The following is a 115343-nucleotide window of genomic DNA, read 5'->3' on the forward strand; positions in this document are numbered from 1 at the left end:
ATCAAACCCGGCATTTACGAGGAAAAAATTACAGTGAAACAGGGAACGCCTCCGGTTCTGCTATTGGGGGAAGACACGAATTCCACCATCATTACCTGGTCAGACAACGCCCATACTTTAGGTCCGGACGGAGAGCCGCTTGGCACGTTCAAATCCGGCACCTTGAATGTATTCGCTGAGCATTTTACGGCTGAAAATCTGACCATTCGAAATGCATCAGGTCCCGGCACTGGCCAGGCGGTGGCTGCTTTTGTTGATGCTGGTCATGCTGTATTCCGGCGTGTACGCCTGCTGGGTGATCAGGATACTTTGTATACAGGGCAAGGGAAGCAATATTATAACGAATGCTACATTGAGGGCGATGTGGATTATATTTTTGGCGCGGCTACGGCTTTGTTTGAACGTTGCCGGCTGCATAACAAGCGTTCCAGAGGATATATTACAGCCGCATCAACGCCTGAAGACGCATCGTTTGGTTATGTATTCCTCGATTGTGAAATTACTGGCGGTCAAGGTGTAAGTGAAGTGTATCTTGGCCGACCTTGGCGCCCTTATGCACATGTGGCTTTTATCCGCACGGTCATGGACAGTTCGATTATCGGGGAAGGCTGGCATAATTGGGGGCAGCCGGACAGGGAGGAAACTAGCCGCTATGAAGAATATGGCAGCAGTGGACCGGGAGCCAATCCCGAAGCCAGAGCTGCATGGTCGCGGCAGCTGATTCCACAGGAAGCTGCGGAGTATAGGGTGTTGTCCGTGCTTGATGGCTGGCATCCTGAAGGATATTAAGGGAAGGAGCACCTCGGATGGAGCCTCTGGAACAATACATGAAAAAACTAGCTGGTTCAGCTCAACGCAACTCGGCTTTCAGCAAAGACATGCCCTTTCAGCAATGGCGCGATGAGCTTACCGCAGCATTTACGGAGCGATTAGGTGGCTTTCCAGAAATAGCTGAGGAGCTGCAACCGGTTCTGTTGGAACGTACAGTCTGCTCCGGGTATACCCGTGAACGTATAGAGATAACTACCTATGAAGGGTTGCGCATGCCGCTGTATCTTTTGATCCCGGATCAGCCGTTCTCTACCCCTGCCCCTGCCGTTCTTGCCATTCATGGACATGGCTATGGAAGCCGGGAGATCGTAGGCTTGAATCCGGACGGATCGGATCGGCAGGGAGATCCCGGGCTGCACAAGGACTTCGCTGTTTCACTGGTAAAACAGGGTTTTGTAGTGGCAGCTCCGGAGCTGTTCGGCTTTGGCGACAGACGACTGGAAGAAGACCTAACAAGCGGGGAGCCTGGACGTAATTCCTGCTTCCGCCTGTCATCAGCATTGTTGATGGTTGGGAAGACGATGGCCGGCTACCGTATCTACGAAACCATGCGGGCACTGGATTATTTGCAGACAAGAAAAGAGGTTGAGAGCGAACGGATTGGAATTATGGGTATTTCCGGTGGAGGACTGGTAGCTGGCTTCACAGCTGCACTTGACGAACGAATCGCTTGTGCGGTCGTAAGCGGGTATGCCAATACTTTCGTGGACAGTATTCTGACACGCAATCATTGCCTTGACAATTATATTCCAGGGATTTTGCTGGAAGCGGAGATGCCTGATCTACTGGGCCTCATTGCCCCACGTGGCCTGTTCCTCGAATCGGGAGATGCCGATCATCTGTTTGGCCCGCGCGGAACAAAATTTGCTTTAACCCAGTTGCAGACGATTTACAGGTCGGCGAATCATATCGGACAGGTAGAGGCGGACTTCTTCACCGGAGGTCATGAGATTCATGGTGAACCAGCCTTTGCCTGGCTGCGCAAGCAGCTCACCTGAGCATAAGATTAGACTTCATATGGATGACAAACGAAGGAGGAATAAGGATGTCTATAACTGAAGCAACAACCGTTCGCTTGTCCAGTAAAATTGCGAATACGATTCTTAGAGGGTGCAACAAGCAGGGAGAGCATGAATATGTGCTGGAAAGATGGGCGTATGTTCCGGGCATGTTGCTGATGGCAATGGCCCGGGCGGGTGTTCAGCTCCACCAGCCGGAGTATGTCTCCTTTATGGAGCGGCATATGGACACATTTATTGGAGAAGATGGTTCCATCCGTACCTACAGGCTGGAAGAATATAATCTGGACCAGATTAACGAGGGGAAAAACCTGTTCCTGCTATACCAGAAAACCGGAGAAAAACGGTATGCTGAAGCAGCCCATTTGCTGGCCGCACAGCTTATTGGACATCCCCGCACCTCCGAAGGGGGATTCTGGCATAAGAAGGTATACCCTTTCCAGATGTGGCTGGACGGGCTGTACATGGCATCGCCATTCTTAGCGGAATATGGCAAGGTCTTTCAACGACCTGAACTGATTGACGAAGCGGCGCATCAGCTGCTGCTGGTTGAGCGACGGACCCGTGATCCACGGACCGGCCTGCTCTATCATGGCTGGGATGAATCCAAAGAGCAGGAATGGGCTGACTCGTCTACCGGATTGTCCTCTCATTTCTGGAGTCGGGCGATGGGATGGTATGCGATGGCTGTGGTTGATTGCCTGGAGCATTTTCCGCTCACTCATCCGCAGCGGGGGACGATCATTGGCATTTTCCAGCGGATGTGCGGCGCGCTTCTGGAGGTTCAAGACAAGGAGACTGGCCTCTGGTACCAGGTGTTAGATCAAGCAGGGAGAAAAGGCAATTATCATGAAGCTTCCGGCTCGTGCATGTTTGTTTATGCGATGGCTAAGGGACTAAGATTAGGTTATCTGGAACCCTCTTTTATAGAGGTGATGTTGCAAGGGTATGAAGGCATTTTGACGCATTTGACTGAAGAAGATGAACAAGGTGTGCACTTGCACCAGATCTGTCATGGAGCGGGTCTGAGCAAAGACCGTAATGGCTCATACGATTACTATATCTCTGAGGACGTATTGTCGGATGTGCCTATGGGCGTCGCTCCATTGTTATTAGCATCACTTGAAGTGGAACGGTACCAAGCTGAAAAATAACAGAAGCCCAATCATTCCCTCTGAATTGGAATGATTGGGCCTTTTTTTTGCTGCCAGATATATATTTATTAGCGTTTCAGCAGATCCTCGCGGATAGGTGTAAAGACATCGAGCAGCGCGGAGTCTGCTTCCAATGCGGTTACACCGTGCTTTGCATCTGGCGGTATGGCAATACTTTGCCCCGCGGTTACCTTATGCTTCTCGCCGTCAATACGAAATTCAAAGCTTCCACGCAGACAGTAGCTCATCTGCTCGTGAGGATGGCTATGCTCATAGCCCTCGGCTCCCTTTTCGAAATGAACCTCCATCATCATCAGACTGGCTGCAGCATTCAAGATACAGCGTTTAACTCCCGGTTCTGCTGGTTCCCATACTCCAAGATTGCTCATGTTCTAATCTTCCTCCTTCTATATAGTTATCGGGGCATGGCGATGTGAATTTTGCCTGCCTCAATTCTTAATTGGGTTGGTTCAGGTTGCCCGGACGTTGACTCAGGTTCTCCGAGAAGCCTAAGCGGTCCGAGACCCGGAACAGTAACAAGGCGTTCCTCCTTGGTGCCGTTGATGGCGGCGATAAACCATTTTCCATCCGTACGGGATATCCTGTACAAGCGTACTCCTTCGACAGCCTCTTCATAATCAAGCTGTTCAAGCTGTAGTGAAGGAGCATCTTCTGTCCGGGGATGAAGCAGAATGACGTAGTCGCTTGTACCACCATAAACACGGAAATGTTGCTGCTCTACCAGCGGATAATTCCCGGCTACAGCGCCTTCTCCCATTGTAATCATTGGAAGTTCTGGCTCGGCGATATAAGCGCTTAGGTGCTTGCCGTTCAGGCAAGCTGCATCAATGGATTGCTCCATGATACTTGCATCAGTACTGAGTGTATGCAGATTCCAGACGCTGTTCGATGCTCCCTCGATTCGATCCCATATCAAGTAGACGTTAAAGCCTGCTTTAATGAATAAGAAATTCCGCTCATATTCCCTGGCGTTAGCATCTGGAATAAGACTGCTGGCATGATCTAACTCTTCTGAGAAGCGTACTTCCTTGCAAGTGCTTTGCAGTGGCCCATTGGCAAAATTTCCGAATGAATCGGTAAATTGGACAACATTATGAGCTGCGCTGGATACATACCAATGCCGATCCCCGTTATAATAACCTCCCGTTCCAGAATCAAGGGTTACTGGAACACCATCTGCCCAGATGGAGAAGTGCCCTTCATCGTGATGAGCGTGATAAGTCAGCGGTGAAGCCTCGTAGATTGCATAATGCTGAAGGTTCTGTTCTCCGTTGCGGAAGATGACATAACCGATATCGGGATAATGTACGGAGTCGAGTGCAGGCCTTTGTTCTGCTAAATCGGGCTGTGGATATAACAGCGCGACCAGAGGCAGAGGAAATGCGCCACTATCCTCAATCGGTTCTCCGCCGTGCTTCCACGTCCAGAGCATTTCCCCGGCAAGCTGGGGGTCTTCGTCCATATAGAATGGGGCAGCGTATCCAAGCAGGCGAAACCATTGTTCCTGCACATTGGCATCGCCGACCGCTGGTGTAAGCAGGATGGGGGAGCCAGAAGAGCCTCCTTGAATAATATCGGGTACAGTCACTGTGCCGATTAGGAAACGGTACATGCCCTTAACCTTTTCATGCTTGAAATAATCAATGCCCTTCAAACGCTTTAATAGGACGAAGAAGAGAAAATAGCGATGCAATACTGCGCCATGGTAGCGAATATTTTCTGGCCATGCGCCGTCTGAATCCACCACTTCTGCCAGCTGCCAGTTGATGACAGAGAGGGCATGATCAAGATATGCCTCACTTTGTTTTTCATTGGGAAAGAGGAGGGCATATACACCCAGTCCGGTTGCCCGGTCGGCATTCCAATTACTGCGTTTTCCTCCCTTTTCATCTGGGAAGGTCTCCAGATCAAACCGGTAGTAGTGGGTATCCATCATCATGTCTGCGATATACCGGAAATGAGCGAGAAGTTCGGTTTCTTCTCCAGTGAGGAATACACTGCTGCCAGCAATCTGATCGTAGATTACCGAAGCAGCAGCGAGCCCCCTCCCGATATGCACCGCGCCGTAAGTATCATCGTCATGCCAGCCGTCTCTACGGAAAATATCCATGCCTACCCGCATATCGGCAAGCATGTACTGGAGCTTTTGCTTGGCTCGAACCGCAAATTCACTTTCACCCGTGATCATATACATATTGGCGTCCGTTCCCGTAGCCTCCAGCAGGTAGGCCCAATTGGTAAGCGTCGGCCGATTAAAAAGCGGGGAGAGCTGCTCGGTTCCCAACGGCTGCCCCGCAGCATTTAGAAAATGGACCCCGATGCAGATTCCTTCGCCTAGAGGAGCTTCCAGACTGAGTGCTGTCTGCACGCTGTAATGATCACCTTCGTATACAGGTATGGTCTCTCCATAATGAAGGATTGTCAATCCCTTCACTTCCTCATTACTGATGCAGATACATTGCAAATCGTCTGCCAGAGTGGCGCCAGATGGAGTCACACCAGATGGCTGAAGACCCTGCTGCCAGCTGGCCAATTTCTCTAGATATACTTTGCTTCCGTTTTCTCGGTCCTGACTCCACCCCAGCATCCCAGATTCTAGACCGCCATTCGCTAGTTCAACCGGCAAGCCAAGCTGCGAATGAGTCAGACGCAAGCCCCCGATGCGCGCCGTGCCCTTTCCCCGAATCTGTACAGAAAGCTTCAGGAAGGCCGTACTGGGAGGGGTTTTAAAAACAAAGGGTTCTACCCGGAACACGCCGAGTTTATGGAGTGGCGCAGCAGCTTCTCGGCTGGCAAATTGTTCAGATAGCTGCCGTTGTCTTTCGTACTCTTGCCGGACCTTGGGAAGCTGTTCGATTCTAAGGCGTATGCCCTCCAGCTCTCCTTCCGTATAACACCCGAAGGGGCGTGTACCGCCACCATATGCTGAAATCATCGGTAGTTCTAACCTCCTTGTAAAGTTGTCATATTTCGTGGGTGAGCTTTCTCTTAATTAGTATAAACGTGGCTTTACGAAGGGCGGGATAGATAAACAAATGAAGGAAAGGGGACAAAGCAACTGAAAAAGTGAAATTCTCCCCCAAGCGCAGTCGCTTTCTCCCTAACCGTTACGAACGGATAGAATTATCATTAAGGACATAAGCTTAGTCCAATGGACAGGAGGAACAATAAATGAATTTATCAAAACGTCAAATTAACGCCTGGACCTTCGTTGCTCCCAGTTTGATTCTGACGCTGGTTTTTGGAGTATATCCGATCTTTTGGGCTCTGAAGTACATGTTCTATGATTACCAGGGCTTCGGCGAACCCCTGTTTATCGGACTGGAGAATTTCGAGCGCTTATTAAGGGATCAGGAATTCTGGAAGTCAGTGGTCAACACCTTTATCTACGCTGGAGGCAAGCTGCTCATCACCTTGCCATTATCATTTTTACTGGCGGTTGTCCTTAACCGTGCTTTGAAAGGGCGGCAGCTGCTAAGAGCGATTTACTTTATGCCGACCGTAATCAGTGCTTCGGTTATGGCCATCGTATTCTACGTTATCTTTAATTCATACAATGGGATGGTTAACCAGCTATTGGTCGGCTCTGGAATTATTTCCGCTCCGATAGATTGGCTAGGGCCGAAATATGCCTTACTAACAGCTATTATGATTGCGATATGGGGGGCTATCGGTAACTATATGCTGCTCTTTATCGCTGGTTTACAGAACATTCCTGAGGATCTCTATGAGGCGGCATCTATAGATGGAGCTGGACCCTTCAGAAAAATGTGGAACATCACCGTTCCCATGCTCGGACCTGTATTGCAAATGATCATTATGCTCGCTATTACCGCCTCCCTAAAAGGCTATGAGAGTATTATGGTGCTTACCGAAGGCGGTCCTTATGGCAAGACGGAAGTTATGTACCTGTACCTGTATAAGCTGTTCTTCCCTGTATCCAGTGGAGGTACAAGCATTCAGCAATTTGGCTACGGTAGTGCGGTTGGTTTTGCCACAGCAGTTATTGTAGGTCTGATTACCTTAGTCTACTTTTATGTATCTAAAAAGCTAAATGATATCTATTAAAAGAGAGGAGAATGAACAGTGAGTACATTACATGCGGAGACGAAGAATACTTCGGTCCAGCCTGTCCGATCCTTCAAGACCCGAGCGGTGCTGTCCCGGACCTTGCTGTGGATTTTTCTACTTATAGTGGCGGCTTTTGCGTTGTTTCCGATTATTCTGGCTTTTTTCGGATCCCTTAAGACCAATCTGGAGTTGACGACAGGAACCACCTTGCTGCCTAAATCTTGGCAGATTGGAAACTACGCGCAGGCTTGGAATTCGGCTAACTTTGCCCGCTTTACATGGAACAGTGTGTTTATCAGTATCTTTACCACCTTAGGCACTCTATTAATTGGAACGATGGCCGCATATGCGGTAGCGAGAGTCGATTTTTATGGGAAACGCATATATGTTGTAATTCAGTCCTGTACGCTGTTCATCTCGATCGGTGCTGTGGTGCTGCGGCCGCAATTTGACCTTATGGTAGCGCTTAATCTACAGAAATCGTTATGGGGTGTCATTATTATTCTGATTAGTGCACATGCTACGGCATTTTTTATGTTGATTGGTTTTGTACGAGCGATTCCGAAGGATCTGGATGAGGCTGCTTTTATTGACGGCTGTAATTTCTATAGCGTATACTTTCGAGTTATCTTACCGCTTCTGACGCCCGCCCTTGGAGTCACGGCGCTCTGGACCTTCCGCGGAGCATGGAACGAATATATTCTGCCGCTGGTTTTTACCATGACTCAGCCCAAATTACAGACACTCACCGTAGGATTGGCGGGGCTAAAATATGGTATCGGCGATGCGGCGCAACCTCAATTGATGCTCGCGGGTGCATGTCTGTCCATGTTGCCAATGATTGTTGTCTATATCTTCGCTAATAAATCGTTCATGCAGATGACAGCTGGCTCTGTAAAGGGCTAGATTCGGGGCGGGCTTCGGACAGCTATTCAAGAAGGATGTGAATACATGCTGAAGGCCTGGGTTTATCGTACCTCTTTGAAGAAAAGAATATGGCTGTCTTTTACCGCACTGACGGTATTCTGTATTTCTGTCACTGGTTTATTGGCTTACTCCATTGCTTCTCGGGCGATGGAGCGTAACTCTGTCGAGTTAAATCAAAATGTGCTGAATCAGTCAATCAATGTCCTAGACCAGAAGTTAAAGCAAATCATTGTGGCTTCCTCCACGATGATGTTGAGCGAAGCTTATCAGCAGACCATCCGGGATATTAAAGCTCATAATATGGAACGTTTTTTTGCCAATTTTTCTATGCTGCAAGCGCCCTTCACGCAGGTAGAGTTGACGGAAAACTCTATTGAATCTATCTTGATCAGTACGCCGGACGGGGATTTCTACTCTACCAGCAATCAGCGCAGAACCTTGACCCCATTTCTAGAATCTTCGCTGTACCAACGGGTTAAGGAGAAACCTGAATCCAATTGGGTGGAGAGCCATCGGGACGAGCTATTTGCCGGGAAACATCATGTTATTTCCCTAGTCTTGCAGCCGCTTACAGACAATTATGTCCCTGATCTATTTTTGATCGTTAATGTAAAAGAGGACATTCTTGAAGATACTGTAAGTGGAGGCGGGAGCCTTGGCTCCGCGCGTTTTTTACTGATCAATAAAGAGGGAACAAGCGTCTTCGGAGACGGGGAACGCCCGGAATGGTCTCGGGACTCTGTGTTTTTAGACAAACTGAGGGAGGCGGACCGGGGTAATTTTGAATATTCCGCTGGTGACGGGACAATGCTGCTCAGCTATGCCAGTTCAGGGTATGCAAAAGACTGGGTGTTGGTCAGCTACCTGTCCAAAAAGGAACTGCTGCAACCTGTTCGGAGTATTCAATGGCTGGTGTTGATGATCATGGCGGCATGTATCGTCATCGCGCTTTTTCTTGCAAGGTATCTGTCCGCTTTGCTACTGGGACCGCTGCTGAAACTGCAACGGACGATGTCTCGTGTAGAGCAGGAGGATCTCAGTGCTCGCTTCCAGAGTCCTTTCCAGGATGAGATTGGGGAGGCAGGACGCAAATTTAACCAGATGTTAGACCGGATCGGCGAGTTGATTGTTGAAGTCAAGGATACAGAAAAAGAAAAGAGAAAAGCGGAGATCAAGGCGCTTCAGGCGCAGATCGAGCCTCATTTTTTATATAACACATTAAACACGATTTTCTGGAAATGTGAGATGGATGAATATGAGGACGTGAAACAGATGGTCATTTCGCTGTCTGCGCTGTTTCAGCTGGGACTGAACAACGGGCAGGAAATTACGACCTTAGGCAAGGAACTGGAACATGTCCGCCAGTATCTAAACCTTCAGCAGCAATGTTATGAAGGGTTGTTTGACTATACAATTGATGCCGGAGTGGAACTGCTGGAGCTTCCTGTGTTGAAAATTATTATTCAGCCCTTGGTAGAGAACTCTATCTTGCACGGTCTTAAGGAATTAAGGGGAGGGGGAGTGATCCGGATCTCTGTAGAAGTAGCCAAAAACACACTGCTCATCCGGGTTACCGATAACGGAACCGGCATGAATGCGGAGAAACTCAATGCCTGGCTGAAGGAGCCGAACGGCAGTGGAGGGTACGCTCTGTCTAATATATGTAGCCGACTGCAGCTGTACTACGGCAAAGAAGCCGGATTGGTCTTTCGAAGCAGTCCGCGTGTTGAAACCGAAGCTGTTCTATCCATTCCTGTGGAAGGGGGAATAAATCCTGAGCGCCCATTCAATTAAAATATGTATTGTTGATGATATTCCTGCAGTGGTCCGCGGATTGTCGCAGCGGATTCCTTGGGAGGAACATGGGATTGTGATCGCGGCCACCGCGGCAGACGGGGAAGAAGGTCTGGAGCAGATCCGCAAGCATCGTCCTGACATCGTATTGACGGATATCCGAATGCCTTTTAAGGATGGTTTAGAGATGATGCGGAGCCTTCAAGCGGAGCAGCCAGGCATCAAACTGATTTTTTTGACGGGTTATTCTGATTTCACTTATGCCCAGGAAGCTGTTAAGCTGGGTGCCTTTGATCTGATTGTAAAACCGTACACCAAGGTTCAAGTGCTTGAATCCGTGTTGAAGGCCAAGGAAGTGTTGGAACGGGAACGCAGTCAAGCTGAGCAGATGATGGGCATGGAACAAAAGCTGCGCGAGAGCTTACCCTATTTGCGTCAGGAATATATGCGTCTGCTCATCCGTTACGGAACTAGACAGCAGCATTTGAGCCAGCAGTGGGATTTTTACAATATCGAGATGAATAACCATAACTTTTGCGTGATGGTAGCGGAAGTGGATTTTTTTGTGGAACGTACATCAGAACTTACGGTTTCCGAGGTGGAGTTAATCCGCTTTGCCGTACAGAATATTTTGGAAAATACAATATCTGAATACACTCGGGGCATTGTGTTCCGGGAAAATGTGAATCAATTCGTTATTGTGATGAACCCTCTGGCGGAGCCGAATATGGAGCAACTTGCAGAGAAATGCCGGGAAAATGTACATCGGTATACGTACCAGACGGTGTCCATTGGACTGGGTGGAGAGGTAGAAGAGGTAGGGCAGCTTTCTGCTTCTTATGCGCAGGCACTGTCTGCACTTGCGAACACCTTTCTAAATGGTGGGAACAGCGTGTACACCTATGTTGAAGATGCAGTCGTGAATGCCGCGCTACCCAGATACTCATATGACAAGGAGAAAGAATTGCTTTATTGTCTGCGTTCGGCAAATTTGTCCAAAGCAGAGGAGCAGCTGGATAACATTTGGCATGATTGGATTACTGCACCGGCAACGCCTAACCCGTCCATCGTTAAGACACTCTGTCTTGAACTGGCTCATTCTATCCATCGGATTTTTTCGGAAAAAGCAACAGATTCGGAAGTTAAAACTCTGGAAAACAAACTTGCAGACATGAGCAGTGCAGTCTCTTTTGAAGATCTTAGCCGCCAGATTCGGGAATTTTGCCGTTTGGGCTGTACGTATTTGCAACAACGCCAATGCAGTGACGCGCGTATGCTTGTGGATCGGGCCATCACTCATATCAATGGCAATCTGCATCGAAATCTATCCGTCGCCGACTGTGCACGGGAGGTGCATCTTAGTCCTAGCTACTTCTCCAATCTTTTTAAAAAGGAGACGGGGATGACACTCGCCCAATATATTATCGGGAGACGAATGGACAAAGCCAAGGAGCTAGTGCTGGAAGGCATACAGGTTCAGGATATTGCCATCTCTTTGGGCTATGAGGATCGTCCCTATTTTACAGAGCAGTTCAAAAAATACACCGGAATGACGCCGACGGACTTTCGTGCAAAATATACCTTGCCCAAAGTAGAGGGAAACAGTGATTTCGTCTCCCATTGACAGTTGTTTTCTCCTTCACTGATAAAAGGGCAGCGGAATTATAATTTTCTTAAGAAATGAATGCGATTTCAAAAGAAAAGGGAGGCATTTTAGATGAAAAGAAACAAATGGATATTAGCTGGAGTTTCGCTGATGCTGGCTGGCTCGTTGGCCGCCTGTTCATCATCCGAATCTAATACGGAGGTAAGCAGCAGCAATACAAACTCCGAAAAAACAAAATTGGTCTACTGGACCATTGATCGTCACGATTCTGATTTTATTGAACAAAAAATCAGCGAGTATGAAGGTCTTAATCCCAATATTGAGATTGAAATGAAGGTTATGGCAGAGAACTATACCCAGTCGGTGGATATTGCCTTCTCCAGCATGCAGGCGCCTGATATTCTCCGGGTGGATACTTATAACGTGCCAACGTGGGTCAAAAGAGGGTATCTGGAATCTTTTGATAGCTACATTTCACCAGAGATGAAGAGCCGGTTCGAGAACGTACTTATCAACGAGAAAAATACCGTTGACGGCAAAATATATAGCCTTCCCAATATCGGTCAGTTCTGGCGCCTCATCTATAACGTAGATTTGTTCGAGAAGGCTGGCATTACAGAGCCGCCTACCACACTCGCAGAGATGGTCGAGGATGCCAAGAAAATTACGGAAGCGGGAAAAGATATAGGCGCTTACGGCTTCGCGGGTAATTTCAAAAGTACCAGCGGATTTGAGCGTATCGCTTATCCAATAACAACACTTAGCAAGACTAAGGGCACAGAGGGCTTCGACTTCCAGACCGGGCAATTTGATTTTAGCGTATATAAAGAGGTTGCTGAGGCGCTGCGGCAGATTAAAGTGGATGGAAGCATGATGCCAGGATCGGAATCGCTTGATATCGACCCGCTGCGTGCGCAATTTGCTCAAGGCAAGATCGGTATGTATTTCAACCATTCCGTTGAGCCGACGGTCTACAAAACCCAATTCCCAACTGAAATTCGCTGGGCAGCTGCGATTCCTCCAACCATTGACGGGGAGCAGAAGGGTGTCAGCCAAGTTATTGCAGGAAGTTATTTGGCTATGAGCAAGGATTCGAAGCATAAGGAAGAAGCTTGGAAGTTTATTGAATGGATGTACAGTGATGATGTACAGATTGCTTACCAGGAAGCAGGGTATGGGGTTTCGGTTATTCCATCGGTCGCTACTGTTGCTAAGGCACCAGACATTGCAGGGATTGAAGATTTTCTGCCTACAAAGTTAGACGGGATTTATCCAGCGACTCCGATGGTCATTAGTGAAGGACGTCTGGAAGGACTAAAGAAGGTTGATGTCTTCAATAGATATATTTTTGGTGGTGGAGATTTAGATAAAGAGCTTCAGGACTTGAATACTCGCTATAATGCGGCACTTGAAAAAGCCAAAGCCGCAGGTGACACCGATATCGAAGCACAGCCGGACTTCGATGCAGGTTCCCTGCAGGGATCACTGGCCAAATAAATCAAAAAGACGCCCCTTCGGCTTCGTATTAATACGAGCTAGGGGCGTCTTTTTTTGATGACTATTAAGATAACTTTTATTCCTCAGTCGTTTTAGCTGTGCTGGGGGTTCCTTTGTTATTGTAGAGCCACAGCGCGTATTCCAGAGGGCGAATAAGGGCTTTGCGGTATGTGGTTCCGTCACCTGATCTTGCGAACACTTCACGGGCGGGCTTTGGATTAACCTCCAGCACGTAAATTTTCCCTTCGCGATCAATGGCGAGGTCCAATGCAAGCTCACATAAGGCTCCGTAACTTTCTTCCAGGAAGGCTGCGGCATCAAGACCTAACCTCTCGGCAGTCTTCATGACCTTATCGGTTTTATCCTGACTACCCAGCCATTCCTTCAGCAGCGTTTCTGCTCGAACGGCATGACCACCGCCATGAAGATTGGAGGTTACACTCCGCGCTGCACCAACCCGTGCTGCCATACCTGTGAGTTCCCAGACACCTTGCCCATTCTTTTGAACGAGCATCCGGTAATCATGGAAACGTCCGCCCGGCAGACGTAATGGAATCCCCTGTTGGATAAGGAAACGTCCGCCGATGCACCATTGCCGTACGATGGAATCCAGCCGAGTAGAAGAGACTTTACGTGTGGGAATGATTCGGCGATCCTGGCGACGGCCTTGAATATCATATACCCCACGCCCATTCTTCATTCTCTCAATTCTGAGGATGCCACGTCCACCTGTGCCGTTTGCCGGCTTGATATAGACTACTGAATTGGTTTTCAGCATCCGGCGCAGGTCGGCAGAGGACTGATAGAGTAAAGTTTCTGGCATATGTTGCCGGAAACGGCTTTTTTGTGAGAAGGTTTGGTGAATGGTCCATTTGTTGCGCAGTGGACGATTCAGAAATAACAGATGATTGTAGCGTTCTCGGAAACGAAGCAGTTGCTGAAAGCGTGAGCTGCGCTGAATACGGCAACGGTCATAAATCATGTTCGGAAAAGAACGCCATTTGCGTGACCATTTTCCGCTCTTGGGATCAAAGACAAGGGCATGGATCTGCTCTTTACTGGGATGAACATCCATGGGAGTGAATACAAAGACATCCAAGCCAATTCGTTTGCCCTCGACGATCATTCTCCGGTACACGGCCTTTTCTTCAAGCTGCTTGGCTTCGTTAATATATAAAGTAAGAATGCCTAAGACGGGCTCTGGCACAGGAGTTCACCTTCTTGTGGAGAATTAGTAGTGCTGCCGGTATGATGGGGTGACCGGAGCAGTAATGTTGGCTTGCCGGTAGGACCAGTGGTAAGTGTGTCGGCAGCAAGGCCGATATTGAAGCACATCTTTAGGCTAGCTGTATTGTCACAGGCAACACTGCATTGAAGATGCCCGAGGCGTTTCAGCTGGGCAGCCATTAAGGCAGTGCCGGTATGTCTATTCCGGTAGAAGGGGTGCACAGCGACAAGACAGGCTTCTGCACCGAAACCGGATACGAAGCTGACTCCTGCGAGCTGGCGCCCATTCTGACCGCGTACGGTGGCGACAAGCAGCGAGATACCCGGCTCTGACAACTGATCCGGTGTTAAACGGGCCAGTACTTTGCAAGCTTGGTTTGTGATTCGCTTCTCCCCATGCGCTCTTATAAACTCAAGCAGTCCAGCCAGCCGTGATTTCCACTGTTTGGCATTTGTGTCATAGATGGAGGATATCTGCATGCTGTGTCACATCCTTTTAATGATTTCTATTTAAACTGGCGCGCTAAGTGCTGGCCGTAGTGAAAGATTCGCTCTAGGGACAGCTTGCGGATCGCGGGTTCATCAAATTTCATCGGCCGGGAGTTGGCCTCAAAGAACCAGAGTCCCCCGTTCTCATCTACACCCAGATCCATCGACATCTCTCCGAGCATAGAGTCAGAAGCTCTTTCGATTTGTCTAGCGATAAGAAGGGCGGTTGTAGGCACGCTCTTCAGGATCATGGCTGCTCTTTCGGTTCCAAATGTACTTTCCAGCATGCTGGCAGGCTCTTCAATACTACCGCCGCGTGGTACATGTGTCGTTATACTTCGGGCACCGGCGAGGCGTGCGCCTATGCCGGTCACTCCCCAGCCGCCTCTGCTGTTTTTTTGCAGCAGCACCCGCAGATCAAACGGTCTTCCCCGATGAGTCGCCAGTTCAATAGCCTGCTGCACAATATAACGAGAGATTCCTTTTTCTTTTCCGATTCTTGCCCAGAGCCGGTCCATGGAAGCTGCTTTGTACGTCACATTTTTTTTGCCGCTTTGAATTTGAAGCCGGTAAGGCAAAGCGGTATCTGCACGATATTTCAGGCGCATAATTCCTTTTCCTGCTTTGCCGTTCTCTGGTTTAAGGTAGAGGCTGGTATGCTGGTTCAGCATGGCAGTAAGGGTGTTTGCACTGCGTAATCGTCTCGTTTTTGGAACATGCTTTGAGGTGGAGTGCGAACCCCTTAACCATTCGAATAGACTCCATTTATTGAAAAAATATGGATTATATAGCTTAATGCCTGGATGTTCCAGGCATTGAGCTATTTTACGTACCACAGCAGGTTTTTCCTCATCCTCACGGGTGGGAATTCGGTTATAAATGATTTGTGGAAGAGGTACAGGAATGCTGTACCAGATTTTACCGCTGGACGATGGGACATATCCGTTCACCATCCGTTCCTCAAGCTTGAGGTCACGGACAGTGACGACGTAGACAAGAAATCCCATTTCTTTGCCTGTGCGAATAATGTCCCGGAAGTTGCTGCGGTTGCCATTAAATTGCCGTACTTTATCGCTGGTTGTCAGTATGGCAATAACAGGTTTTGTATCTTCCGGATTATGGGTGCTCACATCTCATCCCTCCTGCGGAATTTGCTGAGGTATAGACAATGCTCCAGAATGTGCTCGATGGAAGCTTTGCCCTCAGCGCGCAGGGAAGGGTGACGGAAGATGGAACGACCTGGTTTGGCGTTGGCCTCGAACATCCAGATGTCTTCATCCTGATCAATTCCGAGATCAAAGCCAATTTCACCGAGCAAATGACGATGCTGGACTTCTAGTGATTCTGCCAGCTTGATGGCTGTAGTCTTTGCACGCTGCAGTACTTCGTCAGCTCTTGCGCCGAATACACGTCCGAGTGCTTGCTGAGGTGTAAGCAATGCTCCTCCATTTTTAAGGTGAGTGGTGACACTGCCACGGCCGGCTTTTTTAGCGCCTATGCCGACTACAATCCACTGATTACTGCCGTTTTTATGCATATGGAACCGGAAATCAATCGGGCAGCCATCTATTTCAATGAGACGTATTCCCTGCTGAACTATATAATTTTGCAGATTTTGACCGTGACGCGAACGAAGCATACGCATAAGGGCTTCAAAGGTGGTAAAGCGTAAAAGAACGTTTTTTCCACCGCGGCGGTAGCGGGCAAAATACCCCTTTTTCGGGAGATAGGTAAGCCGATAAATGCCGTGCCCCAGACTTCCCGCAGAAGGTTTATAGTATACAAAATGATGGTGATCCAGCATTTCTCTCATTTTTTCCGTGGACGGATTGCTGTGGGTTTCAGGAACATAACGATTTGCCGCTCCATCATTTTCTAAAAGCTTATAGATATCGGATTTATTGAAAAAGCTCCAGTTAAAGTATGGAATTCTTTTCCGCATAAATCGTTCGCGAAGTTGGTTGATATAGGGTGAGGTCTCAGCTCTCCGACTGGGCAAGCGATTATAGACAACATCAGGCAGAGGGACCATTTTTCGTTCAAACTTACCGCTTGAAGTCAAAAAATATCCATAGACCTGTTCCTGTTGCCAGTTGATGTCACGCGGCATAAAGGCAAATATATAACATTTGTTGCTGCCTTCCCGCAGTAATTGCTTGATGAACCCTGTGCGAGAACCGAAAGGCTGAGACGAGGAAGCAGGACCATCGGACAATATGCCAACTAAAGGTCCTAGCTGCACCTCGTCATTCTGTAGATTGCGTAAATAGACACCGCCTGATTTCGGAACCTTGATAGCGCTTTTTACGCCTGAGGCGAGATATAGGTGATTTCCGGCGCGCTTGATGGGCTTGATCATGGTCGGGGTGGCATCTTTACCGAGCCTTAAGCGTATATTTTTTTTCCCGGTTAACTTCAAGCTTTTCATCAGTGCACCTGATACATATACAACTCTTTGGGGCTGCTTAGTGAAATGCACATTGCAAAAAGTGAGACTCATTTATGAATCCTCCTTAGGAACCATTGTTATCATTCTCCCGTTTGTAACGGAGCTGTCCGTAGATAGGGATGGTATCCGTCGTTGTGTGAGCAGTAGATGGCGCGCATAAGACAGTGGATTCTCGGCGGCGAGCTTAGCAGCCCGGCGGTCGCCCGTCAGCCGGAATACCGTGCGCCCTGGCTTGGAATTTGCTTCTAGTAAATGAATCCGACCGCTCGAATCAATACCGAAATCAAGGCCGAGTTCTCCAAGCCTGCCGCATGCAGCCTCCAGTAGGGGAGGCAAGTATGCAGCTTCTGCAGCAAGCTCACGCATGATGTCTTTTCCACCCTGACCATATTCTGCAAGCAAAAAAGGCAGGGGAGAAACAGCTGTTCCGCCGCCATGCAGGTTCGAAGTCAGCGAACCTTGGTTACCCAGCCGTACGGCCATGCCGGTAAGAGTCCAGCGGCCAAGGCCATTCTTTTGCATCAATACACGCACATCGAACGGTTGCCCCTTACTATTAGTTAGGTGCAGGAAAGGCTGTATAATATAGCGGCGTGAGCCGATAAATTCATGAATCCAGTTCAGTCCTTCAGCCTGTGAGTCGAAAACATATTGAAATGGTGTATTTGTTCCGTCACGCCCTCGTACTCTCATGCCTCTGTTCTGCAGTATGGCATGTAATGTACGTTTGCCATGGGTGCCGGCCTTGGGCTTTAGAAAAACTCCATATTCTCTTTCAGCAAGCATTGTACTTAACCTGCGGGTACCGGTATAGAGTACAGTTTCCGGCAGTATTGCCGCTGCTCTCCGGTCGCGCTTCAATATCTCATGTACACCCCATTTATCTGGCAAACCTCGAGACCAAGGTAGAGAACGATGAAGAGAAGAAAGTGCAGCGGAAGCTTCTTTTCTTTCTTTCGGACCTTCGTGAAAACAGCGATTATAGACAATATCTGGCGGTGAAGAAGTGGTATTCTGCCAGCTTCCATCTTTCCAGGTATAGCCGGTAATGGAGGAACCGTCTGCCGCTACTCCGTCTGGATGAAATACGAGGACTTTTAGGCTGTATAGAGGAGCTGCCCGGCATAAATGACTGCAAAACTCTGGCTCGGCGATCGGTGGATTCCCGTTGCGGCGGCCTGTCATAATGCCGAGGAACCCCACTTCTTTTTCAGTCATCGTGTCCTCCTTATAAACCGGCCAAGTAGCGGCAATATAAAATCATTTGCTTGACGGACGGTCTTATTTTTTGATCGTTTAACGGTGTATTATCGTTCTTGGAGGGCTTGGAGTTAACCTCTAAGAGCCATATTCGTCCTGATTGATCCAGTGCCAGATCGATTCCGAGCTCTCCGAAATGAGCGGGGATAAAGGTTTCGACCCCTCTTGCAATGGCAAGTGCTGCTCTGGGCAGCTGAAGCTGAACGTTTTCTTTTGCGCCCGGAGGAAGACTGCTCTTGCTAACCGCTTCTTTCACTGTGCTGAGACTGCCACCTCTAGCTAAATTAGACACGAAGTGATTGCTTCCGGCGGTGCGGGCGACAATGGAGGTAACTCCCCATTTTCCGCTGCCATTCTTCTGAACAAGTGCCCGGAAATCTACAGGTCGCCTTCCTAGCTCCATCAAAGGCAATCCCTGCTGAATCTGGTATCGAGTGGTCTTCATTTTGGGAGCGATGGACTGGTACAATTTAGCGAGAGTGGTGTAGCTTTGCTTGCGTGTACCTATGGAGGTAGTAGACAATAGACGGTAACCTCCGCCTTCTTCTTTAGAGATACGAAGTATGCCTTTGCCGAGACTGCCTCGTACAGGTTTCAAAAATACACTTGGGTAATGGCTGCACATCTTCTTCATTACGGCAAAGCCGTTCAACGCATGCGATTCAGGTAAATACCGCTGCAGGGAAGGGTCTTGCGCTAAAGCTTCAAATACCTCTGTCTTGTCAAGAAATTTTTCGTTGAAGAAATGCGTTCCATATCGCGATTTTACATCCGCCAAAAAATGCTGTACGCTAGGTTTATTCTCCACCTTTCGCGTCGTTAACCGATTGTTGATTACATCGGCAATGGGCAGACTCATTTTTCTCCAACCCTCGTTGTATACCCAGCCCTGAATGGAAGAACTGCGTGTTTCCAGCGCTTCCGGGGTAAAGAAATATACATAGGCGCCTTGTGTGTGGCAGGCATTTGTCAATTCCCGGCAGAACATGGTAATGGGTCCAAACAACCTGTCGAGATTATCTGGATGGTCACGACTGACGAGCACGCCGATCAACGGTCCAAGCCGCAAGGTACGGCTTACAGAGCTGTAAGAAACGTTGAGGGTTTGTCGGTGTTTCCATCCGGTCCGCCGCGCCAGTCCTTCGCTTACACGCAGGATGTCGGATTTGGGAGCCGAGATAATGGTAACCTCCTGCCGGAAAGAGCCGAATGCCAGCTGGAGTGTTCCGTGAGACGGGATTTTGAGTCTTTTCATGGATTTTTCGCCAAGCATTATAGCGTTTTCCTGCAGGATGCCCGAGTTGACCGTATGGACCGGGATCTTGAATTGGGACATCGTGGATCTCCTTCCGGTAGGCAGCATGATGCCGGCAATTTGGTAGCTAAGGGTTACATATCATTCATCATATGGAGACAGATGACCCTTGGTGATTGACCTAATCGCTAAAAACCTTGCCCAGTCATTTCATAAGCTCGGCCCAAGAAGCGAAACAAGTATGGAATGAGCGAATATTGGAAACTAAAGCAGCGTGGATTCAGGAAGCAGCTGCTAACAAAACTTAAGCGTAAGTTTCCGAAGTGAGTTTTTAGAGCAGAGTAGATTCAGGAAGCAGCTGTTACAAAACCTAAGCGTAAGCTTCCGAAGTGAGTTTTGCACGAAGACGATAGGAAGTGTACGCTAACAAAACTTTTAGGAGGAATCATAATGAGCATTCACGACAAAGCACATGAACTGGCGAAAGCCATTAAAGAGAGCAGCGAGGTATCGGACATCAGAAATGCCATGAAGGTCGTAGAAACGGATCCTGAAGCGAAAGCGATGCTGGACAATTTCCGCCAAGGTCAGATGGAGCTGCAACAACGGATGATGAGCGGAGAAATGCCTCCACAGGAAGAAATGGAAAAGATGGAGAAGCTGTTCGAGGTGCTTAATTTGAATCTTGGCATTCGTCGTCTGTTCGATGCGGAACGCCGTCTGAGCGTTGTAATCGAGGATGTAAATAAAATTATCACCGAGAGTTTGTCCCAATTGTACGGTGAATAAATTTCAGCAATGAAAATCAAAAGAGGGTGTTCCCGAAGCCGATGGCTCTGGAAGCACCCTCTTTCTTGTGGCTGTGACTATATGGCTAGCCTAAGCTCGACCTCAACCTCAACCTCAACTAATCTTGTTTACCTTCGACTGCGCAGAGAAGAATACCAGCTGCCAAACCTAAGCGGCGATCAAGCTTGCCTTTTCGATCCTCCGAGAAGTCAGCCATAATTTTGGTGACAAATGGATTGAAATTTTGCTTGAAGGCAGGGATCGTAGTATCATCCATCTCGATATTATATTTCTGCGGAATAATAGCGATGAAGCGGTGCAGTAAAGCCATCGCGGTGCTGTCTTCCTTGATTTTTCCGATTTCCTGATCATGACGGTCAAGAATAATCCATTCATCCTTCAAAATAGATTTGAGACCCTTACGGCGAAAAGCACCAATATGCTCACCGGACTCTGTATCGTGTACATCATAAGTAGCGCTAAAATCGACGACGCTACGGGCTTTTATGCGCAGAAGCTCCTTCTGCATAGATTCATCCGTATAAAGTGCAATGTCTTCTTTAAGCTTGAACGCTTTCATTTGTGAATAGAGCACAAGCTGCTCAGAGCTGTCAAAAATATGAAGTTTCGCACCCATGATCGAAAATACCTTTTTGCGAATTATGTATTCGGTATGATTATAAGCTGCATTCAATTCAAAAACGCCTCCCCTAAATGAAATCATCATCTCATATATAAGCGTCTCTTGCTATATAAATGCTAACCTTTTATACATAATTTTGAAAAGGTTATATTTTTAATGGACTTGTCTCATATTACGGGCCTCATGTTCATAGAGTAGAGATATAGATTCAATCGAATATCCTGTCTACGAAGGAGCTGTTATTAATGAGAAAAAGAAACAAGTTCAAACACGGTGTCTATCTCTTGCTGGCGTTGGCCATGCTTTTGTATGCACTGCCGAAGCTTTCGCTTGCGAATGGACCGAGTTGGGTGTTTGGTTTTGGAGTCGTCTGGTCACTTTTTGCGTTTATGGTCATTGCGGCACATCTGCATTTTATTATCGGGGTTGATGAGGAAAAGACCAAACGTTTGGAAGCTGTGCGGAAAGCAAAGCTGGAGCAATGGCAGACAAAGTGGAATGAAGAAACTAGAGTTTCGCAAAGATAATAGAGTTGGGGTCGATTACTAAAAAAGCAAGATTAGCTTCAGGTCTCTCGAAAAGCACGGCAGTCGTGCAAAGAGAGGCAAAAATGCCTTAGAATGCCGCGCAAATCGTAAAAGTAGCCAAAAGAGAAGTATAAATACCGTAGAATGCCGCGGAAAGCGTAGAAGTAGCTAAAAGAGAAGTATAAATGCCTTAGAATGCCGCGCAAAACACCAAAGTAGCCAAAAGAAAGGTATAAATACCGTAGAATGCCGGGCAAAACGCAAAAGTCGTGAAAAGAGAAGTATAAATACCGTAGAATGCCGGGCAAAACACCAAAGTAGCCAAAAGAAAGGTATAAATACCGTAGAATGCCGGGCAAAACGCAAAAGACGTGAAAAGAGAAGTATAAATACCGTAGAATGCCGCGCAAATCGTAAAAGTAGCCAAAAGAGAAGTATAAATACCTCAGAATGCCGAGCCAAGCGCAAAAGTCACACAAAGAGGCATACAAAAAAGACACACTCATACGAAAAAGCCCACTAGCCTAAGCAGTGGGCTTTAATATGCCTCCTGCATTGCTTGCAGGGGGTTAAATGTTATTTTTCACCCGTAAAAGGATTGATCTCATTGGTGAGATCTCTTCCAGCCTTCTTTTCTTCGGCAGATATCCGTTTACCAAGAGCCGCGTAATACCACACTGCAGGAACGAGGACCGCGAGTATAACAAGAAATTGCATAAGCTCAGCTCCTTTCACGTCGATAGTATAAACTTTTTTCCTGATCGTAGAGAGGATGGACATAATCCTACCATCCTACCATCCTACCATCCTACCATCCTACCATCATCCGACCATCCCATCCACGTGTTAAGCAAAAACAATCCGATTACTTTTTACTGACCGAGCATTGAACTTCAATTACATAACTGGCGCTTCCCTGAGGCCATCTTGCATGGATGATATATAGGTGTCTGCCGCTACCTGCTGCGAGTTGAAAACTGTTTTTGTCCACGGAAAGGGCTTCGTCCGGTCGTTCCTCACCAGGAAATGAAGCCATAACCTCCATCTCCTTGGGTGCATATGAGAATTCGAGTTCTACCTGATCACCGCTGATGGCTTTGGAATGTACCTTCTGTATGGAAACCAGCTCAACGTTAGAAGCTATATCCACACATACGCCTTTGCCATTGTCGTTCCAGCAATAAGAGCCTTGAATAGCCTCGAACTGTTCACCGCCAACAGTAACTTGAACGCTTGGGGGCTGTGGGTTAACAGTGTCTTCTGATGAATTCTTATCTTCATTAAAAGTTGATTGAAACAAGTCCAATAGATCCTTTTTGCTGGTATCTGACAGGCGATAGTGGCCCATTTGTCCTGATTTAATGAGTAACCCATTGTTACTTCCGACGATCCAAAAAGAGAATTCATAACTTATGCCATCCTTCATGTTCACAGTGGTTCTGTAATCGCTGGGAGCAATATCTAGTTGTCCTCTATCATATTCAGCAGTAGTTATGGCTTGAACGAAACGTTCAAAGGAGGATGTATCAGAAATAGTCGTCGTTGGCTGTTTTCTTTCAATTAAGTTGATAGAAACTATATTATTTGCATCCAGCTCTATCTGGTCTGCTTGTTTTATTTCGTTTCCCGTATTTCCACAGCTGACCAGTCCTATGAAAAGCAAAGTAAGGGTAAGTAGTAATAAAGCGGTCTTGTTCATATCTTCAATGCTCCTTTACACATTCATTAATTCTCAGACTATAAAAAAGAGGAAAAGGTTGCTAAATAAAGGCAGCGAATTTTTAAGGTCAGCTTAAAACGCATCAGAGATATTCAGTTTCAAAAAATTCGATTTTAAGGTGGTTTTCAAACTTGCTATGTGGCAATACCTACCTTAATCGTAGATTGTGTAAGGAGAGTGAAATTCGAATCCGAAGCTTATGAATCGGTTGTACTGAGCCATTCTATCGTTGTATAATAGGTACAGTATAGTACAGATCGGAGCATGGGGGTGTAACAGTTGGAAGGTCAAGGCGATGCGATTACTAAACACGAGCAACTGCTGCAGCATATTGAAAGTCTTAAGGTAGGTACCAAAATATCTGTTCGCAAGCTCGCCAAAGAAATGTTAGTCAGCGAAGGGACTGCTTACCGTGCAGTGAAGGAAGCTGAGAATCTCGGGATAGTCATCACGAAGGAACGGATTGGTACAGTTCGTGTAGAAAAGAAACCTCGGAACATTTCAGAGCAGCTGACGTTTGGCGATGTAGTTGATATTGTTGAAGGGCATGTGCTTGGCGGGGCAAGTGGACTAAATAAACATCTGCATAAATACGTGATCGGGGCGATGAAGGTCGATGCGATGATCCGTTATATAGACGCTGACAGTCTGTTGATTGTGGGTAACCGTGATGATGTTCACTCTCTGGCGCTGGAGCAGGGTGCAGGGGTTCTGGTGACAGGGGGCTTCGGGACGAGCCGTGAAGTGAAGGCATTGGCAGACGAGCTGGATCTTCCCATTATTTCTTCGAGACATGACACGTTTACCGTCGCTTCAATGATTAACCGTGCTATTTTTGATAGATTGATAAAGAAAAAAATTATGCTGGTAGAGGATATTATCGACAGCAAACCGCGCCTGAATACGTTAAAAATCTCTAGCACCGTCGGCGAGCTACGACAGGTTTCTGAGGAAACTGGAGAGCAGCGCTTTCCCGTTACGGATGAATGGAACCGAGTCATTGGCATTATCGGTCGCCGTGATGTAGAGGAATTGACGGAAGGGCAGATCATTGAAAAAGCGATGATTCGCAGTCCGGTTACGGCTGCACTGCAAACCTCACTAGCCTCCGCGGCCCAGATCATGATGTGGGAAGGCGTGGATTTTCTGCCCATAGTGGACCGTAACCGCAAACTGGTAGGCTCCCTAACCCGTAAAGAAGTGCTGCAAAGCTTACGCGATGTTCGGAACCAACCTCAGCTGGGAGAGACTTTTGATCATCTCATTTGGAATGGTTTTGCGGATGAGCGGGACGAAGAGGGACGATTGTTCTTCCATGGCTTTATTACGCCGCAGATGGCCACGGATCTTGGGACGATTTCTGAAGGAATATTGTCTACGCTTATGACGCTTTCGGCATTTAAAGCAGCTAAGGATATCACAGGAAATGATTATGTACTAGATAATATGTCCACTTATTTTATCCGACCGGTACAGATCGAACACGCGATCATTGTAATGCCGAGACTGCTCGAAATCAGCCGCCGTACCTGTAAGCTTGAGATTGAGATCAGCCACTCGGATACTCTGGTAGCCAAAGCTGTTCTGATGCTGCAATCCATTGATCATGGCTAAAGAATGGTTTGCTAGCTGGATAGCATCCGGTAAATAGGATCGTATACATGCTAAATAGACTGCCCTCATCATTGATTGAGAGGGGAGTCTATTTTATTCTTTTCCTATTCCGTCAGAGCAGCAGCTAGGCTTTTGACTGGTGTTGTTCCTGGCTGCGGCTACGGCTGTAAAAACTATAGCTGCGTAGACCCGAGAAGATGTTGAACGCACCAATCAGCAGAAAGGCAGCTTCAACAATAATATTAACGGTAGAGCCGCGAAACAAAAACATGGATATCAAGGATAGCGTTACGAGCATAGCACCGAGCATCACATTCATGACGGAGCGTTTCAGCCCTTTATCTTGGGGATTTAAGGCACGGCGGGAGGATATGCTGAACACAGCGGCACCGATTACAAAGATCACCAGCAGGATAAACAATAAATACTTGATAAATAAAACCATGGACAGCCAGCTCCTTTATCGTGTCTTGCAGTAGCCAAGAAGTAATTTCCACGTCTGTCCATTATTGTATCACACGATGGCTGTCAGCTGCGCTTAAAAGGACTGATTTCTACCCAGATTTGCAGGACGCCTTCCATGACGAGCATGGTTCGGATTTTGACAGAGTATTCCTTGTCACGCACAATGTATAGCTTGCCATCCAACAGCAGTCTAACCAGTTTACTGTCTGTATCAATATCGAACATGCTGCGGCCGCGCATCGGTTCCAGATCTGAGCCCATTTGGCTTATGATTAATTTTACAGTTACGGGGTCAAGTGGGGTATCTTCTTTGGATTTGCTTTCCTCCGATCGAATTTTGATTTCTCTGATTACGGTTGAGGTATTATTGTATTTTTTGAGTGTCTGAATATCTTTTTGATATTGCTCGATCTGTACACGCAGATCTTGATTATGCAGCCATAATACGTTATATCCTACATGGTAAATAGCATTGTATATGACAGCTCCTACGACGATCCCTAGCATGAATATAGCGGAGATCTGGGTGAATCTGCGAAAACGACTGAATGGTGGAACTCTCACTGGCGTTACCCCCTGCCGCACACCCATTTTACTAGCTCACTGCCCATATGGGCTCCTAGAAAAGCGAAGGCAAGATACATGATTTGTTTGATGGCGGGGGAGAGGTTGCCTCCAATCATGTTGCTTTCAATGACCCGTAAGGGGTCCATAGTACCTCCTACAGCGGCTGCTAGTGCCCATATTTTAATCCGATCTGCCACATCCAGCATCGTTTGCGTCGGCGGTTGCAGGGATACAACGGCGCCGATTCCGCCGAGCATAGCTCCGCCAAGCACGATGCCGAAGGCGATAAAGAAGTCGAGGATAGCTTTGCTCATAAAAATGCTCATACAGGCCCCTTCCCGGACGAGGCATTTACAAGCTTTGCCTGTCCTTATGCTCTTAATCCATTGTATGGGCGGGTCCCCCTTTAATATGATAAAATAGTTTCATCTTATGTTTGATTTTTGCAGTAGAGAGGAAGTGGGGTTATGAGCCCTTTCGTGCATTTGCATGTGCACAGCGAATACAGTTTACTGGACGGGGCGGCGCGCATTACCGATCTCGTGCGCCGGGCCGGCGAATACGGCATGAAGTCGCTGGCGCTTACGGATCATGGAGTGATGTACGGGGCCATCCCCTTTTATAAAGCGTGTAAAGAGAATGGAATCAAGCCGATTATTGGCTGTGAAGCTTATTTAACCGCGGGTTCACGCCGTGAGCGGGGCAGTCGAAAAGATCAACCGATCTACCACTTGATTCTGCTCGTCAAGAATGAAACCGGCTACAAGAACCTGATGAAGCTGATCTCTATCGGCCATCTGGAAGGCCATCATTATAAACCCCGGATCGATATGGAAGTGTTGGCAGCTCATTCAGAGGGGATTATCTGCCTTAGTGCTTGTCTGGGCGGAGAAGTGCCGCAGCATCTGCTGCATGGTCGTGATGAGGAGGCGCGAAAGGCTGCGCTGCGATATAAGGCGATTTTTGGCGAAGATTTCTATCTGGAGCTCCAAGACCACGGGATCTCCGAGCAAAAGAGAGTGAATCCCAAGCTGATCGCCCTTGCCGGGGAATGTGAAATTCCACTTGTGGTGACGAATGATGTCCATTATTTGGCGAAGGAAGATGCTGAGGTTCAGGATGTGCTGATCTGCATCGGAACAGGCAAAACGGTGGATGATGAGGAACGTCTCAAGATCGGAACAGATCAGCTGTTTCTAAAAAGCAGCGAGCAAATGGCGGCATTGTTTCCGCATGTGCCGCAGGCTATCGCCAATACCTTATTGATCGCAGAAAAATGTAATTTGGAGCTTACCTTCGGCAATCATATTCTGCCTGCCTATTCTCCGCTCCCTGAAGGCATGGATTCCGCTGCTTATTTGCGTGAGCTGTGCTGGAAGGGGATGGAGGAACGATATATAGATACACCGCAATGGGCTACACCTGAGCAAAGAGAGACGGCTGAGAAGCGTCTCACCTATGAGCTGGGCGTTATCGAGAGTATGGGCTTCAGCGATTATTTTCTAATTGTGTGGGATTTTATTGCTTATTGTCATCGTCAGGGAATTGCTACGGGACCCGGACGGGGATCTTCCGCGGGTAGTCTCACCGCATACGCTTTGCGAATAACTGACGTGGACCCATTGAAATATAACTTGCTCTTTGAACGTTTTCTAAATCCAGAACGGATCACCATGCCGGATATTGATATCGATTTTAGCGATGAACGGCGTGATGAGGTTATTGGTTATGTAGTGGAGAAATACGGCAAAGAACATGTGGCGCAAATTATTACTTTCGGAACTATGGCTGCACGGGCTGCCGTTCGTGATGTAGGCAGGGTGCTGAACTTGCCTTATAACGAGGTAGACAAAGCTGCCAAGCTTATACCTGGTCAACTAGGGATCAGCCTTGCCAGGGCGCTGGAGAGTACACCAGATCTTAAAGCACTGTATGATAGCAATCCAAAGATTAAAGGGTTGCTGGATATGGCAATGAAGGTGGAGGGCATGCCCCGCCATGCTTCGACACATGCTGCTGGGGTTGTTATCTCGAAGGGTCCGTTGACCGATGCAGTCCCACTTCAGGAAGGTAATGAAAGTACGGCGTTAACCCAATACTCTATGGAGCATTTGGAGAGCGTCGGGCTGTTGAAAATGGATTTTCTGGGTTTGCGCACGTTGTCGATTATCGAACGCTGTATGAATTCGATTAAAGAAATGAGCGGAAGTGTTCCGGATTTCCGTGTCATCCCAGATCATGATCCAGCTACGTATGAAATGCTTGGGGCTGGTGAGACAACAGGGGTCTTCCAGCTGGAGTCGGCGGGCGTTAGACGAGTACTTAAAGATCTGAAGCCTAACGGCTTTGAAGATATTGTATCGGTTCTAGCGCTGTATCGTCCGGGTCCGATGGAATTTATCCCGAAATATATAGCAGGCAAACACGGTGAGATTGAAGTAGAGTATCCACATTCTGATTTGAAGGCTATTTTAGCGGACACCTATGGGATCATTGTGTATCAGGAACAGATCATGCAGATTGCTTCTCTGATGGCGGGCTTCTCGTTAGGAGAAGCGGATCTGCTCCGTCGAGCGGTCTCTAAGAAAAAACGTGAGACTCTGGATAAGGAACGGAGCCATTTTGTTCAAGGCAGCTTGCAGCAGGGGTATAATGAAACGGATGCGAATGCTGTTTATGATATGATCGTGCGCTTTGCCGATTACGGCTTCCCGCGTGCTCATGCCGCGGCTTACGGAGTGTTGGCTTTCCAGACAGCTTATCTCAAGGCACATTATCCGGTGCAGTTTATGGCGTCTATGTTGACCGCTGTAATGGGCACTCACCGCAAGGTAGCGGAGTATGTGCTGGACTGCCGCCGCACGGGCATCGGCGTGTTGCCGCCGGATGTGAACGAGAGCGGCGTATTGTTTACTCCGGTTCCAGGCGAAGGAACCGGAACGGGGCATATCCGCTTTGGACTCGCAGCCATTAAGAACGTCGGCACGCTGGCAGTGGAGAACATTATGGCAGTCCGCAAGGAGCGGCCGTTCGACAGTCTGCTAGATTTCTGTCGACGTGTGGACCTGCGGGTCTGCAATAAGCGGGTAGTGGAATCTTTGCTGCAGGCGGGAGCTTTTGACTGTCTGCCGGGTCACCGCGCCCAGCTGCTGGCTATGCTGGACGAGACGGTTGACGCTGCGCTGAAATGGCGCAAGGAGCGGGATGAACTGCAAATCCAACTGTTCGACGATTTGGTGGAGACACCGAACTGGGAAATCCGCTATCCGGATATCCCTAAGTTCACCATTGGCCAGCAGCTGGAGATGGAACGTGAGCTGCTGGGGTTATATCTTTCGGGCCATCCGCTTGATGATAGCGCGGAACTGCTTGAGGAGCCCGGCATGCAGCGGCTGATGGATCTTGGTGAAGCCGCGGATGAGAGCCAGACGGTTACGGCCGGAATGGTAGTATCCGTTAAGGAAATTACGACGAAGCAAGGAAAATCGATGGCCTTCGTCGAATGGGAAGATCAGATCGAGCGCTGCGAGGTCGTGCTCTTCCCTGAGGTGTGGAAGCGAAGCCGCAGCTTGATTGCCAAGGGCGCGCTGTTGGCCTTGCGCGCTAAGGTGCAGCAGGAAGACGAAGGCTTCAAGCTGCTGGCCGAGGAAGTGGCGCTGCTGTCTGCGGAGGCTCTCCGCGGGCTGTTGCAGCGCCGTAGTGCCGCCACGTCCCGCTCGTACAGCGCGGGACGCTCGGCCTCGGCAGGAGCGCCGCCACGCGGCGCAGCTCCTGCTTCCCGGACCAGCGGTGCCGCCACTGGTCCGGCTGCCAGGCCAGCAGGCGGCACAACGCCGCCTGCAACACCTGCACAGGCCGCGCCAACAACAGCGGCGACCTCAGGCCAGCGTGTCTTTATCAAGATCACGCCGGCCTCAGAGAATGCAGCATTGCTGTCGCGCCTGAAAGAGCTGCTGCAGAATCATCCCGGTCCAGCTGCGACGCTTCTGTTCTATGAACAGGATCAGAAGCTCCTAGCTCTTAGCGATAATTATCGAATTAAGCCGTCCGAGGAACTTTTCGCGGCGATCGAGGTTATGCTGGGTGCAGGTACGGTAAGAATAAAATAAGAACAATTCTCCCCTTTTCCGCATACATTAGGAAACCACAGGGCACATCCCTGTACGGAAAGGGGAGTCGCAGCATGTCCTATCAAATGGCAGTAGATCTGTTGGAACGCAGAGGTGTATCACTTTCCTCCATTGCTGAAATCGTATATATTTTACAATCGGTTTATTATCCTGGTTTAACCAAGGATGAATGTCTGTCCAGCGTCAAGTCTGTTTTGGGCAAAAGAGAAGTGCAGTATACTTTAATGACAGGTGTTGCTCTTGATGAATTAGCCGAGAAAAAACTGCTTCCGCAGCCGCTGCAGGCGGTAATGGAGGCTGATGAATCCCTCTACGGAGCGGACGAGACTCTGGCGCTTGGTATTACAGGGGTATATGGGATGATCGGACTGACAGGTTTTGGGTATTTGGACAAAATAAAGCTTGGAATCATTGGTGAACTGAACGATGATAAAGGTAGGATTCATGTATTCTTGGATGACCTTGTTGCCGGCATTGCTGCCGCCGCTTCCGCCAGAATTGCTCATCGGCATGAAGGGGCAAAAGTATATCCTTTAGGCACGGACAAGGAATAATTGAGCCCCTTTATTTCGTTTGAACAAGTTCCTCAGTCTTGCTTCCTATGCCCTACTCCTGTTGCGGGAAAAAAGAAAACTGTGTTATCATAATTCCATTATACGGGATACGGCTGGGAATTAAGATTGGGGAGGCCTTGCAGGGCATGTGGACGGTAATATATATCGCGCCGACCGCCAGAGTGGCGGATATGATTAAGAGTAAGCTGACAGAAGAAGGTTTTTTGGTAGAATGCCGTCCAATCAATATGTCCAAGCAGCAGTTTGAGATATTGGTTCCTTCAGGTGAGCTGGAGGAAGTACAGGAAGTCCTTAATCTTATTCTGCATCCCTGAGTTTCTTACAAGACAAAAGTCATGACAGCGGCAAGCTGCATAACGCAAATAAACGGCTGAAGAGGTGCGGGTGTGTTCAAAGATTTATTTCAGAAGAAACGGAAGTACGCGACTATTCCTTCAGAACGTCTGGAGCGGAGCGGCGGGCCTGCGGAAGGCGAACGCCCCAAACGTGAAATCCCTGAAGGATTAATGAGCAAATGTAATAAATGCGGAACGATCCAGTATAGTAAGGAATTAGAGAAGAACCTAAAGGTATGTCCTAATTGTGGTCACCACTTGCGCCTAAATGCTGTGGAGCGCATTGCAATGACATTAGACCCTGAGGGCTTTATTGAGTTTGACAGTGAAATGTATTCTATCGACCCGCTGAAATTTCCGGGTTACGCTTCCAAAGTGGAGCAACAGCAGCTGAAATCTGGACAAACTGAAGCCGTAATTACGGGTCAGGGTTCCATTGGTGGCCATCCAGTCATCGTAGCTGTGATGAATTTTGAATTTTTCTCAGGCAGTATGGGCTCTGTAGTAGGTGAGAAGATCACCCGTGCGATAGAAGAGGCCACAGAGCAACAGCTTCCACTCCTTATTTTCTCTACTTCAGGTGGAGCGAGAATGCAGGAGAGTATTCTTAGTCTAATGCAAATGGCGAAGACCAGCGCTGCGCTGGCTCGTTTTAACGAGGTTGGAGGTCTTTACATCTCGATAATTACGGATCCTACTACCGGTGGAGTATCTGCGAGTTTTGCCAGCCTTGGTGATATAATTATTGCAGAGCCTGGAGCGGTATTTGGTTTCGCAGGACGTATAGTCATTGAGCAGACCATTCGCCAGAAGCTTCCGGATGATTTCCAGACCGCTGAATTTAATCTTCAGCATGGGTTGCTTGACATGGTCGTGCACCGCAAAGAAATGCGCGCTACATTGACTAAAATTTTGGAGCTGCATGACGTGAAAGGGGGATTTTAGGTTGGCAGGAGAGTTGCCTTTTGAAATGCCTCTGGTAGAAATGCGCAAGAAGATTGCTGAACTGAAGCAGTTTGGCGAAGAGAAGGGTATTGATTTTACGGACGAGGTAGCTAGGCTGGAAGAACGATACCGTGTGCTGGAGGAAGAGATATATTCTAATATTTCTCCTTCGCAAAAAATGCATTTGGCTAGACATCAAGGACGTCCGACTTCCCTTGATCTTATGGGGCAGATCTTCACAGATTTTATTGAGCTCCACGGTGATCGGATGTTTGGGGATGATCTTGCTATTGTAGGCGGCATCGGTAAACTAAATGGGTTGCCGGTTACAGTTATTGGCCAGCAGCGCGGTAAAGACACCAAAGAGAATATTTTACGATTCTTCGGCAGTGCACACCCTGAGGGCTTCCGTAAAGCGCTGCGTCTGATGCAGCAAGCGGACAAGTTCAAACGTCCCATTATTACCTTCGTGGATACGAAAGGTGCATACCCAGGCAACACAGCCGAGGAAAGAGGTCAATCCGAAGCGATTGCCCGTAATTTACGCGAGATGTCTCAGTTTGGTGTCCCTGTAATCTGTGTGGTCATCGGTGAAGGCGGAAGCGGTGGCGCCCTGGCATTGGCTGTTGGGAATAGAGTGCTCATGCTGGAACATGCCATTTATTCGGCGATATCTCCTAACGGAGCAGCCTCTATTCTGTGGAAGGATGCTTCGAAGGCTGATCAAGCGGCAGAAGCCATGAAGATAACGGCTGCTGATCTGCTTGAGATGGAAGTTATAGAAGAGATCGTACCAGAGCCTAAAGGCGGCGCTCATCGGGATTACGAAGCAACGGCAGCGGCGATTAAGGATGCATTATGGCGGCATCTGCAGGAGCTAACCCAGATGAACTCAGTGGAATTGAAGGTTGATAGATACCGTAAATTCCGTAAAATTGGTGAGTTTGCAGAGGCTCAGCAGGAACAAATTTTTATTGAAGAAGAAGTGAAGTCAGAAGTGTAAAAGTGCAAAATCATTTGCACTTTAAGACATATAGCTATACTTAGTGGGTCTTTTGGATATAGTGTAAAATATACAATTTATTGGAATTAAAATAATCTCGATCCACTAACGGGATTATTTTAATTTTTTTTATGTTTACAGAAAATTCGACTTAAAGTTACACCCAAAAGTGCCTACAACATTGATTTTGTGTCTGGTTTGCAGTAATATTCATAAGGGCGTACTTAAAGGCACATGTGACAAAGTTCCTATTTTATTAGTTAGCCTTGTAGTAGATTTTGTAGTTGGAAAAAGTGAGACAGAGAGAACGAAAAAACGGAGGAAAACCTAATGCGGAAAAGTAAAATTGTATGTACGATCGGACCTGCGAGTGAATCGTTGGAGAATATCAAAAAATTGATTTTGGCTGGTATGAATGTGGCCCGTCTGAATTTCTCCCACGGCGATTTCGAAGAGCACGGTGCTCGGATCAATACGATCCGTCAAGCATCTAAGGAACTGAACAAAACAGTTGCTATCCTGCTCGATACTAAAGGACCGGAGATTCGCACAGGCAAGCTGGAAGTAGAACCGATTGAACTTGTTCAGGACGAGTACCTGACACTGACTACGGAAGAGATCCTTGGTACTCAAGATCGTATTTCCATCACGTACAGCGAACTTCCTAACGATGTTCAAGTAGGATCCACAATCCTTATTGATGACGGTCTGATTGGTTTGACAGTTGTCGACATTCAAGGTACAGAAATCAAGACCCGTATTGTAAACGGTGGTACGATTAAGAGCAAGAAGGGCGTTAACGTACCAGGAGTAAACATCTCCTTGCCGGGTATTACGGAAAAAGACACCAACGATATTCTTTTTGGTATCGAACAGGACATCGATTTTATCGCCGCTTCCTTCGTTCGCAAAGCTAGCGACGTTCAGGAAATTCGTGAGCTGCTTGAGAAAAACAACGCTTCTCACATCCAAATCATTTCCAAAATCGAAAACCAACAAGGTGTTGACAACCTTGATGAAATTTTAGAAGCTTCTGACGGCCTGATGGTTGCTCGTGGTGACCTTGGTGTTGAAATCCCAGCTGAAGATGTACCTTTGGCTCAAAAATTGATGATTCAAAAATGTAACGTTGCTGGTAAACCAGTTATCACAGCTACACAAATGTTGGATTCCATGCAACGCAACCCACGTCCTACTCGCGCTGAAGCAAGTGACGTAGCAAACGCTATTTTAGATGGTACAGATGCAATCATGCTTTCCGGAGAAACTGCTGCTGGTAAATATCCAGTAGAATCCGTACTTACAATGTCCCGCATTGCTGAGAAAGCGGAATCCGCTCTGAACCACCATGAAATCTTCATGAAACAACAAACTGCACAAGAAACTACAGTTACAGAAGCAATCAGCCAATCCGTTGCAATTTCTGCTTTGGATCTGAACGCTAAGGCTATCATTTCTTCGACTGTAACAGGTCATACTGCACGCGTTGTTTCCAAATACCGTCCTAAAGCACCAATCATTGCCGTTACAACACAAGAAAGAACTATGCGTCAATTGTCCCTCGTTTGGGGCGTAACGCCAGTGTTCGGACAAGTTGCATCTTCCACAGATGAACTGCTGGAAACAGCAATCAAAGGTGGTAAGGATTCCGGTCTGGTTCAAACTGGTGACCTAGTTGTGATTACTGCAGGAATTCCACTTGGACGTTCTGGTTCCACTAACTTGGTAAAAGTAAGCACAATCGAGTAGTTCTCGATTGGCTTCACCTGTTTAGCAGGTTTCATAAAGCTTAATTAAAGGGTTGTCTCAACTGTAGTGAAAATCTACAAGCGAGGCAGCCCTTTTTTCGTGTTTATCAACATATTCGATTGAAGATTATGTTAAATCCATTTATGCTGTTAATAACAAATCTTGAATGATAGGTTCGAGTATTTTTATTTGGGGTATGTTCGTTTGACAGTAAAAGAATCCCCACGATGGTTTGGACAAGAAGGAACGGCGATAGTAGCGTTATTTTGCACCATGATTCCTCCCATATTGAGAGTGAGCCTCGGACTTTTGCCATTAATTCGACAGCAATAGAAGCAAGTAGGGGAGACACGCGCCAGCTTTGCAATTGAGCCGTCTACCTCGGGAGCCTCCATAATCCATTCACCAGAGGTTTGTGGTCCGGTATATCGCTGTAATGTTCGAAAAATCCAATTTCGGCTCAAATTGCGGAGCGTAATCGTCCATTTGTTGCGGCCTACCTTCGTGATGTTCGCTTTTATATGGTCTCCAGGGCTCACTGGAAGGGGAATTACCGTTTCGACATCAGGTAGGATTTCCCACCAAGCGTAATACCGGGCACGGCCATTTACGAATTCATGGCCTGTACCCGTTTGGATTAGGCTGCTGTTCTTGAAACCGTCAATACCAATCCAAGCAGAGGAATAGGAAGGCTTAGAGGTTGGTTTTACATATGGAACGATCCATTCACCGGCAATGCGGTTAAAAGCCCCCTTTTTTCCAGTGATCGTATATCCGCTCCAGTTTGTTGAAGACCAGCCGAAGCCGGAGCTTTGAAATTTGTTCGCATTAGATTTGTCTTTTAGACATGGATGATTGACCCGATTAGAATTTTGTTTATCATTCAACTTGTCCACCGCCTTTATAGTACTGCTATATTAAATGCGGTGATTACATAGGATGTACGGGTGTTCTGCTAAAATATAAGAGAGTGCAATGCTTGATTTAAGAAGCTGGAGAGGATTTGTAGCTTAAAATGGAAAAATTATCGAAGCTGCGTGGCTTTTATCTGTTTTTAGGATTGGCCGGTGGTTCATTTGGCTCATATCTAACGCTGCTGCTTGTCCACAATGGACTTGATAGCGGGCAGATAGGTATACTAATGGCAACAGGCACGCTAATTGCGATTACGATTCAGCCAATATGGGGAATTGTTTCGGATCGGTATAATCAGACGCGTTTGGTACTAATCCTAAGTGTGGCGATACCGGCTTTATTAGCGGTCTTTTACCGTTCGGAATATTTTATTGTGTTACTGCTGGTATATACCCTCTCAACAATCTTTTCCTCAACACAGGCGCCTATAGCTGATTCTTACGCGATTTCAGCAGCGAAGAGGGCTGGGGCTACTTATGGCAGTATAAGGCTTATGATGAGCATTGGAGCGGCTGTGGGAGCCTATTTAGGCGGATTGTATGTATCGTCCTTCTCTGTATCCACGATATGGCTGCCCTTTCTTATGTTTAATCTGATTGCGGTTCTTATTGCATTGACGCTGCCGAAGCAGGCAGAAGAGAATCATATGATGCGGCAATCGTTTTCTCAGGGGGTTAAAAAGCTGCTGGGGAATCGGGTGTTTCTAGCGTTTTTGGGTGGCAGTTTTCTTGTGAACCAAACGATGACTGCTTTTGGAACCTACTTCGTCATCGCGTTTCAGTCGGTTGGAGGTTCAACTCGTTATGCAGGAATTGCGCTTTTTCTCGCATCTGTAACGAACGTGCCCTCCATGCTGTTTGCTTCCAAGGTAATCAAAAAGCTGGGGCGCGAGCGGACGCTGCTCCTTGGCGCACTTATTTATGTCTTGCGGTGGGGCATTCAGGTGGCATTCCCTTATCCATCCGTAATGATTGGAGTGCAGGTACTGCATGGTCTGTCATTCGGGTTCTTTTATATTGCTGCCGTTGAATATGTATCTCAGATCACCTCTAACGAGATGCAGGCGACTGGGCAAAGTGTTTTTAATATGGTGTTCTCGGGTTTTGCCGGTGTTGTTGGCAATTTATTAAATGGATTCTTGCTCAATCAAGGCGGCGTAGAAGTGATGAACCTGTCTTGTATGTTGAGTTCAATTGCAGGAGCGATGCTGCTATTTTATGTCGCCAGAAGCTCCCGAAGCAAACTATCGACGACAAAGCTATCTTCAGACGGGGCCCGGGCCTAAAGCTCTCCCTGCTGCCTATGCGAAAGGAGTATTTATAAATGGAATTACAGCAAGACGGCTTGCGAAGCCGGTGGTATGAGTCTACCCTGCGTGTTCGATACCAGGAAAGTGATCAGATGGGCGTTGTGTATCATGCGAATTATTTGAACTGGTTTGAATCTGGCCGCACGGAGTTGTTACGTCAGCTTGGCTTTACTTATCGTGAGCTTGAGAATCAGGGAGTGCTCCTTCCTGTTACCTCAGCCGATTTGCAATTTAAAAGTCCGGCGCGATATGATGATCTTATCTCCGTGTATGCGCGAATGACTACCTTTTCGGCGTTAAGAGTCGCATTTGAGTATCAGGTGCGGAGGCTCTCGGAAGCAGAAGGTAGGAATTTAGAGGGTTCAGCGGCTACTTTGGGACAATTGCGGTCGATGGACCTCCCCGGGGAACTGCTGGTTACCGGCTCGACAAATCATGTTTGGGTGAATCGAGAATGGAAGCCTGCCAGGCTGGATAGAGCCCTTCCGGAGCTGTTTCACGCGATTAAAGGAGCGCTGCGGGAAGAAAGGGGTTCTGTATGATTAGAAGCAAATGGTTGTGGGCTGCATTATTTATCATTCCTGCCGTGGAATTATTCGGCTTTATCTTCGTAGCAGATCAACTTGGAGCATTCAAAACGCTGCTGCTTATGTTGACGACCTCGGTTATCGGTTTATTGATGATGCGTTTCGAAGGGAATAAAGTGCTGCAAGACAGCAGAACACATATGCAGGAGGGACGCGTTCCTGGCCGGACGATGCTGGATGGCCTATGCATTTTTTTCGGTGGCTTACTGCTGATCTTACCTGGTTTCGTAACGGATATTGTAGGTTTCTCCTTGGTGTTTCCGTTGACTCGGCCTTTGTATCGTATATTTTTGCTGAAGTGGATTGAGAAAAAGATGAAAAACGGCACCTTCACCTTTTACCGCCGCTAGTCATAATCAAAACAAAAACAGAGTAGGCCCCTCTCATTGATAGGAGTCTGCTCTGTTTTGCTATTCCAAGAATTGTAGGGTATTGTTTATTATCTTAGTCTTCCGCTGACAATATAGCTGTGTAACGCGTGAAATACACCTGCTCGGTTAAAGGCTACAAGGATAACTAGAATAACGGGACCGATGATCAGCCCAAGCATGCCGAACAGCTGCAAACCTGCAAACATACCGACCAGCATAGCAAGGGGATCAAGCCCAATGCTGCTCGCGAGTACTTTCGGCTCAAGCACTTGGCGGGTTATAAGGATAACGGCATATAGGATAGTAAGTCCGATCCCCAGTGCCAGATTGTCTGTCATGTAAGAGTATAACGCCCAAGGAATCATTACGATTCCAACCCCTAAATAAGGCAGCAGATCTACAAAACCAATCATTAAGCCAATAGCGAAAGCCGATTTTACACCCAAGAGCAGCAACCCGATCACGACAATGACCGCTGTAATGGAGATGAGGATTAGCTGAGCCCGGAGGTAGCCGAAGAGAGCTTTTCGCAGATCCCGCCAGATATCCGATACAGGCTTTAAGAATGGGGCTGGCAGCCAGCTTGTGAGTTTGGCATTATGTCTTTCCCAGCTAGTACTAATAAAAAAGGCAGCGAGAACGACCACGATAAGAATTGTACCCATACTGGGTAGAGCAGAGATCAGCTTTAAGATCACGTTAAAAAATCCGGTCACCACTTGCGTAACTGCGTAACCAACGGTTTCCGTTGTTCTGCTGATATTGCTGTCAATGGTGGCGTGATAGTCAGGATTGTCGCGGTAGAACTGATTTATCTGGTTAATGATATTCTGTATGCTTGCATTCTGGCTCAAGGACAGCAGCAGCTCTCTCCATTGGTCCGTATGAAGATTAAAGGTCTGCAGCAGCACGATCAATTCTTTCACTAGCCTTGTAATCATCGCGGTCAGTACTAGTGCGGTTCCGCCTATGTAAAATAGCAGCGAGAGCGACACTGCGAGCCACGCTGGGAGCTTAAGACCTTTAAGAATCAACACTAGTGGATGCATGATATATGCGAGCAACCAAGCGAGCAGGAGGGGGTATAACAGCGGAAGCAATAAATAGATTGCCAGCAGGAGGATAGAGGTAGCCAGAACGACCCACAGGCCGCGCAGCAGTCTTTTTAATGCTAATCGGTCCATACGAAGATCTACACCTCCTTCATTCCTGCGGATGCAGGGGAATAAAAGCTCGTCTTCATATATATTCATAGAACGTATTTAAAGACTAGGAAACGGGATAAATATTGGGCTGAACCGGATGCTATAAACTAAAATCTCAACTGTGAATCAAGGGTTTAGAAGTTTTTTTCTATCTCTGTGATAAAATCATTTGATGCGCTGCAAAGCTTCCACATTGTTCACATAACCGACAAAATCCAGTATGATGAATAAAGATTCGATTACGAAAGTCAGACAACATCCTCGCCGGATATGTCCTTGAACTGCACTCATTAGATTTTTCAATGCTTTAAATTGGAAATGTTTTCATGAAACCGAGAATGCTTTTTATACCTTGTTGGCAAAGGAGAGATATGCTATGACAGCTACCAAAGGCTTGGAAGGTATCGTTGCAACAACTTCATCCATTAGCTCTATTGTGGATGGGGTACTCACTTACCGTGGTTATGATATTGATGATCTCGCAGAAAATGCTACCTTCGAAGAAACCGCTTATTTATTGTGGTTTGGCAGTCTACCAACAACACCAGAGCTGGAAGCGCTCAAACGGGATTTCAGTGCTTTCGCACGGATTCCTGAGCCAGTCATCGAGCAAATGAAGCTCTATCCAAAAGACACCAACACCATGGCAGCATTGCGGACTGCTGTATCAAGCCTTGCTCTCTATGATGAAGCGGCTGACGATATGAGTAGAGAAGCTAACGAGATTAAAGCAGTAAAACTACAGGCACAGCTCCCGACGGTTGTGGCAGCCCTATCGCGTATTCGCAAAGGTCTGGAACCTGTGGCTCCTAAAGAAGGCGTCTCGATTGCCGAGAACTTCCTGTATATGCTATGGGGAAAAGAGCCTGACAGTGTATCTGTTAAAGCGCTTGATACCGCACTTGTGCTTCATGCGGACCATGAGCTGAATGCTTCAACCTTTGCAGGCCGGGTTACGGTTGCAACCTTGTCCGATATTTATTCCGGCGTAACCTCTGCTATCGGTGCACTCAAGGGTCCACTTCACGGTGGGGCGAATGAAGCCGTTATGAAGATGCTTGAAGAGATCGGAAGTTTGGAAGCGGTTGAACCTTATATTCGTAAGAAGCTGGATAACCGTGAGAAGATCATGGGCTTCGGCCATAGAGTATACAAGAATGGTGATCCACGTGCTAAACATCTGATGAAAATGTCACTTGAACTTGGCACAATGAAGAATGATACTACGCTGTATGATATGTCCGTAAATATCGAGGAATTGATTACCGGACAAAAGGGACTTAAACCAAATGTTGATTTCTATTCGGCATCAGTTTATACACAGCTGGGTATTGAACGTGAGCTGTTCACTCCTATCTTTGCAATTAGCCGGACTTCAGGCTGGACTGCGCATATTCTGGAGCAATATACAGATAACCGTATTATCCGGCCACGTGCAGAATACACAGGTATGATTGAACAGAAATACGTTCCAGTAGACGAAAGATAGAAGGGCAGCCTTGCAGGCTGCTCCTAAAGTTTAGTAGAATGAACCCTAGAATATATGCAATAATGCATATTCATACGTAGAGAGTTTTGTTCGAGGCTTGTCCATGAGAAATTAAATCCCACAAAACTTTAGGAGGAATACACTCAAATGTTGAAACTAGAAAAATTCGATCTGCCAACAGAAGGCGAACAAATCACAATTAAAGATGGTAAACTGCAGGTTCCTAATCATCCAATCATTCCTTTTATCGAGGGTGACGGCACAGGCCGTGATATTTGGAAGGCTTCCAAACGCGTACTTGATGCAGCAGTAACTAAAGCTTATGGCGGCACAAAGCAAATCGCTTGGTACGAAGTTTTTGCTGGCGAAAAAGCCTTCAATACATATGGCGAATGGCTGCCAAATGATACATTGGAGGCAATCCGTGAATATTTTGTAGCTATTAAAGGTCCGCTTACGACTCCAATCGGAGGCGGTATTCGTTCATTGAACGTAGCTTTGCGTCAAGAGTTGGATTTGTACGTATGTCTGCGTCCAGTTCGTTATTTCGAAGGGGTTCCTTCTCCTGTTAAACGTCCTGAGCTGGTGGATATGGTTATTTTCCGTGAGAATACGGAGGATATTTATGCAGGGATTGAATATCAAGAAGGTTCTGCTGAAGTGAAGAAAGTCATCGAATTCCTGCAAAAAGAGATGGGAGTTAACAAAATCCGTTTCCCTGAAACTTCTGGTATTGGTATCAAACCAGTATCCTCCGAAGGTTCGAAACGTTTGGTGCGCGCTGCGATTGAATATGCGATCAAACACGGACGCAAGAGCGTAACGCTTGTGCACAAAGGAAACATCATGAAGTTCACTGAAGGTGCCTTCAAAAACTGGGGTTATGAAGTTGCTGAGCAAGAGTTCGGAGATAAGGTCTTCACTTGGAATCAATATGATGTGATTAAAGAACGTGAAGGTGAAGCTGCTGCCAATGCTGCTCAGAAGGATGCTGAAGCTGCAGGCAAAATCATCATCAAGGATGCCATTGCGGATATCGCATTGCAACAAGTTCTGACTCGTCCGACTGATTTTGATGTTATTGCTACCTTGAACCTGAACGGGGACTACCTGTCTGACGCGCTTGCTGCGCAAATCGGCGGTATCGGTATCGCTCCTGGAGCGAACATTAACTATATTTCTGGACATGCGATTTTTGAAGCCACTCATGGCACCGCACCTAAATATGCGGACAAAGATGTTGTGAACCCTGGTTCCGTGATTCTGTCCGGTGTAATGTTGCTGGAGCATCTGGGCTGGCAGGAAGCAGCAGATCTGATTTATAAAGGTATGGAAACAGCTATTAATAACAAGACCGTGACTTATGACTTTGCCCGCCTGATGGAAGGCGCAACTGAACTGAAATGCTCTGCATTTGCCGACGAGATTATTAATCACCTCTAAGAGACTGGCTCAACCAACTGAATATATTGAAGTTTAGCTAATACAAGCTATACCGACACCGTTCTAGGAGGAGAATCCTTGGCAATCAAACGTTATAAAATTACAGTTGTAGGTGCCGGTTTTACTGGTGCTACTACAGCTCTTATGCTTGCTCAAAAGGAGCTTGGTGACGTTGTGCTGCTTGATATCCCACAAATGGAGAACACTACCAAGGGGAAGGCACTAGATATGCTGGAAGCAGGTCCTGTACAGAAATTTGACAGTCAAATTACAGGAACCTCAAGCTATGAAGATGCTGCGGATTCAGATATTGTAATCATCACTGCAGGGATTGCCCGTAAACCTGGAATGAGTCGCGATGATCTCGTGAACACCAATGCAGGTATTGTGAAGTCGGTATGCGAGAACATAAAACGTGTAGCACCAGATTCCATTGTAATCATTCTGAGCAATCCAGTTGACGCTATGACCTATGCAGCATTTAATGCGCTGGGTTTTCCGAAGAGTCGCGTAATTGGACAATCCGGAGTGCTGGATACAGCCCGCTATAACACGTTTATTGCACAAGAGCTGAAGGTATCCGTTGAAGATGTACGTGGTTTCGTATTAGGCGGACATGGCGACGATATGGTACCCCTTGTAAGGTATTCCAGTGTCGGTGGCATTCCAATTGATACATTGATATCTGCGGAGCGTATTGATGAGATTGTGCAACGTACACGTGTGGGTGGCGGAGAGATTGTTAACCTCTTAGGAAATGGTAGTGCTTATTATGCACCAGCGGCTTCTTTAGTTCAGATGGCGGAAGCTATCTTGAAGGACAAAAAACGGATCATTCCGGTTATCGCCTTGCTCGAAGGAGAATATGGCTATGATAACCTGTTCATGGGTGTTCCGGCGTTACTTGGTGCCAATGGTATCGAGAAGATTTTTGAACTGGAGCTTACAGCTGAGGAAAAAGCGGCTTTAGATAAGTCTGCTGAATCCGTGCGTAGCGTAACAGCTGTGCTAACTGTATAGATTGTGACAGAGGTATGAAGAACCCCCCATTTTGTTCACTTAAAATGGGGGTTTCCTTTTCTTCTCAAGCAATAATGGGTATAATTAAATGTAACTATTATCACAGTTAAAATGGAGGAGATATGTTATGGATTGGAACGTTTTGTTTTTCTTACATATGATCGGAACCTTGGCACTTGGCTTCTACCTTGTGCTACCCTTCATCCTAGGACGTGCAGAGAAACTGTCGTCTGGGGCTAAAGAAGGAACGTTAAGTGCAGTAACCGGATTTAATCGTTTTGCGCAGTATGGATTGGTGATCCAACTCCTTACAGGCGGTTACATGATGACCAAAGGTGATTATTCAGTAGCGTGGATGATTATTGTTGTTGTGTTACTGCTAGCGATGTTTGCGCTTGGCGGTATTATGAGCAAGCCTTTGCGTCTTGCAGCAGCTGGAATTCGTGAGAACCGCGACGTTAGCGCAGAGACTGGCAAATTGCGCACACTTAGTGCACTGCTTACGGTGTCATTGCTATTGATGGTATTCTTCATGGTGTTTAACGACATAGTTTAATTTACAGCGAATTATACCCGCCTCCTTAATGGAGAGCGGGTTTTTCGTATGTACCGGTAATTTATCTTCATAAACGTTAATCCCTGATAGGATTAGTATAAGATTTCGGCCGGTAGTTTAAGGGAGAAACACCCGTCCATCGCTTGAATTGTCGGCTGAAGTGGCTCTGGGAAGCAAACCCGAGTTGTTCAGAAATCATCTGTATTTTTAAATCGGTATGAAGCAGTAAATGTTTTGACTTCTTTAATCTTAGGTTAGTTATGTACTGCCTAGGAGATATCTTATACACCTTTGTAAACAACTTATGGCACTGCACCCGACTTAAGCAAAGCTGCTCAGCAATCAAATTAACCGTGAGCTCCGGTAAATGAATATTGGCTGCAATATATTTTTCGATCTGATGAGCAGTTTCCACCTCGTACAAAGAGTTTGCTTGTCTCGCTGTGTTGGAATTCTCTGAATTCGAGAGCTGTACATCAATGAGTTCAGTCAAAATCATCAGAATGATCGCTTGCAAACGAAGCCTTTCTTTTACAAGGATCATTTCTTCAATTTCCTCGGGAAATCCAGTGGATGCCGTCGTGGCGAGAATATTGTTCTTAATAAATTCATCCAAATGTTCCAACTGGTGATTTAATCCCGAACGCTGCATTTGTTGGTTATTCCATTTCTGTACAGCCTGAGATTGAAACCATTCACGAAACTTTAAATCGTCAATATCGAAATGAAAGGAGAGGTAAATATAGTTGCTCAGGCCTGAATTAACTACATAATGACGTAAGCCAGGCGGAATGATTAACCAATCTCCTTTACCAAAGGCGATGGAGCTACCTTCTACATATTGATGGGAGTTGCCATCGTAGCAATACAATAGTTCGAAGATTTTGTGATGATGATCAGGGTATGCCCACCCAGGTTCTGCTACACGATAATGAACACCGATCAGCTGCAGTGTACTTATAATGTTCGGAAAGCTGACTTTGTAAGCGATAGGAGTTCTCCTCCTTAGGATCAATAGGGATGTTCTTAATTATATCAAGGATACCTATACATATGACCGTTTTGCAGTGTGAGCCGTTGATCAATTCCAAGTTTTACGTTACAAAAGGTCAAAAAAAAGAATGAAATCATCATTTGAATCACTTTAGAGAAAAGGGATAATGGAGGAACCTAGGGAAGTACTTCGAGAAACGGAAGGAAGTGTAATGAAGTGAGAAAGCTGTGTAGGGATATACTAATCTTATCTTCTTTACTTATGGCTTCATTGACTCTTACTCACGGTATAACAGAGGCAGCCCTTATTAAAGATGGGGTAGAGGGGCAACCTCCAATCCGAATTGCAAACGCATACAAGCTCAATTTTACAAACCAAGTTAAAACAGGGTATCAATCCGTTAGGTATGATCCTAATCGCGGTGCGCAATTGTATGACTCATCATTAGGTTATGGTTTTGTCCAAGAGACCAACGCTTTACCCGCTAGAGAAGTGCATACCGATTCAATTACATCCGATGGAACAGGTTTTTTCATCACAGAATCTTATTTTTTTGCTGAACCTAAATCTGAAAAGGATAATTATAATAACTACGGCATGGCGTTTCGAATGGATGCTTCTCCTGGAACCTACAACGTATATGTAAAAACGACTTCTGACGCAGAGGATGGGATCGTGTCAGTATCAGGGATGCAGACCAGCCGCTTGTTGAAAAGTGGACATTGGGACGCGGCAAAGCTTGTACCCGTCAAGCATACGGCTGTAGCCAAAGGGAAAGAGTGGACTTATACGTATGTAAACGGCCGTGACCATATAGATATTGAGATTGAACCGAACAAAGTGAACACAGCTGTAGGGATTGAGGAGATCATACTGGAACCGATTTTGCCACAGCATAGAGCAGCTGGAGCTCTTCCGAATTTATTTATACTTGGAGATTCCACGGTCAAGTCCTACACCTTCGACGAAGCGCCAATGAGTGGTTGGGGCCAGATTATTGGCAGTATGTTTAATCAACATAAAGTGAGTGTAACTAACTATTCCATGGGAGGACGCTCGTTTAAAAATGCCTATACAGAAGGTCGACTTAACGACATTTTACTGAGTGGCAGCATTGGGGATTATGTGTTTATTCAATTCGGACACAATGATGAGAGTGCAGATGAGTTCAGACGTTACGGCAGAGGTTCGACTGAGGCAATGTATGAAAACTACCTTAAAGAAGTTTATCTCCCTGCGATCCAAGCCCGGGGCATGATACCAGTACTGGTAACGCCAATGTCCAGAATTAAAGGGAATGCAAGTCCGGGATATATCTATGAGAATTCTTTTAAATCAAGAAAGTTTGTAGATATTCTTAAACGGGTTGCAGATGAATCTGGAGTTACACTTATTGACCTTAACTCGGAAAGTCTGAAATATTATAACGAGATCGGAGGAGAAGCGATAACAGCCCTCTTCATGTCAATTGAAGCCGGAGAAACGCCAGGCAAAACAAATGACGGAAGTTACGCTAACGGGCATCCTTCAAAGAAAATCGATGGGACTCATTTTAAAGAAGCGCTCGCCAAACAATTTTCGCGGATGATTGTTACGGAGCTTGTAGAGAAAGGTGCTACTGGCGATTCTACTGCTGCTTCCATTACTGCTTATCTTAAAGGGAACGTTAAGCATGCGGCACTAACAGGCAACTGGGATAAGGTTTTTCCGGAAATAACTAATGATACGACGACCGGGGAAGCTGCTTATTACCGCAATCAAATTGAAAAATTAATCCAGCTGGGAGTAATGGGCAAAGACCGTCAAGGGAATTTTAAGCCAGATACGGAGATGACAGTTGCTGAATTCACACGCAGTATTTCTAAGTTAATGAAAGTGGAAAGATCAGATCTTGCCTATTATCCGAAAGGTAAGCTGTCACGTGAAACGATGGGTGCTATTCTCTATGATGTTTACCAAGTAAAGTTTGCTAATAAACCTAAGTACATGACTGATTATAACGGCACAGCAGTAGTGCCAGGAGATCCTGGTTATGATTTCAATCTGGATCCAGGAGCTAGAGGAGCGATGTACTATCCACTTGTATCCTGGCAGCAGCTGGTTGATACGGCGGACATTTCTCCTTTTTTAATTTCAAAAGTGAAAAGTGCTTATGAATTAGGGCTTATTAGATCTGAAGTGGGGATTGCTAGAGGCCAAATGGTCAATGGGACAGAACTAGAACCTAAAGCCATAGTGACCCGGGAGAAAGCAGCTAAAGCTCTTTATTTTATGTGGGTACTGGAACATGGAGTGAATGCAGAAAATCATGTTTCTTCTTTGAAATAGTTAGGGTGAACAATTCAAGGCACAGCAGCGATGCTGTGCCTTTTTGTATGCAGTGAAGTCCTCTCCACTTACAGCAGTTTACATCCACGGTTGTTTATTTCTACTTGCATTGTGGTAAGTAAGATTCGTAAAGCGATTTAAGAAAATGACAAACCCAGCGTATAAACGTGCATTGTTGTGCCATCCTAAGATGATCAGTTAACTATCAATTTACTTAACGAGAGGAGATAGGGAAGATGTCAGGCAATAATAAACAAGCTACAAAAACCTTACCCCCACAGGAGCAGCATCATCAGCCAGGGATTGAGAGTGAAATGACGCCGCTGCCCAAATACGAGCCGGCAAATTATAAAGCAGCAGGTAAACTGCAAGACAAGGCGGCGTTGATTACCGGTGGAGACAGCGGAATTGGGCGTGCAGTTGCTGTGCTTTTTGCTAAAGAAGGTGCTGATGTGGTCATTTCATATCTTAATGAACACTCAGATGCAGAGGAAACTAAACGTCAGGTCGAGCAGGAAGGCCGCAAATGTATCCTAATTCCAGGTGATATCGGTGACGAGAAATTCTGTAAGGATCTTATTAAACAGACGGTAGAGGGCTTAGGAAAGCTTGATATTCTCATCAATAACGCGGCGGAGCAACATCCGCAAGCTAAGATCGAGGATATTACTTCCGAGCAGCTAGAGCGTACTTTCCGTACGAATATATTTGCGATGTTCTATTTAACAAAAGCAGCTATGCCTCATTTAAAAGCAGGATCTACAATTATAAATACAACTTCAATTACCGCTTATCGCGGAAGCCCGCAGCTGCTGGACTATTCATCAACTAAAGGAGCTATCCTGAGTTTCACACGATCTTTGTCCACGAATCTGGCGGAGAAGGGCATACGGGTAAACGGTGTAGCACCAGGTCCAATCTGGACACCGCTAATTCCCTCTACCTTTGATGCGAAGCAGGTTAGCGAGTTTGGAGGCACGCAGCCTATGAAACGGCCTGGACAACCAGAGGAGCTGGCGCCAGCCTATGTATATCTTGCCTCTGACGATTCCAGTTATGTGACTGGACAGGTTATTCATGTAAATGGTGGCGAGGTAGTAAACGGTTAGATTAGTACAGCTAATGTGAATAAATGGGTGTATTTCAATAAAAAAATATGTTACTATAAACCACGTTAGCATTTTAAAATTGTATATTTATGTCACTAGGGGTGCCGATTGGCTGAGACGGAATGGATTTCCGGACCCTTTGAACCTGATCTGGTTAAGACCAGCGTAGGGAAGTGGAGAACGAATTTCTGTTGTCGGGCTATTTGTAGTACCGTCTATATACAGATTCTGACTGCCTTCCTTACGGGGGCAGTTTTTTTGTTTTTTACTGGCCTACAGGGAAGTGAGAGAGAGGAGATCGCGAGTGGTACAAGCTGAGATCCATCTAATATCAGACGGCAAGCAGCTGTTGAGACAATTTGTTGAACTGGCTGTCACGGTGCAGACATGGGTCGATTATATTCACTTAAGAGAGAAGCAATGTCCAGCACGCGAACTGCTCTCTGCGGCACAGGAGCTGTTGGCTGCCGGTATACCCGCTACCAAACTGATAATCAATGACCGGATCGATGTAGCATTGGCAGCTGGTGCCGCGGGTGTTCAGTTGGCTGGGCACAGTCTGAGCCCGCTTACAGCCCGGCGAATTGCACCTCAGCTTTGGCTGGGGAGATCGGTTCATTCTCCGGAAGAAGCGGCGAATGCTTCAGAGCAGGGAGCTGATTATTGCTTGTTTGGCCATGTATTTCCCTCGGCGAGCAAGCTAGGGCTGCCCGCACGTGGGTTAGAGCTGCTTGCAGAAACGGTGAAGACTAGCTCTATTCCTGTAATTGCGATTGGCGGAATTGGTCCCGCTAATGCGGCGCAGATCATTAGGCAAGGCGCGGCAGGAATTGCTGTGATGTCCGGAATTTGCGGAGCGGATGATCCTTATGAGGCCGCCAAAGCTATTCATAAGGCGGTTCATTCATAGCCGGGAGGTAAAAGCATAGGCGAAGGGGGTGATTCAGAATGAGACTGTTGATTAACGGGAAATCCGCAGAGTGTTCTGGTGGTATTCAAACTATAGCTGATTTGATCAGTCTTCCTGAGTGGTCGGGTCGTCTGATGATCATTGAGCTGAATGGAGAAATTGTCAGTAAGGAGAATTATGAAAGTACTGCTCTGAGCGAGGATGATCGTTTGGAACTGGTGCACTTTGTTGGTGGGGGTTGAGATGGAGCGGTATAGAATTTTGAGAAATTTATAAGAACCAAAGGGAGGTAATTTCATGCATGACCCGTTACATATTGGAGGCATCGAATTAACTAGTAGATTATTTATCGGAACCGGAAAATATAGCCGGAATGCTCTGATCCCCGAAGTGATCGCAAGCTCTGGTTCTCAGGTGATTACTGTAGCGCTTCGCCGAGTGGACCCGGAAGGTGGAGCAGAAAATATCATGAACCACATTCCCGGCCACATGACTCTTCTGCCTAATACCTCAGGAGCGCGTACAGCGGAGGAGGCAGTCCGTATTGCGAGATTAGCAAGAGCTGCGGGACTGGGGAACTGGGTGAAGATCGAAGTGATCAATGATCAGAAATACCTGCTTCCAGATAATCTGGAGACCATACGAGCTACAGAGATTCTAGCGGCGGAGGGTTTTGTAGTACTGCCATATATGAGTCCGGACCTTTCGGCTGCTTTACGTCTGAGAGATGCCGGTGCTGCTGCTGTGATGCCGCTTGGTGCGCCGATCGGGACGAATCGCGGCCTGCGCACCAAGGAGCTTGTGCGTATTCTTATTGAAGAAGTGAATTTGCCGATTATTGTAGATGCCGGAATTGGCAAGCCCTCGGAAGCGGCGGAAGCAATGGAGATGGGGGCCGCTGCTGTTCTGCTTAATACGGCTGTCGCAACGGCACGTAATCCGCTCGTCATGGCGGAAGCGTTCCGCGAGGCGATATCCGCTGGCCGCAAAGCTTATTTGGCAGGACTCGGTCCTGTAGAAGAAGTTGCTTTTGCTTCGTCACCGTTGACTGGATTTCTGAACTGAATTTGATAGGTTCACCAAAGGAGGGAGGATTAGCATGAGCTTTTTTGACACACTGGCCCGCTTGGAGCAGTATCCATATGAGCAGCTGTGGAAGGAGTTCCGGGAGGATGACGTTAAGCGGGCGCTTGGAAAAGACAAGCTGAACGAAAATGATTTGCTGGCATTGCTCTCTCCGGCAGCAACGCCGCTGCTAGAGGAGATGGCGCAAGCTGCTCAGCGACTGACCCGTGCACATTTTGGTTATTCGATGCAGCTGTTCACACCGATGTATCTTGCCGATTTTTGTGTGAATCATTGTACCTACTGCAGCTTCAGCTCCATTTATGATTTTCCGCGTAAAAAGCTGTCCTTGGAGGAGGTTCGCAGGGAGGCTGAGAAGATTGCAGCTACAGGTCTGCGGCATATCCTCATTTTGACTGGTGAATCGCGCCGGGAGAATCCTGTCTCATATATTAAGGATTGTGTAGTTGTACTTAGAGAATTTTTTTCCTCCGTCAGTATTGAGATAAATCCTCTATCGACTGCCGAATATAAAGAGCTTCTTCAAGCAGGCGTGGATGGATTAACACTATACCAAGAGGTTTACCACCAGGAGACTTACAAAAAGCTGCATGTTAAAGGGCCTAAAAGAAACTACCGGAATCGCCTGGATGCACCTGAACGCGGCTGTCAGGCAGGTTTTCGTTCTGTGAATATTGGTACGTTGCTCGGGATGTACGATTGGCGGCAAGAGGCATTCCAAAGTGCCATGCATGCCCGCTATCTACAGGATCGGTATCCAGATTGCGAGATCAGCCTGTCACCCCCACGGTTTCGGCCTTATTTAGGGGAATTTAACCCAGAGTGCGATGTTACCGATCGATCACTAGTGCAGATTATTTTGGCATACCGGTTATTTTTACCCCGTTCGGGCATTACTTTATCTACAAGAGAGCCTGCCTCTCTACGCGATCATTTAATTCATCTAGGAATAACTAAGATGTCAGCCGGGGTCACAACTGAGGTGGGCGGTCACACTAATGCAGGGGGAACTCCGCAATTCGAAATATCCGATAGCCGCAGTGTGCAGGAGATTACGGAAATGCTATATACGAAGGGTTTGCAGCCGATTTTTAAAGACTGGGATATCCTGACTGAATCAGTAACGTAACGCTTGTATTTTTATTATTAATCACTAAAGGGACCCCTGCGAGATTCATGCGGAGGTCCTTTTTTCTATTGTGTAGATGGTGTTTAGTTTCCGGCAGAGAGCTCATCGAGAGACATTTCGAAGCTCGGTGCCATATGAGTCAGAAAATAATCCACTTCCTGCAGGCCAAGCCCACGAAGTTTTGCTGCTGTCTGCTCCTTCGCGGCGGCAAATTCTCGGTTGCCTGCAGCAACCTCCCATACGCATTTCAAATAAGCATCCAGCCGATCAGCGGCTTTCACATAGCTGTGCAGCAGAATGTCCTCCGAATCGGGAGGGCTGTCTTCCGGTCGTATGAGCTGAGTGTAGATGCTTTTTAGCTCTGATGGAATCATTCCAGTTAAGCGATCAGCCGCAACCTTTTCCATTTCGCGGAAGCTAGTGAGCAAGCGAGGATTGTTGTATTTTACCGGCGTGGCAATGTCGCCTGTGAATACTTCGGAATAATATCTATATAATGAACGGTGCACAAAATTATCTTCGAGTTAATATATGTAATTATATACAGGACGAAATAAGTATTTTTTAACTGCACATAATGCTATATTGCACATAAATAAAATAGTTTAGAAAGAGGCATTGCACAAAATAAATGACTCTGTTAATAATAAATGTTGAAGAATTATTCTTAAAGTTATGTATATTAAATTTGACTATGTTAAATTCTAATGTGGATATTTGACCATAAAAAATCCGCCTTGGTGAAAAGGCGGTTCATTGAGCTATCGTGTCCCGTTAGCTCAAGTTATTTTAGTTCTCTCGTCTACATTGTATACGGCTTTCTTTTCCAGAAATACCTTTTTCGATTGTAACTTTATTTATATCTACACCATTTTCTGGAGTATCAGTTAACGTAATATGTATTCTATCATAAGGAACGTCACCATGATGTGCACCATAATTTAACGCACTTGCATGAACGATATGTCTTCTTGTATCGCCATTTTTTCTTTCAATTTTATCTATTTTTGGACACAGGATAAAGTCTGAGTAAGTTTTGTCGAGATAGGTAATATATCTGGTATATAAAGTTTCTTCAAGCAATTCTTCTTTGGGAGCTCCAGTACTTTCATATTTCCACCCAACTAAGAGCCAATCATATAGCTCCAGTGATTTTAATCGAACTCTTATATTATTTTGGGTATATATAACCTCACCATCTGCTATTGTGCATGTCTTTTTTTGGTTTTCAAAAATACAATTATAGGCAGGTTCAATAACTGCAATATCCCCGTTTTTCATTCTTATTTTCAAATTGGAGACGGGAGTTTTATTTAACTCAAACTCAGTTGGTACTTCGGAAGGATTTGATGTGTTTATCCATTTAACAACCTTACTGATGATTACTTCTTCATATCCGTCACTTTCCTTAAATAAACGAGACCCCCCATATATACGGTTTGCTTGAATAGATGAAACATCTTCTGTTTTTAATTTTGGTTGAACTCTTGCCTTTGCTAATTGTATCGAGGAAAATAGTCCAGCAAACACCATGTATATTATGACTAACTTTTTCACGATTTTTACGCCACCTTTGGAAGTAGTATTGTAGGGTATTGTAGGTATTATCCCCTTTGAATAAAACTAAATTCCAAAATGACATTCATAAATCAGTCAGTATAAAAAAGTTCGCCAATAACAGCCACTGTTGTTCAACTAACCTGCCCGTTAGCTTAACAAGAATAAGCAGAAAGCCGAAGTGTGGTATTCGTGTCTGTCACAGTAAACAGACAGAATTTGGCCGAAATATCTCAACAACAAAGATTAAAAGCCCTAAATAATCATTGTGTTTAAAGTTCATCATACCATTTTTTAAAGTCACTGTTGTTATTCTTCATGTTTTCCAAATCATAAAGTAAATCAGACTTATCAAATGAAAGGGATTGATTCTCCTTATCGATATGCACTGATATTCCACTAATTTTTGAATAAGTTTTTCTAATGATACTATTGCTTCCTGAAGATCCATCATTATCTTTAAGAACTTTTAAACCAGGTAGCTTGTCCCAGAGGATTTTATCACTTTCTGGGTCTAATCGTGATCTAACCGAATTTAAAAGACAAGTATCAATAAAATACTCAATCATTAATCTTAAATATAAATAACATTCAAGAATGTCAATAGTTGAAGATTGAGTTGATGCGAGTCTGTTTTCAATTCTATCTTTTAGATGTTTTGGTGTGTGAAATGGATGTACATCAGCTAAAACCCCTGATAAACCGTTATAGGAATAGACCTCATACCATTTACTGCAATATATATTTTTTGATGTTTCGCACTTTGTAGTTTCAGAGCAAAGCTTACATTTTGCAACGTCTCTTTGTAATTTGAATGAAAGTTTATTTCTCAATGATGTTACAAAAGGTTTACTGTGAGTAAATATAATCACTTGTCTTTTTTTACTTTCTTTTATTATTCTTTCTGAAAGTAAATCTATTTTATCGAGATCGAAACTTGTAATTGGATCATCAAGAATAATAGGATTACCATTATTTTCATAGTAATTTATATCGGCAAAAAAATCAGCTAAACCAATGATATTCTTTTCGCCTTCACTAAGAATTTCTGAAAGATTTTCACCGAAATATTTTCTATCCAACCGTCCTTTCCTTACTTTTGAATTAATATTAAATTTGTAATTGAAAAAATTTAGTTCGTTTCTAAATAGATCATCGAATTTCTCGATTTGGAGTTTTGTAGTAGCTTGGGTTTGTTTTTTTGTAATGTTGCTCTTTTGGGTAGACAAACCATTGTTTATTTTATGATATTTTGAACTTATAGTTAATGTGTCTTTTAACTTCATAAAAGACTCTTTGTTAAGATACATATTCTCTTTCAACTCGAATTTCTTCAATTCTTCTTCTATTGTCTGAAGTTGACTTGCTTTTGTATTCTCGACCATAATATATTGATCTATTTCTGTCTGTTTTTCTATAATTTTCTCATCTATTATTTGAACATAAGTTTGGATTTGTTCGCTATTTATTACACTTACTGAGGATGCAGTTTCCAGAGAAGCTATTGTTAGTCCAACTGTTTTTTCATAACTTGTGATTTCAGATAATATTCGAGACTCCACAAACTTCATTTGATTGATTTTTTTATCAACTTGATCTAATTCATTCTCTAAAACCTCTAAATTATTATTTTTTTCTACAAAAACATTTTTGTATTTTCTAATTAATTCTGAAGAGTTTTTATCAAGATTCTGATTACAAAAAATACATTTATCATCATCTTTGGGATATTCAAAGCTTTTTATGAACTCAATTGCATGAACAATGAAATCTTGCCATCCAACTTTGTTTATATGCGCTAAATCCATTTTTTCTAATGCTGAGATTTGTAGTAATTCTTCCTCCTGTTTGGTTTTATTATATTCAAGTGTCATTCTGTTTTTCTTTTCTTGAAGTGGAACTTTTTCTTTCAATAAGTTCAAGTCATTTCTAATTCTTAATAGACTTTCTTTTTCGTTTTTTAATAAACTAATTTTATCAGTATTATGCTGGTTTATTTGAGTCTTTTGTAATTTTAAATGCTCATATATACTCATTTCTTCTGAAGTGAGAGGCATAAATAATGCGGAATCTAAAATACCTTGTGGATCATTTGAGAAATCTGTGAGCATAGAAGAACTACACCAGTTCACTAAATTTAGTTCGAGTAATCCTTTTATTTTATTATTTTCACTAATTTTTTTATTGAAAGATTCCTGAATATACTCTATTTCTTTTATTAGTAGATCAAAATAATGAAGTTTAAAAGGTTCTAACTTCCAATTCAAGTCTTTCCCTTTCTCTATGACGATTTCAGTATTTTCATTATCATAGATCTCAATATTATCTTTAATATCACTTATGAACGAAGTATCAGTGCTTAACCATTCTTGAACTTGCGTATTTAATATTTGTGTAGGATCATAATGAGACTTTAAATGTTCGTCTCTATGAGAATATGAAACACTAATCCTTTTTTCCTGACTATCATTATTTGCATGTTCGTTTATAAAACCTTTTATGTGTTGTACTCGCTTTGAAAATACTGATAATGCCTTAAAGTAACTTGATTTACCAGCACCGTTTCTTCCGTAAACAACGGTAAGATTAGGACTAAAGGTAATCTCAGAATTAGTCTTTAATGCACCTACGTTGGTGATATTATGTATTTTCACTAAAGAAAAATTATTATTTGTTTCTTCATATTCAATTGAATTTTCAATTTCTGTGTCCTCAATATCTTCAATCGTTCCATCCCCTAAAATAATTCCAATTATAGTTTCTCTATCCTTATCAGATAAGTTTCCCTTTTTATATATTAGTAAATCCACAAGTTTTTTGAACCATTCTTCTTTCTCATAAGCTCTTAGTTCTTTTATATATTCTAATCCAGTTTTCTTTTCCAATACGTCCCCCCCTGATGTAAACATTATTACATAATTTTACTATACATGTTAGGCTAATATTAGTTATCCTTGTTAAGGATTATGATTTAAACTATCGTTTATCAATTCAAGAACACATTATGAATTAGTTGGAATTATTCATTTGAAAATTGAATGGAGCAATTATCATGTTGAATTTCAAAGAACTTGCTAAAGATGGAACAGATTTAGAACGCTTGACACGAGAGATATTTAGTAGAGAAGGTTTCGAGGTACATTGGACTGGAAAGGGGCCTGACGGTGGCCGAGATCTGATTGTTATTGAAAAAGTGCAAGGTCCCTTAAGTAAATTCAGACGAAAATGGTTAGTTCAATGTAAACATAATGCTCATTCTGGAAAGAGTATCGGAAAAGATGAAGCTAATTCATTGATTACAGATTGTGAAAGAATTAAAGCGCAGGGCTACTTAATGGTATGTACAACTTCGTTATCATCTGGATTAATACAAGCATATGAAGAACTAAAAGAACAAAGAAATATGTTTATAGACTATTGGGACGAGGTTAGGTTAGAGGACAGGTTGTTAAAACCTACGAATTTTCAACTTATCAATCAATTTTTTCCAATTAGTTCAAAGAGTGTTGGTTGGAAAATTTATAACACAAACTCTCCTTCATTCTGGGCTTCACATTATAAGGATTCATTCATTTATTTGTCAGCAAGATTAAATATGCATTTTCCTGCCTTATCAATTGTGAACAAAATACATAAGTATTCTGAAGATATAGGAGAACGATTTGGAATCATTACAATGTTACGTGCTGTATATTTCGATGATAAAAATACAAATTATTTAGCTTATCTGGATTTCTTAGTTGATGAGAGAAAAAACAAAAAAACAAATCCATTTGAACAAGATGAAATTGATGATTTATATCCTCAGTTAGAACGCCATTTACCTTTTATGGTAGAAGTAGAGCATGGGGGTCTCTCATTGGAATGGGATATAAGAGGGTACTTTGTAAACAAAAATCATGATGCTTATGATCCTAATGGTAAGGAGTTTTATACTCGCTTCATAAATGATTTCGAGAAAGGACACCGTAGAAAATAATATTCGAGTTTTTACCTTTGAAATCTAAAATGATCCAAACGTAAATTCGGATCATTTTAGATTACTCCAGAGTAAATGTGGAAAATTCACTCACCAGTTTGGTTAATTAGAGTCTGGAATCAATATCGAACGTAAGTCTACCGTAAGTGATTTTGAGCCGCTGGTTCCTTTAATATATCTTAATGGACCGTTTGATGACCAATCAACAACAGATAGCCGCTGAATTCGTTTTATGATGGTTTTAAGGTCAACTTGCTTACGAGTCTCGTAAGCATATTTGACTAATAGACTATTGCCTGCCATCGATAAAGCGTCCAAGCAAACGATGTGTGTTAATCTGTATTCTTTGTAATTATTCCACTCCTCGAAGAGGCTTTCCCGTATACCATTGTAATAAGTAATCGCTATATTGAATTTATCTTCTTTAGAGAATGAAGTGATTTTAGGATCTGAAAACAGAAGATGAAGAGTACGGTATAAGTTTTGAAGTGTTATATGTCTTCCCTTCGTTCGTTTACCAATTATACTACCAATTTGGTGAAATGGACTTTCTTTACGAAGCATTAACTCTGTGGCAATCCAACTGAGATCATCAGAATTTCTGTGTAGGTACTTGTTCAAAGAAGATCCTATTCCTTTAGCCTTTGTATTAATAATATCAAATAATTTTATCTCCTCATTTTCATCCAGATAGTGAAATGCTAAAAATGGTACTGTGATGTCAGTATTAGTTTCATTATGGTATTTTTTTAGTCCTTCAATTCGGTGTTGCCCATCCATTAAAGATGCTTTTCCCTTGCACAATAACCGCCCATAATTTGGTCGTTGTTGATCATAAGGGGTGAATTCCCAATTTGATGCCGCATTTAATAAAATAGGGGTAAAGAGTGCTTCATCTCCGAGTGATAAATATTGGGCAAAATCGTTACAGCGTTTTATATTTACTGGTCTTTGGTAGCCTTTTCCACTTGGTAAATCATAAGGTTTTACATACATAAGTTGTTTTCCGGTATGAACAGAAACAGAACTTTGATATATTACTTTCCCACGTAATTTCCCAACAAGAACATTTTCAATGACTATTTGATTTACTAATTTATCCATGAACTCTTTCCTCCTGTTGCTGTTGTAAGTCAATAATAGATGTTATAGCGTCTATTTTCAAACGGGAATATATGTTATAAGTATGTTTAAGTTTTTTGGAAACTTGCCTACTCTTTAAGAGAGGTGAGAATTATGTCAAAGTTGTTGACTATAGTCGGTAAACGCATTCGTATTTTTCGTAAAAATAGAGGTTTGACACAGGTACAGCTTGGAGAATTGGTGGGAATTCCTCAATCTTATATAGGCAATATCGAAAGAGGGGAACGGAACGTTTCAATTGAAACGTTAGAACGAATTGTAATTGCGTTAGAAATTAGTCCTGAAGAACTCTTCATTCCAATAAAAAGTAATCAAAACTTATTAAAGGACAAGCTGATCGACAATGTTCAACTTAAACTTCAGGATAGAGACAGTGATGAAGTTGAGATCATTCATAATTTAATTTTAGATGTAATAAAAGCATTTGATCGTAGGAAATAAGCTAATATATGTGCAACTCGTAGTGAAGTGAGTGGATACTTTGTGGGCTATAATTTTCTATGTGAGAACAAGAGAACGAATAGAAGAATTAAGACTTTTTGTTTTTGCATTATAAGAACGTATAAGCTGCCGCGGCAACTTATACGTTCTTTTCATTCATTCTCAAAAATTCAACGGATAAAATTAGAATAGGTTATATCGTGAAGAATATAAGCGAGGAAAAAAATAACACATGGATTTTCATATTGGTGTTGAATGCTTGTGAGTTGCTGGTAATATCGCTCACTGTAATGTGGATTATTTCGCATCTCTAAGTTGCTTTTAATTAAAGCATCAATTTTGTCGGCAATATCAACTAAATGCCCTTCGTAAGTATCATCTTTTGCATTAACCATAAAATCAATAATCTCGTCATGAAAGATAGGAGGGAGTTTCATGAGCATTGATCTTGCGACTTCTTTCTCATATTCCTCAAAAGCGTTTCGAACCACATTTGAGGATTTTTTGATTGGAGAAGCCACATCCCCAGTTATACCCTCAACAATATCATGCATTAATGATTTTCCTAATAATCGATATATATCTATTTCTTTTTTCTCAAAACGTTCTGACTCAAGAATACCATTAAACAATGACAGTGCCGCAACACGAAAAGAGTGAGTTGCATCATTATCTGGGATCAGATTAAAATTGCCACTCCAGCGCTCTATAATATCCAAATTCAGGATATGAGAAAACAGTTCAAATACTCCTTCTTTTTTGTCGAATTCACGTATTAGCCAAGTTATTGACTGACAATCAGAATTCAATAATTGTTCATGAAAATATTCATACTGATTATTGAAATATAGATTAGAATCAGAGGTGAACTCACGCAAACAAAACAGCATTGCATCAAAGCTATCAATAGCCATGATTGTTTGACCTATATAAGTTTCATCCTCAGCATTGACGATGTAATCAAAGAAGACAGATTGCAATGATTTTGATAAGTACGAAACAATATTTTCACTTACTTCTCGTTCCAAACGACGAATATGATCTGCAACAAGTGCATCCTTTTTGGTAACGTGTTTTATAGAGCCAGTTACAGTTTCATTCAAATCATGTAATAATGCTCTGGCAACTAATTTTTGCTTATCTATAGGATTATTGAACAGTTTTTCTTCAATAATCCCAATAAAAATAGCAATCGTGGCACATCTAAAACTATGACTTGCCGCATTATCCTTAAATCTTGGTGCATATTCATTCCACCGTGAGACATATTGCATTTGTAAAATTACACTTGTGAATTTTCCGTTTTTCATTTTACACCTACCTATCTTTTTTTTCGAAGAGGCCAGGGGCTAAATTTCTAAGGATATCCATATTTTCGGTAGTTCTATCCGTAACATTCATTTCATTGTTTTCTGAATTTGAAGTGTTTGGGAAATGTCTTTCAAGATTCCTTAATGATAGATCTTCTCTATTCTTTTTGAAATCAAGTAAATTATCCTTTAGTCCAAGTTCTTTCCGCAAATGAGGAAATGTACTTGCTACTATTAATTGTTCATAGAGAGTCTTGTAGTGTTCTGCTTGTTTTATATATAAATCTGTCTTTTTACTAAGTAGTTCGAAATCCTCTTTGTATTTTTTTAGAGATTGTATTTCTTTTGTTAACCGTGCTAATTCAGTGTCTTTTTTTTGGAATTGCAGTTCGAATTCAGTTAATTCATTGTATATAAGATTAATATCTCCATCGTATACATCGAAAAAAGCAGAGAAATTAGGGTAATAAACATCATCTGTTGCCTTGATTTCTCGTTGGATAGGAATAGGATTGTTTAGGTGTTCAATGAAATCAGGGACTTTACGACTCCAAGTGTTTCGTCCAATCCCTGTAAGTTTCTCAAGTTTTAATTTGGTAAGTTTAGCTCCATTGAGCTCTTTTTTTACTTTCAATGCAATCTTCTTTAATTCTTCAACGGAATATACTTCGGATCTACCACGTTTTGCAGGTGAAGGAACGTCCCCAGTATTCTTTGTACGTTTGATTTTTTGCTCTTTTTTTTTGTTCTCATTCATACGAGTCAGCCTCTATTCTTATCGAATCAACTAATACCTTTGCTTCCATTAGTTGAGAAAGTGATCGGGATTTATTTTTCAGCGATTCATCAACACGTATCGTATTGATTTTGTTAATTTTACTGCCAATTTTAAAAATATTTTCGATTTCTTTTGTAATCCAATCTCCCAATTCTTTGGAATACTGAGTAAGTTTTTTTAAACCTTCTTCTTGCTCATTAATTGCGGGCTTAAAAATATATTGCATACAGCTTAAACAATTTTCCGTACAGTTATCTGGGAATTCTGGTGTTAAGTCTTTGCAGTATCCGAATTCTACTTCTCTAAAATATTTTAGCTCATCATATGAATACTGTAACCCTCTGTCATATGCATCTCGGACTTTTCCAAATGGATTACTTGTTATCCGTTGGTTAGTTCGACTTTCAAATTTTTGTTGTGCTAAGTGATAAATATGTGATTCCGCAAAATGTATAGCGTGATTATAGTAATTTTCTTGTGTTATGATGTTATCATGTCCAGCCATACGGGCAATTGATAGAGGGTTATACCCTTGTAAGAACATATTAATAATAGCAAAGTGGCGAGTGTCACCAGGTCTTACTCGACTACATTCTTCTTGTCCATAAAGATCTACGATGACTTCATCGTGAAATCTCTTTAATTGATTCTTAAATGAATGGAGGTCCATTCTTATGTGTGTTGAGGATGATTTCCGTTTTAATGATTTTTGATATAAAGCATATGGCAGTAAATACTCTGAACTATTTGTTTCATCAAGAAGTGTTAATTTGTTTTGAAATTGTTTGATAAATTGATACGTACCTTTATCGATTTGAATTTTTTCATACTCCATGAGTCCCATTTCATCTGAATCAGGATGGTCCTTTAGTGATTCTTTAATTCGTGTTATATAAATCCAGTACTCACCAAAAGAGGCATTGAACTCAATGCAATCGTAAGGCAAGAGAAATAACTCGCTTGGTCTCATAGGGAGAACGGTTGTCAGTCGCCACCAAAGCCACACGGGTAAATACTTCAGAGATTCTTCTTCAGCAAGTTGTGAAAAATAATGATCTATACATTTATCGTAGGACATGACATGATTAAAATCGGGAAGTTCTCTACTTTTATGTATTCCGTATGAATATCTTTCACACTCAGTAGCTATTTCATGTTTGTTAGATAGATTAGTGAAATCGATAAACATTTTTAGTGTTCTTGTAATACGACTTGATTCTGGAGTTGATAAAGTTATACAAAGTAGATGATATTCATTCAGATTACGAAGTCCTTTAGTTATAATTATGATACGTTTTAAGTAATGAATTTCCAGATTTATTGTTGAAGGCGCAACTCGATTGTTTATCCTGACAACTGTAAATGCTCTCAATAAATCATTGAACTTGGAATATATTTTTAAATCAAATATTAATGAAAAAGGAACATTATAAACTTCACTTTTATATTTCCACGCAATATCTTCGAAAGAATTGGCTTCAATCCTGCCTGTGTCTCGAAGTTGATTAAAGGTAGTCAAGATTTCAACTCTTCTTTGTTCATTAAGAATGATATCTTCGACTAAATCAATTTTTGATACACCTGCTCTTAAGATTCGTTTTCTAACACGCATGGAGTTCTCAACCCATTTCTTTTATTGTAGCGGATTGCAATTTTAATAAAGGCATTACTTCTTCGATGATGGTTTGAAACTCGTGTTTAGGTAAAAAGGAATTAACATACTCTTCATCAAAAGACTGAAATGCTTCATGGAAAAGTAAAATAATATACAGTAAGAATCTTGAATCCCTTTGCAGTAACGCATCATATTTTGATTCTTTAAGAGATTTACAAAGACGTTTTAATTCGATTGTGGATTCAATTAATACGCTGGAATGGGGTAAGAAATACTTGCAATCGAAGCAATGTTTTTTTAAGGGATATTCGCAATCAGGGTATATTAAGCATTGACCTCCTGCTGTTCGAGAAGGCATTTTTCCAGACATGAACCTTTTTAAAAGTAAAATAAAATCTTCAGTATTTCGTCGAGTCAAACCCAAGATGACAGATTGCTCTTGGTTAACTTTTTCATTAATAAATGATCCCCACGCTTCGACCTCATATGGTTTAATATCAGCTCTCAATAGCTCAATCATTTCGGTTTTATTGGGGCTTGTAATATTCGGAGCAAGTGGATTAATAGCCATTTTTATAATGTAGTTGTAAAGCCAACCAAAATGTCCTCGTCTAAACACATTCAGAGAGACTTTGTTTATGGATCCATCTTTATTTGTGTTATTAAGATAAATTTCTGTTGATGATACAGACTTATGAGATCGGGATATCTTTGCAAGTTCCAATGCAACATCTGCATCTGGCCCATTTTCTTCAATAATGGAATAAAAAAGGTATGTAAGTGTGCTTCGATTCATTTTCCGTGTCTGAAAACCCATTAATTGTTCGTTATCTTTGAACATTAATTGCTTTGTACTAACCGATATGCGGTGGCTAATTAAAGTTCCCAACAATAATTCTTGTTTTTGGTTTCTTCTGTGCAACTCACTAATAACGGCTGCAGTCGCAAATGGAACTACCATATCAGGAATTACGAAGAAGTTTAACAGTGCCTTTGTTTTACTTGATATTGCATTTTCAACATTCTTACTTACTTGTTGAACAACTGTTGAAGCTTGTTTTATGGAAATTTGATTTTCATTAAACCAATTTAGTGAGTCTATACCAATCTCTTCAATGTTAATAGTCGGTATATTGTTCACAATATCTGGTGCTCTCCATACATCTGTTAAATGCATGATAATAAATAACCAAGCATTTGAGGCTTTTTGCGAAGAAATAGAGAGTTGAACAAGAGGGTTTAGGTTCTTTACATAGTTTACGTACTGGAAATACAGTTCGGGTGAATAGATCGAATTATCATCAGAATTTGATCTCTTTTTTTCATCTCTGACTAATACAATCTTTTTTGAGCGTTTTATGTTGAGCAAGCTGTCACAGTATCTAATGAATTCTAAGATTGTTTCTTTTTTATAACTGGGAATATCCTTCCGAAGCATTAACATTTCAATCTCTGAATGAGACAACGTAGAAGGGTCATAAATAAATTTGGAAACATATCGTTTGTAAGTATTTATATATGCAGTAACATTTTCACTTTTTTTTCTCATTGAAGCCGTACTGCTCTTTAGTTTTAATAAACAAAAATCAACATAGAATTTTTTTATTTGTATGGAACAATCATGATTATATTTTAAAATTTGTTCTTGCATTTTAAGAATCAATTTCTCGATTGTGATAGGGAGGTTATCAATTTCTTTTTTTGATTCGAATACCTCGATATCTTTGAGATGAACAAACTGAGTCCCCAAAAAAACGATTGGTTGAGGTAATTTGTTGTTTTCAAAGTATTTGTATACTGACTTGTAACTGCTCAAATTCCATCGAACCGAAAGTTCTCGTATGCTCAATGTCCCTTTAGGTCTAAATCCCATTTGATTTGATGGTTCATTACTCATTGATAATAGCCTGTAAGTTTCATATTGTTCTGTGAATTGTTCAAATTCAGAATTAGGTATTATATAAGATTTACCTTGCCTGATTTGATTAACGAAAAGCTTATCTCTTATCATTCGTTTAAATGTTTCATTAGGATCTGAAAACTCATTTTCTGTTAGCCAGTCTTTTATTTCAGAACTGTGCATGTATTCACCATTTAATTTGGGTTTCTTTTTTGATAAGCTATGTGTTTCATAGGATTCGATCTCTTCCAAGTTAATATATAAAATACCTTTGTGCATAATATTCCTATCAAATTTCCTTACAATTGAATAGACTATATTACTACTCAAATTCCAACGATTTTGCAGTTCTGCTGTCTTAATCATTCCTTGAAGTGAAGCATGAGAGTTTGACCCTGTCACTTTATCACCTTCTATGTTTATCTTCTTAAAAAACTTATTGATGATCTCTTTGTTGAATAAGCATAGGAAGAAAATTATTGTTCATATTTTGTAGTTTATCTTCAATTTTTTTCTTCATTCTTTCAGTTCCGCTCATATAAGAAAGGGAAGAAGTTAATTGCTTATCACCACGAGGCTGAGCTATGTCATAAGGATTCTCTGCTTCCTCAGCCAGTAAGTTAGTAAACGTGCCTCTTCCAATATGAGTAGACCATTTAGCTGTATACAAGTGATTCCCAAGTATGACTTCATCTCTATTAGAACTTTCTCTTAATCGGTTAATAAAATCTGTTTTAGCCTTTTCAAAGTATTGTCTGTAGCTACCTAACGACATTGCCTTACCATCTCGATTTACAAATAAAGCATTAGTGCCATCTTTTGGTTTATACAAACTGTAATGATTTTCTTTAAACAGGATTAACCAATTGTGAATAGAGATTATTCGTTGTTGTCGGGGGCGTTTAACACCAGCGTCACCAGTTCGAATATCAGTTCGTAGATTCCTTTTATTTAAAGAGATGAGTATTTCTCCCGTCGATTTTACCTTAACATCTGATCTTTTGATGTTAACGACCTCTCCAACACGTAGTCCACCAAATAGTTGGAAATATACCCCAAGTAAAATCGGATTCGCAACGGCGATGACCGATTCCAAAAACATTCCTATGTATTGATAGGGTAGTATGTGTTCAATCTTTTTTGCTTTTATTGAAGGATATATTGGTGAGAAAGGGGATTTGTAATATGTATGATAAGGTCCTGATTGCTTTTCGAATACATTCCCTTTTACTTGCTTTAGAATATCAAGCTTATAAAGATAAAGGTATAACTGAGTAAGTGTTTGTTCTGCATCTTTAACAGTTCCATATGCTCTTGATTTGGCTGTCAAATGATTCAAGAACTCGTTTCCATGTGAAAGTGTAAGGTCTTCTAAAGAAGACAATTTCAATTCATGTTGACGTTCTAATATGAAGTTTAAGAATGCAACGGTGGTCATCGAGTGCTTTCTCATTGTGTTAAATTGTCTGTTATACCATCGAAGAATAAATTCAGAGAGGGGGTGAACTACCTTACAATCCGTTCTTAAATCTTTAAGACAGAGCACCATTAACTGTTTTTTTTCTGGATGTTCTTTATTTCTAAGTTTTATCCAATCAATCCAAACTGGCTCAGCAACAAAACGAATATAACTACTCTGATCTATCGCAACAATATTATCCACTTAGACCCCACCTACCTTAAACATGTATTTTTCATGTGCAATCTCCAAGTCGATTTATTTTGAAGATACTGGACAAAAATAATAATACCAGTTTTTTTCTATTATGTGCAATTATCTTTCAGAGATAATAGCCCATAAAGTGCTGGTATTACAGGGTTTTGACTATAGTCTAAATTCTATTTATGTACACTATATTTAATGTGCAATTTTATGTAGATAAGCTGGCATCATGGAAAAGAGCTATGGTTGCTGCTCGTTCCGCGTTTAATGAACGCCCGAAATGTACATTACCAATGGAACAGAGCATATGTGTGAGCAATGCAACATGAAAAGAATGCTCAGCGACGTTCTCCGGTGCGGTGCTGCGCATCAAGCTCCAGCGCTGAATATACTGAAGACGATATAGATAGGCAGAAAAATGGTAGCTCAATTTTAAAGTAACCCCTTTCATGCGGTGCTAGGTATGATATTATTATACTAATTGTATCAAACTTTAGATAACCTGGAACTGCCGAGAGGAGCTTGAATGAAGATGCAGCATTTTGAAGACAGTATTTATAACCTTATCGTAGAAACTTCCACGAATTTGCCGGGAGATGTACGCCGGGCAGTTGCAAAAGGTCGTGCGCTGGAAGACAGGGCTACCCGGTCCGGTCTTGCTTTAACCACGATTGCGCAAAATATCGGAATGGCTGAGCAGCAAGTGTCTCCGATCTGTCAGGATACGGGAATGCCTACATTTATCATTCACACCCCTGTGGGAATCAATCAGATTGAGATGAAAAAAGATATTCATAATGCCATTGTACGAGCGACCAAGAATGGTAAACTTCGTCCCAATTCTGTAGATTCATTAACAGGTGAGAATAGCGGAGATAACTTGGGTGCAGGCACACCAGTCATTCATTTCGAACAATGGGAAGAGGATAAAATAGACGTTAGACTTATTCTGAAGGGTGGAGGCTGCGAGAATAAAAATATTCAATACAGTCTCCCGGCAGAATTAGAAGGACTCGGCAAAGCGGGTCGGGATCTGGACGGAATCCGTAAATGTATTTTACACGCGGTATATCAGGCGCAGGGACAAGGCTGTAGTGCCGGTTTTATTGGCGTGGGTATCGGCGGTGACCGTACGACTGGCTACGAGCTGGCTAAGAAGCAGTTGTTCCGCAAAGTGGAGGATGTTAATCCGATAGAAGACCTTAGCAAGCTGGAAGACTATATTATGGAGAATGCTAACAAGCTTGGAATTGGCACGATGGGTTTTGGTGGTGAGGTATCGCTGCTGGGCTGTAAGGTTGGCGTTATGAATCGTCTGCCAGCTAGCTTTTTCGTATCCGTTGCTTATAACTGTTGGGCCTTCCGCCGCCAAGGGGTGCTGGTTGATCCATCAACTGGCAATATAGAGGATTGGTTATATGAGAGCGGCACAGGGATATCTGTAGATGATGAAGGAGCACATGAATCTGAAGCGGTAATTGCTGAGGGAGCTAACAGCCCAGCCTCTGAGTCGCGGGAAGTACGTCTTACAACGCCGGTAAGTGAAGAGGATATCCGTAGTCTGCGTGTTGGAGACGTGGTTATTTTATCCGGTGAAATGCATACAGGCCGTGATGCTCTGCACAAATATTTAATGGATCATGAGTCTCCGGTAGATCTGGAAGGGGCTGTGATTTATCATTGCGGTCCTGTGATGATGAAAGATGAGGAAGGCTGGCATGTAAAAGCTGCGGGCCCAACTACGAGCATTCGTGAAGAGCCTTATCAAGGCGATATCATCAAAAAATTTGGAATCCGTGCAGTCATCGGAAAAGGTGGTATGGGTCCAAAAACGTTAAAAGCCTTACAGGAGCACGGCGGGGTATACCTCAATGCGATTGGTGGAGCCGCCCAGTATTATGCAGAGTGCATCAAGAAGGTCAACGCTGTTGATTTTATGGAATTTGGTATTCCTGAGGCGATGTGGCATCTCGATGTGGAGGGTTTTGCAGCGATTGTGACGATGGATGCTCACGGCAACAGTCTGCATGCGGATGTGGAAAAAGATTCTGCAGCTAAATTGACTCAATTCAAGGAGCCAGTGTTTAAATAAATGGGGTTACAACCGGTGGATAAGTCATGAGGAGGGCAGATTATTCTCTGAATGGCTTTTCCATGGGTTTTAATCAAATTATAAGGATTTATATGTCCAGACTATAAATTATCCTTAAGGAACGCCGAAGGCGTTTTTGCCTGTCTAAAGGAGGACAACGAATGGCACCACATTATATTAGAAATGGGTTTCTTAACGTTACGCCGTATTTTATTGCGGAAGATGCAGAGCAATTGATAGATTTTGTTGTGCACTGCTTTGATGCCAAAATTATTGATATGCTGCGAAACGATGAGGGTAGGATTAGGCATGCCGAGGTCAGAATCGGTGATTCCATCATTGAGGTTTCCGAAGCGAATGAAAAGTATTTACCGGTACAGCTTGCCATTCATCTTTATGTAAGAAATGTTGATGAGACCTACCGCAAGTGCCTGAATGCCGGGGCCTCTATTATTGAAGAACCACTGGATAAGTCCTATGGAGAAAGAGGAGCAGGGGTTAGAGACCGTCAGGGTAATCAGTGGTTTCTTGCCACCCGTACAGAATAAACTCATGTGTTTTTACAAAAGTAATACAAAGTAACAGTCCAGAGTTAATCAACTCGGGCTGTTATTTTTATATAATCTACTCTGGGGGGCTTATGTCACGGTCATAGTCGTACTGGTATTTTGGAGAAAATGAAGTTAGGATAAAAGATACAATGATAAAGGGAGAGGCACATTTCAGATGAAACCGTTTCGCGCTCGTCTTACGTTTATACTTATGGCCTTAATCGGTATTTCCATGATTGGTACTGGATTTACGATGGCTCATCTGTTTAAGAGCTCCCATATAACTGCTCTGGAAGAGAATATGTCCCGGGAAATAAGCTTGCTCTCAGGCACACTGGAATTTGTAGATATGAATTCTTCAAATGCGATCCCGTATTACACTGAACAGGCGGAGCATATTTCTAAACTTTTAGATTCTCGGATAACGTTTATTACAAAGTCGGGTAAAGTAATTGGCGATTCTGAGAAAAACCCCTTGGAAATGGACAACCACTCCAATCGTGAAGAAGAGATAGGGGCTGCGAAAGAGGGAACTGGACGGGCAATCCGTTACAGCGAAACTCTAAAGCATGAGATGTTATATGTGGCTGGAAAGGTAACTTCAGATCAGGGGTTTGACGGCTATATTCGGGTCTCAATGGGACTTGATGCTGTTACTCAAGGTCTTAAGCATGCTTGGATGATCATGGCTGCAGGTCTTATTATCTTGTTCTTGTCAGCAACGATTGTGAGCTATAAAGTAGCTTCAAGCATGACTTCCCCGTTGGAGCAAATCACAAGAGTCGCCCGGCGGATTACCGATCTGGATTATGATGCCAGAGTTCATTTGAAGCGTAAAGATGAAGTTGGACAGCTGGCTACAGCGATTAATGCGATGGCAGACAGTCTTCAAGACCAGCTCAAGACGATTCGTGATAATGAGGATCTGCTGCAAAGCGTGCTGGATAATATGACTGGCGGCATCATAATGATCAATGCGGAAGAAGAGATTGCGCTGCTCAATCGGGCTTCAGAGCGAATGCTTGATGTCAGCAACAGTGAAATGGCGGGTCATTCGTACAAAGAGTTAAAACGGCATTATGAGCTAACCCGTCTGCTTGAAGAAGGGGTATTAAGCCGGGAGCCGATTCATGAAGAGCGAAGTATTTATAACCCAAGAGAGCGAATTGTACGGATGGACGCGGTTCCGATGATCCAGGATGGTACGTACAGAGGTATGCTTTTCCTATTGCAAGAGGTTACGGAAATTCGCCGTTTGGAGCGGATGCGCAGTGAATTTGTCGCTAACGTATCGCATGAACTAAAGACTCCGGTTGCAGCGGTCAAAGGGTTTGCCGAGACCTTACTGGGAGGCGGAGTTAAAGATGAGAAGACGGCGAGATCCTTCCTGCAAATTATATATGATGAGAATGAGCGTTTAAATCGCTTGATTGGAGATATTCTGGAATTATCTAAAATCGAATCTAAACGGGTGCAGCTCGATTGCTCACCGGTTCATATCATTGAATTCTTTGATTCCGTGCTGGGAACCATCAGTAAAGTCGCTGAGAAGAAAAACATTAGTCTTAATGTAGAGGTTCCTGAGGAGCTATTCATTGAGGCGGATGAGGATAAGCTGCGTCAAATCTTTATGAATCTTTTCTCTAATGCGATTAATTACACACATGAAGGCGGAAACGTAAAGGTCTACGTTAAGAGTCTACTGAAACCAGATGGCTCCGAAAATGTTCAATTTACTGTTAGCGATACGGGTATGGGGATTCCTAAAAAAGATCTGCCGCGTATTTTTGAACGTTTTTACCGTGTGGATAAGGCAAGATCCAGAAGCTCCGGTGGAACGGGATTGGGGCTGTCTATTGTGAAGCATTTGGTAGATATGCACCATGGAGTGATTTCAGTTGAAAGTGATCTGGGAATCGGCAGTTCCTTTGTGATTGAATTGCCTTTGCTGCAGGAAGAAAAGACCGATTAGATTTTTGTAAATTCACTTTTTCAATTTTACACTAAGTTAACATTACGGTGATATGATGGTTTTGTTGCTGTTTTGTAAAAATCAAACTATATGGAAGACGGGGGAACCTATGGCTCAACGATTGCTTGTCATTGAAGACGAACCGACACTAGCCCGGCTGCTGTCCTATAACTTAACGCAGGAAGGTTACGAGGTGACGGTAGAGGATCATGGAACGGCAGGATATGATCGTGCGACGAGGGAACCTTTTGACTTGATCGTATTGGATCTGATGCTGCCAGGAATGAATGGCATTGACATCCTTGATAAATTGCGTGGACAAGGTATCCGCACACCTATTATCGTATTGACTGCTAAAAATGCTGAAGAAGATGTGGTTAGAGGGCTGAAATCCGGTGCTGATGATTATATAACCAAACCTTTTGGAGTATCCGAATTGCTTGCAAGAGTGAGCGCTGTATTACGGCGGATTTCCGGCCTTGCTGAGGAGGCTCCACAAGAGACACCTATATCTGCTTCAACGATCATTCTAGGACAACTAGAAATCTATCCTGAGCGGTATGAAGTTTCCTTAGGAGGACATAGCATCAACCTTCGACCTAAAGAGTTCGAGGTATTGTTATATTTGGCCCGTAAACCCGGGGTAGTGCTGACAAGAGATGATCTTATGAACGCTGTTTGGGGCTTTGATTATATTGGTGGACAGCGTACAGTTGATGTGCATGTAAGTTCACTCCGTAAAAAGCTTGAGCTAGATCCAGAATCCGTTCATATCGATTCCATTCGAGGTGTAGGTTATAAATTAGTTGTTAACAAAAAGAGAGCTCCGGTCATTTAGCATGACTGGAGTTTTCTTCTTTATCCCGTTCATAAACAAGATTCAGGTGAGATTACACGCCGAATTGTAGGGAATACTATCACGTGGACTAATTCATCTTCACCAATTTTACATTGCGTTAACATTTCTCTCCAACTGTATTTACATTAAAAGCTTATTATGGAGAACGAAGATGATGAGAAGGAGACGTAAATACTAATGAAATCCATCATTGACATAGAGAAACTTGATCTCTACTATGAGTCATTTCACGCACTGAAGAATGTGAATCTGCAAATTCCGGAGAAACAGGTTACTGCTTTTATCGGACCTTCCGGTTGCGGAAAATCCACTCTGTTGCGCACGCTGAATCGTATGAATGATATGATTCCTGGTACACGTATTGAAGGAACTGTAAACATCGGTGGCAAAAATATTTATAGTGACGAGGTAGAGGTAGAAAGCCTGCGTAAACAGGTCGGCATGGTATTCCAACAGCCAAATCCTTTTCCAAAGTCGATTTACGACAATGTAGCTTACGGTCCTCGCCTGCATGGCATTCGTTCAAAGAGCGAACTGGATGAGATTGTAGAGCAAAGTCTGCGTCATTCCGCGCTGTGGGAGGAAGTTAAAGATTTTCTGAAAAAATCTGCCCTTAGCTTGTCCGGCGGACAGCAGCAACGGCTGTGTATTGCCCGAGCTTTGGCAGTTCAGCCGGATATCCTGCTCATGGATGAAGCAACGTCTGCACTGGATCCTGTGTCTACGCTCAAGATAGAGGAGCTTGTACAGGAATTAAGAAGTAAGTATACAATCGTTATGGTTACTCATAACATGCATCAGGCGGCACGTGTATCTGGTCGAACCGTGTTTTTCTTGAATGGTGTAATTGTAGAGGCGGCGGATACAGAGGTGTTGTTCTCGACTCCTAAGGATTCCCGCACCGAAGATTATATTTCTGGACGTTTCGGCTGATACGGGCTACAAGGGCGCTCGTCCTTGGAAATGGCAAGCTGACCATACATTAATGAGGAGGATCGCTCTTACTATGATTCGCAGAAAAGAATTTGATAAAGATTTGGAAGAGCTGCGCAGTCTGCTGCAGCAGATGGGTGAACATGTAATAGATGCTCTTGGTGGAGCAATTGTTGCTTTACAGAATCTTGATACTGTACGCGCTCAGGAAATCATTAAAGCAGATTTGCAGCTGAATGCCATGGAAGATAAAATCATGGAAATTGGCTCACGGCTAATTATTACGCAGCAGCCTGTAGCAAAAGATTTGCGCCGCATTATCGTTGCTTTCAAAATATCTAGCGATTTGGAACGTATGGGTGACTTGGCTATTGATGTTGCGAAAGCAACTATGCGCATCCATGGACAGCAGCTGATCAAGCCGCTTGTAGACATTCCGCGTATGGCGGAAATTGTGACGACCATGATTGATGAGGCTATCCAGTCTTATCTGGATGAGAACACTGATCTGGCTTATAGAATGGCACAAGATGATGATCAGGTCGATCAATTATATGGTTCGATGATCAATGAGCTATATAGTTATATGGTGGCAAAACCGGATTCTGTGTCCCAAGCTATGTTATTAACGCTGGTAGGCCGTTATATTGAACGGATTGCCGATCATGCGACTAACATTGGTGAGAGTGTTGTTTATCTGGTCACAGGCAGCCGTCCGGACTTGAATCAGTAATTTGTACTCACACATCTTTTGTTATATCTTTAGTTAAACTAAGTAGCCGCCCTTTTAAAAGGGCGGCTACTTGTTGTATATCCTTAACATATCAGCTTATCCCACTGTTTAGGTTGGTAAAGCCGTTTCTACTTGTACAGGGCATATGGTAAGATGTAAGGAGTAAGCATGAAAAAGGCGAGGTGCACTATGGACAAGTTGATACTTATAGATGGAAACAATATTATTTACCGTGCTTTTTTTGCGATGCCCCCGCTGACGAATACAGCAGGGCAACAGACAAATGCGGTGTACGGATTTACAACGATGCTGCTTCGTTTAATCGAAGAACATAAACCGACACATATGATTGTCGCTTTCGATGCAGGGAAAGTTACTTTTCGGCATGAAGGTTATCAAGATTATAAGGGCGGCCGGCAAAAAACACCGCCGGAACTCTCCGAGCAGTTCCCTTTGTTGAAGGAATTGCTGACTAATTTAGGTGTACCGCAGTTTGAAATTGGCAATTATGAGGCTGATGATATTATTGGCACCATTTCACGCCAGGCGGATGAAGCGGGACGGCAGGTTATGATCGTGTCGGGAGACAAGGATATGTTGCAGCTGGCCTCTGAACATACGACCGTTGCTTTAATCCGCAAAGGGGTCACCGAAGTTGAGCTTTATGGGCCGGAACAAATCCGGGAGAAATATGACCTAACCCCTGAGCAGATCATTGATCTTAAAGGGCTGATGGGCGATGCAAGTGATAACATCCCGGGAGTACCCGGCGTAGGTGAGAAGACAGCTTTGAAGCTGCTGCATCAATTTGGATCAGTGGAAGGTGTCTTAGCTGGAACCGGTGAGCTAAAGGGTAAAATGAAAGAGAAACTGGAAACCCATGCGGAAGATGCGGTGATGAGCAAAAAATTAGCGACCATCTATCGTGAAGTACCGCTTGAGCATTCGTGGGAAGACATGGTCTTTAATGGAATTTCAGCGGATACAGCCGGACCAGCGCTTGCCAAGCTGGAATTTAAATCATTGTTGGAACGTTTGTCGCTTAGTGCTTATGCTCCTGTTACCGAGGGTGAGGAGAGTGCAGCTGAAGTAGAAGCTGCGGCACTTGATATTACGATCGTAAGTGAAGAAGAACTTAAGGAGCTCAGTGAAGCCCTGACTGGTATTTCGGCGCTGCATGTGGAATCGTATGGAGATAATCCGCATCGTGCCGAGGTAATCGGAATAGGATTGTCCTCTCTGGAGCGGCATTACTATGTGCCGTTTGAATTACTGCATAAACCGGCCGCTGCGAAGCTGCGTGATTGGCTAGGAGATGAAAAGGCTCCGAAAAGTGGATATGATCTTCACCGCGCTGATTTGGCTCTACACTGGCAGGGAATTGCTTTTGCAGGTGCAGCCCATGATGTGCAGCTGGCGGCTTATTTGCTTGATCCTACGGAGGCTAATCAGAATCTAAATGATCTCACTGCTAAATACGGCTTGCCGCGGCTCTCTCCTGATGAAGAGGTATTTGGTAAAGGTGCCAAATACAAAATCCCTGAGCTTGAAGTTTTAGGAAATCACGTTGCACGAAAGAGTGCAACGGTTCTTGGAATCGCACAGAAGCAACAGCAGGAGCTGGTGGAGACCGCAATGACAGGGCTATTCGAGGATCTGGAAATGCCTTTGTCACGGATTTTGGCGGATATGGAGAAACAGGGGATTGCAGTCAATGCTGGTGATCTTAAAGAGCTTGGAAAAGAATTCGAGGCGCAAATTTCTAAATTGGTCAGTGAAATATACGAGATTTGTGGCACTGAGTTTAATTTGAACTCACCAAAGCAGCTGGGTGAAATCTTGTTTGTAAAGCTAGGTCTGCCTGTCGTCAAGAAGACGAAGACGGGTTATTCCACGGATGCCGAAGTGCTTGAGAAACTGGCGCCATACCACGATGTGGTGCGTTTGATTCTGCAATATCGCACAATTGCAAAGCTGCAATCTACCTACGTAGAGGGGCTGCTTAAAGAAATTTCCCCGAACACAGGGAAGGTGCATACATTCTATCGGCAGACAATTGCCGCTACAGGACGGCTTAGCAGCCAATTCCCGAACTTGCAAAATATCCCGATTCGTCTAGAGGAAGGACGCAAAATCCGCAAGGTATTCGTTCCGTCCGAACCGGGCTGGTCCATCCTGGCAGCCGACTATTCGCAGATCGAACTGCGTGTGCTGGCACATATTTCCGGCGATGAGCGGATGAAGGAAGCCTTTCTGCATGATATGGATATTCACACGAAGACAGCGATGGATGTGTTCGGTGTGACCGCAGAACAGGTGGACAGTAATATGCGCCGTGCCGCAAAAGCCGTTAACTTTGGGATCGTCTACGGGATCAGTGATTACGGTCTCTCGCAGAATCTGAATATTCCGCGTAAGGAAGCCGCGCAATTTATTGAGCAATATTTTGAGGTTTATCAGGGTGTACGCCGCTATATGGACGATATTGTAGTGGAGGCACGGAAGTATGGTTATGTGACCACATTGCTCGAACGTCGCCGTTATCTGCCGGAGATTAATGCGAAGAACTTTAATCTGCGCTCTTTTGCGGAGCGGACAGCAATGAATACACCTATACAGGGAACAGCAGCGGATATAATCAAGCTGGCGATGGTGCATATGGACAAGGCGTTATTTGATCGTGGGCTTAAGAGCCGTATGCTGCTTCAAGTACACGATGAGCTTGTATTCGAGGTGCCAGAGGATGAAATGGAGCTTATGAAGACGCTTTTGCCGGAAGTAATGGGTGGAGCCCTAAAGTTATCTGTGCCGCTTAAGGCAGAGGTCAGCTTTGGAAGTAACTGGTACGAGGCGAAATAGACTCCCTTTAAGGTGTGCATATCAGCTATAATGTAGTTGAGGTGAAGACATCATGCCGGAATTACCGGAAGTAGAGACAGTCAAGAGAACACTTAATGAGTTAGTTAATGGAAAGCAGATAGAGAATGTAACCGTCCGGCTGGCGCGGATTATTCAGCGTCCGGATGATATTCAGGCTTTTGCCCACCTGCTGGCAGGTCATAGCATTGTAAAAGTTGAACGAAGAGGAAAGTTTTTGCGTATTGTACTGGATGGTCTGGTGCTTGTGTCACATTTACGGATGGAAGGCCGTTACGGACTTTTTTCAAATGATGACCCACTGGACAAGCATACACATGTGATTTTTCATTTTACGGATGGAACTGAGCTGCGTTATACGGATGTTCGCCAGTTCGGGACGATGCATCTTTTTCAGATGGGAGAAGATCTTCAGCTGCCACCTTTAAATAAGCTGGGGCAGGAGCCGCTGGAGCCTTCTTTTACACCGGAGAGGTTTAAGCAGATCGTGTCCGGTAAAAGCACCAAAATTAAATCGCTGCTGCTTAATCAGGAATATATCGTCGGCATCGGCAATATTTATGTAGATGAGTCGTTGCACCGTGCGGGTATCCATCCTGAAGACAGCGCCAAAGCGCTCACGGACAATCAATTGGACAAGCTGCATCATGCTATTGTAAGCACGCTGGCCGAAGCGGTTAACGCCGGAGGTTCATCTGTTAAGTCATATGTTAATGGCCAAGGTGAGAGCGGTACGTATCAGCAGCAGCTATTGATTTACGGTCGTAAAGATCAGCCGTGTAGTAACTGCGGAACGATGATTGAGAAGACGGTTGTAGGCGGTCGTGGCACGCATTATTGTCCAAATTGCCAGCGTCCGACTGTTCACTGAATTTGTTGAAATAATAAGGTTGGCACCCACTACTTGTCCCGCCCATATACTGTGTGAAGAATGCTTAATAGAGAACGGAAGCTGAAACGATAAAATTTCAGTTTTCCGGTTCTTCACAGGAGGGATTGCGGGTGCTCAGCCCATTATTTTCACTGCTATTGCTAGCGTTTGCCTTGAGTTTGGATGGTTTTGGTGTAGGAATTACATATGGGCTGCGTAAAATGAAAATACCACTGCTCTCCGTTCTGATTATCTCGCTCTGTTCGGGGGTAGTTATCTGTGTATCGATGCAGGTTGGGGTTTTGCTTGCTAAGGTAGTGTCTCCGAATGCAGCTTCTATGGTTGGTGCGGTTATACTTGTGCTAATGGGGTGCTGGTCACTTGTTCAGATGCTGATGCAAAAAGAGAAAGATGCAGATGGCGGACGTAAAGCTGAAACGGTAGATGAGGGCTCATTTTCCGGGCAGGCTTGGGCAGAGGTAGCTGCTGATTCTGAAGCGGGTACAGAACCTGTTATGAATGATGAACCGTTGAAATCAGCTGTTTTTTCGCTTGAGCTTCGCCGTTTGGGGATTGTAGTGCAGATCTTGCGTACCCCGTCTTCTGCGGATATGGATGCCTCAGGAAGCATCTCTTCGATGGAAGCGATGATACTTGGGATTGCGCTCTCTCTGGATGCTTTTGGGGCTGGACTTGGCGCAGCGCTGCTTGGCTTCAATCCGATATGGACATCACTTACAATAGCTTTGTTTAGTGGTACATTTCTATTGCTGGGTATGAAGACTGGACTTAGATTTGCCGGGAACTACTGGATGAAGCATGCTGCCGCATTACCAGCGTTATTATTAATTGCAATGGGAATACTGAAGCTATTATGAGGTGAGTACATGATTATAGGCTTAACCGGAGGAATCGCATCCGGAAAAAGCACAGTGTCTGCACTGCTTGTGAACAAGGGAGCGAGGCTGGTTGATGCCGATGTGATCGCCAGAGAAGTTATGCTTCCCGGGCATGAAGTGTTGGCTGCTGCTGCTAAGCAATTTGGAAAAGAGATCCTTTTTCCGGATGGAACACTGAATAGGGCCAAATTAGGTGAAATCGTCTTTCAAGATCCGGTGGCCCTGCAAACCTTGAACAATTTGACGCATCCTGCCATCCGGCAGGAAATCAAAAATCGTATGTACAGCATGGAGCAGGAAGAGCCGAAGCGGCTTATTATTGTGGATATTCCGCTTCTTTTTGAATCAGGGCTTGAGACCCTGTTCCATGAGATTGTAGTAGTCTACGTTCCCCGTGAAGTGCAAATTACTCGATTAATGGAACGTAACAGGCTCTCTTTAGAAGAAGCAGAAGCGCGATTGAATGCACAGATGGATATTGAACAGAAACGTAATAAAGCGGACTACATCATCGACAACAGTGGCGATCTTGCGTACACTGAGCAACAGGTTGCTGTTTTTTGGGACAGGCTGGGTTTATCATGAAATGGTTACGTAAAAAAAGAGTACTGCTTCTGCTATTTGTTGGTTTTACGGCAATATTGTTTCTGAGTACAAACTGGATGTCGTGGTTTTATCCCATCCATTTTAAAGACGAGATTCGTAAGCACAGCATCACTTATGAGATAGACCCGTTTCTTGTAACCGCGATTATTCGTGTAGAAACGAACTTTAAAACTGGACGAGAATCCAAAAAAGGCGCACTAGGGCTGATGCAGCTTATGCCGGATACCGCGAAGTGGGCGCTGGAAAAGGCCAAGCTTCCAAACGTATCTATGGAAGAACTCAAGCATGAGCCTTCGGCTAATATTGAACTGGGTACATGGTATCTTTCAACTTTATCCCGTCAGTTCGAAGGCAAACGTACAGCAATTATCGCAGCTTATAATGCTGGGCCGGGAAAAGTTCAACGCTGGTTGGACGAAGGGATCTGGGATGGGACAGATGCAACCATTAAAGATATTCCCATTGGTGAAACCAGGCATTATGTACAGCGCGTTAATTATTACTATGATCAGTACACGGACATTTACAAAGAATTTTAATTTCTGCCGTGTTATGTATAAAAAGAAGTATTAAACGACTTGTAGGTCGTTTAATACTTCTTCAAAAAGCTTATGTTGGTCAGGTTATTTGTATTGACCTGCCAGTTGTTGTTCTGCCAGGGTTACAAGACGTTTAGTGATGTAACCACCGATCGAACCATTTTCATAAGAAGTTTTATTGCCTTGGTAACCATCTGGGGAAAGCGTGATTCCTAGTTCTTGGGCAACTTCGTATTTAAGTTGTTCCAAGGCACCGCGGGAATTTGGAGCTACAAGGTTATTGGAGTTGTTGCTTTGGCTCATTGCTGTTCACCTCCTCTGTTGGTAACTGTATTATGTGCCGGACTTGCCATTATCATTACAAGAAAAAAACGGTGATTTCTGGAAATAATAAAAAAGCCGTTCAAAAGCCGGATTTATAACATTCCGGGACCAATACCATTATGTAATAGGAAGTGATGAAGCTTATGAAATGCCCTTACTGCGATCACACAAATACTAAAGTGCTGGACTCGCGACCAGCGAATGAAAATAAGTCAATCCGTCGTAGGCGTGAATGTGAGCGTTGCAGCAAACGGTTCACTACTTTTGAAATGATTGAAGAGACGCCACTGATTGTAATTAAAAAAGACGGCAGCCGTGAGGAATTCAGTCGTGATAAAATACTCCGCGGTCTCATCCGTGCTTGTGAGAAACGGCCGGTTTCTGTGGAACGTCTAGAAAAGATCGTGTCCGAGGTTGAGAAATCTTTGCGCGGCATCGCCGTTGCGGAAGTGGAAAGCCAACAGATTGGTGAATTCGTGATGGAGCAGCTCTACCCAGTAGATGAAGTGGCTTACGTTCGTTTTGCGTCCGTATATCGCCAGTTCAAGGATATTAATATGTTCATGAAGGAACTCAAGGGGCTGCTGTCCAAGAGTACGGGAGAATTAGAGGGATTATAGGGTTTTGACCAGTTAGGGCGTTACAACCAATCCTAGGGTCTGTTAAGAGTGCTGGTACTGGTTTGTTTCCTCTGAGTTTTGAGCGGAGAATTTGAGTGGAAAAATGAATTTTAAAAAAAGTGTTGACATAGAGGGCGATTTTTTATATTATATAGAAGTCGCCTACGACGCTTGAGTTTATCGGAACAACTCAATTACGACCAAACTAAAATTAAAAAATGTGTGATTACATACATCTGAAATTTCAGTTTGGGGCCATAGCTCAGCTGGGAGAGCGCATCGCTGGCAGCGATGAGGTCAGGGGTTCGATCCCCCTTGGCTCCACCAAACATCATATGGACTCTTAGCTCAGTTGGTAGAGCAGTAGACTCTTAATCTATTTGTCCAGGGTTCGAGCCCCTGAGAGTCCATCCTAAAGAAACGGCAGAAATGCCGTTTTTTTGTTGTGTGCGCCCAGCATGGGCGCTATCTATAGGGTTGAAGTCCCGAATGGCGAAGGCAGTAGTAGCCATTAGCTTAAGGCAAGGGTGTCCACCGCGAGGTGGAATCTGAAGGAAGCCAGCGGCAAATCTCCGGTCTGAGGAATACGAACTTCATACAAGGCTAACGTAGGCTGGATGAGGTTGCACAACAAACCAAAGTCCATACTGCCAAAGGCGTACGAGAGTAAATGAAGCAGATAGATGGAGGGGAAGATAGCGTTCTTACCTGGGGAGATCTGTGTGATAGGCGAGTATACTTCGTAACCCTACTTGTGAGAGTAGGCTGAGTGCACAGAAGTCAGCAGACGCCATAGTACGCAAGCTGTTGCAACAGCTGCGGAAGGGCTGAACATGGAATAGGATTTATACATCCAGGCGTTCAAGATGAGCGATGAATGCAGAAAAAAATCCGAAAGGACCTGACTGAAGAAGGAAACGGTGAATCCCGTGGGGGACTTCAGCAGGGCGGAGTTCATCTTTGGCACAAATGGAAGGTATAAATCACGTAAAGAGAGGTTAAAAAAAATGTTGGAGCAACTGCTATCACGGGAAAATCTTCTGCAAGCCTTAAAGCGTGTTGAAGCGAATAAAGGAAGTCATGGCGTAGATGGGATGTCCGTAAAATCCTTACGAGAACACATCGTACAAAACTGGCAGACCTTGCGGCATGCCATAGAAGAAGGAACCTATGAACCGAGCCCCGTGCGCCGAGTCGAAATCCCGAAACCCGGTGGCGGAGGTGTTAGGTTACTAGGAATACCTACCGTGACAGATCGAATGATCCAACAAGCAATCGCGCAGGTGTTAACTCCATTGTTTGATCCAGAGTTTTCCGACCATAGCTATGGATTCCGTCCGAAAAGACGAGGGCATGATGCGGTGAGGAAAGCTCGAACCTTTATGAAAGAAGGCTATCGATTCGTAGTCGACCTAGACTTGGAGAAATTCTTTGATCGCGTCAACCATGACCGACTGATGATGAAGATTTCGGAGAAAGTGGAGGACAAGAAAGTTCTCCTGCTTATCCGCAAATATCTTCAGTCAGGTGTGATGGAGAACGGGTTAGTAACCCCGACAACGGAAGGTGCCCCGCAAGGCGGTCCACTGAGTCCGTTATTATCTAACATTGTCTTGGATGAGCTCGACAAAGAACTCGAGAAACGTGGGCACCGCTTCGTTCGTTATGCGGATGATTGCAATATTTACGTGAAAACGCTAAGAGCAGGAGAGAGAGTCAAGACAACTGTCACCCGATTCATCGAGACGAGGCTAAAGCTGAAGGTGAACCAAGTAAAGAGCGCGGTAGACCGTCCCTGGAAACGAAAGTTTCTAGGATTTAGTTTTAGTGTGGACAAAGAACCAAAGGTGAGAATTGCGAAGCAATCCTTACAGAGAGTCAAGGTTCGAATACAGGAGATATCCTCTCGAAAGAGATCGATGAAGATGGAAGAGCGAATCAAGGAACTAAACCACTACCTCATGGGATGGTGCGGTTATTTCTCGCTGGCGGATACCCCAAGTACCTTTCGAGATATGGATAAATGGATACGAAGAAGGCTACGAATGTGCCTCTGGAAGCAGTGGAAGACCCCTAGAACCAAAGTCAAAAGACTTATATCCTTAGGGGTACCTAAGGATAAAGCCTATGAGTGGGGAAATACCCGAAAAGGGTATTGGCGAATTGCAGGGAGTCCAATTCTACAACATGTATTGAATAACCAATATTGGGAAGCCAATGGATTAAAGAGTGTATTGGACAGATACAACTCCTTACGGAATATTTCATGAACCGCCGTATATCGAACGGTACGTACGGTGGTGTGAGAGGTCGGGGGCTAGCCGCCCCCTCCTACTCGATTTCCATTTATTAATTATCATTAAATCCATTAAACTCCTGAAGCATTTCGATAAATGTCTCAAGCTGTTGATTATCCCATTGGGCTATGCGCTCATAAAATATGAACTCCTTATCCTGTAACGCGTCAAAGGTTTTTTGCCGCCCAAGATCAGTGAGAGTAAGAAGTATAGCTCGACGATCGTTAGGGGAGTCTTCCCTTTTGATATAACCCAAATTCTCGAGTTGCTTGATGAGACGGCTGACTGAACTACGATCCATAGCCGTAGATTCTGCTAATACAGAGGCACTTGTTGGACCATAGGAGTACAGCCAACGAACTATATGGAAAGCAGCAGGTTGTACAGATGAATCGAAAGCGGCAGCAGTTCTGACATTTAGGGCATGCGAAGCGCTAATAAGGGCACTAATTTGTCCACCTAGCTTCAGTTCTAATTGTCCTCTCGACGTGTCTTTACGTTCAGTATTCATTGTTTTAACCACCTAACCTTGTATTTTAAAGTCATCAAACATCTATGTAGTTGACATATATCAATCATCGTCATATAGTTGATATATATCAATTATATGTTTTGGACAATACGCTGTCAAAATGAAATTGGCCCTTATGAATTCCTTATATAAAGGAGAATGTTGAAGATGACAAAGCCGATTATTGTAATTACTGGAGCTACAAGCGGTTTGGGACAACTCGTTGCACTTGAAATGGCTAAGCGAGGTGCCCATCTTGTTCTGACTGCAAGGAGTAATACGCGTTCGGAAGCAACTGAAAAAATGATAAAGGAGAGCGTACCAGCAGCCGAAATTAGTTTTTTTTACGGAGATCTATCCTCAATGAAGGATGTCACTAGGTTAGGACAAGAAATATCTAGTGTTTTTCCGAAGATAGATGTGTTAATAAATAATGCAGGGCTTCATGGGTTTGAACAGCGGATAACTGCAGATGGATTCTCAGAAATGATGGCTGTGAACTATTTTGCACCTTGGTTATTGACGCATACTTTAGAACGTTCTTTGAGAGCAGCAGGAAATGCAAAAATTATAAATGTTGCTTCGGAAGCTTCACGCCGGCATGGAGTGCTAAAGTTGCCAGAAGATTTGCTCAATACAGCTTCTTTTACTTCCAGAGGATCATCTGAGATTTATGGGAAAACCAAACTGTTAAATATTATGTTTACCAGTGAGCTTGCACGTCGATGGGCGGAAACGGGAATTAGCGTTCATGCATTGAATCCGGGTTTTAACGTTACAGGTCTCGGGCGTGAACTTTGGTTTTCTTCGATGCTTAAGCACTTATTGAATTTCTTTCGTATTGGCGATCCTCGTAAAGGAGCTGAGATCATTATTCGTTTAATGACCGATCCTAAGTATCAAGAGAGCACCGGGGGATATTTTAACGTTGGGACAGGCAATCCCATTGTACCCGTACAACCGGGAGGAGATAAGGTAATGGAAAATAAATTATGGAACGATACGGGAGACATTTTGCAGCAGAAAGGTTTCGTTGGAAATTGATTTAATTAGTGAAACTGAGCTCCTGTCCGTTCGAATCACCCACTTATGATCCTGCGGACTGTATAGCTCTTGTTTTCTATATTCGGTGCAATTAGTCGGGTGATCGGACCGTAGCGCACTTATTTCCTCTCCAGTAGCAGTATTTTGTTTTGAAAAGACTAGATAAGTGCGTAGGAGTCCGATAGCTTGGGAAAACGCCCCATAATGAGAAAATAAGAGCACCTTGGTCCTTTGTATCTCAACCTTCCGCCAGGCCGACCTTTTATAGTACTACGAGCAGAAATAGACCGCATCTCTGGTGAGAGAGGGCGGTCTATTTTTCCATTACCGTTCCCGTTAGTTACGTATTCCTTGAAAAGCGTACCTCACCAACTGCTGCACATAAGCATCGTCTATGGGTTGGCCGGTCACCAGCAAGCGGTAGAATATCGGCCCGTAAATAAGATCGGTAACTACTTCAATATCGAGATTATCCTTCAATTCCCCGCGCTGAACACCCCGTTCCATAAGCAGCCGTGCCTCAAGCCGACGAGGCTGGAAATATCGGGTCCGATAAGCTTCCGCCAAGCCTGAATCCATCTGTCCTTCGCCAATGATCTCCGTAATGATTTTACCCTCTCGACTAATCAGGAACCGGGATAAGTTCGTTGCATGCATGAGAATATCATCAAATACTGAACCTGTGTCAGGTACGGGCAGTCTGTCCGCAGCGGAGGATAGGAATCCATCCATCACCACGGCAGCCTTGTTAGGCCACCATTTATATATCGTAGCTTTGCTGACCTTGGCACGATCCGCTATTTTTTCCACCGTAACTGCTCCAAAACCATTTTCCAATAACAAATCATAGGATGCGGTAAGAATAGACTTCTCCGTCTCAACATTACGCGGACGCCCTCGTTTACTCTCCATCTGAAATCACCCTTTCATTAATCTGTTTCCAATCAAAATATAAACTATACGTTCAGTATACTAAAAAAACCTAAAAAAATAAATGACTATCACCTATTTACAAAACGATACGTTCAGTATATTATTTAAACATGAATTAGTGAACTGAACGTACAGTATTTAAATTATTAAGATAATCTGAGGAGGATTCACATGCAAAAAGAACAAGCGGTGAAAGAGAACCACATTTCAAGTTGGATGATGTTTATGTTAGCAGCCGCATGCGGGCTTATCGTAGCCAATCTTTATTATGCTCAAACCCTTGTTGGACCTATCAGTGTCTCGACAGGACTTTCTTCTACAGCCGCAGGCTTGATCGTCACTTTAACTCAAATCGGTTATGTTGTAGGTTTGTTATTTATCGTGCCGCTGAGTGACATTGTTGAGAATCGGCGCCTCACGATAATCACGTTAATGGTTGCAGTGGGTGCATTGCTGGTTGCAGCTTTCGCAGCTAATGCGCCTTTGTTCCTGACAGCATCTTTGTTTATAGGAACCGGTTCAGTGGTAGCCCAAATCCTGGTACCTTATGCCACCTATTTAGCGTCTGAAGAGCAGCGTGGGCGTGTGGTTGGTAATGTTATGAGTGGACTCTTACTAGGTATTATGTTTGCCCGGCCCGTGGCAAGCTTTATCACCAGCATCTGGGGATGGCAAGCCGTTTTTATTTTTTCAGCGGTCGTCATCACGTTGTTAGCCATTCTTCTGTCGCGATTTCTTCCTGAACGTAAACCTGCACCTTCGGTAAGCTATGGTAAATTAATTGTCTCTTTAGGCACCCTTTTAAAACAAACGCCTATATTGCGCCGACGTGCCTTATATCAAGCCTGTTTATTTGGAGCTTTTAGTCTCTTTTGGACGGTGGTTCCGTTGCGGTTGGCGGATGATTTTGGAATGTCGCAGCAAGGTATCGCATGGTTTGCTTTAGTAGGTGTTGGTGGGGCTGTAGCCGCGCCGATTGCTGGAAGACTGGCAGATAAAGGTTGGAGCAAATGGTTAACCGGGCTGGCCATGATCATTGCCACCTTGTCTTTTTTACTAATTCATCTTTTCCATAGCCACTCAACTTTTGCTCTCATTCTGCTCTTTATTTCCGCGATTACATTGGATATGGCCGTATCCGGAAATCTTGTACTCGGACAGCGTGTGATTTATTCATTGGGTAGTGAAGCGAGGGGGCGTCTTAATGGGATCTTTATGGCGATTTTCTTCGTGGGCGGAGCCGTTGGATCATCTTTGGGTGGTTGGGCTTATGCCTATGGGGGATGGACCTTCGCCTCACTCATCGGAGTGATCCTGCCGCTATTGGCTTTGGTTTACTTTTTCACTGAAAAAAGATCAACTAAAGCTGTTGAATAAAGCCTTGCTTTAAGAGTGGGGGTTAGGTTTTAAACGGCAGAATAGACCGCTACCTTTGGTTAGGGCGGTCTATTTCTTTTTGAGGTAATAACGCGCTTGATAAACGTTAGTTATGCTCCGCTAACTGCACCTCAAACCCGTCCGGGTCCAGGATATAAAAGAACCGCAGGTGGGGATTGGGGGCGATTGGTCCGCGCGCTACTGGGATACCTTGGCTTTTTAAACTCTCCATCGCTTCATCAAGTGACTCCACTTCGAAACCCACAGAAACGCCACATTCCGGTTTCAAAGCCGGGTCACTTCCCTGAATAAGCTCGATCTTGGGTTGCCCCTCCAGACCTAACATGACGATCTGTTTTCCACTGCTTTCAAATCTACGCTCAATGGGTAGCCCCAGTATCCGGTTATAAAAATGAAGGGAAGCCTCCAGATCGCGGACCCGAAGCGTAATCCAATTCATACTCAATTTCATGGTTTTATAGTCTCCTCTGATGAATATTCTATATCGTATATTATACGCTATCATCTTGCCCGGAAATAGGGAGAATGGGGAATCAAGAACGTTTAATGAGGATAAAAGCCCGCAAAATCAGCTGTGCAACCAGTGGTTGACAGTATGTAAGGGTAGATAGGTAGTCAATTACAGAACGTTATAATATGATGAGCATGAGGTGATGGCGAATGGACTTTGCAAATAAATTGCAAAGCTATAGGAAACAGAGAGGAATGTCCCAGGAGAACTTGGCGGAGGTGATTGGTGTTTCGCGGCAAGCCGTGTCTAAGTGGGAATCAGGTCAATCCTATCCCGAAATGGATAAGATGATTAGTTTAAGTGAATTATTTCACGTAAGTTTGGATCATCTGGTGAAGGATGCTTCAAGCGATACCAAAGCAGAGCATGTCGCAAGCCCCGTATATGTAGATCTGAATTCCTTGTTTCATTATGAGTACAAAAGTAAGAGAACATGCTTTGGAATTCCTCTGGTTCATATCCATATCGGACGGGGGCTATACGTTGCCAAAGGGGTTATTGCCATAGGTAATATTGCGATTGGTGCTGTATCTATTGGTATTGTTGCTTTGGGCGGATTATGTTTAGGTGCGCTTGCTTTAGGACTCATCAGTTTTGCAGGTCTGGCTCTAGGGCTTTTGTTAGCCGTTGGGGGCATTGCGGCGGGTACAATGGCCGTTGGTGGAATAGCATTGGGGATATTTGCTGTTGGAGGTTTAGCTGTAGGTATGTTCTCCTTGGGTGGTCTCTCTATCGCTTCCCATATTGCAATGGGTGGATATGCAAGCGGGCATATAGCTATAGGGGATACCGTAAAAGGTGCTTATACCTTTATTACTCAAGATAATAATTTCAACGACATCAAGGGGGAGGAGGTAAGAAAGTTAATTCAGCAAGAATATCCACATCTTTGGAAGCCCATTGTGCAGGGAATTATTTCAATCTTCAAATAGCTGATTAATTTGCGGAAATTTCTTAACGGTTGTTTCATATGGATATAATTTGGGTAATAAACGATTGGCGTTTGTCATATATGGATCCGGCAAAAATACTTGTTGCTCAGCAACAAGTATTTTGATTTTGTGTTGGATATTTGTGAAAATATAAAACCTGATATTAGATTTTTTGCTGAAAACCGAAATTTTTACAGAGGAGTATTTATTTGAAAAGCATTCATAAGCGCTTATTATTCTTGCTGCTTGTGTTTATAATTCTACCGTATTTTTTATCCGTGTTGTTGATCTATCGGCAGACGAAAGAGAATGTGGAACGACATGAACTTGAGAACAGCCAAGAGCAAATTCAGCAGGCGTCAGCCGATCTAGAGCAATATTTTGATGAAATCATTAATCTTCCATATATTTTATACCGAAATCCAGACTTATTCAGGGTGTTTGAAGAAGGGTTAGAAGAAGATTTTTATTTTAAGCAGCTTGAAATTAATAAGGGTATGACTAACTTCTATCTCATGAGGAGTGAAATTCGTCAGATCCGTTTATTCATAAACGAAGGGAAAAGCTCATTTACAGTTTATAATGCCATGTTAAGTTCCCGTAAAAGGAATCCGGATTTATTACAGCAAGCTTCCATTCAGAAGCTGATGAGCTCTAATAGCAATTATCTTATTGAAGCTCCGCATCTGATTGAGAACTATAACGATACCTCCATTATGCCTCCTTCGGATAAAACGATGGTCTTGACGGTTCATCACAAAATTGTGGATGTCCTAACGCAGGAATTTCTGGGCGTCATCACTATAGATATTGATTTGGACAAGATTGCTCATATCGCTAATCATTTTCTACAGAAAAATAAAGAGAGCGTGTGGCTTTCCGATGCGGAGGATCATGTCATTTACGCCAGTGATGAAACATGGATAGGCAAAACCGTTCCTGATGAACTGCAAAGGAAAATAAGTCCGGCACAGGCAGATACTAAATCTCCAGAAGGAGATATTGTGTTTACTAGAACATTGCAGGAACCGATAAAAGAGTGGCATTTTGCTAAGGTAACCCCGAGCTCTTTTTTATTTGAAGATGTAAGGAAAACCGCCTATACAAACATCATTGTAGGTGTGGTTGTAGGTGGACTGGGCTTGATAATGATAACAATCATTTCATATGGATTTACACGGCCGATAAAATTGCTTAGTCAAAAAGTCCAGCGCATCGAGGGGAGGAATATGAATGCCCCATTCGACGATATGCGGGAGGACGAAATCGGTATTCTAGAAAGACATATCAAGGAGATGATGAATCGGATCAACCGTCACATTGACCGGGAGTATAAGCTTGAGATAGAGAACAGGAAAAATCAGCATAGGGCGCTAAAGTCGCAGATCAATCCGCACTTTTTATTTAATTCTTTACAATCCATTGCAGCTGTTGCCCTACTCTCTGAATCTCCAAAAGTATATCAACTGATTACCTCTTTATCCAAAATGATGCGGTACTCGATTCGTGTGGATCAGAAGGCGACGGTTCAAAGCGAAGTGGATTATGTACAGGCTTATTTGAATCTTCAAGCGGAACGTTTTCAGACTGATTTTAGCTATTCCATTGATATACCTAAAGATATTTTTGATATTCCGGTTCCCAGTATGATCCTGCAGCCGCTCGTTGAGAACTTTTTTAAGCACTGTTATGACGAGGGCTATGAACAAGCTTACATCCATATTTATGGTGAAATACAAGGTGAATATTTGAATCTAGTCGTAGAAAATAACGGAAACAGCGTGACGGATGATGAACTTGAGGCATTAAAAAATAATCTCTACACACCGGTTAACGAAGGCAATCCTTCTTTTGCACATATCGGGTTAAAAAACATTCATGATCGCTTGGTTCTTCATTTCGATCACACAGCGGGAATCAAACTAGATTCGATGCAGGGACAAGGGTTCACTGTACGGCTAGTAATTCCACTCTACCTAAAGGAGAAGTAACGTTTATGAAAGCTCTTATTGTAGATGATGAGTCTAATGTTAGAAAAATCATCCGTTTTTTGGGACGGTGGGAACAATACGGGATTACCGAAGTGCTGGAAGCCAGAAATGGTCTCGAGGCTAAGGCGTTGATTGAGCAGAAATCTCCAGAGATCATAATGACAGATGTCAAAATGCCCAAAAATAGCGGGATGGAGTTAATCGAGTGGTTGGCTGCTAAAGACTATCCGGGAAAAGTGATTATGATTTCTGGGTTTGACGATTATTGTTTCATGCGTAAAGCGTTTAAGCTGGGATGCTTTGATTATTTGATGAAGCCAATTGAAGAGAAAATGCTGAATGAAACTTTAGAAGGGGCGTTGAGAGCCTGGGAACAAGAAGAGGGAGACCGTCGCAATATGGAGTCCGGATTTTATGAAGAGGTAAAAATGTTTCGCTTAAACAGGGAGATTACTGCTGCTTGTAACGGTGAAGCTTTTGATGAAGGCGAAATTGCCTCGGCTCTCCCACAGGCAGACATATACGACTTTACTATGATGTATTTTTACCAATCTCACTATTCGGAGCCATACGTTCAGCTTTTGACCGAAGAACTGGCTACACGGGAGTGGGGAAATGCATTTACGCTTCAAAATGATCCTAATGTCTGTGTGATTCTGTCCCTTCATGGACAGTTTTTCCCGATAGAGGAATGGATTACCCAGCATTTTGATATACCTGTTCGTTTGGTTAGCGGCCCTTCCCTCCAATCGCTCGCAGAGATATCGTTATCTTTTCAATCTGCACAAAGGTCTATGGCTGAACAAAATTTTAGAGCAATCCATCGTTTGGCGGATTTAGATGATGTTAGGCGTATGAATGATATTGTCGCATTTGTTGATGAGCATTATATGGAAGAGTTAAGTTTGGACGAATTATCCACCCGTTTTTTTCTGAGCCGAGAACATATCTCGCGGAGATTTAAGCAAGAAGTAGGGATGACTCTTACTAACTACGTCATTCATTTACGAATAAATCAAGCGAAACAGTGGTTACTGGAATCGGATGAAAAGATGTACTCGATTGCCTTAAAGCTAGGGTATCAAGATGAGATTTATTTCTCTAAGCTGTTCAAAAAAAACGTCGGTATGACGCCTGCTGAATATCGTAATTCACAGGGAGCAAGAGAAATAGACGCGGAAGTCAGGATAGCCAATACATAAATTCATTGTTGAATGCATCTGGGGGAATTATGAAAATAAAAAGGGTTCAAATGATTATCGTGGGGTTGATTACGCTAACGCTTTCTTCATGTGGTGCGCATACACGTCCACTGAAGGAAGCGGATTTGAAGGTACCGGATAAGACAGTCACTTTGGAGGTACTGAATCCTAAAGTGGAAATTTCTATAGAATTCGAGCAGATGGTTAAGGAATATGAAAAGGAAAACCCGAATATTAACGTGGAAATTCTAACCTTTGGCGGAGGAGCTAACTACCTTGATGAGCTAAAGGCGAGGTTTGCGGCCAATGTTGGTCCGGATATTTTTCCAAATGGCGGTTATGAAGAAGCGAGGGCATGGAGTAGATATCTTGAAGATTTATCGGATCAACCCTGGGTGGAACAGGCTTATGACGAGGCGCTAGAACCGATGAAGATGGACGGGAAAATATACGGGATGCCGATCAATTTTGAAGGCTACGGTTTTATTTATAATAAGGATTTATTCGCAAAGGCTGGGGTTGATCCTCTCCCAACAACGTTTACGGAATTAAAAGAGGCGGCGAAAAAGCTGAAGGCTATAGGTGTGACTCCTTTTTCTGTTGGTTATTCAGATCATTGGTTTTTTGTACTCCTGTTGAATATTGCTATTGCCCAACAGGAGGAGCCGGATGCTTTTATTCAAGGGTTAAACAACGGAACACAATCTTTTCGAGAGAATAAGGAAGTTAAAGATGTCATTCGGATGCTGGATTTGACCGTACAATATGGTAACGAAAATTTTTTGACAACAGATTATAATTCGGAAGTTGAGTTATTTGCAACAGGGAGAACGGCGATTCTTAAACAAGGGAATTGGGTTCAGTCTAAAATTGATCAAATATCGCCGAATATGAATATCGGTTTTTTACCCATGCCTATTAATGATGGTGCCGAAAACAATGCGTTGCCAGTAGGGATATCTAATAATTGGGCTGTTAATAAAGAATCTTCGCCAGAAAAGAAAAAGGAAGCCAAAAAGTTTTTGAACTGGATGGTTTCCTCGGAAACAGGGAAAAAGTTCATGAAGGATCGCTTTCATTTTATTTCAGCTTTTAAAAATATAGAGACGGACCGTTCGGGAGCGCTAGTAAAAGATCTTATGCGATACGTCGATGAACAGAAAACTTTATCTTGGAATTGGTTCAAATTCCCTTCCAGAGCAAGAGAGGAGTTTGGCTATCTTATGCAAGCATATGTAGGAGAGCAAATCAATCGGGATCAATTGCTTCAGGAGCTTCAAAAATCGTGGGATACCTATGTGAAGCAATAAAACCAAATCAATATAGCCCTGTAAATGCATCAATTCACGACATACTCATAACGTCTACTCTTCATTAGAATTTAAAAGGGGAACAGCACAAAGGAAGATCGAAACCCAAATTTAAAGTATAAGAGGAGTTAGATGATGAATTTCAAGAAAATGATTAAACAAACAACAATCCTAACCTTTACAGCTGCTTTAATGTTAGGTGGAGCTACTCAAACCTTTGCGAAAGGAAATAACAAGCCGAACAAGCCGGAGTACAATGACTACGGTTTCTCTCATATCACTCGCGCTGACATGTTGAAATTACCCAAACAACAAAATAGTAATCAATTCCAAGTCCCAAAATTTGATGCTTCAACGATTAAGAACATTCCTGCAGCCGTTAAGTTCGATGAGAATGGAAACAAAATTGAAATGGATGTTTGGGATACTTGGCCGCTGCAAAATGCAGATGGAACTGTAGCAAGTTATAAGGGGTATCAAATTGTTTTTGGTCTGGCGGGCGACCCTAATAATGGATCAGACACATTTATTTATTTGTTCTATAAGAAAGAAGGAGACAACTCTATCAGCAGCTGGAAGAATGCCGGCCGGGTGTTTAAGGATAGTGACAAACTTGTACCTGATGATTATGTTTTAAACAATCAAGCCGAAGAATGGTCCGGTTCAGCAACCATGACATCTGATGGCAAAGTTCGCTTGTTCTACACCAATCGTCATCCTTGGGATCCAGATCGCGGATTTTACGGGAAACAAACTTTAACTACAGCTCAAATTAATGTCTCTGCCCCGGATGGGGATACCCTTAAGATTGATGGCGTAGAAGATATGAAATCCATCTATGACGGTAATCAAGGTGAAATTTATCAAAGTCTTGATATCACCGGTTTCAGCAAAGGCGATTACGACGATAATCATACCTTAAGAGATCCTCACTATGTGGAGGATAAAGGCCACAAGTATCTTGTGTTTGAAGCAAATACAGGGACAACTACGGGTTACCAGGGTGAAGAATCTCTCTTTAACAAAGCTTATTATGGTAATAGCAATGCCTTCTTCCAAGCGGAGAAAAAGAAATTACTAAGCAGTGCTGACAAAACATCTGCGGAAACCGCGAATGGTGCGCTCGGTATCATTGAATTAAATAATGATTATACATTCAAAAAAGAAATGAAGCCGCTACTTGCCTCCAATACCGTGACAGATGAAATTGAACGTGCGAACATATTTAAATTGAATGGCAAGTGGTATCTGTTCACAAGCTCAAGAGGTTCTAAAATGTTCATTGATGGCATTGATGATGAAGACATCTACATGCTCGGGTACGTATCTAATTCTTTAAACGGACCGTATAAACCATTAAATGGTACAGGACTTGTCCTCCATCAAGATCTTAATCCTTATGATATTACCTGGACTTATGCTCACTTTGCGATTCCGCAAGTGAAAGGGAATAATGTAGTCATCACAAGTTACATGACGAATAGAGGTTACTTTGGGGATCATCATTCCACTTTTGCCCCAAGCTTTGTGCTGAATATTAAAGGCTCCAAGACTTCAGTTGTACCGAACAGCATTTTGGAACAAGGGCAATTGACACTTAAAGGTAACAAACCGTATTAATTATTTACAAAGTAAATGCCAATGTAGTTGGCGTTTACTTTTCTTTTTATAAGCTAAGATTAGCAATGTGAAAAAAGCGAGGTATATTTTGAATAAGAAAAAAATGATAGGAATCACTATATTAATCCTTTGTTTAATTTGTATTGTGACAATAGTATTAGTAACTTATGACGCTGGAGAGAAGAATAAGCCGGGGATCGACGTTCCTGATCATAAACCTACCACTCGGGCTAGCTATCATTTCACTGTATCTGAGCATTGGAAAAACGATCCGCAGAAACCCATTTATTTTGATGGTAAATATCATTACTATTATCTCTATAATGCTGATTACCCGGATGGAAATGGTACAGAATGGAGACATGCCACATCAACGGATTTGGTGAGCTGGACAGATGAAGGCGTTGCGATTCCAAAATATACAACACCCAATGGTGATCCCTGGTCAGGATCTGTTGTTGTTGACGATAGCAATACAGCAGGTTTTGGCGAAGGGGCAATTGTGGCGATTTTAACACAGCCCTCTGCAGAGGCGGGGAAGCAAGAACAATATTTATGGTTCAGTACGGATCGTGGGCTGACGTTTAAATCTTATAGTGATGATCCTATTTTGCCAAATCCGGGCACAGAAGATTTCAGAGATCCGAAGATAATATGGGATCAACATTCTCATAAATGGGTGATGACACTAGCCGAAGGTACGAAAGTAGGCTTTTACGAGTCTGACAATTTAAAGGATTGGCACTACACAAGCGGCTTCGAAACAGAAAATATCGGAATTGTGGAGTGTCCTGACTTCTATATGATGCGGGCGAATGATGGCACTTATAAATGGGTTCTTGGGGTCAGTGCAAATGGTAAGTCGATAGGTAAACCCAACACGTATGCCTACTGGACTGGAGATTTTAATGGGAATGAATTTATCACGGATTATCATGAACCACAGTGGCTAGATTATGGATTTGATTGGTATGGTGCTGTAACGTTTGAAGAGGGAAAGGATAAGGATCAATACAATCATCGATATGCTTTGGCCTGGATGAATAATTGGGATTACCCTCATGTTACCCCCAATCTTAACGAAGGTTTTAACGGAATGGATTCAATCGTGCGTCAAATAAAATTAACACGAGATGAAGAGCAGTCGTATCAGTTAGTATCACAGCCCATCGAAGCATTAGATCAAATGGTAACTTCAACGGATTCCTTGCAAAAAATAAAAGTGAACGGCTCGTCAACACTTGATATCACAGGTGAAAATTACCAGCTCGATGCAGATCTATCTTGGTCAGAGATTACCAATGTAGGCTTAAGACTTCGTGAATCAGCAGATAAGACGCGCCATGTGGATGTAGGAGTGTTTGTTGAAGGACAATATTCTTATGTTAACAGAGCCTTTACTGGACAACCTGATAAGAGTGACAGATATCTTGAAAGCAAGGCCCCCTTTGATGTGAACAAGAAAAAAGTGCATCTGAAGATCCTTGTGGATAGAACAAGTATTGAAGTTTTTATAGATGATGGTGAAATTGTATTTTCTAATGAAATTTTCCCGGAAATAAATGATCAAGGCATTACCTTGTTTTCTGAAGGTGGCACCGCGATTTTTAATAATGTTGTAATTAAGCATTTTGGCAAAGATTAGAATGATTAGTCAGAATTTTTCTAATTCTTGCGCAATAAGAGGGCACTCCAACCTAATTTGGGTGATGCTATAGATGTTAATGCTTTTGGTGATCTATTTTTGCATTGACATACCAAGCTGTTAACACTATGATATGAATGAAAAAATAATTATTCATTCACGGAGAGACGAAAAGTGGAAGACAAAAAAACAAAGATATACGAATGCGCGAAAGAGCTATTTAGCAATAAAGGCTTTAAAGATACTAATGTTTCTGGCATTACCAAAATGGCTGGAATAGCTGTAGGAAGTTTTTACAACTATTATCCCTCTAAGGAAAAGCTTTTTATGGATATTTTTTTAGAGGAAAATGAAAAGCTCAAAAAAAGCTGTACGCAATCGCTCGATATGAGCCAAAGCCCACTGGCAGTAATACGGCAGATGATGGCGCTTAATTTGGAAGGTATGATAGCCAACCCCATTCTTAAGGAATGGTATAACAAAAGTGTTTTCGCAAAAATCGAACAGTTGTACCGGGAAGAAACCAACATTCAGGTAAACGACTTCTTGTATGATAGCTTCCATGAAATCATTAAGCAGTGGCAAGCCGATGGTAAAATGCGCAGCGATATGGATAGTAAAATGATTATGATGATTTTCGCCGCTATGATTAATGTGGAAACCCACAAGGAAGAAATCGGGCTGGAGCACTTTCCACAACTTCTGGACAATATGCTGGAACTAATCATGAAGGGTTTGACAGACTGCCCCTAATACACTTATGGTGCAGTTTTTTTTTTCTTGTAAAATGAATGAATAATTAAATATTCATTCGAAATTTAAATCCAAAGGAAGGAGGCAAGCAGGTGAGTAAGAGAAGAGGAAAAAAGCGAAAATTCAATAAATGGATTATTGTTCTCAGCATTCTATGCGTGATTACAGTCATAGGTTGGATAGGTGGTATTCTCTTGACTGCTCCGGGAAGGCATGAGGTTCAGCAGCTTACTATCAACGTCATAGATATACAGAATCTGCGGGAGGGTACCTATGTGGGGGAATACATTGGCATCAAAGATCATTCCAGAGATACCAAGGTGAGGGCAATAATATCTGCTGAACGGCTGACAGATATCAAAATACTCAAAGGTGCCTTGGACAAAACAGGGAACCCTGCTGAACTGAAGGATGGTCTAGGCATTGGTGATTTGTTTAGTCATGTGATTGAATCGCAGTCTCTTCAGGTGGACGTTATCAGCGGGGCAACGCTTACCTCTAAAACACATCTTAAGGCACTCGAAAATGCCCTACAGCAGGCGGAGACGAAATAATTCATTTTAAGGAGAATTTATATGAACATTGCAGTCATTTCGTATTCATTCACAGGTAATAATGAAGCATTAGCAAGGAGTGTGGCGGATGCGTTGTCGGCTGAACATATCCGAATCTCGGAAGCCAAACCCCGAACACTCGGTAGGATTACCTTCGATATGATTTTTGACAGGATACCGTTGGTTCAACCGAAGCCTGAGCAAATAGGAAAATATGATATTATCCTATTTTTTGGACCGGTTTGGATGGGGAAAGTGGCCACACCGCTCCGTGCCTATTTAAAGGATTTGAAGAAAAATCCGCAAAAGTATGGTTACCTTTCAATCAGTGGCGGAGCTGACGGTCCAAATCCGAAGGTGCCAGGGGAGCTCAGAAAAAGAACTGGAGCAGATCCTGTTGTATTCATCGAGCAGCATATCGCAGATCTGATATCGGCAGATCACAGCCTGCACGTAAAGATACCTCAGCTTATAAGTTAAATGAGGGGGATATTAATCAATTAACTGGTAAAATAGTGAAGAAAGTAAGGGATATGATCTAGCTATTGAGCTCCAGCGAGACGAACAGAGAAACGGCAAAGCTGCCGTTTTTTTGTTTTCTCTGCAATCTGGTAGAAATTGTTCTATTATAAAGTGTTCGTTCAATTCGCTAGATGGTATGATAGGTATGGGAGGGAATTATAAAATGAACAATGAGACGACTAATGAAAATGAAATAACAAATGAGAATGAGGAAGTAAATGATAATACAGAAATGTCTGAAGAGGATATGGCACAGCTGCTAAAGGCTGTTCACCATAACGGCCTTGTAGCATTGAGAGTACACTTTAAAGATGTTGAAGGACAAGTATTGAACATGGAAGCCTACGGCCCTGTGTTTGTTTTTCACGTGAAAACTGAATTAGATCAGGTGTATTCCTGCGGATTTTTTCTGCGCGAGTTAATTGCAAGATTCCAGTCGGGTAAGGATCCGGCAGCATGGATGGCCTCATTCTTCGTTGAGCTGATGAAGATTGAGGGAGGCAAAACACTTCCAAAACCACCAGCAAGTGAAGAAGAAGCAAAAGGGATCATTGACAATGTGTTAGTTCCGCTTTGTATTGAGGAAATTACCCAAGAATTTGCTCCTGAAAAAGTGCATGTCGGGCTAGCTTGGAACGAGAAATTGGGACCAGTCTTCGAGGCTGGATTTCCAGCGATCACCGATGGGAATAACGTATGTGCATTCCCGCTTCATCTGTTGCTGACCCATTTGCAATTGAACCGGGATCCATCTGAGCTGCTTGTTCAGGGTATGTATAACATCCGCAGAGAACATGGATTGGAGTAAAACAGGCTCTGAGCCCTGACCATCCATAACCCAAAGAAACGGCAGAAATGCCGTTTCTTTTTCTTTTGACATTCAAAGAGTAGATCCTTGCTTGATGAATTCATTCATATCTACTTTGAGCTGATAGCTTTAAGCTGATAACCTGCTGCTTGAAGGTTTCGTTCACATCATCTTCGGATTGTATAGCGCTTATCTTTGCTTTTTAGCTCCATTTACCGAACTCGCGGACCGTATAGCCCTTATTGTCTGTTTATTGCCTATAAAAGTAGGAGGATTAGCTAAATAGTTGCATCTCAGTCCGTTAACAGAAGAATTCTCTTGAAAATGAACCAATAACGTCTCCTTGGTCCGATAGGACTTGGTGTAGCTGGATTATATAAAGAAACTGTAAATACTTTTCAGATATTTTAGGATAAAATTTCATTTACTGAATACGTTTGCGGACGAAGCTATATGCACAGCACCACTATACTTTTTTAGAAAAATAAACGAAGGCGTGGTAACAAGATGAAATATCTAGTTTCAATACTACTAATTGCTGCAGTGATAGCATCTGGTTGTTCCAATACCACTCCAATCCCTCATCCAACTTCTAATCAGGAAACTTCTCCTAATCCTAATCCAAATACAAATTTGAATTCTGATACTGATTCTTCAGATAACCGCAGAGAAGATACTGTGTTCCTCAACAAAAATATAGGTTGGAAAGCGGTCTATCATTTTCAAGGAATGTCACGTGAAGATATGGAGCTTTATGCAACTAGTGATGGGGGAGAGACTTGGAAGGAGATGGGGGATAGCTTACAAGCACGAAGTACTCTTCCTAGCGGGGTGAAATCGGGACTTACTTTTGTTAATGAAAAAGAAGGCTGGATTACAACGAATGCTCCATGGGAGGGAAAGGTTGGTTTATATAAAACAATGGACGGTGGAGTTACCTGGAGTGAACAGACAGTCACAGTGCCGGGTGAGTTAGTAAACTCGCAAATCTATGCTTATCCTCCCCTCTTTCTTACGAAGGATCAAGGAATCTTAATTACTCGGCCCGCTGAAAATGAACATACATTGTTATATATAACGATAGACGGGGGACAACATTGGAAATCATTCCTTGACGATCAAAAGGACCAGTATGTTGGTATCGCATGGACGCTCTCAGAGAGTATGGCGACGGTAAAATACGCAGAGAAAACCTGGACATTAAGCATGCAGAACTATGGAAAATGGTCCCTTTAATCGAAATGTTGGCATATTGCGTTTAGAAAAGACGTACACATCAAATGAAGCGAGGCGTTAACCTGACTCTGGCTGTTATAGCTGTTTATGGGATAACGTTTTGTTTTATCCATTATTCGAAACCGGTTTCAAATGTGCGAGCGCGCCGCGCAATGAAATCAGTAGGAGGAAAAGACGATGTTACGAAAAGGAAAAATGTTAAGTCTATTTCTGCTGTTCACCCTATTAATTGCTTGGGTACCTACAGGGAGTTCAAGCGCGGCATCAAGCTGGAATCTGGCATGGAGTGATGAATTTGATGGGAATTCTCTGAACACTAATAATTGGTCGGCGGAAATAGGTACGGGTAGCGGAGGTTGGGGAAACAATGAGCTTCAGTATTATACCAGTCGTCCGCAGAACCTGCAGGTAACGGGTGGGAATTTAGTGATTACTGCACAAAAGGAGTCGTATGGGGGGATGAATTATACCTCTGCACGGATCAAAACACAGGGACTCAAAAGCTTCACCTACGGAAAAATCGAAGCTAGAATCAAATTACCTTCAGGACAGGGACTCTGGCCAGCATTTTGGATGCTTGGGGCGAATATTGATTCAGTGGGTTGGCCGAAATCTGGGGAAACGGACATTATGGAGCGTGTGAACAATAATGCTTTTGTTAACGGGACGGTACATTGGGATGCCAATGGGCATGCCGAGTACGGTCAGGTATCTAGTAACCTCGATTTCTCACAGTACCATGTGTACAGCGTGGAATGGGATGCGAATTATATAAGATGGTTTGTAGACGGCAACCCGTTTAATGCTTTTTATATTGAGAACGGAACCGGAAATACGGAGGAGTTCCAGAAACCTTTCTTCATCCTGCTAAACCTTGCCGTGGGTGGAAATTGGCCGGGAAGTCCAAATGCTTCAACTGCTTTCCCAGCTCAAATGCTGGTTGATTACGTACGTGTGTATCAGGCTGCGCCTACCTCAAGCATTGTTAGTGGTGGAATTTACACTTTAGCTGACAAGGCTAGTGGTAAGGTTCTGGACGTAGTGGATGTATCCACAGCAAGCGGGGCGAAAATGCAGCAATGGACCAATTACACTGCCAATAATCAGAAATTTAAAGTGGAGAGTACAGGCGACGGTTATTACAAGCTTACGGCAGTGCATAGTGGAAAAGTGTTGGATGTGCCGAACTCATCGACCGCGAGCGGTGTACAGCTGCAGCAGTGGGATGACAATGGTACCAACGCTCAGCGATGGAGCATTATTGATGTTGGAGGGGGCTATTATAAGCTTATTTCAAAAGTGAGCGGATTAGCCATGGATGTATCCGGAGCATCAACAGCCGATGGCGCAGCTGTCCAGCAGTGGACGGATAACGGGAGTGATGCTCAGAAATGGTTTTTTACGAAAGTGAACTAAAGAAATGCCGCCCCATATCAAATGGGGCTTTTTCTAATCGGTCTAATTTGTTTTAAATCGGATAAAAGAATAGGGGTTAAGTTCAACTGAACAATTTTTATTTTCTGCTTGTTTCTTTTTCGGGTGAGGTGTGGTTTTAAAGGGCTGCTTTTCCGTTTTCTTCGTCTGATTTTGGCTCTGGTGATTCTCCAAGGGGTTAGCTTTAGGAATTGCTGATATAGGGATGAACCCGCGGAATCTTTATTCCAGCATTTATCATCTCCGGCAAAATGGATGATTTTGTTAGTGAAATCATGGTCCGGAATGTTTGTGTTGAACGAATTAAAACGGATATCTAGGGGGAGGTAATTCCCACCAAAAACCGCATTCAGAACATCCTGATCTGGCATGGTGACATCAGGAAAGGTACGTAGGAAGGTTAGCATTTCTTCGTACCAGTTGGTATTCTGGCGGATATTATGCAAAGAAAATAAAATCACTCCGGAATTAAAATAAAGCTCAGGATTTAATCCCTTAGCGCTCACAATATGAGCAACCTCTCTAATCCCCTGGTCCCAAATTGCGGCCAAATACTTGTCATTCAATTCAACCTGCCATAATTCAGTAATGTCCATATTCACTAATACATCGCAGTCCAGATAGATGATTTTGTCCACGGGTATTAGTGCAGGAAGAAGCAATCGATACATGCATGCCTGCGTCCATACATTAATGGAGTTAACATTGGCTAGCACCTGAGTTAGATCATCAGGCATAGTGATTGAATAAAAGCTAAGGGTATGATTATGTTTTGTAGTTAATGCGCTAAGCCTGCGCTTATTAGTTTCACTTAAAGAAACATCATGTAAAATATGAATATGAATTGGGGAACTCGTATGATGAAAAATTGACGCTAGAACGACTCCGGCATGTTCAGCATATTTCCCATCCTTATCTTGAAAAGCCAAGGCGATATCGATCATTTGATTTATCCTCTCTTCACGTTTGTGTACGAATGTACCACAGTATACGTTCGCCTTGATCAGAGGACAGAGACATTAAACCCAGAATATTCACCCAATTTGATGTGAGCACCAAAAAAACCAAGTGCTGAATCTCAGCAACTTGGTCGGCTAAGGACTTCAATCTTTATTTTCGCAGCTTAATTCGATCTACGTGATGATTGTTGTCCTTATGCATTATAAGATCCGCACGATTTCGGGTGGGCAGAATATTTTGCTGCAAATTAACGTAGTTTATTTCTTTCCAGATCCGCTTTGAGATTTCAATAGATTCCTCTAGAGACAGCTGTGCATATTTTTTGAAATAAGATTGTTCATCTTGGAAGGCAGTATCTCTGAGCTTAATAAACCGATCAATGTACCATGTCTCGATATCGTTTACATCAGCATCCACATAAATAGAAAAATCAAAAAAATCAGATACAAAATAGTTAGGCATATTATGATTATTTGTAATCGCAGTCTGAAGAACATTTAAGCCCTCAACAATTAGAATATCCGGATTCTCAATCGTAATATATTCATCTGGCACAATATCATAAGTTAAGTGAGAGTATACAGGGCTTTGGACCCGCGGCACCCCAGACTTCACATCCGTTAAAAAAGAAATTAAACTACGCGTGTCGTAGCTTTCAGGAAAGCCCTTTTTCGTCATTATACCGCGCTTTTCCAGCTCTGCGTTGGGATGTAGAAACCCATCAGTCGTAACTAAATCCACCTTTGGATGGGAAGGTAATTGTGAGAGAAGTTTTTGTAGGAGTCTGGCCGTAGTGCTTTTGCCAACAGCGACACTTCCCGCGATGCCTATGATAAATGGACCTTTTTTTACATCATTGTTCAGAAAGTGATTTATAGATTCATTAAATTTATGAGCAGATAGAAGTTGCAGATTTAGCAGATTGGACAGAGGAAGATAGACCTCGTTAACATCCTCGCTGGAGATTTTTTCATTAATACTTTGGACTTCCATAAGTTCTTCTTCTGATAATTGGATAGCGGTGAAATCGCTTAGTTTTTTCCAATCCTCACGTAAATAAAGTGTATATGCTGAATTATTCACCATTAAATTTTCCACATCCCTGAAGTTTTTAGAGATTTCTTATGCACTTAGGTATTATAACCGTTCATACAGCTTCATTCCATTCATTGTAATCGACATTATTATGGACATTAAGGAGATTGCATTTCAGTAAATGGGAAAATCAATTAAAATATAGAATATTAGGAAGAATGGGGTGGAGCAATGGGAGTTTTTCGAAAAGTTGAATTATTGAAGGATTACACACGCACGGAAACGTTCCAAGAAGAGTCAGAGGGAAGGAAAATAGTTATAAGTATTTATTATCCGGATACAGAGGGTGTATTAAATAAAAACGCATCTGCAATGAAGTATATGGAGCTTTTCGGGCCCTGTGAACAACAGGCGAGAGAGCTTCTACAAGATATTGGCATGAATATGGAAATCATAAATACATTATCAACCTCAATCAGCGATCGAACCTTTCAAAGCAAATCCAAACGCTCCTATCCAGTCATCATCTATTCACCTGCATTAGGTTTAGATAGAGATATGTATATTTATAATATAGAAGCGTTGGCCAAGCAAGGTTTCATAGTGGTAACGGTCAGTGCTGCGTACGAAGCTATGTTTACTGTTTGCCCTAGTGGAGAATTTATTAATCAATCCGAAGCCATGAGGCAAATAAAAGCTGCGGATTATACCGATTTACATTACTTAATCTCCATTCGAAAAAAAGATATTCAATACGTTCTGGATCACCTGTCCACGCTTAATTCTATGGATAAAGATGTGAAGGGCTTATTTGATATGAATAAGATTGGTATTATCGGCCATTCCATCGGTGGTGCTACTGCATTAGATTTAACTATGGAAGACGATAGAATTAAAGCTGCTATTTTATTAGATGCAAGCATGCACTTATATATTGAGAATGAAGAGAAGAACAATACTGTGCCGCTTCTTGTATTAAGGCAAAAGGCCTCGACCTTAGAATCCTTAAGTAATATATTACAGGAGAAACTGGCAAATGATTTCATCAAAGGACAAGAGGCGCTTTTTCAGAATTGGAACGGATATAAATCTTTTCTAAAAATACGAAATGCTACACATATGTCATTTAGCGATCTGCCTCTTTATGAGGAAGGAGAGACTTTAAAACAAAGAACCTGTGAAATTCATACTTGCTTAAATGAGCTTATAAGTAAGTTCCTTTTGGAACATCTTTTAGATCAGGGGCAAGGTTATTCGGCATTAATTAGTAGTGTTCATAAAGATTTTTGTGAGATCCATGGTAGTGGAGAAGAAATTCTGTAAATTAGCAATAAACTCTCCTTTGTTTATACCGATAAACATATATAAGGGAGGGAATTATGAATGCATTCTGCTCAGTCTAATGAGAAAATATGTAATCATATTGAAAAATACATAGGTGTTATTGATAATGTTTTTAAAGAAATTATTTCAGGTGTTCTGTCGATAGATATTCTAATTCTTGATCCGACGCCTGAGCGGAACTTCTATACTTTAATTACTTCTGGAATGAGCGAATTACCGATGACGGTGCCAGAAGGTGCAGAAGAATATCAATATGCTGAAATAATGATTTGTCTCCCTCCTACCTGGAAGCTGTCGGATGAGGCGTTTAAGGATGAACGGAATTATTGGCCGATTCGGGCCCTGAAAACAATGGCTAGGTTTCCGCATGAATATAATACATGGCTTTATATGGGGCATACGCTTGTGAACGGTAATCCCGCCCAGCCTTATAGTGAGGATACAGGATTTCAAGGGATGTTCGTTTGGGTTCCAGATGTAAAAGATAAAGCCGGTTTCTTTAATTTAGAAATGACCCGTGAGAAAGTGGTGCACTTTTATACGTTAATTCCGCTCTATGGGGAGGAGTTAGATTATAAAATCAAGCATAGCGAGGAAGAGTTACTACACAAGTTAAATAAGATTGGGGTTACGGATGTTTTAGATCCTTCCCGTAAAAATAGTTGTAAGAAGTTATGGGGACTCTTTTAAATACAAGAAAAAACGGCTGAGAGCCGTTTTTTTTATTTTTTGATTCCAAAAGCAATCCAGCGACCATCTACATCTTCGATCACAAATTCTTTGTTATTATAATCGGTGTTTGATAAAGAACGAACAATATGAACACCGGCGGCTTCGAACTCCTTCTCCAACTCTTCTTGCTGCTTCGTAATAAAATAGGCATCGTATCCATAACCGTACAACTCTCGATTGGGAATGACCTTTTGTCTATGGGATTGCGTAAGGATAATCTCTGTATCGTCGCGATACAAACAAAGATGTGGTTCTTGTGTATCTAAATAGGGCACAGCTTTAAAACCTAAGTACTGGCTGTAGAAGGCAGCAGTTTGCTCAATATTCAAGGTAGGGAAAATACTATGCGATTGTAAGAGCTTTTTGTCCACGAGTGAGGTCATCCTTTCAAAGAAAAATAGATATCCATATATTACCTCAAGGTAGAAGTTTCAACAATACATGGAGTTTCCATTAAGCAGAAGATTATTCACGGTTGACACCATCGCTGTTCTATAATAAAATACATGCATGAGCATGCATTTATAAAAATATATAAGATGAACTTAGAAACTCATGTTCACTGGTAGCATTGATCATACTATACTTAGTTTTTTATAAAGAGGAGAGATATCATGAAGGACTTGTTCACCCCGTATGAATTGAAGGATTTGAAGCTGAAGAACCGCGTGGTTATGCCTCCGATGTGTCAATATTCAGTGTCTAACAAAGACGGAATTGCTACGGATTGGCATTATAATCATTACGTAAGTCGCGCCGTTGGCGGAACCGGATTAATTATTATTGAAATGACGGACGTGGAGCCTGATGGACGGATTACTGATTTTGATCTTGGCATTTGGTCTGATGAGCAAATTCCTGCACTGGCCAGAATCGTTGAAGCTTGTCATTCTTATGGCGCTAAAGTAGGTATTCAAATTGCACACGCCGGACGTAAAGCAGAAGATGCAGCAGTTCCTGTATCCTCATCTAACGTTCCTTTTGACGCTGACTCCAAAACACCACGTGCATTAACAACTGAAGAAGTGAAAGCTATGGTTGAGAAATTCCGGTTGGGCGTGAAGCGGGCGATACAAGCGGGATTTGATGTTATCGAGCTTCATGGAGCGCATGGTTACCTTATTCATCAGTTCCATTCCCCTCTAACCAATCAAAGAACAGATGAATACGGCAAGGATTTAACACTATTTGGTACAGAAGTCATTCGCGCAGCAAAAAGTGAAATGCCGGAAGGAATGCCATTGATTATGCGTATCTCCGCCCAAGAATATGTTGAGGGCGGGTACGGTATCAAAGAAAGCTTGGAATTTAGTAAAGCTTACAAAGAAGCAGGCGCAGATATTTTCCATATCAGTGCAGGTGGTGAAGGTCCTATCGCAGCTGCCGGGAAACCAGGGACGCATGCAGCTTATCAGGTTCCTTTGGCCAGAGAAATCAAGTATGGCTTGAATGTTCCGGTTATTGCGGTTGGCAGATTGGATGAGCCTGTACTTGCTAATGCCGTGATTGGGAATGAGGAAGCTGATCTTGTTGCCGTGGGCCGGGGCATGCTGAGAAATCCATACTGGACGCTGGAAGCTGGGGTTGAACTTCAGAAAGATGCCGGCATTCCTAGACAGTATACTTTCGGGTTTCCAAGAATTAATGGGTAAAGACTAATATAAATGGTATGAAGTCTGAAGTCCAAACAAAATAATTGTAAAGTGTGGAGGGGCCGGCTTCTTGGAGAAACGGTCTCTCCTCTTTTTTAAAATAAAATAAAGTATAAGTATCGAACCTATACTTTATGTATGGTTGTGGATTGTAGTACTATTATATAGAAGGAAAAAATCATGAAAAGCCATACACCCGGGAGATGAATAATAAAATGGACGACATTCTTAACAATGACCTTATAACGAGTTGGTTGACGTTAACGCATATACAAATGAATGTGACGAATGAATTGGAAGCTAATCTACAAGCCAAACATGGCTTATCCTTAAAAGAATTTTATTTGCTGTTATTTTTATCGGAAGCGCCGGAGAAGAAACTGAAATTGCAGAAACTCGAAGCTATGGTGGGTTTAAGCCAGAGTGCAGTTTCCCGACTGGTTAGTCGGTTTGAGGCCAAAGGCTGTGGCGCTTTAGAAAGAAAAGCGTGTGATGCTGATCGCAGAAGTATCTATACTGCCTTGACTGCCATTGGCGAAGACAAGCTCCTTCGTGCACAAGATACCTTTCAAGAGACCCTGCTTGCAGCTTTTCCAGAAAAAGATGTGAAAGAGCTTTTGGATCAAATGCTTCGCATGAAGCAACAGTCATGAATTCACAATAAAACCTCTGTTTTGGTAAATGGACCGAATCTCCATTTCCCATACAGAGGTTTTTTAGTGTAAGGCGCTATTTACATCATACCTGTTCATCCCACTGTTGCTGGGAAAGCCGGTAATAATTATAGTCTTCATGTTCAATTGTAATCTCGTCAAGAAGCTCGAAACCACATTTTTGAATGACTCTATTAGACGGGATATTGTGTTTCAGAGCAATGGCGTTTAATACATCGGTAGAGCTATTATCAAACAAATACTTAATTAATCCCTTGGCAGCTTGAGTAGTGTAGCCTTTACCGCGATGATCCTTGGATATGGCATACATAATCTCTCTGTTAGGAACGGGCAATTCCTCCTTAATTCCTGTACAACACCAACCAATAAACTCACCGGACACTTTTAAAATAATGCCTAAACGAAGACGAAGCTCTCCGATATCTCCGCCCACTGAGATCACTTGAAGAAATTGCTGGTTCTCTTTTATTTCATAGTTTATTAACCAGTCCAACCGTTGTTCTTTAGGAACATTCCACTCTGGCAAGAATTCAATAATTTCAGGCTGTAGAGTAAGCGCATGAAACTCCTCTAAATCCTCCACACTATATTCCCGCAGAAAAATATCTTTACAATCAATCGTAAATAAATCACTAGAATTGGCCTTTTCATTCACAGCTTCGCTCAACTTTCACCACTCCTTTATTAACTAACAGATATTTTACCATGGAATAAATGATTGATTTGGTAATATTTGATTATAAAAATTGTTTTCTTTTATTTCACATAAATATTAATTGGTTAATATATTAATTGACTATAAAATATGTTATTATGTTTCGTATAAACGGCAATGAACTAATACAGTTAGGTTTTTAAGATTTCTACTATAAAGATAACAGGTGATATTTTATGAAAAATGACAACGGTAACAAATTTATTAATGGTAGTCTAATTGCGCATTATAAGTTTGATAATCCAGAGGATGTAGGTCAAGATTTCTCGGGGAACGGCAATGATGGAACCGCTTCAGGTACTACGCTGCCGGCTATTAAATCCGTAGCAGGTAGACAAGCTGTTTCGCTTGCTGGGGGAGAACATGGCACATCCTATATTTCATTACCTAACGATCTGCTTAAAGAGGTCAGTGACCATACAGGAATTACAATTTCGACATGGATGTATGTAAGCAAAGCTTCAAGCTTATGGGAAAGAATCTTTGATTTTGGTAAAGGTGAAACAGGACCTTATATTTTCGTAACTCGCAATTTGCGGGGGACTTGTTTTGCAGGGGAAGACTTAATCGCAGATCCAGGGAAATCCTTTGCGACTGATGAATGGGTACATGTTTCCTTTGCAGTTACAGGTACAGAAGGTGGAACACTAAGCAGTGCAGGTCCTGTGATGTATGTAAATGGTGAAGTAGTTGCGGATGGAATGATCAGCCAAACCTCGAGTGGCACATATGCTAAGCTGCGTACATGGTTTGCTACTTTTGAAGATCAACAGAATTATAGCAATAATACAATCGGGAAATCCCAATACGCGGCAGATGTTGATTTTAGCGGCTATATTTCGGACTTCCGTGTATATAAAGCAGGTTTAACTCAAGATGAAGTGATTGAAATCATGTGCGAATCTTTGACGGATGAAGATATCGTAAAGCTTGCAAAAGATAAATACTTAACCTTCCCAAGCTCGATCATTACCAAAGATATTGAGTTGCCAGTTTCGCTGATGGGCGGAAAAGTTGACGTATCTTGGGTATCCAGCGATTCCAAAGTCATTTCTAATGAAGGTGTTGTGAATAAAGGAGTTCAATCTGCTCAAGGCGTAACGCTTACAGCACATTTGAAAAAGGGAGCTAGTACAGTAGAAAAGAGCTTCACGGTGTCTGTGCTTCCGGAAGATTTGCCACCATACACCTTAACTATTGATGGTAATCAGGAGATTTTGGATGTTAGCCAAATTCTATATGGTTTATTCTATGAGGACATTAACAACGCAGCAGACGGTGGGATCTATGCAGAGCTAGTGCAGAATCGCTCCTTCGAATCTTTTGCTTTTGACAGCTATTCGCATGTATGTGGTGTACATGGTGCTTCCACCGGAAGAAATTATACACCTCTTCACGCATGGTCTGGGGATACAGAGAAAATGACTGTCCATAATACAGGCGGATTAAACGATTTCTTCGGCATTGAAGATAAAGATATGAATGCTCATTATGTGACGGTAGCGGATGGCGCGACTATTAATAATAGAGGTTTTGCGGATTCCAATCAGCACTGCTCGATGTTTATTAAGGAAGATGCCAAGTACAACTTCACAATCTGGGCGAAGGCTGAAGCAGCAGGCACAATTACCTTGCAATTGCTCGACAAAGACGGTAAAGCCATCAGCGATACTGCAGTTGTTGAAGTAAACGGTGACGGCAACTGGAAGAAGTATGGTGTCGATTCTAAGCTTGTATTAACAGGGTCTGAAACTGTGCTTGGTCAGCTGGCGTTAACCTTTAACGGTGAGATCTCCATTGATATGGTATCCTTAATTCCTGATGACGTTTGGGGCGCTGGTGAAGAGGAACGTTCTGCTACAGCTCATGCTAACTATAAAGGAAATCCAAACTATAGATTAAGAAAAGACTTAGTGAATGCACTCGTTGATCTTCATCCTACATTCCTGCGTTTCCCTGGGGGTTGTATTTCTGAAGGTTCTCACATTTGGGAGAACGTGTACGATTGGAAAGAGTCCGTCAACGATATCGAATTGCGCAAAGAGAACTATAACGTATGGGGCTACATGATGACCATGGGTCTTGGATATATGGAGTATTTCCAATTAGCCGAGGATTTGAACGCAACACCACTTCCGGTTATGGCCTGCGGCGTACTCTGTCAAGCTCGTTCGGATTATGCGAATCCAGCTGGCGGTGCGTTAAGAGATTATTATGTGAAGAACTTTACGGATCTGATTGATTTTGCGATTAGCATGGATTTTGACAATAATGAGTGGGCTGCATTGCGTAAAAAGATGGGCCATGAAGCAGCGTTTGACCTGCGTTATTTGGGTGTGGGGAATGAAAACTGGGGTACAGAGTTTTTTGCCAACTTCGAATATTTTAAAACAGTGATTGATGAGTATATGGTGAAGAACTATCCTGATCATGAATTGACTATTCTCTCTACCGTGGGTGCACAGGCAGATGATGATGCTTACCAGCAAGGTTGGAAATTCCTAAGCGGAAATTTACAGGGCTCGGAAAAAATCAGCTTTACGGATGGTACATCGAGCATCGAAGAGACTGTTACCTGGTACGAAAAACAAAAGAACTACATGGATACCATTGCGGATGAGCATTACTACCGTTCCAATGAGTATTTGTTAGAGAATGCTGATCGTTACAACTACTATTACAGAGCCTATAAGGAAGACGGCAGCTTGGATGAGGCTGAAACTTCAAAGGTTTTTGTGGGTGAATATGCTTCCACAGATAAAAACACATTGGCAGGAGCTGTTGCTGAGGCAGCGATTATGTCCAGCTTCGAGAATAACTCTGATGTGATTAGATTGGCGGCAACGGCACCATTGTTCAACAAGGTTCTGACAGATGGCACCTATAGATGGACACCGGATTGCATCTGGTTCGATGATGAGACCGTATGGTACACACCGAACTATTATGTTCAGCAGCTGTATGCTAAATACCTGGGAACCAAAGTGGTTGGCACCTCATTTTCGACTTATCGCAACGGGGAGAAGGTAGACCTCATTCCTCATGGAGGAATTGAAGTGGCTGCCGGGAAATCAGCTGTGATCGTGAAACGGGTGAAAGTGACCTCGAATGTAGATGGCAGTGTTTGGTTGGATCAAGATTTCACGCAGCCGCTGAATGAAGCTTGGAAAGTGATTCCTGGCTCTGCCGGATATACGATTGATCCTTCCAAAGGTCTGGTATTGAAAGCGCAGAATGGCGGACTGAATGGATTGTATATCCTTAATGACGCGTGGACTAATTATAAAGTAGAGGTTGTAGCTGAAAAAGCTTCTGGCGAAGATGGCTTCTATGTAGGCGCAGGTCTGACAGAAATCTCACCGGAAAATAAAGATGTCATCGAATATGCGATTGGCTATAATGGTGATGCCACAGGAGTCAAGGTGTACAAGCAAGGGATTGAGGCTTATACTCTCGGCGATTATTCCTCTAGTACCGCTGCTGGTAACCTGAGAGCCAGTTGCTATGAAGAGCTTGCGGATCATACGGAATATACTATCACCGTTAATTATGGCGGAGCAGATGGCAAACATTTGATTTGCTCTTATACAGATGGCAAGGTAACAAGCAAAGTACTGGATTATAAGCTTGAGGCTTATAATAGAGAGGTATATAATTCCGTAACTAAAGATGATAAGCATCTTTATGTGAAGCTTGTAAATGCGGATGGTGTAGAAAAAGCAACGAAGCTTGATCTAAAAGGCTTAAAAGTAGCTGCTACTGGTAAACGGATTACCTTAACCGGAGACGCCTCGCTGGTTCACACACCTAATGTGAACAGAAAAAATGATGAGAAGGTTACACCAGTCGAAACAGAAATCGTAATTGATAAAGACACGGCAGTTGTGAAGCTAGCTGCCAATTCCGTAAATGTGATTGTTCTGGATCTGATTTAATAGAAAATATGCTTTCCAACACGCGCCGATCTTTTTGTTCGGCGCGTGTTGTTGTTTAACAAGCCTCTAAATCGGTTGATGATTATATAGAGAGAACTGTCCACTTGCTTGATGAATCTCAAAATCTATCTTACACTGGTGAAAGTACAATCACCGACTGACCCTCCAGCCCGCGATCCTCCCAGATGTTTTATCCACAGCTGCCCTTCATTACTCCAGAATACAGTGCATACCCTAGCCCCTAAAAAGGAGAACGATAAAATGATGAAATCATTCAAAACGGACTGGAAAGCAAATCTGAAAAATCCTCAAACGATTATGGCCTTGTTTACTTATCGTTATGGAAATTGGGTGTATTATCGAGTGAAGAATGGCATCGTGCGAAAACCTTTGTGGCTTTTATATCGGATAATGGATGTGCTTTTTGTCCGTATTCTTGCAAATGGAGAGCTTCACGCTCAAGCTCAAATTGGTGACGCGCTTCATTTACCGCATGGTTTAAATGGGATTATCATTAGTCCTAAAGCGGTGCTTGGAAGCCATGCTACTATTTTTCATCAAGTGACGATTGGCGGGAGAAATAACTTAGGAGAGCCTGTGATTGGAGACAGAGCTTTTATTGGAGTAGGCTCCAAGATTCTTGGACCGGTTGTCATTGGTAACGATGTTAATATCGGGGCCATGTCTGTAGTGGTAAAGGATGTGCCGGATAATGCTTCGGCAGTAGGTATTCCTGCTAAAAATATATTGCGGAGTGAACCGAAACCAGAGAATACAAGATAAAGACGTTAGGTTCTAGTACATAGGGTACGCGTGCGCTTTATTTTAATATCTTACAGGGTATAATTAAAGCATCCAAGTAATCTTGTAATAACCTTCTAGAGATCGGAGTAATGAAATGAAATATAGCAATTTAGAAGAGTGTGTTAATGATTTAGAGAAACACGGACATTTAGTTCGGATTCGTGAAGAAGTGGACCCTTATCTAGAGATGGCGGCGATTCACCTAAAGGTTTATGAGGCTGGTGGACCCGCATTATTATTTGAGAATGTAAAAGGCTCGAAGTTTCGGGCCGTATCTAACCTTTTTGGAACGCTAGAGCGCAGTAAGTTTATCTTTCGGCGGACTTGGGACTCCACACATAACGTAATTGCCCTTCGCAACGATCCCGTAAAAGCACTCAAAAATCCATTTAAATATGTTGGAACCGGATTATCCGCGAGAAAAGCATTGCCTATTAAAAAGCCAGGAGGTCTGCCAAGCGGTTTCCAGGAAATTAGTATCTCTGATCTTCCGCTAATCACACATTGGCCGGGAGATGGTGGTGCTTTTGTAACCTTGCCGCAGGTGTATTCAGAAGATCCGGACAAGCCGGGCATTATGAATTCCAATCTGGGAATGTACCGTGTGCAGCTGACTGGAAATGAGTATGAATTAAATAAAGAAGTGGGCATTCATTATCAAATTCATCGCGGCATTGGCGTACATCAGGAAAAAGCGAACCGCCAAGGACAACCGCTTAAAGTGAGTTGTTTTATCGGTGGGCCACCCGCTCACTCCTTATCGGCGGTTATGCCTTTGCCTGAGGGAATGAGTGAGATGATCGTTGCAGGTTTATTATCAGGACGCCATTTCAGCTATAGCTATGTGGATGGTTACTGTATCAGCAATGATGCGGACTTTGTGATAACAGGTGAAATTCACCCTGGTGAGACGAAGCCGGAGGGGCCATTTGGCGACCATTTAGGCTATTATAGCTTGGTTCACCCTTTCCCAGTAATGAGAGTACATAAAGTGTACGCCAGAAAAAATGCAATCTTTCCATTTACGGTTGTCGGTCGGCCGCCACAGGAAGATACCGCGTTTGGTGAGTTAATTCACGAGCTGACAGGTGGGGCTATCCGCCAAGAAATTCCGGGCGTCAAAGAAGTTCATGCAGTCGATGCTGCGGGTGTTCATCCCCTGCTGTTCGCCATTGGCAGTGAACGTTATACGCCTTATCAGCAAGTAAAGCAGCCAGCGGAAATTCTGACCATTGCTAACCGGATTTTAGGTACGGGTCAGCTTAGTTTAGCTAAGTTTTTGTTTATTACTGCAGAAGAAAATCAGCCTATCAGTACACATAATATCGAGGATTTCTTGACGTATATCTTGGAGCGGATTAATCTTCGTAGAGATATTCATTTCTATACCAACACCACGATTGATACGCTTGATTATTCCGGCACAGGATTAAACAGCGGAAGTAAAGTGATCTTCGCAGCAGTAGGGGATAAGAAAAGAGAGCTATGTACAGAGGTACCGGGCATGCTTAAAGAATTACAGGGATTTGGACATGCACGAATGGTGATGCCTGGTCTTGTTGCCCTTCAAGGTGCTAAATTCACAAGCTACGCTGAAGCAGCATTGGAAATGAATAAGCTTAGTGAAGCTATTCAGGAGCAAGGGGCACTTCCTTCTTGTCCAATGATTATTTTGTGTGATGATAGCGAGTTTTTGAGTGAAAAGATCGACAATTTCCTATGGGCGACGTTTACCCGCAGTAATCCATCTCATGATATCTATGGAGTGAACAGTTCTACTGAGTATAAACATTGGTCCTGTGATAACGTGATTATTGATGCTCGGGTAAAACCCCATCAAGCCCCACCACTGATCCCAGACCCAAACGTTCAGAAGCATATCGAACGATTATTTGCGTCAGATGGCAGTTTAAGCGGAGTTAAGATATAGAGAAACATTCATCAGCCTTCTTGGGAATCCAAGGAGGCCTATTTGCTGTTTGTGAAATGATTTTGCTCATATGAAATAAAAAAGGCATAGGGGTATTATGGGGTGTATGGTATATATTTACTATTAATATTGGGGAAGTGTTGTTCTGATGGAAATTATGGAAACCGAACGTTTATGGATTAGAAGGTTCTCAGCAGAGGATTGGAAAGACCTTCATGAATATTTGTCGCAAGAAAGTGTTGTGAAATATGAGCCCTATTCCGGGTTTAATGCAGATGAATCTCGCACTGAGGCGCTCAGACGGTCATCGGACCGTGCTTTTTGGGCAGTCTGTCTTAAATCTACGACAAAAATGATCGGCAACTTATATTTTCAAGAGAGCCAACCAGAGGCTTTTGGCGTTTGGGAATTTGGATATGTTTTTAACCCTGATTTTCAGGGAAGCGGGTATGCTACAGAGGCTTGTAATCAATTGTTAAACTATGGCTTTGATAATCTGAAAATGAGACGTGTGATTGCGAACTGTGATCCCGAAAATACACGCTCATGGAAACTGCTTGAACGATTGAAGCTTCGTCGAGAAGGACATTTTTTGCAGACGGGTTATTTTAAATACGATAGTAATGGAGAGCCAATCTGGCATGATACTTATTCCTATGGATTGCTCAGAAGTGAATGGTTAAGGATGAAGGAATAGCAAAACTGTTGTCGTGATCTCAAAAGGCGGGTGTCCCCTCACTGATTCTTCTGTCCTAACTGCTTACCAAATCGTAGGTTTTTATAACTATAGGCGAAGAAATTGAACGGTTTAGTGTATGATAAAATCTGTTTTTTAAATGTTCAGAGTGACACTTAGGTGGTAGTATCGTGTTGGATATGAGTAAAACTGGAATCATCTACCATCCGGCTGCCTGAGCAAAGAGGAGGGGATACGCGCACGAAGTGAACTTATATTTGAAGAACGAATGACAACGAAGCTTATTGTAAGCGTTTACTACAACAGGGCTAGATGCGTACTAAGTTCTTTCAATCATAAGAAAGCGGGTGAAGCACGGAAGATGAAGAGGAATAAACTTGGAAATAAAATATTTATGGTGTTATTGTCGTGGATCTTCATTTGTTCATCAATACTTCCATCTACAACATTTGGGGGGCAACAGGCCAGTGCAGCTTCAGGCCCAATAACCTTGCAATATGATTTTGGAACAGCAACAAGTCCTGTTATGAGTGGTTATACAGGCGTGCATGAATCTAAGTTATATACAAATGAGCTAGGGTATGGTTTAGATCAGGCGGTTGCTTCGAGGAATCGTTCGGGTGGAGGCGGTATGACCAACGATTTTGTATTGGGACTGTCCTATTCTTTTTTGGTGGATCTTCCTAATGGGGATTACGATGTGACTGTATACTCAGGAGATTTACTAGCGGGTACAAGTACAACCAAAACTACGATTACTTTGGAAGGTAGCACGGCTGGGTCGATAAG

103 protein-coding genes, 2 tRNA genes, 1 pseudogene and 1 riboswitch (2 of these 107 cut by a window edge) are annotated in these 115343 nt (G+C 43.3%); of the genes and pseudogenes, 70 read left to right on the top strand and 36 right to left on the bottom strand.

All coding sequences use genetic code 11. From position 1 onward, the window contains the following. The 3 genes in view from MHH86_RS09460 to MHH86_RS09470 are tightly spaced (at most 47 nt apart) and all read left to right on the top strand, a layout consistent with a single transcriptional unit that may run on beyond the window. Positions 1-789 carry the 3' portion of a pectinesterase family protein gene (locus MHH86_RS09460; protein WP_036683998.1) on the top strand. 102 nt of this gene lie to the left of the window's left edge, so the window shows 789 of its 891 coding nt (coding positions 103-891); the start codon falls outside the window, past its left edge; the stop codon is at positions 787-789. A gap of 17 nt (positions 790-806) precedes the next feature. Next, a complete protein-coding gene (locus MHH86_RS09465) occupies positions 807-1829 on the top strand; it encodes an alpha/beta hydrolase family protein (protein ID WP_342479694.1) in 1023 nt (340 codons plus the stop codon). A 47-nt stretch (positions 1830-1876) separates the two neighbouring features. Beyond that, entirely contained in the window at positions 1877-3004 is a 1128-nt protein-coding gene (locus MHH86_RS09470; protein ID WP_340939712.1) for a glycoside hydrolase family 88 protein, read from the top strand. A 68-nt stretch (positions 3005-3072) separates the two neighbouring features. On the opposite strand, the gene MHH86_RS09475 is transcribed toward MHH86_RS09470, so the two are convergent. Together MHH86_RS09475 and MHH86_RS09480 are read right to left on the bottom strand one after the other, a co-directional pair. Then, positions 3073-3393, bottom strand: a complete 321-nt coding sequence (locus MHH86_RS09475) for a cupin domain-containing protein (protein WP_036683993.1) — start codon at positions 3391-3393, stop codon at positions 3073-3075. A 26-nt stretch (positions 3394-3419) separates the two neighbouring features. Then, a complete protein-coding gene (locus tag MHH86_RS09480; RefSeq protein WP_340939715.1) occupies positions 3420-5960 on the bottom strand; it encodes a heparinase II/III family protein in 2541 nt (846 codons plus the stop codon). Between the two features lie 236 nt (positions 5961-6196). Between MHH86_RS09480 and MHH86_RS09485 the strand changes: the two genes are divergently transcribed. The 5 genes from MHH86_RS09485 (at position 6197) to MHH86_RS09505 (ending at position 12920) form a co-directional block, all read left to right on the top strand. Next, complete coding sequence (locus MHH86_RS09485; RefSeq protein WP_038569654.1) at positions 6197-7093, top strand: sugar ABC transporter permease; 897 nt, start codon at positions 6197-6199, stop codon at positions 7091-7093. A gap of 87 nt (positions 7094-7180) precedes the next feature. Then, a complete protein-coding gene (locus MHH86_RS09490) occupies positions 7181-8002 on the top strand; it encodes a carbohydrate ABC transporter permease (protein WP_232061512.1) in 822 nt (273 codons plus the stop codon). Positions 8003-8047: 45 nt separating this feature from the next. Continuing rightward, entirely contained in the window at positions 8048-9817 is a 1770-nt protein-coding gene (locus tag MHH86_RS09495; RefSeq protein ID WP_036683988.1) for a sensor histidine kinase, read from the top strand. A gap of 7 nt (positions 9818-9824) precedes the next feature. Next, positions 9825-11441, top strand: a complete 1617-nt coding sequence (locus MHH86_RS09500; RefSeq protein WP_254924594.1) for a response regulator — start codon at positions 9825-9827, stop codon at positions 11439-11441. Between the two features lie 93 nt (positions 11442-11534). Beyond that, positions 11535-12920 carry a sugar ABC transporter substrate-binding protein gene (locus tag MHH86_RS09505; protein ID WP_036683984.1) on the top strand — a complete coding sequence of 462 codons (1386 nt, stop codon included), beginning with the start codon at positions 11535-11537 and terminating at the stop codon, positions 12918-12920. Positions 12921-12996: 76 nt separating this feature from the next. On the opposite strand, the gene MHH86_RS09510 is transcribed toward MHH86_RS09505, so the two are convergent. The 6 genes from MHH86_RS09510 to MHH86_RS09535 are packed head-to-tail and all read right to left on the bottom strand — an operon-like array spanning position 12997 to position 19681. Further along, positions 12997-14127: a YheC/YheD family protein gene (locus tag MHH86_RS09510; protein ID WP_036683982.1), complete on the bottom strand. Its 1131-nt coding sequence runs from the start codon at positions 14125-14127 to the stop codon at positions 12997-12999. After that, positions 14109-14627, bottom strand: a complete 519-nt coding sequence (locus MHH86_RS09515) for a GNAT family N-acetyltransferase (protein WP_036683981.1) — start codon at positions 14625-14627, stop codon at positions 14109-14111. The genes MHH86_RS09510 and MHH86_RS09515 overlap by 19 nt, the downstream gene beginning before the upstream one ends. Positions 14628-14653: 26 nt before the next feature. After that, complete coding sequence (locus tag MHH86_RS09520; RefSeq protein WP_036683979.1) at positions 14654-15766, bottom strand: YheC/YheD family protein; 1113 nt, start codon at positions 15764-15766, stop codon at positions 14654-14656. After that, entirely contained in the window at positions 15763-17136 is a 1374-nt protein-coding gene (locus tag MHH86_RS09525) for a YheC/YheD family protein (protein ID WP_036683976.1), read from the bottom strand. Before MHH86_RS09525 ends, MHH86_RS09520 begins: the two co-directional genes overlap by 4 nt. After that, a complete protein-coding gene (locus MHH86_RS09530; RefSeq protein ID WP_076099995.1) occupies positions 17137-18303 on the bottom strand; it encodes a YheC/YheD family protein in 1167 nt (388 codons plus the stop codon). It lies immediately after the preceding gene. 10 nt (positions 18304-18313) lie between these two features. Further along, complete coding sequence (locus tag MHH86_RS09535; RefSeq protein WP_036683975.1) at positions 18314-19681, bottom strand: YheC/YheD family protein; 1368 nt, start codon at positions 19679-19681, stop codon at positions 18314-18316. A 369-nt stretch (positions 19682-20050) separates the two neighbouring features. On the opposite strand from MHH86_RS09535, the gene MHH86_RS09540 reads away from it, so the two are divergent. Beyond that, entirely contained in the window at positions 20051-20389 is a 339-nt protein-coding gene (locus MHH86_RS09540; RefSeq protein ID WP_036683973.1) for a YlbF family regulator, read from the top strand. 118 nt (positions 20390-20507) lie between these two features. Here MHH86_RS09540 and MHH86_RS09545 read toward each other — a convergent pair whose 3' ends face one another. Next, positions 20508-21083 (bottom strand): hypothetical protein, encoded by a 576-nt coding sequence (locus MHH86_RS09545; protein WP_326046392.1) that lies wholly within the window; start codon positions 21081-21083, stop codon positions 20508-20510. Positions 21084-21277: 194 nt separating this feature from the next. Here MHH86_RS09545 and MHH86_RS09550 point away from each other — a divergent pair, with 194 nt between their 5' ends. Further along, positions 21278-21559, top strand: coding sequence for a hypothetical protein (locus tag MHH86_RS09550; protein ID WP_036683968.1), 282 nt, complete (start codon positions 21278-21280; stop codon positions 21557-21559). Positions 21560-22135: 576 nt separating this feature from the next. Here the strand turns inward: MHH86_RS09550 and MHH86_RS09555 are convergent. Both MHH86_RS09555 and MHH86_RS09560 read right to left on the bottom strand, forming a co-directional pair. Then, a complete protein-coding gene (locus MHH86_RS09555; protein ID WP_178944199.1) occupies positions 22136-22276 on the bottom strand; it encodes a hypothetical protein in 141 nt (46 codons plus the stop codon). Between the two features lie 148 nt (positions 22277-22424). Further along, the gene (locus tag MHH86_RS09560) at positions 22425-23258 is read right to left on the bottom strand and encodes a hypothetical protein (RefSeq protein ID WP_036678876.1); all 834 of its coding nucleotides are present in this window, start codon (positions 23256-23258) and stop codon (positions 22425-22427) included. 300 nt (positions 23259-23558) lie between these two features. Here MHH86_RS09560 and MHH86_RS09565 point away from each other — a divergent pair, with 300 nt between their 5' ends. After that, positions 23559-24893, top strand: coding sequence for a DRTGG domain-containing protein (locus tag MHH86_RS09565; RefSeq protein WP_036678878.1), 1335 nt, complete (start codon positions 23559-23561; stop codon positions 24891-24893). Between the two features lie 124 nt (positions 24894-25017). Here MHH86_RS09565 and MHH86_RS09570 read toward each other — a convergent pair whose 3' ends face one another. From MHH86_RS09570 to MHH86_RS09580, 3 genes are all read right to left on the bottom strand, one after another. Further along, positions 25018-25338 carry a YtpI family protein gene (locus tag MHH86_RS09570; RefSeq protein WP_036678880.1) on the bottom strand — a complete coding sequence of 107 codons (321 nt, stop codon included), beginning with the start codon at positions 25336-25338 and terminating at the stop codon, positions 25018-25020. Positions 25339-25421: 83 nt separating this feature from the next. Continuing rightward, positions 25422-25922, bottom strand: a complete 501-nt coding sequence (locus MHH86_RS09575) for a DUF4044 domain-containing protein (RefSeq protein WP_038569663.1) — start codon at positions 25920-25922, stop codon at positions 25422-25424. Between the two features lie 5 nt (positions 25923-25927). Then, a complete protein-coding gene (locus MHH86_RS09580; RefSeq protein ID WP_036678886.1) occupies positions 25928-26251 on the bottom strand; it encodes a YtrH family sporulation protein in 324 nt (107 codons plus the stop codon). Positions 26252-26392: 141 nt separating this feature from the next. Between MHH86_RS09580 and MHH86_RS09585 the strand changes: the two genes are divergently transcribed. From MHH86_RS09585 to pyk, 6 genes are all read left to right on the top strand, one after another. After that, positions 26393-30034 carry a DNA polymerase III subunit alpha gene (locus MHH86_RS09585; RefSeq protein WP_076224780.1) on the top strand — a complete coding sequence of 1214 codons (3642 nt, stop codon included), beginning with the start codon at positions 26393-26395 and terminating at the stop codon, positions 30032-30034. 74 nt (positions 30035-30108) lie between these two features. Beyond that, positions 30109-30609 (top strand): phosphatidylglycerophosphatase A, encoded by a 501-nt coding sequence (locus tag MHH86_RS09590; RefSeq protein ID WP_036678892.1) that lies wholly within the window; start codon positions 30109-30111, stop codon positions 30607-30609. A gap of 146 nt (positions 30610-30755) precedes the next feature. Then, positions 30756-30944, top strand: a complete 189-nt coding sequence (locus MHH86_RS09595) for a hypothetical protein (protein WP_036678895.1) — start codon at positions 30756-30758, stop codon at positions 30942-30944. Positions 30945-31016: 72 nt separating this feature from the next. Continuing rightward, entirely contained in the window at positions 31017-31910 is an 894-nt protein-coding gene (gene accD / locus MHH86_RS09600) for an acetyl-CoA carboxylase, carboxyltransferase subunit beta (protein ID WP_076124903.1), read from the top strand. Position 31911: 1 nt separating this feature from the next. Then, positions 31912-32913 carry an acetyl-CoA carboxylase carboxyltransferase subunit alpha gene (locus MHH86_RS09605; RefSeq protein WP_076316794.1) on the top strand — a complete coding sequence of 334 codons (1002 nt, stop codon included), beginning with the start codon at positions 31912-31914 and terminating at the stop codon, positions 32911-32913. A gap of 330 nt (positions 32914-33243) precedes the next feature. Beyond that, positions 33244-34662 carry a pyruvate kinase gene (gene pyk / locus MHH86_RS09610; protein WP_076146191.1) on the top strand — a complete coding sequence of 473 codons (1419 nt, stop codon included), beginning with the start codon at positions 33244-33246 and terminating at the stop codon, positions 34660-34662. Between the two features lie 185 nt (positions 34663-34847). Here pyk and MHH86_RS09615 read toward each other — a convergent pair whose 3' ends face one another. Further along, positions 34848-35549 carry a G1 family glutamic endopeptidase gene (locus MHH86_RS09615; RefSeq protein WP_076184278.1) on the bottom strand — a complete coding sequence of 234 codons (702 nt, stop codon included), beginning with the start codon at positions 35547-35549 and terminating at the stop codon, positions 34848-34850. Between the two features lie 128 nt (positions 35550-35677). On the opposite strand from MHH86_RS09615, the gene MHH86_RS09620 reads away from it, so the two are divergent. Genes MHH86_RS09620 through MHH86_RS09630 form a run of 3 tightly spaced genes read left to right on the top strand, consistent with a single transcriptional unit; the run spans position 35678 to position 37823 of the window. After that, positions 35678-36862 (top strand): MFS transporter, encoded by a 1185-nt coding sequence (locus tag MHH86_RS09620; RefSeq protein ID WP_036678905.1) that lies wholly within the window; start codon positions 35678-35680, stop codon positions 36860-36862. Between the two features lie 38 nt (positions 36863-36900). After that, positions 36901-37428 (top strand): thioesterase family protein, encoded by a 528-nt coding sequence (locus MHH86_RS09625; protein ID WP_038569667.1) that lies wholly within the window; start codon positions 36901-36903, stop codon positions 37426-37428. Beyond that, positions 37425-37823 carry an FxsA family protein gene (locus MHH86_RS09630; protein WP_036678910.1) on the top strand — a complete coding sequence of 133 codons (399 nt, stop codon included), beginning with the start codon at positions 37425-37427 and terminating at the stop codon, positions 37821-37823. Before MHH86_RS09625 ends, MHH86_RS09630 begins: the two co-directional genes overlap by 4 nt. A gap of 89 nt (positions 37824-37912) precedes the next feature. On the opposite strand, the gene ytvI is transcribed toward MHH86_RS09630, so the two are convergent. Beyond that, positions 37913-39028, bottom strand: coding sequence for a sporulation integral membrane protein YtvI (gene ytvI / locus MHH86_RS09635; RefSeq protein WP_036678913.1), 1116 nt, complete (start codon positions 39026-39028; stop codon positions 37913-37915). A 397-nt stretch (positions 39029-39425) separates the two neighbouring features. On the opposite strand from ytvI, the gene citZ reads away from it, so the two are divergent. From citZ to MHH86_RS09655, 4 genes are all read left to right on the top strand, one after another. Continuing rightward, positions 39426-40538: a citrate synthase gene (gene citZ, locus MHH86_RS09640; protein ID WP_036678915.1), complete on the top strand. Its 1113-nt coding sequence runs from the start codon at positions 39426-39428 to the stop codon at positions 40536-40538. 147 nt (positions 40539-40685) lie between these two features. Next, positions 40686-41981 (top strand): NADP-dependent isocitrate dehydrogenase, encoded by a 1296-nt coding sequence (gene icd, locus MHH86_RS09645; protein ID WP_036678918.1) that lies wholly within the window; start codon positions 40686-40688, stop codon positions 41979-41981. Between the two features lie 78 nt (positions 41982-42059). Then, positions 42060-43001, top strand: coding sequence for a malate dehydrogenase (gene mdh / locus MHH86_RS09650; protein ID WP_076100099.1), 942 nt, complete (start codon positions 42060-42062; stop codon positions 42999-43001). Positions 43002-43128: 127 nt separating this feature from the next. Further along, positions 43129-43557 carry a hypothetical protein gene (locus tag MHH86_RS09655; protein WP_036678923.1) on the top strand — a complete coding sequence of 143 codons (429 nt, stop codon included), beginning with the start codon at positions 43129-43131 and terminating at the stop codon, positions 43555-43557. 76 nt (positions 43558-43633) lie between these two features. Here the strand turns inward: MHH86_RS09655 and MHH86_RS09660 are convergent, their stop codons facing one another. Next, the gene (locus MHH86_RS09660; RefSeq protein WP_076100100.1) at positions 43634-44572 is read right to left on the bottom strand and encodes an AraC family transcriptional regulator; all 939 of its coding nucleotides are present in this window, start codon (positions 44570-44572) and stop codon (positions 43634-43636) included. Positions 44573-44812: 240 nt separating this feature from the next. On the opposite strand from MHH86_RS09660, the gene MHH86_RS09665 reads away from it, so the two are divergent. The 6 genes from MHH86_RS09665 (at position 44813) to thiH (ending at position 51113) form a co-directional block, all read left to right on the top strand. Beyond that, entirely contained in the window at positions 44813-46879 is a 2067-nt protein-coding gene (locus MHH86_RS09665) for a GDSL-type esterase/lipase family protein (RefSeq protein ID WP_256717883.1), read from the top strand. Positions 46880-47115: 236 nt separating this feature from the next. Beyond that, positions 47116-47988: an SDR family oxidoreductase gene (locus MHH86_RS09670; protein WP_038569678.1), complete on the top strand. Its 873-nt coding sequence runs from the start codon at positions 47116-47118 to the stop codon at positions 47986-47988. Positions 47989-48075: 87 nt separating this feature from the next. Beyond that, positions 48076-48177, top strand: a riboswitch (TPP riboswitch). Positions 48178-48292: 115 nt separating this feature from the next. Further along, positions 48293-48898 carry a thiamine phosphate synthase gene (locus MHH86_RS09675; RefSeq protein WP_076100104.1) on the top strand — a complete coding sequence of 202 codons (606 nt, stop codon included), beginning with the start codon at positions 48293-48295 and terminating at the stop codon, positions 48896-48898. 38 nt (positions 48899-48936) lie between these two features. Next, on the top strand, positions 48937-49140 hold the full coding sequence (thiS, locus tag MHH86_RS09680; protein WP_076100105.1) for a sulfur carrier protein ThiS: 204 nt from the start codon (positions 48937-48939) through the stop codon (positions 49138-49140). A 55-nt stretch (positions 49141-49195) separates the two neighbouring features. Continuing rightward, entirely contained in the window at positions 49196-49963 is a 768-nt protein-coding gene (locus MHH86_RS09685; RefSeq protein WP_076100107.1) for a thiazole synthase, read from the top strand. Between the two features lie 34 nt (positions 49964-49997). Next, a complete protein-coding gene (thiH, locus tag MHH86_RS09690; RefSeq protein WP_076100108.1) occupies positions 49998-51113 on the top strand; it encodes a 2-iminoacetate synthase ThiH in 1116 nt (371 codons plus the stop codon). A gap of 83 nt (positions 51114-51196) precedes the next feature. Here the strand turns inward: thiH and yfbR are convergent, their stop codons facing one another. The 3 genes from yfbR to MHH86_RS09705 all read right to left on the bottom strand — a co-directional run bounded on the left by yfbR (position 51197) and on the right by MHH86_RS09705 (position 55555). Beyond that, positions 51197-51622, bottom strand: coding sequence for a 5'-deoxynucleotidase (yfbR, locus tag MHH86_RS09695; protein WP_342479695.1), 426 nt, complete (start codon positions 51620-51622; stop codon positions 51197-51199). 280 nt (positions 51623-51902) lie between these two features. Continuing rightward, the gene (locus tag MHH86_RS09700; protein WP_342479696.1) at positions 51903-52670 is read right to left on the bottom strand and encodes a hypothetical protein; all 768 of its coding nucleotides are present in this window, start codon (positions 52668-52670) and stop codon (positions 51903-51905) included. Between the two features lie 272 nt (positions 52671-52942). After that, a complete protein-coding gene (locus MHH86_RS09705) occupies positions 52943-55555 on the bottom strand; it encodes a hypothetical protein (RefSeq protein WP_342479697.1) in 2613 nt (870 codons plus the stop codon). A 167-nt stretch (positions 55556-55722) separates the two neighbouring features. Between MHH86_RS09705 and MHH86_RS09710 the strand changes: the two genes are divergently transcribed. Continuing rightward, positions 55723-56649, top strand: coding sequence for a restriction endonuclease (locus MHH86_RS09710; RefSeq protein ID WP_342479698.1), 927 nt, complete (start codon positions 55723-55725; stop codon positions 56647-56649). A 102-nt stretch (positions 56650-56751) separates the two neighbouring features. Here the strand turns inward: MHH86_RS09710 and MHH86_RS09715 are convergent, their stop codons facing one another. Then, positions 56752-57753 carry a DGQHR domain-containing protein gene (locus tag MHH86_RS09715; RefSeq protein WP_342479699.1) on the bottom strand — a complete coding sequence of 334 codons (1002 nt, stop codon included), beginning with the start codon at positions 57751-57753 and terminating at the stop codon, positions 56752-56754. Positions 57754-57885: 132 nt separating this feature from the next. Between MHH86_RS09715 and MHH86_RS09720 the strand changes: the two genes are divergently transcribed. Beyond that, complete coding sequence (locus MHH86_RS09720; protein WP_342479700.1) at positions 57886-58233, top strand: helix-turn-helix transcriptional regulator; 348 nt, start codon at positions 57886-57888, stop codon at positions 58231-58233. Positions 58234-58403: 170 nt separating this feature from the next. On the opposite strand, the gene MHH86_RS09725 is transcribed toward MHH86_RS09720, so the two are convergent. From MHH86_RS09725 to MHH86_RS09750, 6 genes and pseudogenes are all read right to left on the bottom strand, one after another. After that, positions 58404-59543: a YfbR-like 5'-deoxynucleotidase gene (locus MHH86_RS09725; RefSeq protein ID WP_342479701.1), complete on the bottom strand. Its 1140-nt coding sequence runs from the start codon at positions 59541-59543 to the stop codon at positions 58404-58406. 7 nt (positions 59544-59550) lie between these two features. Continuing rightward, complete coding sequence (locus MHH86_RS09730; protein WP_342479702.1) at positions 59551-60300, bottom strand: hypothetical protein; 750 nt, start codon at positions 60298-60300, stop codon at positions 59551-59553. After that, positions 60293-61933: a hypothetical protein gene (locus tag MHH86_RS09735; protein ID WP_342479703.1), complete on the bottom strand. Its 1641-nt coding sequence runs from the start codon at positions 61931-61933 to the stop codon at positions 60293-60295. Before MHH86_RS09735 ends, MHH86_RS09730 begins: the two co-directional genes overlap by 8 nt. Positions 61934-61940: 7 nt before the next feature. Next, entirely contained in the window at positions 61941-64238 is a 2298-nt protein-coding gene (locus MHH86_RS09740) for a hypothetical protein (RefSeq protein WP_342479704.1), read from the bottom strand. A 34-nt stretch (positions 64239-64272) separates the two neighbouring features. Beyond that, positions 64273-65499, bottom strand: coding sequence for a hypothetical protein (locus tag MHH86_RS09745; protein ID WP_342479705.1), 1227 nt, complete (start codon positions 65497-65499; stop codon positions 64273-64275). 220 nt (positions 65500-65719) lie between these two features. Continuing rightward, positions 65720-65929 (bottom strand): annotated as a pseudogene (locus MHH86_RS09750) (YfbR-like 5'-deoxynucleotidase); the annotation flags it as partial. A 102-nt stretch (positions 65930-66031) separates the two neighbouring features. On the opposite strand from MHH86_RS09750, the gene MHH86_RS09755 reads away from it, so the two are divergent. The 11 genes from MHH86_RS09755 (at position 66032) to MHH86_RS09805 (ending at position 78431) form a co-directional block, all read left to right on the top strand. Continuing rightward, the gene (locus tag MHH86_RS09755) at positions 66032-67591 is read left to right on the top strand and encodes a fumarate hydratase (protein WP_076100116.1); all 1560 of its coding nucleotides are present in this window, start codon (positions 66032-66034) and stop codon (positions 67589-67591) included. A gap of 161 nt (positions 67592-67752) precedes the next feature. Then, positions 67753-68139, top strand: coding sequence for a VOC family protein (locus MHH86_RS09760; RefSeq protein WP_076100110.1), 387 nt, complete (start codon positions 67753-67755; stop codon positions 68137-68139). Positions 68140-68317: 178 nt separating this feature from the next. Beyond that, positions 68318-70114, top strand: coding sequence for an ATP-binding protein (locus MHH86_RS09765; RefSeq protein WP_036678948.1), 1797 nt, complete (start codon positions 68318-68320; stop codon positions 70112-70114). A gap of 109 nt (positions 70115-70223) precedes the next feature. Continuing rightward, positions 70224-70952, top strand: coding sequence for a response regulator transcription factor (locus MHH86_RS09770; RefSeq protein ID WP_036678951.1), 729 nt, complete (start codon positions 70224-70226; stop codon positions 70950-70952). A 198-nt stretch (positions 70953-71150) separates the two neighbouring features. Then, complete coding sequence (pstB, locus tag MHH86_RS09775; protein ID WP_036678954.1) at positions 71151-71906, top strand: phosphate ABC transporter ATP-binding protein PstB; 756 nt, start codon at positions 71151-71153, stop codon at positions 71904-71906. A 73-nt stretch (positions 71907-71979) separates the two neighbouring features. Beyond that, positions 71980-72639: a phosphate signaling complex protein PhoU gene (phoU, locus tag MHH86_RS09780; RefSeq protein WP_036678957.1), complete on the top strand. Its 660-nt coding sequence runs from the start codon at positions 71980-71982 to the stop codon at positions 72637-72639. A 189-nt stretch (positions 72640-72828) separates the two neighbouring features. Next, the gene (polA, locus tag MHH86_RS09785; RefSeq protein ID WP_076316796.1) at positions 72829-75498 is read left to right on the top strand and encodes a DNA polymerase I; all 2670 of its coding nucleotides are present in this window, start codon (positions 72829-72831) and stop codon (positions 75496-75498) included. Between the two features lie 52 nt (positions 75499-75550). After that, the gene (gene mutM, locus MHH86_RS09790; protein ID WP_076124923.1) at positions 75551-76387 is read left to right on the top strand and encodes a DNA-formamidopyrimidine glycosylase; all 837 of its coding nucleotides are present in this window, start codon (positions 75551-75553) and stop codon (positions 76385-76387) included. Between the two features lie 131 nt (positions 76388-76518). Beyond that, positions 76519-77265 carry a manganese efflux pump gene (locus MHH86_RS09795; RefSeq protein WP_076104071.1) on the top strand — a complete coding sequence of 249 codons (747 nt, stop codon included), beginning with the start codon at positions 76519-76521 and terminating at the stop codon, positions 77263-77265. Between the two features lie 9 nt (positions 77266-77274). Then, on the top strand, positions 77275-77871 hold the full coding sequence (coaE, locus tag MHH86_RS09800; RefSeq protein ID WP_076104070.1) for a dephospho-CoA kinase: 597 nt from the start codon (positions 77275-77277) through the stop codon (positions 77869-77871). After that, positions 77868-78431 (top strand): lytic transglycosylase domain-containing protein, encoded by a 564-nt coding sequence (locus MHH86_RS09805; RefSeq protein ID WP_036678971.1) that lies wholly within the window; start codon positions 77868-77870, stop codon positions 78429-78431. The genes coaE and MHH86_RS09805 overlap by 4 nt, the downstream gene beginning before the upstream one ends. Positions 78432-78515: 84 nt before the next feature. Here the strand turns inward: MHH86_RS09805 and MHH86_RS09810 are convergent, their stop codons facing one another. Next, positions 78516-78734 carry an alpha/beta-type small acid-soluble spore protein gene (locus tag MHH86_RS09810; protein ID WP_036678974.1) on the bottom strand — a complete coding sequence of 73 codons (219 nt, stop codon included), beginning with the start codon at positions 78732-78734 and terminating at the stop codon, positions 78516-78518. A gap of 164 nt (positions 78735-78898) precedes the next feature. Between MHH86_RS09810 and nrdR the strand changes: the two genes are divergently transcribed. The 3 genes from nrdR (at position 78899) to MHH86_RS09825 (ending at position 79785) form a co-directional block, all read left to right on the top strand. Beyond that, positions 78899-79375, top strand: coding sequence for a transcriptional regulator NrdR (nrdR, locus tag MHH86_RS09815; RefSeq protein ID WP_036678976.1), 477 nt, complete (start codon positions 78899-78901; stop codon positions 79373-79375). Between the two features lie 251 nt (positions 79376-79626). Further along, positions 79627-79702: transfer RNA gene (locus tag MHH86_RS09820), tRNA-Ala, on the top strand. 10 nt (positions 79703-79712) lie between these two features. Beyond that, positions 79713-79785 (top strand) — tRNA-Lys (locus MHH86_RS09825). A 101-nt stretch (positions 79786-79886) separates the two neighbouring features. On the opposite strand, the gene MHH86_RS09830 is transcribed toward MHH86_RS09825, so the two are convergent. After that, positions 79887-80021 (bottom strand): hypothetical protein, encoded by a 135-nt coding sequence (locus MHH86_RS09830; RefSeq protein ID WP_256720279.1) that lies wholly within the window; start codon positions 80019-80021, stop codon positions 79887-79889. A gap of 361 nt (positions 80022-80382) precedes the next feature. Here MHH86_RS09830 and ltrA point away from each other — a divergent pair, with 361 nt between their 5' ends. Continuing rightward, positions 80383-81645, top strand: coding sequence for a group II intron reverse transcriptase/maturase (gene ltrA, locus MHH86_RS09835; protein WP_076317345.1), 1263 nt, complete (start codon positions 80383-80385; stop codon positions 81643-81645). Between the two features lie 79 nt (positions 81646-81724). Here the strand turns inward: ltrA and MHH86_RS09840 are convergent, their stop codons facing one another. Next, a complete protein-coding gene (locus MHH86_RS09840; RefSeq protein ID WP_038569696.1) occupies positions 81725-82183 on the bottom strand; it encodes a MarR family transcriptional regulator in 459 nt (152 codons plus the stop codon). A gap of 168 nt (positions 82184-82351) precedes the next feature. Between MHH86_RS09840 and MHH86_RS09845 the strand changes: the two genes are divergently transcribed. Then, complete coding sequence (locus MHH86_RS09845; protein ID WP_076317062.1) at positions 82352-83227, top strand: SDR family NAD(P)-dependent oxidoreductase; 876 nt, start codon at positions 82352-82354, stop codon at positions 83225-83227. Between the two features lie 336 nt (positions 83228-83563). Here the strand turns inward: MHH86_RS09845 and MHH86_RS09850 are convergent, their stop codons facing one another. After that, entirely contained in the window at positions 83564-84139 is a 576-nt protein-coding gene (locus MHH86_RS09850) for a TetR/AcrR family transcriptional regulator (RefSeq protein ID WP_076098506.1), read from the bottom strand. Positions 84140-84331: 192 nt separating this feature from the next. On the opposite strand from MHH86_RS09850, the gene MHH86_RS09855 reads away from it, so the two are divergent. Continuing rightward, positions 84332-85537, top strand: a complete 1206-nt coding sequence (locus tag MHH86_RS09855; RefSeq protein ID WP_076098505.1) for an MFS transporter — start codon at positions 84332-84334, stop codon at positions 85535-85537. A 106-nt stretch (positions 85538-85643) separates the two neighbouring features. Here MHH86_RS09855 and MHH86_RS09860 read toward each other — a convergent pair whose 3' ends face one another. Beyond that, positions 85644-86009, bottom strand: a complete 366-nt coding sequence (locus MHH86_RS09860; RefSeq protein WP_051491055.1) for a VOC family protein — start codon at positions 86007-86009, stop codon at positions 85644-85646. Positions 86010-86218: 209 nt separating this feature from the next. On the opposite strand from MHH86_RS09860, the gene MHH86_RS09865 reads away from it, so the two are divergent. From MHH86_RS09865 to MHH86_RS09920, 12 genes are all read left to right on the top strand, one after another. Next, positions 86219-87001 (top strand): helix-turn-helix transcriptional regulator, encoded by a 783-nt coding sequence (locus MHH86_RS09865; protein WP_038569704.1) that lies wholly within the window; start codon positions 86219-86221, stop codon positions 86999-87001. Between the two features lie 209 nt (positions 87002-87210). Then, positions 87211-88992, top strand: coding sequence for a sensor histidine kinase (locus MHH86_RS09870; protein WP_076107542.1), 1782 nt, complete (start codon positions 87211-87213; stop codon positions 88990-88992). A gap of 5 nt (positions 88993-88997) precedes the next feature. Next, positions 88998-90194 carry a helix-turn-helix domain-containing protein gene (locus tag MHH86_RS09875; RefSeq protein WP_342479706.1) on the top strand — a complete coding sequence of 399 codons (1197 nt, stop codon included), beginning with the start codon at positions 88998-89000 and terminating at the stop codon, positions 90192-90194. Between the two features lie 29 nt (positions 90195-90223). Beyond that, positions 90224-91504, top strand: coding sequence for an ABC transporter substrate-binding protein (locus MHH86_RS09880; protein WP_052096917.1), 1281 nt, complete (start codon positions 90224-90226; stop codon positions 91502-91504). A 135-nt stretch (positions 91505-91639) separates the two neighbouring features. Then, on the top strand, positions 91640-93124 hold the full coding sequence (locus tag MHH86_RS09885; protein WP_036679414.1) for a glycoside hydrolase family 68 protein: 1485 nt from the start codon (positions 91640-91642) through the stop codon (positions 93122-93124). A gap of 103 nt (positions 93125-93227) precedes the next feature. After that, complete coding sequence (locus tag MHH86_RS09890) at positions 93228-94769, top strand: glycoside hydrolase family 32 protein (RefSeq protein WP_076317063.1); 1542 nt, start codon at positions 93228-93230, stop codon at positions 94767-94769. 174 nt (positions 94770-94943) lie between these two features. Next, entirely contained in the window at positions 94944-95522 is a 579-nt protein-coding gene (locus MHH86_RS09895; protein WP_076317061.1) for a TetR/AcrR family transcriptional regulator, read from the top strand. Between the two features lie 92 nt (positions 95523-95614). Further along, on the top strand, positions 95615-96076 hold the full coding sequence (locus MHH86_RS09900; protein WP_076098500.1) for an FMN-binding protein: 462 nt from the start codon (positions 95615-95617) through the stop codon (positions 96074-96076). 21 nt (positions 96077-96097) lie between these two features. After that, positions 96098-96556: a hypothetical protein gene (locus MHH86_RS09905; protein WP_218640735.1), complete on the top strand. Its 459-nt coding sequence runs from the start codon at positions 96098-96100 to the stop codon at positions 96554-96556. A 205-nt stretch (positions 96557-96761) separates the two neighbouring features. Continuing rightward, complete coding sequence (locus MHH86_RS09910; RefSeq protein WP_036679224.1) at positions 96762-97406, top strand: hypothetical protein; 645 nt, start codon at positions 96762-96764, stop codon at positions 97404-97406. A gap of 507 nt (positions 97407-97913) precedes the next feature. Further along, on the top strand, positions 97914-98642 hold the full coding sequence (locus MHH86_RS09915; RefSeq protein WP_076317060.1) for a hypothetical protein: 729 nt from the start codon (positions 97914-97916) through the stop codon (positions 98640-98642). 177 nt (positions 98643-98819) lie between these two features. Next, positions 98820-100058, top strand: coding sequence for an RICIN domain-containing protein (locus tag MHH86_RS09920; RefSeq protein ID WP_076296046.1), 1239 nt, complete (start codon positions 98820-98822; stop codon positions 100056-100058). A 17-nt stretch (positions 100059-100075) separates the two neighbouring features. Here the strand turns inward: MHH86_RS09920 and MHH86_RS09925 are convergent, their stop codons facing one another. Together MHH86_RS09925 and coaA are read right to left on the bottom strand one after the other, a co-directional pair. Then, positions 100076-101020 (bottom strand): glycosyltransferase family 8 protein, encoded by a 945-nt coding sequence (locus tag MHH86_RS09925; protein ID WP_076317059.1) that lies wholly within the window; start codon positions 101018-101020, stop codon positions 100076-100078. A 166-nt stretch (positions 101021-101186) separates the two neighbouring features. Further along, on the bottom strand, positions 101187-102122 hold the full coding sequence (coaA, locus tag MHH86_RS09930) for a type I pantothenate kinase (protein WP_036679230.1): 936 nt from the start codon (positions 102120-102122) through the stop codon (positions 101187-101189). Positions 102123-102302: 180 nt separating this feature from the next. On the opposite strand from coaA, the gene MHH86_RS09935 reads away from it, so the two are divergent. Continuing rightward, entirely contained in the window at positions 102303-103394 is a 1092-nt protein-coding gene (locus MHH86_RS09935) for an alpha/beta hydrolase (RefSeq protein ID WP_076317058.1), read from the top strand. A 60-nt stretch (positions 103395-103454) separates the two neighbouring features. After that, positions 103455-104105: a suppressor of fused domain protein gene (locus MHH86_RS09940; protein WP_038569717.1), complete on the top strand. Its 651-nt coding sequence runs from the start codon at positions 103455-103457 to the stop codon at positions 104103-104105. A 32-nt stretch (positions 104106-104137) separates the two neighbouring features. Here the strand turns inward: MHH86_RS09940 and MHH86_RS09945 are convergent, their stop codons facing one another. Beyond that, positions 104138-104518 (bottom strand): VOC family protein, encoded by a 381-nt coding sequence (locus MHH86_RS09945; protein ID WP_036679235.1) that lies wholly within the window; start codon positions 104516-104518, stop codon positions 104138-104140. A gap of 243 nt (positions 104519-104761) precedes the next feature. On the opposite strand from MHH86_RS09945, the gene MHH86_RS09950 reads away from it, so the two are divergent. Together MHH86_RS09950 and MHH86_RS09955 are read left to right on the top strand one after the other, a co-directional pair. After that, positions 104762-105799, top strand: a complete 1038-nt coding sequence (locus tag MHH86_RS09950) for an NADH:flavin oxidoreductase/NADH oxidase (protein ID WP_036679236.1) — start codon at positions 104762-104764, stop codon at positions 105797-105799. 215 nt (positions 105800-106014) lie between these two features. Beyond that, the gene (locus MHH86_RS09955; protein WP_051491059.1) at positions 106015-106452 is read left to right on the top strand and encodes a helix-turn-helix domain-containing protein; all 438 of its coding nucleotides are present in this window, start codon (positions 106015-106017) and stop codon (positions 106450-106452) included. Positions 106453-106537: 85 nt separating this feature from the next. On the opposite strand, the gene MHH86_RS09960 is transcribed toward MHH86_RS09955, so the two are convergent. Continuing rightward, positions 106538-107140 (bottom strand): GNAT family N-acetyltransferase, encoded by a 603-nt coding sequence (locus MHH86_RS09960; RefSeq protein ID WP_235219423.1) that lies wholly within the window; start codon positions 107138-107140, stop codon positions 106538-106540. Positions 107141-107364: 224 nt separating this feature from the next. Between MHH86_RS09960 and MHH86_RS09965 the strand changes: the two genes are divergently transcribed. From MHH86_RS09965 to MHH86_RS09985, 5 genes are all read left to right on the top strand, one after another. Next, positions 107365-111123, top strand: a complete 3759-nt coding sequence (locus MHH86_RS09965) for an alpha-L-arabinofuranosidase C-terminal domain-containing protein (RefSeq protein ID WP_036679238.1) — start codon at positions 107365-107367, stop codon at positions 111121-111123. Positions 111124-111384: 261 nt separating this feature from the next. After that, complete coding sequence (locus MHH86_RS09970) at positions 111385-111906, top strand: serine acetyltransferase (RefSeq protein ID WP_036679239.1); 522 nt, start codon at positions 111385-111387, stop codon at positions 111904-111906. Positions 111907-112021: 115 nt separating this feature from the next. Continuing rightward, positions 112022-113857: a UbiD family decarboxylase gene (locus MHH86_RS09975; RefSeq protein ID WP_342479707.1), complete on the top strand. Its 1836-nt coding sequence runs from the start codon at positions 112022-112024 to the stop codon at positions 113855-113857. Positions 113858-114005: 148 nt separating this feature from the next. Further along, the gene (locus tag MHH86_RS09980) at positions 114006-114554 is read left to right on the top strand and encodes a GNAT family protein (RefSeq protein WP_342479708.1); all 549 of its coding nucleotides are present in this window, start codon (positions 114006-114008) and stop codon (positions 114552-114554) included. Between the two features lie 361 nt (positions 114555-114915). Further along, a protein-coding gene (locus MHH86_RS09985) for an SGNH/GDSL hydrolase family protein (protein ID WP_339211735.1) crosses the window boundary here: on the top strand, positions 114916-115343 show its 5' end (the start). 5761 nt of this gene lie beyond the right edge of the window; the window shows 428 of its 6189 coding nt (coding positions 1-428); its start codon is at positions 114916-114918; the stop codon falls past the right edge of the window.

The sequence above is a fragment of the Paenibacillus sp. FSL F4-0097 genome, assembly GCF_038593125.1.
GTDB classification, from domain to species: Bacteria; Bacillota; Bacilli; order Paenibacillales; family Paenibacillaceae; genus Paenibacillus_AQ; species Paenibacillus_AQ odorifer.

Coding starts and splice junctions, on each gene's coding strand:
- MHH86_RS09980 (WP_342479708.1), top strand. CDS start 114,006: ATGGAAATTATGGAAACCGAACGTTTATGGATTAGAAGGTTCTCAGCA.
- phoU (WP_036678957.1), top strand. CDS start 71,980: ATGATTCGCAGAAAAGAATTTGATAAAGATTTGGAAGAGCTGCGCAGT.
- MHH86_RS09910 (WP_036679224.1), top strand. CDS start 96,762: ATGAACAATGAGACGACTAATGAAAATGAAATAACAAATGAGAATGAG.
- MHH86_RS09585 (WP_076224780.1), top strand. CDS start 26,393: ATGAGCCCTTTCGTGCATTTGCATGTGCACAGCGAATACAGTTTACTG.
- ytvI (WP_036678913.1), bottom strand. CDS start 39,028: ATGGACCGATTAGCATTAAAAAGACTGCTGCGCGGCCTGTGGGTCGTT.
- MHH86_RS09810 (WP_036678974.1), bottom strand. CDS start 78,734: ATGAGCCAAAGCAACAACTCCAATAACCTTGTAGCTCCAAATTCCCGC.
- MHH86_RS09475 (WP_036683993.1), bottom strand. CDS start 3,393: ATGAGCAATCTTGGAGTATGGGAACCAGCAGAACCGGGAGTTAAACGC.
- MHH86_RS09685 (WP_076100107.1), top strand. CDS start 49,196: ATGCATGACCCGTTACATATTGGAGGCATCGAATTAACTAGTAGATTA.
- MHH86_RS09970 (WP_036679239.1), top strand. CDS start 111,385: ATGATGAAATCATTCAAAACGGACTGGAAAGCAAATCTGAAAAATCCT.
- MHH86_RS09470 (WP_340939712.1), top strand. CDS start 1,877: ATGTCTATAACTGAAGCAACAACCGTTCGCTTGTCCAGTAAAATTGCG.
- pstB (WP_036678954.1), top strand. CDS start 71,151: ATGAAATCCATCATTGACATAGAGAAACTTGATCTCTACTATGAGTCA.
- MHH86_RS09890 (WP_076317063.1), top strand. CDS start 93,228: ATGATAGGAATCACTATATTAATCCTTTGTTTAATTTGTATTGTGACA.
- MHH86_RS09875 (WP_342479706.1), top strand. CDS start 88,998: ATGAAAGCTCTTATTGTAGATGATGAGTCTAATGTTAGAAAAATCATC.
- thiH (WP_076100108.1), top strand. CDS start 49,998: ATGAGCTTTTTTGACACACTGGCCCGCTTGGAGCAGTATCCATATGAG.
- nrdR (WP_036678976.1), top strand. CDS start 78,899: ATGAAATGCCCTTACTGCGATCACACAAATACTAAAGTGCTGGACTCG.
- MHH86_RS09665 (WP_256717883.1), top strand. CDS start 44,813: ATGGCTTCATTGACTCTTACTCACGGTATAACAGAGGCAGCCCTTATT.
- MHH86_RS09495 (WP_036683988.1), top strand. CDS start 8,048: ATGCTGAAGGCCTGGGTTTATCGTACCTCTTTGAAGAAAAGAATATGG.
- MHH86_RS09535 (WP_036683975.1), bottom strand. CDS start 19,681: ATGTCCCAATTCAAGATCCCGGTCCATACGGTCAACTCGGGCATCCTG.
- MHH86_RS09885 (WP_036679414.1), top strand. CDS start 91,640: ATGAATTTCAAGAAAATGATTAAACAAACAACAATCCTAACCTTTACA.
- polA (WP_076316796.1), top strand. CDS start 72,829: ATGGACAAGTTGATACTTATAGATGGAAACAATATTATTTACCGTGCT.
- MHH86_RS09725 (WP_342479701.1), bottom strand. CDS start 59,543: ATGAAAAACGGAAAATTCACAAGTGTAATTTTACAAATGCAATATGTC.
- MHH86_RS09770 (WP_036678951.1), top strand. CDS start 70,224: ATGGCTCAACGATTGCTTGTCATTGAAGACGAACCGACACTAGCCCGG.
- MHH86_RS09865 (WP_038569704.1), top strand. CDS start 86,219: ATGGACTTTGCAAATAAATTGCAAAGCTATAGGAAACAGAGAGGAATG.
- MHH86_RS09540 (WP_036683973.1), top strand. CDS start 20,051: ATGAGCATTCACGACAAAGCACATGAACTGGCGAAAGCCATTAAAGAG.
- MHH86_RS09715 (WP_342479699.1), bottom strand. CDS start 57,753: ATGGATAAATTAGTAAATCAAATAGTCATTGAAAATGTTCTTGTTGGG.
- MHH86_RS09525 (WP_036683976.1), bottom strand. CDS start 17,136: ATGAGTCTCACTTTTTGCAATGTGCATTTCACTAAGCAGCCCCAAAGA.
- mutM (WP_076124923.1), top strand. CDS start 75,551: ATGCCGGAATTACCGGAAGTAGAGACAGTCAAGAGAACACTTAATGAG.
- thiS (WP_076100105.1), top strand. CDS start 48,937: ATGAGACTGTTGATTAACGGGAAATCCGCAGAGTGTTCTGGTGGTATT.
- citZ (WP_036678915.1), top strand. CDS start 39,426: ATGACAGCTACCAAAGGCTTGGAAGGTATCGTTGCAACAACTTCATCC.
- MHH86_RS09515 (WP_036683981.1), bottom strand. CDS start 14,627: ATGCAGATATCCTCCATCTATGACACAAATGCCAAACAGTGGAAATCA.
- MHH86_RS09590 (WP_036678892.1), top strand. CDS start 30,109: ATGTCCTATCAAATGGCAGTAGATCTGTTGGAACGCAGAGGTGTATCA.
- coaA (WP_036679230.1), bottom strand. CDS start 102,122: ATGGTGAATAATTCAGCATATACACTTTATTTACGTGAGGATTGGAAA.
- MHH86_RS09530 (WP_076099995.1), bottom strand. CDS start 18,303: ATGACTGAAAAAGAAGTGGGGTTCCTCGGCATTATGACAGGCCGCCGC.
- MHH86_RS09955 (WP_051491059.1), top strand. CDS start 106,015: ATGGACGACATTCTTAACAATGACCTTATAACGAGTTGGTTGACGTTA.
- MHH86_RS09595 (WP_036678895.1), top strand. CDS start 30,756: ATGTGGACGGTAATATATATCGCGCCGACCGCCAGAGTGGCGGATATG.
- MHH86_RS09480 (WP_340939715.1), bottom strand. CDS start 5,960: ATGATTTCAGCATATGGTGGCGGTACACGCCCCTTCGGGTGTTATACG.
- MHH86_RS09880 (WP_052096917.1), top strand. CDS start 90,224: ATGAAAATAAAAAGGGTTCAAATGATTATCGTGGGGTTGATTACGCTA.
- MHH86_RS09720 (WP_342479700.1), top strand. CDS start 57,886: ATGTCAAAGTTGTTGACTATAGTCGGTAAACGCATTCGTATTTTTCGT.
- MHH86_RS09940 (WP_038569717.1), top strand. CDS start 103,455: ATGCATTCTGCTCAGTCTAATGAGAAAATATGTAATCATATTGAAAAA.
- MHH86_RS09965 (WP_036679238.1), top strand. CDS start 107,365: ATGAAAAATGACAACGGTAACAAATTTATTAATGGTAGTCTAATTGCG.
- MHH86_RS09670 (WP_038569678.1), top strand. CDS start 47,116: ATGTCAGGCAATAATAAACAAGCTACAAAAACCTTACCCCCACAGGAG.
- MHH86_RS09620 (WP_036678905.1), top strand. CDS start 35,678: ATGGAAAAATTATCGAAGCTGCGTGGCTTTTATCTGTTTTTAGGATTG.
- MHH86_RS09935 (WP_076317058.1), top strand. CDS start 102,303: ATGGGAGTTTTTCGAAAAGTTGAATTATTGAAGGATTACACACGCACG.
- MHH86_RS09555 (WP_178944199.1), bottom strand. CDS start 22,276: ATGCAATTTCTTGTTATACTCGCGGTCCTCGTTCCTGCAGTGTGGTAT.
- icd (WP_036678918.1), top strand. CDS start 40,686: ATGTTGAAACTAGAAAAATTCGATCTGCCAACAGAAGGCGAACAAATC.
- MHH86_RS09735 (WP_342479703.1), bottom strand. CDS start 61,933: ATGCGTGTTAGAAAACGAATCTTAAGAGCAGGTGTATCAAAAATTGAT.
- MHH86_RS09860 (WP_051491055.1), bottom strand. CDS start 86,009: ATGAAATTGAGTATGAATTGGATTACGCTTCGGGTCCGCGATCTGGAG.
- MHH86_RS09560 (WP_036678876.1), bottom strand. CDS start 23,258: ATGAACAAGACCGCTTTATTACTACTTACCCTTACTTTGCTTTTCATA.
- MHH86_RS09710 (WP_342479698.1), top strand. CDS start 55,723: ATGTTGAATTTCAAAGAACTTGCTAAAGATGGAACAGATTTAGAACGC.
- MHH86_RS09915 (WP_076317060.1), top strand. CDS start 97,914: ATGAAATATCTAGTTTCAATACTACTAATTGCTGCAGTGATAGCATCT.
- MHH86_RS09465 (WP_342479694.1), top strand. CDS start 807: ATGGAGCCTCTGGAACAATACATGAAAAAACTAGCTGGTTCAGCTCAA.
- MHH86_RS09830 (WP_256720279.1), bottom strand. CDS start 80,021: ATGGACTTTGGTTTGTTGTGCAACCTCATCCAGCCTACGTTAGCCTTG.
- MHH86_RS09730 (WP_342479702.1), bottom strand. CDS start 60,300: ATGAATGAGAACAAAAAAAAAGAGCAAAAAATCAAACGTACAAAGAAT.
- MHH86_RS09925 (WP_076317059.1), bottom strand. CDS start 101,020: ATGATCGATATCGCCTTGGCTTTTCAAGATAAGGATGGGAAATATGCT.
- pyk (WP_076146191.1), top strand. CDS start 33,244: ATGCGGAAAAGTAAAATTGTATGTACGATCGGACCTGCGAGTGAATCG.
- MHH86_RS09845 (WP_076317062.1), top strand. CDS start 82,352: ATGACAAAGCCGATTATTGTAATTACTGGAGCTACAAGCGGTTTGGGA.
- coaE (WP_076104070.1), top strand. CDS start 77,275: ATGATTATAGGCTTAACCGGAGGAATCGCATCCGGAAAAAGCACAGTG.
- MHH86_RS09580 (WP_036678886.1), bottom strand. CDS start 26,251: ATGAGCATTTTTATGAGCAAAGCTATCCTCGACTTCTTTATCGCCTTC.
- MHH86_RS09625 (WP_038569667.1), top strand. CDS start 36,901: ATGGAATTACAGCAAGACGGCTTGCGAAGCCGGTGGTATGAGTCTACC.
- MHH86_RS09505 (WP_036683984.1), top strand. CDS start 11,535: ATGAAAAGAAACAAATGGATATTAGCTGGAGTTTCGCTGATGCTGGCT.
- MHH86_RS09485 (WP_038569654.1), top strand. CDS start 6,197: ATGAATTTATCAAAACGTCAAATTAACGCCTGGACCTTCGTTGCTCCC.
- ltrA (WP_076317345.1), top strand. CDS start 80,383: ATGTTGGAGCAACTGCTATCACGGGAAAATCTTCTGCAAGCCTTAAAG.
- MHH86_RS09805 (WP_036678971.1), top strand. CDS start 77,868: ATGAAATGGTTACGTAAAAAAAGAGTACTGCTTCTGCTATTTGTTGGT.
- MHH86_RS09630 (WP_036678910.1), top strand. CDS start 37,425: ATGATTAGAAGCAAATGGTTGTGGGCTGCATTATTTATCATTCCTGCC.
- MHH86_RS09975 (WP_342479707.1), top strand. CDS start 112,022: ATGAAATATAGCAATTTAGAAGAGTGTGTTAATGATTTAGAGAAACAC.
- MHH86_RS09570 (WP_036678880.1), bottom strand. CDS start 25,338: ATGGTTTTATTTATCAAGTATTTATTGTTTATCCTGCTGGTGATCTTT.
- MHH86_RS09655 (WP_036678923.1), top strand. CDS start 43,129: ATGGATTGGAACGTTTTGTTTTTCTTACATATGATCGGAACCTTGGCA.
- MHH86_RS09855 (WP_076098505.1), top strand. CDS start 84,332: ATGCAAAAAGAACAAGCGGTGAAAGAGAACCACATTTCAAGTTGGATG.
- MHH86_RS09760 (WP_076100110.1), top strand. CDS start 67,753: ATGGCACCACATTATATTAGAAATGGGTTTCTTAACGTTACGCCGTAT.
- MHH86_RS09840 (WP_038569696.1), bottom strand. CDS start 82,183: ATGAATACTGAACGTAAAGACACGTCGAGAGGACAATTAGAACTGAAG.
- MHH86_RS09550 (WP_036683968.1), top strand. CDS start 21,278: ATGAGAAAAAGAAACAAGTTCAAACACGGTGTCTATCTCTTGCTGGCG.
- MHH86_RS09765 (WP_036678948.1), top strand. CDS start 68,318: ATGAAACCGTTTCGCGCTCGTCTTACGTTTATACTTATGGCCTTAATC.
- MHH86_RS09905 (WP_218640735.1), top strand. CDS start 96,098: ATGAACATTGCAGTCATTTCGTATTCATTCACAGGTAATAATGAAGCA.
- MHH86_RS09850 (WP_076098506.1), bottom strand. CDS start 84,139: ATGGAGAGTAAACGAGGGCGTCCGCGTAATGTTGAGACGGAGAAGTCT.
- MHH86_RS09755 (WP_076100116.1), top strand. CDS start 66,032: ATGCAGCATTTTGAAGACAGTATTTATAACCTTATCGTAGAAACTTCC.
- MHH86_RS09950 (WP_036679236.1), top strand. CDS start 104,762: ATGAAGGACTTGTTCACCCCGTATGAATTGAAGGATTTGAAGCTGAAG.
- MHH86_RS09920 (WP_076296046.1), top strand. CDS start 98,820: ATGTTACGAAAAGGAAAAATGTTAAGTCTATTTCTGCTGTTCACCCTA.